The following is a 109,684-nucleotide window of genomic DNA, read 5'->3' as shown; positions in this document are numbered from 1 at the left end:
CAAGGGGAGAGGGAGAAAAGGCTACTTCTTCCGCTTGAAATCCACCGAGACGACGTTCGATCCGTCTTCGACCGGCGTGACGGTCGGGCCGTCATTCTCCGCTTCGTCATGCGGATCGGGGCCTTCCGGGCCTTCCTGCGCCTGGAAGCGCAGCTCGAAATTCACGGACGGATCGTGGAAACCCGTCACTGCCGCATAGGGAATCACCAGCTTGGAAGGCACCTGGTTGAAGCTCAGCCCGATCGAGAAGCCCGTATCGTCGACCAGCAGATCCCAATAGCGGTTCTGCATGACGATCGTCATCTCGTCGGGAAACCGCTCGATCAGCCGCTGCGGGATGTCCACGCCGGCCGCCTGGGTCTTGAAGGTGATGTAGAAATGATGGTCCCCGGGCAGCCCGCCATTTTCGGCGACCGATCCCAACACGCGGCCCACTACGGCGCGCAGCGCCTCCTGGACGATTTCGTCATAGGGAATCAGGCTATCGGGCAGACCATCGCTCATGCGCCTTGGGTAGCGGCCTTTGATCCCCGGTCAAGATTGCCTGTACAAGTTTAAGGCTGCTTTAAGGTTCGCAAGATTGCATGATGGGTAACGCGCGCTATGGGAGTGCGCATGCGCACCGCCACCATCTCGCGCTCCACCAAGGAGACGTCGATCGACGTGACCGTCAACCTTGACGGCACCGGCAACTACACGATCGAGACCGGCATCGGCTTTTTCGATCATATGCTCGAGCAGCTTTCACGCCATTCGCTGATCGATCTGCAGGTGAAGGCGGTCGGCGATCTGCATATCGATCAGCATCATACGGTCGAGGATGTCGGCATCGCGATCGGCGAGGCGGTGGCACAGGCGCTGGCCGACAAGAAGGGCATCCGCCGCTATGGCGATGCGCTGTCGCCGATGGACGAGACGCTGACGCGCGTCGCGCTCGACATCTCGGGCCGGCCTTATCTCGTGTGGAAATGCGACTTCTCGCAGAAGCGCCTCGGCGAGATGGATACCGAGATGTTCGAGCACTGGTTCCACAGCTTTGCCGGCAGCGCGGGCCTGACTCTCCATGTCGAGACGCTGTACGGCAAGAACAACCACCACATCATCGAAAGCGCGTTCAAGGGCCTGGCCCGCGCGCTGCGCACCGCGGTCGAGATCGATCCGCGCAAGGCCGATGCGATTCCCTCGACCAAGGGGACGCTCGGGGGGATCGCCGGTGGCTGAGCGGCTTGCGCTGATCGATTACGGCGCGGGCAATCTCCATTCGGTCGCAAATGCCCTGAAGGCGGCCGGCGCCGGCACTGTCGAGATCACCAGCGCGGCCGACGCAGTCGCCGGCGCCGATCGCATCGTGCTGCCGGGCGTGGGCGCGTTCGGGGCCTGCGCCTCGGCGCTGCGCGCGGTGCCCGGCATGGTCGAGGCATTGGAGCAGCGCGTGCGGCGGGGTGGCGTGCCGTTCCTCGGCGTGTGCGTCGGCATGCAGCTGATGGCCGATGCCGGCGAGGAAGCGGGCACGCATGCCGGGCTCGGCTGGGTGCGCGGTACCGTTCGCCTCATCACGCCGGCCGATCCGGCCGCCAAGGTGCCGCATATGGGCTGGAATGACGTCATGCCGTCCGTCGCGCATCCGCTGATCGCGCCGGGCGAAGCCTATTTCCTGCACAGCTATGCGTTCGACGGCGAGGACGTGATCGCCACGACCGACCATGCCGGCCCGGTGACCGCGGCGATCGGCCGCGACAACATGCTCGGCGTGCAATTCCATCCCGAGAAGAGCCAGCGTTACGGCCTGGACCTGCTCGCCCGTTTCCTGGAGTGGCGGCCATGAGCCTCATCGTCTTCCCTGCGATCGACCTCAAGGGCGGCCAGGTCGTCCGTCTGGCCGAGGGCGATATGGACCGCGCGACCGTCTATGGCGACGATCCCGCCGCCCAGGCGATGCTGTTCGCCGAGCAAGGCGCGGAATATCTCCATGTCGTCGATCTCGACGGCGCCTTTGCCGGCGCCTCGGTCAATGGCGACGCGGTCAGGTCGATCGTGGAGCGCTTCCCCGGCCATGTGCAGCTGGGCGGCGGCATCCGCGACCGCGCGGCGATCGAGCGCTGGTTCGATCTCGGCGTGTCGCGCGTGGTGATCGGCACCGCCGCGCTGGAGAATCCGGAACTGGTACGCGAAGCGGCACGCGATTTCCCCGGTGGCATCGTGGTTGCGGTCGATGCGAAGGACGGCATGGTCGCAACGCGCGGCTGGGCCGATGTCTCGACCGTCGAAGTGATCGACCTCGCCCGGCGGTTCGAGGATGCGGGCGTGGCCGCCCTGCTGTTCACTGATGTCGGCCGCGACGGGATGCTCAAGGGCTGCAATGTCGAGGCGACCGTCGACCTTGCCCGTGCAGTGCGCATTCCGGTGATCGCTTCGGGCGGGGTGAAAGGCATTGCCGAGATCCATGTGCTCGCGCTGCATGCGGTGGACGGGATCGAAGGCGTGATCACCGGGCGGGCGCTGTATGACGGCCGGCTCGATCTGGCCGCGGCGCTGAGCGTGGCGGCGGCGGCGTGAGATGACCGTCCGCGCGCGCGTCATCCCCTGCCTCGACGTGGCCAATGGCCGCGTCGTGAAAGGCGTGAACTTCGTCGACTTGCGCGATGCCGGCGATCCGGTCGAACAGGCCCGCGCCTATGACGCGGCCGGGGCCGACGAATTGTGTTTCCTCGACATCACCGCCAGCCACGAAGCGCGCGGCACGATCCTCGATGTCGTGCGCCGCACCGCGGAAGTCTGCTTCATGCCGCTGACCGTTGGCGGCGGCGTGCGGACGGCCGAGGATGCGCGCGCGCTGCTGCTCGCTGGCGCCGACAAGGTCGCGGTCAATTCGGCCGCCGTGTCGCGGCCCGAAGTCGTCTCCGACATTGCCGATCGTTTCGGCAGCCAGTGCTGCGTCGCCTCGATCGACGCGCGGCGCGTCGAGGGCGGCTGGGAAGTCTTCACCCATGGCGGCCGGCGCGCGACCGGGATCGACGCGGTCGAGCATGCGCTGAAGCTGGTCGCGCTCGGCGCGGGCGAGCTGCTCGTCACCTCGATGGACCGCGACGGCACGCGCGACGGCTATGATCTCGCGCTGATCCGCACCATCGCCGATCAGGTCGCGGTGCCCGTGGTCGCCTCGGGCGGCGTCGGCGGGTTGCAGGATCTGGTCGCGGGCGTGCTCGAAGGCCATGCCAGCGCCGTGCTCGCTGCTTCGATCTTCCATTTCGGCGAGGCCAGCATTGCTGACGCGCACGCTGCGCTGGCGGCGGCCGGCGTGCCGGTGCGGACCCCGCTTACCGCCTGAGCCCGCAACAGGATTGACCTTCGCGCCCGTCCGGGGCAGCCCGCGCGCATGGCCGATGATTTCCTCGACACGCTCGAAACCGTGATCCGCGCCCGCAAGGGCGGCGATCCCGACACCTCCTATGTCGCGAAGCTCTTCACCCGCGGCCGCGCCAAGATCGCGCAGAAACTTGGCGAGGAAGCGACTGAAACGGTAATCGCCGCGATCCAGGACGACCGCGCCGAGATCACCAGCGAGGCAGCCGACCTGATCTTCCACCTGCTCGTCCTGCTCACCGATGCCGATATCCCGCTCGACGATGTCCGCGCCGAACTGCGCCGGCGCGAAGGCGTGTCGGGGATCGACGAGAAGGCCAGCCGTACCGCCTGACTTCGGAGGGAATTTATGCCGATCGACGCCACCCAGCCCTATGACGACCAGAACATCTTCGCGAAGATCCTGCGCGGCGAGATCCCGTCGAAGCGCGTCTATGAGGATGATGTCGCCATCGCCTTCCACGACATAAACCCGCAGGCGCCGACGCATATCCTAGTCATCCCGCGCGGCGCCTATGTCTCGTGGGACGATTTCAGCGCAAAGGCATCCGATGCCGAGATCGCCGGCTTCGTCCGCGCGGTCGGCACCGTTGCGCGCGAGGCCGGAGGGGTCGCGCCGGGATACCGGCTGCTCGCCAATACCGGCCAGCATTCCGGCCAGGAGGTCCCGCACCTCCATGTGCATGTTTTCGCAGGCGCTCCGCTCGGGCCGATGCTGGCGCGATAAAGCATCGCTGGAGCGCCGTGTCACCGGTGCTTTAGGGATTGCACCCCTTTGATTTCAGGCTAGGCTCGCGCCATCGAAAAATCGGCGGCGCCCGAGCGCTGCCACTGGCGAAATCCGGCGGCGCGGGGCGCCGCTTCAGGGGGATCCCTTCTTCATGATATTCGGACGCATCAAGTCGCTCGACGCCATCCTGGCGACAGCCGAGAAAAAGTCGCTCACGCGATCGCTCGGCGCCTTCCAATTGACCATGCTCGGCATCGGCGCCGTCATCGGCACCGGCATTTTCGTGCTGACCGCCGAAGCCGCGCAAAAAGCCGGCCCGGGCATGATGGCCGCCTTCATCATCGCCGGTTTCGTCTGTGCCGTCGCTGCGCTCTGTTATGCCGAGATGGCGGCGATGGTGCCGGTGTCGGGCTCTGCTTACACCTACAGCTATGCCGTGATGGGCGAATTGATCGCCTGGATGGTCGGCTGGGCGCTGATCCTCGAATATGCGGTCGCCGCCGGCGCGGTCTCGGTCGGCTGGTCCGGCTATGTCGTCGGCCTGATCGAACATGCGTTCGGCATCGACATCCCCAACATGCTGGTGCGCGGCCCCTATGATGGCGGCCTGGTCAACCTGCCGGCGATGCTCATCGCGCTGCTCGTCACCTGGCTGCTGGTGATCGGGACCAAGGAAAGCGCGATGGTCAACGCCGTGCTGGTCGCGATCAAGGTGGCGGCGCTGACGCTGTTCATCATCCTCGCCGTGCCCGTCATCAACATGGAGCAGTTCACGCCTTTCGCGCCGCTCGGCTTCGCCGGCATCTCCGCCGCCGCCGCCTCGATCTTCTTCGCCTATGTCGGCTTCGACGCGGTCTCTACCGCGGCCGAGGAAACCAAGAACCCGCAGCGCAACATGCCGATCGGCCTGATCGGCTCGCTCGGCATCTGCACGATCTTCTACCTGCTCGTCGCCGCCGGCGTGATCGGCAGCGTCGGTGCCCAGCCGGTCTCCGGCCCGACCGGTCAGCCGCTGTCGCCCGGCAGCGCAGAACTCGCCAGCCAGTGCGCGGCGATCAAGGACGCCGCCGTCGTCTGCTCGAAGGAAGCGCTGGCCTGGACGATGCGCGAAATCGGCTGGCCCCAGATCGGCAATCTGATCGGTCTTGCCGCCGGCCTTGCTTTGCCGTCCGTCATCCTGATGATGATGTTCGGCCAGACCCGCATCTTCTTCGTGATGAGCCGTGACGGCCTGCTGCCCGCCGTCTTCTCGAAGATCCACCCGCGTTTCCACACGCCGCATGTCATCACCATCCTGACCGGCATCTTCGTGGCGCTGTTCGCTGCCTTCTTCCCGGTCGGCATCCTCGCGGACATCTCCAACTCGGGCACGCTGTTCGCCTTTGCCGCCGTATCGATCGCGGTGATGGTGCTCCGTCGGACCGATCCGACCCGCCGCCGCCCGTTCCGCACCCCGGCGATCATGCTCACCGCACCGATCGCTATCCTGGGCTGCATCTATCTGTTCTTCAGCCTGGGCATGTCGACCAAGCTGATGTTCGTTGGATGGGCAGCGATCGGGCTCGTGGTGTATTTCTCCTACAGCTATCGCCGCAGCCATGTCGGCCGCGGTGTCGTCGATGTCCCGGAAAGCGACGCCGACGTGCCGCCCCAGCCGGTGCCCCCGTTCCCGGGCGCGCCAACTCCCGGCGGCAAACAGGCCTGATCCGGGGAAACGGACAAAGAAAAAGGGGGCCGCGACATCCGTCGCGGCCCCCTTTCTTATGGGCTCGGGTGCGGCGGGCCGCTCAGCCCAGCTTTTCCGCCACCAGGGCCTTCATGTCGCACATCGGGCGTGCGCCATAATGCGAGATGATCTCCGCTGCGCAGATCGCGCCGAGCCGGAGCGACTCCTCCAGGCTCCGGCCCTGCGCCTGACCCGACAGGAAGCCGGCCGCGAACAGATCGCCCGCGCCCGTCGTATCGACTACCTTCTCGATCGGCTCGGCCTTGCAGGAGGCCCGCTCGCCGCCCGACACCGCGATCGCGCCGCGTTCACTGCGCGTCACCACCAGCAGCGGCACCTGCGCCGCCGCGGCCGCAACCGCTGCCTCGAAATCCTCGACTTCCATCAGCGAGAGGATTTCGTTCTCGTTGGCGAACAGGATGTCGATCAGCCCCTTCTCCATCAGGTCGAGGAAGTCGGCGCGGTGGCGGGAGATGCAGAACACGTCGCTCAGCGTGAAGGCGACCTTGCGCCCTGCCTTGCGCGCGACTTCGATCGCGGCGCGCATCGCCTGGCGGGGTTCCTCGGGATCCCACAGATAGCCCTCGAGATACAGGATCGCCCCACTCGCGATCAGATCATGGTCGAGCGCCGATGCCGGCAGATATTGCGACGCGCCGAGGAAGGTGTTCATCGTGCGCTGGCCGTCGGGCGTGACGAAGATCAGGCAGCGCGCCGTGGTCGGCTCGCCGCTGCGTGCCGCCGTGGTGAAGGCGACGCCGGAGGCACGGATATCATGCGCGAACACTTCGCCCAGCTGATCGTCGGCAACCTGGCCGATAAAGCCGCTCCGGCCGCCCAAAGCCGCGATCGCCGCGACGGTGTTGGCCGCGGACCCGCCGCTCGCCTCGATCCCCGGGCCCATCTTGGCATAGAGCGTATCGGCATCCTCGGGCGAGAACATCAGCTGCATCGAGCCCTTGGTCATGCCCTGCTCGGTGATGAACGCGTCTTCGGCCTGGGAAAGCACGTCGACAATCGCATTGCCGATCGCGACGACGTCATAAGCTGGGCTGGTCAAGTTGGTCTCCTCGCTGAAATATGAAATGGCCGTAAAGGCGGCCGCGAAGGAGCGCAACCGTCTGGACTTGAGGGCCCGCGCCACTACACCGGCCCCATGTTCCGCGCCTTCTTCCTGTCGGTCCGCCAGCTTGGCGACCCGAAGATCGTCCTGGTCTTCCTGAAATCGCTTGCGGTGACTTTGGTCCTGCTCGCCCTGTTCGGCGCCGGACTGTGGTACGGCGCGCAACGCCTGGTCCTGTGGCTGGGCGCCGGCACGGCAACGGGCGGTGCGATCGGTGTCGTGACCATGCTGCTCTGGCTCGGTGCGGCGCTGCTGCTGTTCCGCGTCATCGCCGTCGCGGTGGTCGGCCTGTTCGCCGACGATGTCGTGGCGGCAGTCGAAGCGCGGCACTATCCCGAGGCGCTGGCTGAGGCCCGCGACGTGCCGTTCGGCCGCTCGCTCGCAATGGGGCTCGGCTCGATCGGCCGGCTGGTGCTAATCAACCTCGCGGTATCGCCGCTCTATCTGCTGCTGCTGATCACCGGAGTGGGTACGGCGGTGCTGTTCTTCATCGTCAATGGCTGGCTGCTCGGCCAGGATCTGGGCGAGATGGTCGCCGCGCGCCATATCCCGCGGGACGGGATGAAGAGCTGGCGCGGATCGACCAGCCCGCAGCGCTTCGCGCTCGGGCTCGTCGGCACCGGACTGTTCCTGGTGCCGATCCTCAATCTGGTCGCTCCCGTGCTCGGCGCGGCGATGGCGACGCATCTGTTCCATGGGAGACGCCGCGCATGAAGAAACTGCTGATCGCGATCGTACCGGCGCTGGCGCTGGCAGGCTGCGGTGGCACCATCGTGCCGCCGCCCGTCCGCGCAGCGCCGGTGCCGATCCCCGGCGGCGCGGCGGGGCTCGATCGGGTGCTCGGCCAGACCGGCAGCACCTTGATCCGCCTGTTCGGCCAGCCCGCCGCCGATATCCGCGAAGGCACCGCGCGCAAGCTGCAATTCGGCAACGCGATCTGCGTGCTCGATGCCTATCTCTATCCCAAGGGCCGCAGCGAGCCCGTCGTCACCTATGTCGACGCCCGGCAAACCAATGGCAGCCCGATCGACCGGGCCAGCTGCGTCGGCGCGCTGAGCCTGGGCCGGCCCGGCGCCCGCTAGGCGGGAGGAAGATTCCACTCCGCCCTGACGGTCTCGTCTATCTCGCCCGGCAACCGCGCGGTGCGTTCGGCGACTGCCCGCCCGGCGTCGAGCCGCCCCAGCGCCCAGACCGCCGCGCCGCGCACCACCGGCGATTCATCGGCGAGCAGGGCCGCGACCGGCCCGACCAAAGCCGCCGCGTCGCTGTTCCCCGCGGCGATCAGGCAGTTGCGCACCATCCGGTCCCGCCCGATCCGCTTGATCGGCGATCCGGCGAACACCTCGCGAAAACCGGCATCGTCCAGCGCGAGCAGGTCCGCCAGCGCAGGCGCCGCCAGTTCGGCGCGCGGCGCGAAAGCGCGGTTCGCGCTCGCCGCCGCCGCGAACTTGTTCCATGGGCACACCGCCAGGCAATCGTCGCAGCCATAGATGCGGTTGCCGATCGGCCCGCGGAATTCATGCGGGATCGGCCCGGCATGCTCGATCGTCAGATAGGAGATGCAGCGCCGCGCATCGAGCCGGTACGGCGCCGGGAATGCGTCGGTCGGGCATGCCGTCTGACAGGCATCGCACGAACCGCAGCTGGTGCGTCCGGGCGCGTCGGGCACCAGATCGAGCGTCGTGTAGATCGCCCCCAGGAACAGCCAGCTGCCATGCTCCCGGCTGACCAGATTGGTATGCTTGCCCTGCCATCCCAGCCCCGCGGCCTCGGCCAGCGGCTTTTCCATCACTGGCGCGGTATCCACGAACACCTTGACGTCGGCGTCGCGCGTCTCGGCGATCAGCCACCGCGCCAGCGCTTTCAGCGCCCGTTTGACGACATCGTGATAATCGCCCCCCTGGGCATAGACCGAGATCCGGCCGACTTCCCCTTCGCCGGCCAGCGCAAGCGGATCGGCGGCGGGCGCGTAGCTCATGCCGAGCGCGATCACGCTGCGCACCTCGGGCCACAAGGCGGCCGGGCTCTCGCGGTGATGCGCGCGCGCCTCCATCCAGATCATGTCGCCGTGCAGGCCCTCGCTCAGCCATTGCCGCAGCCGCTCGGCCGTGCGCGGCGCGGCGTCGGCGCGCGCCACTCCACACGCGGCGAAGCCGAGCTCAACCGCCTTCGCGCTCAGTCGCGCCGTCAATGACTTGTCTTCAGCCATCGTCGCCCGCTACCACGGCGCGGGTGAAAAGTGAGCTATTCCCGTTCGTGATCCTGTCGAAACCCGTTAACGAACCGCTGCTATGTGCCGCGCCAACCCCATGTGGCGCGATCGGAAGGTAGAATTTGGCAACGCACGATCTGGCGATCAGCGCCACCGGACTGATCAAGAAATTCGGCGGCCGCCGCGTCGTGGACGGCATGGACATCGCGGTGCCCGCGGGCATGATCTACGGCGTGCTCGGCCCCAATGGCGCGGGCAAGACGACCACGCTGCGCATGCTGCTCGGCATCATCGAGCCCGATGGCGGCAGCCGCACCCTGCTCGGCCATGATCGGCCGCGCGAGGTCAGCGACCGGGTCGGTTATCTGCCGGAGGAACGCGGACTCTATCCCGCGATGCGCGCCAAGGATGCGATCGCCTTCATGGGCGCGCTGCGCGGCCTCGATCTCAAGACCGGCCGCAGGCGCGCCGTCGCGCTGATGGAAAGCGCCGGCCTCGGCCATGCCGTGGACAGCAAGATCCGCAAGCTCTCCAAGGGCATGGCGCAGCTCGTCCAGCTGCTCGGCTCGGTCGTGCACGAACCCGACCTGCTCGTGCTCGACGAGCCCTTTTCCGGCCTCGATCCGGTCAACCAGGAACGGCTCGAGGCGCTGATCGTCGCGCAGCGCGATCGCGGCGCGACGATCCTCTTCTCCACTCATGTCATGGCTCATGCCGAACGGCTGTGCGACCGGCTGGCGATCATCGCCGGCGGCAAGCGCCGCTTCGAAGGCACCGTGGCGGACGCGCGCGGCACCTTGCCGATGCGCGCCCATTATGTGCCACACCATGACGGCCCGGGTATCGCCGCGCTGCTGCCGCCGGATGCCGAACGCGACGCCGATGGCTGGCGCTTCATCGTGCCCGCCAATGGCGCGGAGGATGTGCTCAAGCGGCTGATCGAGGCCGGCTTCGGCATTTCCGGCCTGTCGATGGAACGGCCCGGTCTGCACGACGCGTTCGTGCGGATCGTCGGACCGGACGCGCTGAAGGACCAACCCGGCGTCGCGGAGGTGGAGGCATGAGCACGCCCGCAACCGCGCCGGCCACCAGCAATCTGCGCCGCCTGATCCGCCAGACGCTGACGATCGCGCGGCGCGATTTCGTCGCCACCGTCTTCACACCGATGTTCCTGCTGTTCCTGTTCACCCCGGTGCTAATGCTGTCCTTCGGGCTGATCGGCGGCGTCGGGGCGTCCTCGATCACGCATGGTTCGGCCGAAAAGGCCAGTATCGTCGCGATCGTCGCGCCCGCGCAACAGGAAGCGATGCGCGCGGCCGACGCCAGGCTTCGCCAGCTCTATGCGCCGTCCGATCGCCCGCCGGCGCTCATGATGAAGCTGCCGGGCGACAACCCCGCCGGCCAGGCGCATATCGCGTTCAGCGATCAGGGCAGCGATGCCTCGGCGGCGCTCTATGGCGATCTGACGCACCCCACCATCCTCTATGGCGGCGCCGGCCGCGGCGATGCCGCCTATCTCGCCCAGCTCGCCGAGGAAACGCTGCGACTCGAAAGCAGCGGAATCGCCCCGCTCAGCAAGGCGACGCTCACCTCGATCGCGCGCGCCCAGCCGACTCAGACCGGACAGAAAAGATCGGCCTTCTTCGCCGTGTTCGGCATCTTCTTTCTGACCTTGTTCCTCGCCGGACAGGCCGTCGGCACCATGGCGGAGGAGCGCAGCAACAAGGTGGTCGAGATTCTCGCCGCCGCGGTGCCGCTCGAAGCGGTCTTCCTTGGCAAACTGATCGGCATGTTCGGCTCGGCGCTGCTGTTCATCGCCTTCTGGGGCACGTTGGTCAGCCAGATCGACGTGCTGATGCCCAATGCGATCGGCGCCGCGCTGGGCGAGATCGGCCCGGCGACTGGCCTGCCGGTCTTCGCCATGCTGTTCGTCGCCTATTTCACCATGTCCTACATGCTGCTCGGCGCGGTGTTCATGGGCGTCGGCGCTCAGGCGAGCAGCCCGCGCGAGCTGCAATTGCTGTCGCTGCCGATCACGATCCTCCAGATGGTCATCTTCGGCGTCTCGATCCGGGGCGTATCCCGTCCCGACAGCTGGCTGGCCCGTTTCGCGGAGATTTTCCCGTTCAGCTCGCCTTACGCGATGGCCGGGCGCGCGGCGAATTCGCCCGAGATCTGGCCGCATGTCGTGGCGCTCGGCTGGCAGCTGCTGTGGGTCGCGATCGTCATCGCGCTGGGCGCCCGCGCCTTCCGCCGCGGCGTGCTGCAATCGGGCAGCGGGAAGATCAACTGGAAGGGGCTGATCGGGCGCTGACCGGCGCGACTATCGGCACCCGGTCTTTCGAAACCAACATCCCGCCGATCCCGTTGCAAAACGCTATTGACATTAATGTCAGTTATCGCTCTCTTCAGGCAAAAGGAGAGCGGACGATGGCGACACAAGCAATGGACTCGGCTGAGCCCCAGGCAGCCCATGCAGCGGACCCGTTCGATATGAGCCGGCCGGAGCTGTACCGCGACGATGTGTGGCAGGCCCCGTTCCGCCAGCTGCGCGCCGAATCGCCGGTCCATTATGTCGAACGGTCCGGCTTCGGCCCCTATTGGTCGGTCTCGTCCTACAAGCCGATCGTCGAGGTCGAGTCCCTGCCGGATCTCTATTCGTCGCAGGCCGGCGGCATAACGCTGGCCGATTTCATCGAAAACTCCACCAGCGACGTGCGCATGCCGATGTTCATCGCGATGGACCGGCCCAAGCATACCGGCCAGCGCCGCACCGTCGCCCCCGCCTTCACCCCGAGCGAGATGGTGCGCCTCTCCGACAATATCCGCATGCGCACCGCCGAAGTGCTGGACGGGCTGGAGTGGAACAAGGAATTCGACTGGGTCGATACCGTCTCGATCGAGCTGACCACGCAGATGCTCGCCATCCTGTTCGATTTCCCGTGGGAGGATCGCCGCAAGCTGACCTTCTGGTCCGACTGGGCCGGCGATATCGAGCTGGTGAAGACCGAGGAGCTGCGCCTCGAACGGCTCAAGCACATGTATGAATGCGGCGGCTATTTCCAGAATCTGTGGAACCAGAAGCTCGGCAAGCCGCCCACGCCCGATCTCATCTCGATGATGATGCATTCGGACGCCATGGCCGAGATGGACCAGATGGAGTTCCTCGGGAACCTGATCCTGCTGATCGTCGGCGGCAACGATACCACGCGCAACTCGATGAGCGCCGCCGCCTATGGCCTCGATCTCTTCCCCGATCAGCGCGCGAAGCTGGAGGGCGATCCGTCGCTGATCCAGAACAGCGTGCAGGAGATCATCCGCTGGCAGACCCCGCTCGCGCATATGCGCCGCACCGCGACTCAGGATTCAGAGCTGGAGGGCCAGCAGATCCGGGCCGGCGACAAACTCGCGCTCTGGTATCTCTCGGCCAATCGCGACGAGAGCGTGTTCGAGGATGCCGACAAGATCATCGTCGATCGCCCCAATGCGCGGCGCCACCTCGCCTTCGGCCACGGCATCCACCGCTGCGTCGGCGCCCGCCTGGCGGAATTGCAGATCGCGACCCTGCTCGAGGAAATGGCCAAACGACGCATGCGGGTGAACGTGGTCGGCCAGCCGGAACGCGTCGCCGCCTGCTTCGTCCACGGCTATCGCAAGCTGCCGGTGGAGATCAGCAAATACTGATCCGCGAGCTCCCTCTCCTAGCAGGAAAGGATATTCGCGCGACGATCGCCCCGCGCATCTCGCAGGCGTTTGCAGGCGTACCTATATCCGACGCGTAACGACGCCCGAGGACATCATGACGCCAGACCGACGCACTTTCCTGACGCTGGCCGGCTCCGGCGCGGCTGCTTTCGCGCTGTTCGGCTGCCGCGGCAATGCGTCCGCCGGGCCACCTGAAAAATTCGAGGTCACGCTCACCGATGCGCAGTGGAAGGCGAAACTCTCGCCCGCCGCCTATCAAACGCTGCGCCACGAGGCGACTGAACGGCCCTTCTCCAGCCCGCTCAACGCCGAGCACCGCGCCGGCATCTTCTCCTGCGCGGGCTGCGCGCTGCCGCTCTATTCGTCGAAGACCAAGTTCGAGAGCGGCACCGGCTGGCCGAGCTTCTGGGCGCCGCTCGCCAATGCGGTGCGCACGCGGAACGACGGGTCGCTCGGGTTCAGCCGCACCGAAGTCCATTGCCGCCGCTGCGGCGGGCATCTCGGCCATGTGTTCGACGACGGACCGAAGCCGACCGGCAAGCGCTATTGCATGAATGGCGTGGCGATGACGTTCAAGCCGGGGAACGCTTAATCTCCCTCTCCCCCTGTGGGAGAGGGAAGGGGCCCATCGCTTTAGCGATGGGAAGGGTGAGGGGGACACTCGCTCATGTTCCGAACCTCATCCCCCTGATCCCGACCTCGCTGCGCTCGGCCGCCAGTTTTGACCATCGCCGGGTAAACCATGCCCCCGGCATGGTTTAGAAATGCCCGGGGGGCATTTCGACCCGGTGATGGGCAAAACTCCCACAGGGGGAGAAGGATTTAGAAGCTGATCTCGTCCGACTTGCCCAGCGACGCGATCGTCACGGTCGGCAGCGGCGCCTGGGTGTCGAGTTCGACTGCATCTGCACCGGTATCGCGGTCCGCATAGATGAAGCCCTTGGTCGGATAGGCGCTGGTGCCGAGCCCGCCATTGGGGCCGTACCAAACCTTGACCAGGCTCCAGTCGCCAGCGTCGGAAATGTCGATCGCACGAACATTGGTTTCGATCCCGCCGCGGCGCGACCAATTGGCGTGGGTGAGGAGAACTTCACGGTCGCTGACGATCTCGCTGACCATTGCGACATGGCCGAGCCGCATGCGGCCGGTCGAAGCGAAGGCGAGCACGGCGCCGACCTTGGGTGCATGGCCGCGAGCGTAACGCCCGGCTGCCTGGCCCCACCAGGTGTTCGCATTGCCGTGGATCGAGATGCCGGAAATCGTGCGGGCATAGGGAGCGCACTGCCAGAACTGCGCCATCGCCGGGGTCGCAGCCATCAGGCTGCAAGAAACCACCAGCGCAAAACGCGCTGCAAACGCTCGGAAATTCATGTGGCCCCCTCAGGTCCCGCTAAACTCTGATCCTCTCAAAGCAGGTCGCGGACCCCGGCGAAACCCCACCCTCCCGACGAATGGAACCTTTTAGGACGAACCGTGTTGACGAGGCGATGACTGCCCTTCGCCGCGCCGAAAACGGTGCGATGCGGCACGTGGGCGCTGTCTCATCAGCCACGAAATCACAGAATCACCGGGCGATATGCCTCACGGAGCGTGCGGCGCGCCCTCGCGTTCGGCCGCTGCGGTGCTCCGCGCCAGCCGCGCCTCATGCTCCGCCCGCCCGAACGGGAAGCGCGCATAGCACAGCCCCGCCAGCCCGTAGAACAGCAGTTCCAGCACGATGAACACGATGGTCAGCCGGTCGATCGTCCCCGACGGCACCAGCCCCGGCCGGGCCGCCGCGGGAAAGGCGGCAAAGGCCAGGATCGCGCCCGCCATGAAGATGCCCAGCCCGCCGACCATCTTCTGCACGAAGAAGCCGCCGGCGAAGAACACCCCTTCGGATCGCTGGCCGGTGCGCATCTCGGACTCCTCGACCACATCCGCCAGCATCGCCGCGCCGAGGATGAACGCCCCCACGCTGCACGCCGTGTTGACGGCAAAGATCGCCAGCAGGATCGGCAGCATCAGCGGCGATCCCGGCTCCGGGAACAGGCCGAGCAGGCGCAGGACATAAGGCGCGACGAGCAGGGTCACGCTGACGAACGACAGCGCCATGCCGACGCGCGGCTTGTTGCCGCCCTTTGTCAGCCGCGGCGCCAGGAAGAAGGCCCCCACCGCGCCGAGCAAAAGCGACGCCGACAGCCACTGATAATCCGATCCCTCGAACCGCCAGACGAAGCTGTACATGTAATTGGACAGGGCGAAGGAGATGCCCTGTCCGGTGTAAGCGAACACGCCCGCCGCCATCAGGATCAGGAACGCCCGGTTCGAGATCGTCGTGCGGAACTGGGCGAAGTGCGCGGCAAAGCTCGCCGTCGATCTGGGCACCTTGGGCAGATATTTTATCTCGTGATGCAGCCCGATCGCCGAGGCCAGGATCGAGACCGCCATGACGATCGCGGCGAACAGCGCCATGCGCGAATAGCCGTCGGCATTCTGCAACCCGACCGGATGAGTCGCGTCTGGCACCAGGAACACCCCATAAGCGAGCGCCAGCATCGCCAGCCCCCCGCCCCAGCCGAACAGGTAGCGATAGGAGAAAAGCCGCGTCCGCTCGTCATAGTCCGAGCTCAGTTCCGGCCCCAGCGCCGACGACGGGATCTCGAAAGCCGACAGCGCGATCCGCACCAGCAGCGCGCTGCCGAACACATATACAAGCGTCGCCGTTTCCGACCAGGCGGGCGGATTCCACAGCATCAGCCATCCGATCGCGACCGGCAGCGCCGCGGCATACATCCACGGATGCCGCCGCCCCCAGCGGCTGCGCGTATGATCGGAGAGATAGCCGACCGCCGGATCGACGAACGCCTCGACCACCAGCGCGCACATGATCGCGATGCCGACCGTATTGGCCGGCAGCCCGATGACCTGATTATAATAGAGCAGCAGGAAGGTCGCGAAGCCATTGTCCTTCACGCCGTACGCGATCGAACCCACACCGAAGGAAAACCGGCTGCGCAGGCCGAGCCGGCGCGGCGGCGGCGCGGCGATCAGGACCTGGCTCAAGCCGTGAACTTCTCGAGCATCGAGAACATCGACGGCGCTTCAGCGTCCCAACTGTGGCGCGGCCCGATCGTGATGCCGCCGTCCACCGTGATGTGCGTGCCGGTGACGAAGCTCGCATCGTCGCTCGCCAGATAGGCGACGGCGGCGGCGATATCCTCGGCCCGTCCGGGGCGCTGCAGCGGCTGGGCCTGCGCCGCGATGCCGCGGATCATCCCGTTCGCCATCTCGCGCTTCTCCCCCTCGATGCCGAGCGCCGCCGTGAAGATGTTGGTGGTGATGAAGCCCGGGCACACCGCGTTGACCCGGATATTATAGCGCGAAAGGTCCGCCGCGGCCATCGTCGTCAGGTGCAGCACGCCGGCTTTCGCCACTGAATAGGCGGTTGGCGCGGCGCCCGTCTGCAGCGCCGCGATCGAGGCGGTGTTGACGATCGCCCCGCCGCCGCGCGCGATCATCAGCGGCGCGGCATGGCGAATGCCCATCGCGACCGATCGCAGCAACAGCGCCTGGGTCCGGTCCCAGTCCTCGGCCGAGATCTCGCCGATCGGGTCGCGCGATCCGCCCGCGCCGGCATTGTTGAACAGTACGTCCAGCCCGCCCGCCGCATCCGCCGTCGCCAGCAGCGCAACGATGTCGTTTACCTCCATCACATCCGTGCGCTGGAAATGAATCCGTCCGTTGGACGTCTCCGCCACCTCGCGCCCGCCGACCTCGTCGATATCGCCGATCCACACCTCGGCGCCCTCGCTCGCCAGCCGCAGCGCGGTCGCGCGCCCGATCCCCGAAGCGCCGCCGGTCACCACGGCGCGCTTGCCCGCAAAGCGCATCATCTTCTCCTGCATCTGGTTTTGCGCAGCATAGTATGGGGTTTCACCCGGTCAATCCGGCCCTTTTGGAATTTCGGGTTTGTAGTGGCTTGCGAGGCGCCGCGCCGTTCACTACCAACCGTCACCGGAACGGGTCCGGCATGGGCAGACTGAAGCGTGGGGAGAGACTGAAGCGTGGCCCTCGATCCGGAAACCTTCGACGCGCTGATCGATACCGTCCGCCGCTTCGTGAGCGAACGCCTGCGCCCGCTCGAAGGCGCGGTGGAGGAAGCCGACGCAATTCCCGCCGAGATCATCCAGGAAATGCGCGAACTTGGCCTGTTCGGCCTGTCGATCGCCGAGGATTATGGCGGCCTCGGCCTCACCATGAGCGAGGAAGTGCGCGTGGCGATCGAATTCGGCCGCACCACCCCCGCCTTCCGCTCGGCCTTCGGCACCAATGTCGGCATCGGCAGCCAGGGCCTCGTCATGGCCGGCACCGACGCGCAGAAAGCCGCCTGGCTGCCCCGCATCGCGAGCGGCGAGATCATCACCAGCTTCGCCCTCACCGAACCGGATGTCGGCAGCGATTCCGGCGCGGTGAAGCTGAAGGCGGTGAAGGACGGCGACGTCTATCGCCTGACCGGGACCAAGCGCTACATCACCAATGCCGACAAGGCCGATCTGTTCACCGTCATGGCCCGCACCGGCGAGGAAGCCGGCGCCCGCGGCGTCTCCGCCTTCCTCGTGCCGCGCGACCTGCCCGGCCTGTCGATCGGTGAGCCCGAAAAGAAGATGGGGCAAAAGGGCGCCAAGGTCGCCGACGTGATCTTCGACGACGTACCCGTCCCCGCCGCCAACCGGCTCGGCGCCGAGGGCGAAGGCTTCAAGATCGCGATGCGCGTGCTCGATCGCGGCCGGCTGCACATCTCCGCGGTCTGCGTCGGCGTCGCCGAGCGCCTGATCGCCGACTGCGTCGCTTATGCGACCGAGCGCAAGCAGTTCGGCAAGCCGATCGCCGAGCATCAGCTGATCCAGGCGATGCTCGCCGATTCAAAGACCGAGGCACTCGCCGCCCGCGCGCTCGTGCTGGAAACGGCGAACGCCAAGGACGCCGGCAAGGACGTGGTGATGGAGTCCGCCGCCGCGAAATATTACGCCAGCGAGATGGTCGGCCGCGTCGCCGATCGCGCGGTGCAGATCTTCGGCGGCGCCGGCTATATCGCGGATTACGGCATCGAACGCCTCTACCGCGACGTGCGCCTGTTCCGCATCTACGAAGGCACCAGCCAGATCCAGCAGATCATCATCGCGCGGGAGACGATCAAGCGCGGGGGCTAGGGGATTCCCCTCCCGCTTGCGGGAGGGGTTAGGGGTGGGCGCCCGGCTTCGGCAGGCGCTCCGCAATTGGATAGCGGGGGCCCACCCCCGACCCCTCCCGCAAGCGGGAGGGGAGAAGAAGGAGCAAACTATGGACACCACCAACCTCTTCCGCCTCGACGGCCGCACCGCCCTCGTCACCGGGGGCTCGCGCGGCATCGGCAAGATGATCGCCGCCGGCTTCATCGCCCAGGGCGCGACCGTCTTCATCTCCTCGCGCAAGGCCGAGGCCTGTTTCGAGACCGCGCAGGAGCTCGGCGAGAAGTGCATCCCCCTGCCCCAGGACGTCTCCACCGTCGCCGGCTGCAAGGCGCTCGCCGCCCAGCTCGCCGAACACACCGACAAGCTCGACATCCTCGTCAACAATGCCGGCGCGGCCTGGGGCGAGCCATTCGAGAATTTCCCGGAAAAAGGCTGGGACAAGGTGATGGACCTCAACGTGAAGTCCCCCTTCTTCCTCACCCAGGCGCTCCACCCGGCGCTGAAGGCAGCGGCCAGCCGGGATCGGCCGGCCAAGGTGATCAACATCACCTCGATCGACGGCCAGCGGCTGAATCCGTGGGAGACCTACAGCTATCACGCGTCGAAATCGGCGCTGATCTACCTCACGAAGCGCATGGCCGCGCGGCTGATCCAGGATTCGATCAACGTCACCTCGATCGCCCCGGGCGCCTTCGCCAGCGAGATGAACAAGGCCGCCCGCGACCACGGCGAAGCGATCGCACAGAACATCCCGGCAAAGCGCATCGGCGTCGACGAAGACATGGCCGGCGCCGCCATCTACCTCGCCAGCCGCGCGGGCGATTATGTGGTGGGCGACACGATCACCGTCGACGGCGGCCTGGTGAACGCCGCGGTGGGAACGTCGATCGACGCTTAACCTTAGTTCCTCCCCGAGCTTGCTCGGGGAGGAATAAGTTACCGCGCAATCCCGCCCGCAGCCAGCACCGCCAGCGTCACCAGCTCGCTCGCCGTGCTCGTCATCGGCGCGATCTGCACGGACTTCTCCATGCCGACCAGCATCGGCCCGATCACGGAATCCCCGCCCAGCTCGCGCAGCAGCTTCGCCGAGATATTGGCCGATTGCAGCCCCGGCATGATCAGCACGTTCGCCGGGCCCGACAGCCGCGCGAACGGATAGTTCGCCAGCTGCTTCGGATTCAGCGCCACGTCCGGCGCCATCTCGCCTTCATATTCGAAGCTGACCTTGCGCTCGTCGAGCACCTTCACCGCATCGCGCAGATTCTCCAGCCAGCGCCCTTCCGGATTGCCGAAGGTCGAATAGCTGAGGAACGCCACGCGCGGCTCGTGCCCCATGCGCCGCGCGACCAGCGCGGTATGCTCGGCGATGTCGGCCAGTTCCTCGGCGGACGGGCGTTCGTTGATCGTGGTATCGGCCATGAACACGGTATGGCTCTGCCCGACCATCAGGTGGATGCCGAACGGCGTGCGCCCGGCCTCCGGATCGATCACCTTGCGCACTTCGCGCATGGTGTGCGCATAGGTTCGCGTGATGCCGGTGATCATCGCATCGGCCTCGCCGAGCTGGAGCAGCACCGCGCCGAAGATGTTGCGATCCTGGTTGATCATGCGCTCGCAATCGCGGCGGAGGTAACCGCGGCGCTGCAGCCGAGCGTAGAGGAATTCGACCATCTTCGGCACCAGCGGCGAGTTGCGGCTGTTGTGCAGCTCGTAACTGTCCGGATCGGTCACGCCGAGCGCCTTCAGGCGGTCGTACACATCGTCGCGCCCGACCAGCACCGGCGTGCCGTAGCCTCCGTCCTTGAACGCGATCGCGGCGCGCAGCACCACTTCTTCCTCGCCCTCGGCGAACAGCACGCGCTTCGGATGCGCCCGCGCGCCTTCATAAGCGAGGCTCAGCACCGACGTGGTCGGGTTCATGCGCGCGCGGAGACACTGGCGGTAAGCCTCCATGTCGAGGATCGGCTTGGTCGCCACGCCCGAATCCATCGCTGCCTTGGCGACGGCGGCCGGCACGATCTCCATCAGCCGCGGATCGAACGGCGCCGGGATGATGTAATCCGGCCCGAAGGTGTGGCGCACGCCGTACGCGACCGCGACTTCCTCGGGCACCTGCTGGCGCGCCAGCGCGGCCAGCGCCTCGGCTGCGGCGACCTTCATTTCGTCGTTGATCGTCGTCGCGCGCACGTCGAGCGCGCCGCGGAAGATGAACGGGAAGCCGAGCACATTGTTGACCTGGTTCGGATAATCCGATCGGCCGGTGGCGATGATCACGTCCGGCCGCGCCCGCTTGGCGTCGGGCGGGGTAATTTCGGGATCGGGATTGGCCATGGCGAAGACGATCGGCTTGGGTGCCATCTTCATCAGCAGCTCGGCCGGCAGCGCGCCGGCGGCGGACAGGCCCAGGAACACGTCGGCGCCGTCGAGCGCGTCGGCCAGGCTGCGGCGCTCGGTCTTCACCGCATGCGCCGATTTCCACTGGTTCATGTCCTCGGTGCGGCCCTGGAAGATCACGCCGGTGCGGTCGCACATCAGCAACTGGTCATGCGGCAGGCCCATCGCCTTGATCAGCTCGGCGCAGGCGATCGCCGCCGCACCGGCGCCGTTCACGACAACCGTCGTGTCCTTGATGTCGCGCCCGGTAAGGAACAGCGCGTTGATCAGGCCCGCTGCGGCGATGATCGCGGTGCCGTGCTGGTCGTCGTGGAACACCGGGATGTTCATCCGCGCGCGCAGCGTCTGCTCGATGATGAAGCATTCGGGGGACTTGATGTCCTCCAGGTTGATGCCGCCGAAGCTCGGCTCCATCAGCTCGATCGCATCGATCAGCCGGTCGACATCCTCGGTCTTCAGCTCGATGTCGATCGCATCGACATCGGCGAAGCGCTTGAACAGCACGGCCTTCCCTTCCATCACCGGCTTCGACGCCAGCGCGCCGAGATTGCCCATGCCCAGGATGGCCGTGCCGTTGGAGATCACCGCGACGAGATTGCCCTTGGCGGTATAATCATAGGCCGTAGCGGGATCTTCGTAGATCGCCCGCACCGGCACCGCGACGCCGGGCGAATAGGCCAGCGCCAGATCGCGCTGAGTCGCCATCGGCTTGGAGGCGATGATCTCGATCTTGCCGGGCCGGCCTTCGGAATGGAACAGCAGCGCTTCGCGCTCGGAAAACTGGACGTTCGATTCGTCGGCCATGCATCTCTCGCTTTCGTTCGTCGCCATCATGGGCGCGAATCCTATATGATCATTGCCTGTAACGGCAACGTGACCCTGCGTCACCCCGGAGTCGCTCCGGAGACCATTTCTGCCGCGCATGCTGGCTCGCGGCGGCTCTTGCGGCATGGGGCCAGCCGCGACAAGTGTTACCGGCCCAAAAATCGGATAAAAGGTGAACCTCGGGGCCCGGCAACTCGCCGATGCCGTAACGTCAGGCGGCCCACCCGCTTTTTTTGTGCACTGCGGCACGTCCGGGCCCGCCAATATAACCGCTCATTAACCCCAATCGACTACCCCATGACGGCCGGTGCCCGGCGCTTTTCCCCGAGGTCCAGACCGTGAACGACGTCGCCATCGCCAAGCATTCTCCCCAGGTTGGGGCGGCCGCCGACACCATCGATCTCGCCGATCGCCTGCGCCTGTTCGCCTTCACCGCCGACGATCTCGCCGTGGCGCGCCAGATGTGGGTCATCCTCACGCCCGAAATCGCCGAGGTCGCCGAGACGCAGCGCGTCCAGTGGCACCGCCATTTCGACGGCCGCGACGCGACCACTGCACGCGGCGCCGCCTGGACGCTGGATACGGGCGTCGCCTATCTGCGCAACCGCTTCGACCAGGCCGACCGGATGGATTGGGTGCGGTCGGCCGAGCGCATGGTCGCCCAGGCTTTCGCCGCCGACGTCTCGCTCACCGCGCTCATTTCGATGACCTGCGCGGGCGCCACACAGATGCTCGAAATCCTGTCGCGGCTCTACGATTGCTCGAAGGAGGAGCGGCAGCGCCTCAACGACGTGTTCTTCCGGCTGCGCTCGCTCGAATGCGATATCTACGCCTCGCTCTACGCCGCCTATATGCATTTCGACGCGAAGCAACAGCGCGACCTGCTCGCCGGGGAGTTCCGCGACGGCATCGCCACTATGGTCGAGACCGCGACGCAGGAGGGCGGCGAGCTGCGCCGCCAGGCCGAGCGCAGCTCCACGTCCGCCCGCGGCATGCTCGGCAAGACGTCCGAAGTCGCCGCTGCGGCCGAACAGTCGGCGCTGGCGATGCGCGAAGCCGCCCGCACCTCGGCCGGCCTGATCCGCGCGATCGAGGATGCCCGCGCCGAAGTCGAGGCGGCCGCCGATATCTCCACCCGGGCGCTCGGCCAGGCGGGACTGGCGGTGGGCATGTCGGAAACGCTGAGCGGCCATGCCCAGTCGATCGAATCGATCCTCGGCCTGATCCGCGACATTGCCGGGCAGACCAATCTGCTCGCGCTCAACGCCACGATCGAGGCGGCGCGCGCCGGTGACGCCGGACGCGGCTTCGCGGTGGTCGCGCAGGAAGTGAAGTCGCTCGCCAGCCAGACGGCGCGCGCGACCGACGACATCGCCGCCAAGATCGCCGCGATCCAGTCCGCCACCCGCTCGACCGTCGAGACCAACGCCTCGATCAAGTCGATCGTGTCCGAGGTGCAGGAAAGCGCCAGCCGCATCCGCTTCGCGATGGAAGCCCAGGCACAGACCGTCACCGCCATCACCGCCGCGGTCGACGAGACCGCGCTGGCGGCGGATTCCATGTCGAGCACGATCGCCGCGATCCGCGAGGATACCGAGACCGTCGCCGAGAACATCGCCGGCGTCGGCCGCGGTTTCGACCGGCTCGATGCGCAGCTCGGCACGCTCAAGGGCAGCGCGGGCGACTTCGCCGCCAGGGTCGCCGCCTGACCGTCTTCCATGATGGCGGATCGGTCGGCATGATCCGGGCGCCGTTGCCGACAGGAGCCAGCACATGATCGATCGCCCCGCCAGTTTCCCCGGATCGCCCCAGTTCGGCGGTCAATTGCCGGTGGGCGCCGTAACGGCTTATGCCGGCTGGACGACCAGCCCGGAGGGATCGCCCCCTGCTCCGCTCGAGGCGCAGGGCTGGATGATCTGCGACGGACGCTCGCTGCCGATCCAGCAATATCCGCAGCTCTATGCCGCGCTTGGCCTGCTTTACGGCGGGGACGATGGGACCTTCAACCTGCCGGACTATCGCGGCACGTTCCTGCGCGGCGTCGATGCTGGCCGCGGCATGGATCCCGATGCGGCGATCCGCACGCCGGCCTCGCAAGGACAGTCCGGGGGTGTCGGTTCGACCCAGGCGTGCGCGCTGCAGGTCCATGGCCATGAATATGCGGCGCCCGCCACTGCCGAGGCCCCAGGCGCCGCGCCGGGCGGCCCGCCATTCTCCGGCCCGCCCCTACCGGGCATGATGACGAGCGGCCCGGTCGGCGAACCCGGCACGCCGGCGGTGAACACCAGCCTCACCGAGACGCGGCCGGCCAATATCGCCGTCACTTACATCATCAGATTCGCCTAGGGCAGAATTCGCCAGGCCCGATCGTCTCTCCGTTCGCCCTGAGCTTGTCGAAGGGCCGTTCTTTCTTTCCAGGAAGAGAAGAGCAGGGCTTCGACGAGCTCAGCCCGAACGGCTTAATGGAGCAACACCCAACAAGGCGTTGGCGTCTGCGCCCGCCACTGTGCCGTACGGTCAGCCGTGGTGGACTGGACGCCCCTGGACGAGACGAGGAAGACACTTGAAATCGCCCGCATTCTGTCTTTAATTCTCCGCGGATCCGGGGGGAGGAAGCATGAAACAGCTGGTGGCACGCAGTGCCGCGACCGCGTTGCTCATCTGGGCGGCGCCCGTCCTCGCGCAGGAAGCGGAGGCGCCCCCCGCTCAGGAAGCCCCGGCCGCGCCCCCCGCCGCCGATTCGGACACCGCCCAGACCATCACGCTCCCGTCGGCCGACGAGAAGATCGATGTCGCGTCGATTGCGATGCCGACGCTCGCCTTCGCGCCCGATCCGAAGTTCGAAAAGGACTTCGACAAATATTATTATTTCCACCGCGCCGACACGGATTTCAAAACCGCGCTGTTCGATCTGCGCGATTGCGACAATCTCTCGCGCGGCCTGGCCAGCCCGTTCGGCAATATGGAGACGCCTTATCCCTATGCCGGCACGCTCGCCGGCGCGGCGGGCGGTGCGATCGCCAACATCATGGTCGCCGCGATCTTCGGCTCGGCCCAGGTCCGCGCGACGCGCCGGATCAACATGCGCCGCTGCATGAACTTCAAGGGCTATGAGCGCTACGGCCTGCCCAAGGACATGTGGCAGGAATTCAATTTCGAGGAAGGCTTCTCCTCCCTGGAGGAAAGCAAGCGCCAGGCGTTCCTGAAACAACAGGCCAAGGTCGCCTCGGGCGAGACGCCAAAGACGGAGGCACTCGGCAAATGAAGCACGCTCTCCTCGTCGCTGCGCTGCTCGCCGCCCCGCTGACCGGCCCGTCGCCCGCCTTCGCCGCTGACGGCCCGCCAGTCCGCGAATACAAGCCGGTCGCCGACAAGCCGGTCGCCGAGATCGATCCAGCCAAGAGCTACATCATCGTCCAGACCGAGACGGCGACGCCGCTCACTTTCATTCGCCGCCCGAACAAGGAGGATATCGACGATTACCTCCGCCGCCGGAACGAAGCCCTGGCCAAGGCCCATGGCAAATGGGAGAAGAAGCAGGCGAACTGGGTCCGCGACGCCGCGGCCTGGGACAAGGGCGGATCGAGCCGGACCGGCCCGCGCCCGGTCAAGCCGGTCGAGCCGACCGATGCGAACCTCGCCTTCGCTGCGATCGAGCAGGAGAACATGGTCTCGATCGGCCCGTTCAACCGCTTCGCCAAGGAAAAGGGCCGCTCGATCTTCCTGCACATGGTGCCGCCGGGCCATTACGCCTTTTACGGCCCGATCATCATCGCGGCGGCGGCCGGCGGCACCTGCCTGTGCATGGGCAGCATCCAGTTCGAGGTGAAGCCGGGCCAGATCGTCAATACCGGCACGATGGTCGGCACTTGGATGGCCGAACGCGCGAAAGCCAAGGCGGAGGGTCGCCCCGTCCCGCCGATCTCCACCGAATTTCCCGGCAAGCTGACCACGACGAGCTGGCAGCCGCCCGCGCCCGACGACAAGGTCGATCCGCGCCTGGCGGCCTTCACCATCGTCCCAGCAGACCTCCGCGCGAGCGGCCGGGTGCCCAATTATTTCGGCCTGCAGATCGATCGCCTGACGCCGGTCCCCGGCGTGCTCGATTACGACCGCGACAAGATCATAGACGTGAAGGCGCAGCGGCCGGCTGGCTGAGCGATGTCACCGTCAGCGCCTGGACGCAGCCGCCCTGCACGGTCACGCGCACGCCGCGCAGGCTGACCGACACGGGCGGCCCGGCGGCAAGGCTTGCCTTGAGCTGCTGCGTCTGCGCCGCGTTCAGCGTCACCTTGGTCGCAAGGCCGGTCAGCAGCAACGGGATCGCCCGGTCGACATCGGCCGGATCGCCGCAGCTCTTGCCGGCGCCGGAGGTCAACTCGACCCGGCTGATCCAGCCATCGGGCAGCCGGTACAGCTTGGCCGTCCCGCCGTCCCCGCTGGTCGCGATGATCGTCCCACCGCTGGCGGCATCGGGCACGATCTCGTGACTGCTCGGCTTGGCCCAGGGCGCGCCGAGTCCGGCGATCGTCGCCTGCACGCCGGGCACCGTCTGGTCGAAGCTTGGCTTTACCGGCGCCTTGGCCGGCGCGCGCTGTTCCTCGGCCGGCCCGCAGGCCGCCAGCAGGAGCAGGACGCCAACCGCCCCGATCGGCCGCACGCTGTGGATCACTGATACCTCCCCATTCGCATCCGCCGGCGGATAGCACGCTCCCGCCACCCCGGGCGAGCCGCGATCGACGCGCGGCCGGTCAGCGGCGATGCCCCCCGAAGGTGTAGGTCAGCGCGAGCCCGCCCGAATATTGATCGCGCGACCCGTAAGTGCGCACGATCGGCGACTTGGCCGGATCGGCGATCAGCCGGTCATACTGGACGAAGCCGGCCAGGCCCCATCGCGGCGTGAGCTGATACAGCGCCCCGGCGACGGCGCCGGCAGCCTGCGCCCCGGCCTTGGGCCGGAACGCCGTCAGCCCGGCACCAGGCGCATCGGCCGGCGCGACGCCGAAATAGGCGCGGTTGTATTTGGCGTTGGACAAGGTCAGCCGCGGCCCGACGGAAAACAGCCATTTGTCGCCGTCCCGGGCGACGTAATCGGCGCTGACCACGCCGACCAGGCCCTTGTGTCCGCCAATGCCCTGGCGCGCCTCGGCGCGCAGGCGCAGGCTGTCGACCAGCCAATATTGCACGAACCCGCCCGCCTCGAGCGTGAAGCCGACCTTGGGCAACGCAGCGCCGACATCCTTCGCCGTCCGGCTACCGATAAAGCTGAGGGCTGGCCCGGCCGAAAATCCACCGCTTTGGATCAGCGTCGGCCCAAAGCTCTCGTCCGGCGCGTCGAAGTCGAACGGCGTATCGCCCCGCGCCCGGCTGCCGTCGATATACGGACCAAGCTTCGAGGTCCCCGCGCCGGGGAACGTCGGCGCAACCATCGCGCCCAGCGTGATGCGGGTGCGGAACGGCTCCTTCTCGGCTTTCTCCTCCTGGGCCTGGGCAGTACCAGCCGACAGGCCGGAAAGGATGATGAGGGCAAGGAAAGGCGCGCGCGCCAGGAGAGGATAGTTCATGAGGCGCAAATACTTCCGTGGTTCGGGATGATGGGCATTGCGCCGACGGCGCCGGTGAACGGCGGACGCGACAGCTCGCTACCACACCCATTCCCCTTCGCCCACAACGCAGACTGTGCCGGTGCGTTCCGGCGGGCGAGGATGCACAAGAGACCGGCACCGGCATCTTGCTAATTTTTGCCAAAATCGTTCTTTTTTCAGGTCATGAGCACAATGAACATCTCCCTGCCGAAACGCTCGGGCGCTTCGTCGATGAACAGGTCGCGGATCGCGGTTACGGCACCAGCAGCGAATATATGCGGGAATTGATCCGCAACGATCAGGATCGCCAGCATCTGCGCGGTCTGCTCCTCGCAGCGGCATCCTCGCCGCCCGCCGCTCCCGCCGACGATGCATGGTTCGCGAGCCTGCGCCAACGGGCCTGCAAGGCGGGATGAGTCTATTGCCCCTCCGGCAATATCGCCTCCGCCACATCCGAAATCCGGACTGAGATCGGCTTGTCCAGCGACTGGCCGCCCTCCACCAGGGCACCGGCCAGGCCACGGCAGGCGGTGGGATCGAGATGTCGTGGCTTGCCGTCGAGATCGAAGGAGCACACGCCATTGTCCGGGCCGGAAACCGTCATCATGACCCAGAGCCCCGGGGTTTCCCGCGAGTCCCACTTGACCCGCTGGGAATATTGCCCGCCGATCGCCCGGCCCGCGGCGTCCCGTCCGGGAATGAAGTGCCCCTTCTGCATGAGGATCTCGCAGCTTCTCTTGTCCAGGCTGGGTGAGCCGGAGCTCTTCGTCACCGTGCATTTCACCGGCGCGCCGTCCGCATCGACATCGACCGTATAGTAAACCGTCCCCGAGGCCGGCTCCTGCACAGCCTGGGTTGGAAAGACATCGCCGCTGAACCAGGCGCCCATGTCCCCGTCGGGGCGGGGCGCGGCCGGATCAGGCGCGGCTTTGGTGGCCGGGGCGGCAGCGGGCGTTTCGGCTTGCGGGGCGAGCAGCATCAGCAGGACGGGAAGCATCATGCAGCCATGCTATGATGCCGCGCTGCAGCGGTCCAGATCAACTGCAACCGGCAGGCCCCGCTCCGCCGGCCGGCCCGCGGGTCACCGGCAAATACGCACCCGGTACCCATAGCGCCATTCGGTCCAGCACCGCGGCCCGTACCAGCCATGGCCGCCGCGCCAGCGATGCCGGTACGGCCGATAGCGCGGCCCGTACCAGTCGCCGCGATAGCCGCGATCGTTCCAGCCGCCGCGCTGGCCGTCCCAGCGCTGCGCATCGGCGCTCGTGCTGATGGTGAGTGAAGCAACCGCCAGGCCGGTTGCGGCAAAGATGTGTGAGATCTTCATCGTCTGGTCCCTTCCTGCCCGCTGAATCGGGCGATGGGAGGTTATGCCCGCCATCGGGTCGGGATGCTGAACGCAGCGGTAATCCGGGGTACAGGTACGGCGCCGGGAGCGGCCATGCTCGTTTCCGGCCTCTGCCGGTGCCCCAGCCGCCCGGACGCCCGACTGACATTCCGCCACCGGCAGATTTTTCCACAAATATCTGATAAATAATGATTATGTATCACGTCGCTGAGGCGAAAAATGTCAGAAACCCGCATGACATTTTCAACGGACGTGCAGCGCGAGGGGGCCTCGATTCAATCGCCGGGCAACCCGGGCTATCGCTTCGGTGGTGCGGTGGGATGGGCCCCTTCGCGTCTTTCTCATCGCCTGGATTAAGAAACGCGGCCCCGGCGCGGGAAGCAGCACCGGTTCGGCGCTTCTCCGTCGCGCGCCGATTGCGGGCCGTCCGGCGCGGGCGCATGATCCGCCGGATATGGGGAGACGCGTCAATGACCCTGCGCGCAACCACGCTGCTGCTGTCGGCGCTGCTGCTGAGCCAGTCCTGCACTGAGTCCCCGCAAGGAGACAGCATGAATACGGTCGCCGTCAGCGACGAGGGGACGGCCCCTGCGGGCGGCCTGCGTCTCTGCCGCGTCACCGGCACGCGGCTCACGGCCGAGGATTGCACCGACGCGCAATATTGGCTCGATCAGTCTCGGCGCGGCAATGCCTCGTTCAAGGCGCCGGCGAAGATGCGCCAGGGCGAGACGACCTTCGTCACCCTCGCGCTCGGCGCCGCCCCGCTCCCCACCCCGGCCCCTGTTGCAACGCCCGATCCGGTAACGGGGAACGTCACCGCGTCCGGCGACGGCACGCCGGCAGGCACCGCGACCGTGGCGCTCCGCCCCGTGCCGGGTGAGCGGACGCCGCACGATCTGGTGGAGGGCGGCGGCGGCACCGGCCCGACGGTCGACTACCACCCGTTCGTCGGCCAGCGCATGAAGGCGACGCTCGAAGGCGCCGGCTTCGACGTTAAGCCGCTCTCGCCCGAGATCCAGACGGTGGCGGAGGGCTCGAACGGGCTGTGGCGCTGGTCGGTCACCGCACGCGCCCGCGGCGACCTCTCGCTGATCCTGCGCACCACGGTCGTGATGACCGACAGCCAGGGCAATACGCAGGAACTGCGCCCCACCAACGAGCCGAAACCGATCCACGTCTCCATCGGCACGGCGACCCTGTGGACCTGGCTGACCGGCTTCCCCGACTGGCTGAAAGCGATCGCCGCCATCCTGGTCGGCGCCGCCGCGCTGGTGGCGGCGTGGAAGGGGTTACGGGCGTCGGTGCTGGGGTCCAAAGCGCCGGCCGCCAAGGAGGGAACCACAAATCCGCCGGACTCCTAAGCGCTATATGAGACGTTTCTCCCGCCTATTTGTGCTCCCGCGAAGGCGGGAGCACAGGCTGGGTCCCCGCCTTCGCGGGGACACAAGAGCTTGTTCGTTCGCGAGAGTAATCCAAACGGCCGCTACGCCCCGAACACGAACCGCGATCCGACATAGGACCGCACGACCTTTTGCGGCATCAACCGCAGCGCCTCGGCGATGAACACTTCGCCGGTGCAGTGCATCGGGATGATATAGCGCGGGTCGATCAGTGCGAACTCGGCGACCGTGCGCCGTGCCTCGTCCTCGGTGCGCGGGCGGACGAGGTGGAAGCCGCCGATCACGGCATGGACCTTGTCGATCCCGGACACCGCCTGTGCCCGCCGTACCGAATTGATCACGCCGCGGTGGCTGCACGAGGCGATCACCACCAGCCCGAGCCCCTTCACCGCATAACAGGTCGCCAGCTCATGCTCGCCGTCATCGGGCAGCTGGGCGAGATCGCGCTTCGCCGGCGCGAGCAGCGCGCGGTCGCACCCGATGCCTGGCCGCATCTGGGTCGGGATGGCCGCGCGCTCGAAGCTCTCCAGCGGGATCACCCCCGTCGTGAACGCCTGGCCCGCAATGATCGCCGGCCTTGGGTTAACGCTCACCGCAAAGCCCGCCCGCGCCAGCGCGCCGCGATCGAGCGCACCCATGATCGGCGGCGGATTCCCGATCAGCGCGACCCGCTCGCAGAATGTTTCCTCCTCGCCCACCGTCAGCGGCACTGGCCGGGCCGGCGCCTTCCCCCCGAACAGGCCGGGAAAGCCGCCATAATGATCGAGATGCCCATGGCTCAGCACCGCGGCATCGATCGAACCCGGATCGATGCCGAGCAGCGCCAGATTGTTGGCCAGCACCTCGCGCGAATAGCCGAAATCGACCATCACCCGGCGCACCTGCCCCGCCAGCCGCGATTCCCCCACGATCGACAGGCCGAACTCGGCCAGCAGGGGATGCGGCGACATCCGCGGCGCGGGCGGCCCGCCATTGCCGGCACGCAGCACCTTCATGCCCGGCAGGTCGAGATTTTCGAGAAACGGCCCGAAGCTCGCGTTGTCGGTGACGACCTGCAGGCTCAAGCTATCGACCTCGGGCACGGCCAGCAACGGCGCGGCGGCCACGGACCGCGCGGTCGCCGCAAGCAGCCCCAACGCCCCCGCGCCCAGCACCGCGCGACGCGTCGCAACCAGCTTTTCCGAATCCGCCATCCGCTGTCTCCTGACGAGGGGAGCCCATATCACGACATCGGCATGCGCACCTAGGTGAGGTGGCCGGGGGAGGAAGCGACCGCGAGACGGCAGAGGACAAGGGGGAAAAGGCGGAACTCGCCACGCGGTCTTCACGCTCGACGGATGCCACGACGAGCGATAGCGAGAGGGTTAGTAAAGGTGCGTCCATTCGATGGGCGCGGCCCGGGGGAAGAAATGAATCTGTCGCCGTCAGCGATCTATGAGCTGTTGTTCGTGAGCGCGATCGCGATGCTTGCCGTGATCGACGCCGCCACGGTCATCCCACTGCGGCTGCTGTTAAAGAAATGGCCATCCGTCTGGCGCAAGGCCCTGCTCGTCCACATCGCCGGCATGCTCGTCATGCTCGTTCTTTTGCGGCCGATTTCGAATGTGCTGCTCTGGCTGCGCTATGTCGGCATCACGCCTGCGACCCTGATCGGTTTCAGCCTGCTTGTGGCGATCGGCGACGGCTTGCGTGAGATGCAGACCCAGCGCCTTGCCGATCCCTTCGCCAACAGGCGGGTTAACCCATGGATCATCCTCGTGGCGGGTGGTCTGCTGGCGGCAATCGTTGCAAGAGCTAGCGTCGCTGCCGACGAAGGCAAGGATGCGGTCGAAGAGGCCTATTGGGCCAGCTTGATTATACCTTCCCTGCAGAGACAATCGCCCGAACGAGAAATCATTGCGGCACTGCAACGCGACTTCCCCGAAAAAGGCGACGAGATTCTGCGCGCCTATATCCAACGTCATCGCGACGCGACGCAGCACGATCCTGCACGTAAGGCGCTATCGCCCTTCCCATTCACGGAGATCAGGCACCTCATCGAATCGAAGCGCGCCGATATCGCCAGGGCTCCAGACGCACAGCTCGCTGAGGTGGCAGCGCATCTGGCGTGGTTAGCAGACGACATCGCCGGCTTGCCGAAGAGCTGCGCTTCTGCAGCGATCGGGGGCCCTACGATTGTCCCGGAACCGGGCATCGATCAGCTCACGTCGCCGCGGGATCGCCAGCGGCTTGGGCAGATGCTCGCCGCCTCCCTGGATGCGGCGCGCGCGGGTATCGATCATCCGGTTCGGCGCACTTTCTCGAACGAGCGCCTGCTAGCCCTCTACGCGGAATTTCAGCAGACTCTGCCTCCTGAGCTGGCGGCCGTTTTGAAACAGCCCGCGCACTTGACTGTAGCGACACCGCAGCAACGCTGTGCGGTCTTCACGGCCTACCTCAAATGGATCGCTAGGCAACCACCGGAAAAGGCGGCTTACCTGCTCTCCCAACGCGCTTCTGCGCCGTGACCGTCGAGCAGGTCTGATTGCCTTCGATTCAAGCGCTCGCCCATTTCTGGTGAATTCTTCCGAGAAGCATCTGCCCAATCGCCTTACGAATCGGCGAATACTATTCGTGCGAGACCCAAGAAAAGCGCCATGAAAATCCGATACCCCTCGCATAATTCGGCGAATAAACGCGCAGTCGCGCGGAAGCACGTCCGGCGCCCGAACGGGGCGTACCGCGCCTATTCGTGCACCCCGAAAGGCGCACGCCGCAATAATTCGAGCGCAATTTCCAAGAAACGTCCGATTTCCCCATACAGCGCGCAGTGTCGCATAATTCGGCCGATACTTCGTCCACCGGCGCAACTACGCCCCTTCTCCAACGGCAATTCCACTCGGTTACTATGCGCCCGCCGCGCCCTCCAACACCGTCATTGCACCATCCCCGGAGCCGCCCTCACAGCCCCCATGACGACATCGCAAAATCCCGCTACCCAGCCCGGGATGCACGCCCCGTCCCCCGCCCCGACTCCGATGATGGCGCAATATCTCGCGCTCAAGGCCGAAGCGCAGGATTGCCTGCTGTTCTACCGCATGGGCGATTTCTTCGAGATGTTCTTCGAGGATGCAAAGATCGCCGCTGCCTGCCTCGATATCGCGCTCACTGCGCGCGGCGAGCATGACGGCGTCGCCATTCCCATGTGCGGCGTGCCGATCCATGCGGCGGAAGGCTATCTCGCGCGGCTGATCAAGGCGGGCCACCGGGTCGCCATCGCCGAGCAGACCGAGAGCCCGGCCGATGCCCGCGCCCGCATGGGCTCAAAGGCGCTGGTCTCGCGCGCGATCATCCGCGTCGTCACCGCCGGCACCCTGACCGAGGAGGCCTTGCTCGACGCCCGCACCGCCAACTGGTGCGTCGCGATCGGCGAGGTCGCCGGCGCCGTCGCGCTCGCCGCGGCCGATGTCTCGACCGGCCGGTTCGAGCTGATCGAGACGGACGCGGCCGGCCTTGGCGCCGAGCTCTCGCGCCTTGCCCCGGCCGAGACGATCGCCGCCGAAACCACTGGCTTTGCCGAAGCCGCGACGTCGCTGCGCCCGCGCGCCGAGTTCGACAGCGCCGCCGGCGAAGCGCGGCTCAAGGCGCTGTTCGGCGTCGCCACGCTTGACGGCTTCGGCCAGTTCAGCCGCGCTGGCCTCGCCGCGGCCGGCGGGCTCGTCGCCTATCTCGATCACACCGCCCGGGGCGCGCTGCCGTTCCTGCGCCCGCCGCGCCTGCTCCAGGCCGCACAGCAGATGGCGATCGATGCCGCCACCCGCGACAGCCTCGAGCTGACCTGCACCGCTTCGGGCCAGCGCAAGGGCAGCCTGCTCGACGCGGTGGACCGCACCGTCACCGGCGCCGGCGCACGCACGCTGGCGGCCGATATCGGCGCGCCGCTGGTCGATCGCGCGCGGATCGAGGCGCGGCTCGATCTCGTGCAGCTGCTCCACGACGATAGCGGCCTGCGCGAGGCGTTGCGCTCTACCCTGCGCAGCCTGCCCGATATCGGCCGGGCGATCGGCCGCCTCGCCGCCGGGCGCGGCTCGCCGCGCGACCTCGGCCAGCTTCGCGACGGCCTCGACGGCGCCTGGAAGCTCGGCGAGCGGCTCGACAAGATCGATCAGCCGCCCGCTTTGCTCGCCGGCCTCGCCCCGCAGCTGCGCGGTCATGGCGCCCTGATCGATCTGCTCGCCCGCGCGCTCGTCCCGTCGCCGCCGATCGACGCGGCCGCCGGCGGCTATATCGCCGAGGGTTATGACGCGGCGCTCGACGATCTGCGCGATGCCGGCGCCGGTGGCCGCCGCGCGATCGCCGCGCTCGAGGCCGAGTTCCGCACACGCACGGGCGTGTCGGCGCTGAAGATCCGCCATAACGGCGTGCTCGGCTATCATATCGAGGTCCCGGCCCGCGCCGCCGATGCGCTGATGGCGGCGGACAGCGGCTTCACCCACCGCCAGACGCTCGCCGGCGTCGTCCGCTTCAATGCGCCCGAACTGCACGAAGTCGCGCTCAAGGTAACTCAGGCCGGCGCTCATGCCCTCGCCGCCGAGGCAGCGCATCTCGAAGACCTGACCGCGGCGGCGCTTGACCGGCGCGAGCCCGTCGCCGCCACCGCCGACGCACTGGCCCGGCTCGACGTCGCCGCCGCCCTGGCCGAACGCGCGGCCGAGGGCGGCTGGGCCCGGCCAGCCCTGGTCGAGCATAGCTGTTTCGAGATCGAAGGCGGCCGCCACCCGGTGGTCGAGAACGCGCTGGCCGCGCGCGGCGAGCGCTTCGTGGCCAACGATTGCAAGCTCTCCGAGGATTCGCGTCTCTGGCTGGTCACCGGCCCGAACATGGGCGGCAAATCCACCTTCCTGCGCCAGAACGCGCTGATCGCCGTACTCGCCCAGGCCGGCAGCTATGTGCCGGCGACCAGCGCCACGCTCGGGCTGGTCGACCGCCTGTTCAGCCGGGTCGGCGCGTCGGACAATCTCGCGCGCGGCCGCTCGACCTTCATGGTCGAGATGGTCGAGACCGCCGCGATCCTGGCCCAGGCGACGCCGAAGAGCTTCGTCATCCTCGACGAGGTCGGCCGCGGCACCAGCACCTATGACGGCCTCGCCATCGCCTGGGCCGTGGTCGAGGCGATCCATGAGGACAATCGCTGCCGCTGCCTGTTCGCAACGCATTATCACGAGCTGACTCGCCTCGCCGAACGGTGCGAGGCACTGACCCTCCACCACGTCCGCGCCCGCGAGTGGAAGGGCGAGCTGGTCCTGCTCCACGAAGTCAGCGAAGGCCCGGCCGATCGCAGCTACGGCCTCGCGGTCGCCCGCCTCGCCGGCCTGCCCCCGATCACCATCGCCCGCGCCAAGGCCGTCCTCGCCAAGCTCGAAGCGGGGAGAGCCAAGACCGGCGGCCTCGCGGCCGGGCTCGATGACCTCCCCCTGTTCGCCGCCATGGCTGCCGAGGTCGAGGAAGAGACGGATGCGCTGAAGGCGGAAGTTGAGGCGATCGACGTCGATTCCCTCACGCCGCGGGAGGCGCTGGAGGTGCTGTACCGGCTGAAAGCGATAGCGAAGGACTCGTGAGCGAGGGACACTTCTATCTCCCTCTCCCCTTGTGGGAGAGGGAAGGGGCCCATCGCTTTAGCGATGGGAAGGGTGAGGGGGACGACGGTTGTGGTCCCGAACCTCACTTCCCCTCATCCGGCGCTACGCGCCACCTTCTCCCACACGGGGAGAAGGATTGACTGACCGCATCGCCCATGCCGCCCCCGCGATCGAAAGCGCGACGAACATCATGGTCCACTCCATCCTGTTTCCCGGCGCCGCGATCACCCGCGGCAGGTGCAGCAGCAGCACGAAGCCCCCGGCCATGGCGGCGAGCAGAGTCGCGGCGAGGCGCGCCAGTCGATCGGCCAGGATCGCGACGCCGGCCGCCAGATGGCACAGCCCGGTCGCATATGCCCAGAACAGCTTCCCAGGAATCCATCCCGGCACCATCGCGGCCGTGAAATCGGCATAGACGAAGTGGCTGATCCCGAACACGATCGCGCACAGCCCGAACGCGACACGCGCCGCCGCCACGCTCCATCCCGGCAGGCGCCCGGGTGCTCGTACCGCGAGCAGGACGGTGGCGCCCATGGCGATCGCCCCGATCTCGGCCAGGCCCAACAGCGACGCGACGCTTGGCGCGCCCACCACCACAGGCAGGTGCAGCCCGATCGCCCAGAGCCCGAACCAGATCGCCAGCACCCCCGCGCCCGCGGCGCTGCTCCGCCGTACGATAACGGCCGCTCCACCCAGCAAGAGGATCGCGCCGCTCAGCAGCGCCAGCGCCTCGCGCGCCGGCCAGCCCGCCGGCACCGGCTGCCACTGGAAAGCGAAGTCCCGCGCGATCAGCGTCAGCACGCCAAGTCCCAGCGCCCCGATCCCGATTGCCAGCCCATCCGTGTCGATCAGCGACTGGAGTCGCAACGGCCTGCCCGCCATGTCATTCCTCCCTCCGGCGGAATCATGCGTCCGCTCGGACGAATGCTGTGGCAAATGGCCGCCGGATGCAATTTCGCTGCCGCCCAACCGGCGTTGGACGTCTGCCAACAATCCCTTTCCCCTCGGGAGCAGTGACAATGCGACATCGATTCCGGCACGCACCGCTGCTCACCCTTGCGGCGTTCGTGGCAATGGCCGCGTCCTCCGCCACCACCGCCGCCGCCCCGGCGCTGGTCGCGGCGCCCGCTACCCTCACCATCCCCTTCGCGCCGCCGCTCGACGCCGATCTCCGCTACCGGGTCACGACTGAAAAGGCGCGAAGCGGCAAGACAGTGGCCCAGACCGTCCTGCAGACCCTGCGCTTCGCCAAAAGCGCTGACGGCTATGTGCTGACGGTGACGATCACTGGCTTCGAACTCGGCGGCGAGACTCTCTCCGCGACGGACCCGCGTTTACCGGCGGCCCTGCGTGCGCTGCTCTTCCCCGCGTCGTACGACCTGGACCGCGAAGGGGCGCCGCTGCGCGTGCGGGACTGGGAAGCGCTGAAGGTCAAACTGCGCGAGAACACGCCCGGTGCAGTCGCGACGCTCACACCGGACAAGCCCGGGGTCGATACCGCCGCGATCACTGCGTCGGTAATCGCCCTTTATGCCGGCATGAGTGCGGAGCAGGTCGCCCCGATATGGCTGCAACACTGGAACGCTCTCCTCGGAGTGGGCGGGATGGAGGCAGAGGATGGCGAGACGATGGTCGGCGAAACCGAGATCGAGACCGGCCAGACGCCTGCGCCGATGCCGGCAAAGCTCACCTTCACGATCACGGCGGGTGCTGACCCCGATCCCTACCATCTGATCATCCGCACCGATCTGGATTCGGACAAGGCGGTTGAGACCATCGCCGGTTTCATGCGCAAGGTTGCAGGATGAAGTCGATGCGAAGCTCCATCGCACAACCGGCCTGGTCGAATCGGCGACCGTCACCCGAACGCTCACCGCCAAAAGCGGCGAGACCGGGCGGACAAGCACCCGGATCGAGCGGATCGATTGAGCGACCAAGTGTGGGCGTGACGCCACTCAAAGGACTCACTACCTAGCCCCCATGACCGGCCGCTTCGACACCCTGCCCCATCGCCGCGCGATCATCGATCGCCGTGTGCTGGCCGATGCCCTCACCGCGCTGGAGGGCGAGGACAAGGTCGCGCTGCGCCGCGAGGCGACCGCCATCCTCAAGGATTCGCTCGATGCCGGGCGCGCGGAAATCGCCCGGCGCCTGGTCGACTATCCCTCGCGCGGGCTTGAGGCAGCCGCGGCACAGGCCTTCCTGACCGATCAGATCCTGCGCCTGCTCTATGATTTCACCACGACCCGCCTCTACCGGCTGAGCAACCCGACCGCCGCCGAGCGCCTCACCCTGATCGCGGTCGGCGGCTATGGCCGCGGCGAGATGGCGCCCTATTCCGATATCGACATCGGCTTCCTCACCCCCTGGAGACAGACCGGCTGGGCCGAGCAGGTGATCGAGACCATGCTCTATGCGCTATGGGATCTCGGGCTGAAGGTCGGCCATAGCAGCCGCTCGCTCGACGAGATGGTGCGCCAGGCCAGGAGCGACGTGACGATCCGCACCGCCCTGCTTGAGGCGCGCTATGTCTGGGGCGACATGGCACTGTACGACGAGGCCGCGGCGCGCTTCCACGCCGACATTCAGGCGGGCACGGCGCGCCAGTTCATTGCGGACAAGCTCGCCGAGCGCGACGTGCGCCACAGGAAGATGGGCGACACCCGCTATGTCGTCGAGCCCAACGTCAAGGAGGCCAAGGGCGGGCTGCGCGATCTGCACACGCTCTTCTGGATCGGCAAATACGCCTATAACGTCACGGAGCCGGCCGAGCTGGTCGAAGCCGGCCTGCTCAGCCGTGACGAATATCGCCAGTTCCACCGCGCCGGCAATTTCCTCTGGGCGGTGCGCTGCCATCTGCACAGCGTCGCCGGCCGTGCCGAGGATCGCCTGACCTTCGACTTGCAGCGCGAGATCGCCGAGCGGATGCGCTTCGCCGATCGCCCCGGCAAATCGAGCGTCGAACGCTTCATGCAATATTACTTCCTGCAGGCGAAGACGGTGGGCGACCTCACCGGCGTGTTCCTTGCGCATCTCGATGAGAAATTCGCCGCGCGCGGTCGCCGTTTCGGGCTGCCCACGCTGCGCCGCGCGCCCGGCAAGCTCAACGGCTTCACGGTCGATCGCGGGCGGCTCGCCTTGCCGTCCGACGATTTCCTCCAGCAGCAGCCGGTGCGCCTGATCGAGATGTTCGCGCTGGCCGACAAGCACGGCATGGAAATTCACCCGCTCGCGATGCGCGCCGCCGCGCGCGATGCCAAGCTCGCCGACGACATCCGCCGCGATCCGGTGGCCAACACCCTGTTCCTGGACGTGCTGACGAGCCCGCGCGATCCGGAGACGGTGCTGCGCTGGATGAACGAAGCCGGCGTGTTCGGCCGCTTCGTGCCGGATTTCGGCAAGGTCGTCGCGCAGATGCAGTTCGACATGTACCATCACTACACCGTCGATGAGCACACGATCCGCGCCATCGGCCTGCTGGCGAAGATCGAGCGCGGCGATCTCAGCGAGGATCATCCGCTCTCCGCCGCGATCATGCAGCAGATCGTCTCACGCCGCGTGCTCTATGTCGCGGTGCTGCTCCACGACATCGCCAAGGGCCGCGGCGGCGATCACTCGCTGCTCGGCGCCGAAGTCGCCAACCGGCTCGGCCCGCGCTTCGGGCTGAACCCGGCCGAGACCGAGACCGTCGCGTGGCTGGTCCGCTGGCATTTGCTGATGTCGGCGACGGCGTTCAAGCGCGACCTGTCGGACTTCAAGACGATCCTCGATTTCTGCGAGATCGTGCAAAGCCCGGAGCGCCTTCGCCTGTTGCTCGCGCTGACCGTGGTGGACATCCGCGCCGTCGGCCCGGGCGTGTGGAACGGCTGGAAGCGCCAGCTGCTCTCCGATCTCTATGAATCCGCCGAGGAAGTGCTCCGCCTCGGCCACAAGCAGAAGGGCCGCAGCGAACGCATCGCCGCCAAGCAGGAAGCGCTGCAGGCAGCGCTCGGCTGGGACGATGCCCGCTTCGCCGCTTTGGTGAAGCGCCTGCCCGAACCCTATTGGGTCGCCGAGCCCGAGGATGTGCTGGTCCGCAACGCCCGCGTGATCGAGGAAGCCGGCTCGGCCCAGTTGTTCATCGCTGCGCAGGTCTATCCGGAGCGCGGCGCGACGCTCGTCACCGTCTATGCCGCCGATCATCCCGGCCTGTTCTACCGCATCGCCGGCGCGATCAGCGTGGCCGGCGGCAACATCATCGACGCGCGCATCCACACCACGCGCGACGGCATGGCGCTCGACAATTTCCTGGTCCAGGACCCGGTCGGCCGGCCGTTCGACGATGCCGCGCAGCTCCGCCGGCTGCGCAGCGCGATCGAGGATGCGCTGGCCAACCGCTCCCGCCTCGCCGACCGGCTGATGGCCAAGCCGCTGCCGCGCACCCGCGCGGAAGCGTTCGACATCGCCCCCAATGTGCTGATTGACAACCGCGCCTCGAACCGGTTCACCGTGATCGAGGTCAATGCGCGCGACCGGCCGGCGCTGCTACACCAGCTGGCGCACACACTATTCCAGTCGAAGGTGACGATCCACTCGGCCCATGTCGCGACTTATGGCGAACGCGCGGTCGATACATTTTACCTGACGGACCTGACCGGCGACAAGATTTCGGGGGGAACGCGCCTGAAGACGATCGAGAAACGCCTGCTCGATGCGGCGGCAGGCACACCGATGACGGAAGCCGCCTGACCTGACACGGGAGAAGCGACCATGCCGGTACTGGGAATTGGAGGATTGTTCTTTCGCGCCGAGGATCCGGACGGCCTGTCCGCCTGGTACCGCGAGCATCTCAACATCGGCCCCGGCTGCGTCGCCTCGGGCGACGCCACTCCCGAGGAATGGTCCTGGGCGACCGAGGCCGGCCCGGTAGTGTTCGCGCCGTTCAAGGCGACGACCGACTATTTCGCGGCCGACAAGCAATGGATGCTCAACCTGCGCGTCAGCGATCTCGATTCGCTGCTCGAACAGCTCAACGCGGCCGGCATCGACATCGAGACGCGCCCGGAATGGAACGACCCCGCGACTGGCCAGTTCGCCCGCATCCACGATCCCGAGGGCAATGCGATCGAGCTGTGGGAGCCCCCCACCCCGGCCTGACACGGCAACGGCCCGCTCCCTGTCGGGAACGGGCCGCTATCGTCGTCCGTCAGGCGATCAGAAGCGCTTGCGCAGCGTCACGCCGTACGTGCGCGGCTCGGCGAGGAAGGCGGAGAAGATCTGGTTGCCCACCGCATAGCTGGGCGACCCGAACTTCTGGACCTGGGACTGCGATCCGGCGCCCTGGAACGGCGCGTTGAAGGCAACCTGCTGATAGTCGGTGTTGAGCAGGTTCTGCGCCCAGACCTCCAGGCTCCAGTTCTGGTCGGGCCCGCGCAGGCCGACGCGCGCGTTCATCAGGAAGAAGCCGTCCTGCTCCTTTTCCACGAACAGGTCGGATCCGGTGTTGTAGTCGGAGCTCAACCGGCCATCGACATAGAACAGCGCGGTAAGCCCGCTCGTCCCGATCTCCGGCGTCCAGCTGGTCGACATCGTCACCACGTTGCGCGGCGCGTTCGACATTTGCTGGCCCGGCAGCAGCGCGAGGAACGGATCGAGCGCCTCGCCCGATTCGCTGCCGACCAGGTTGTTGCGATACTTGGTGTCGGCCAGCGTGTAGCCCAGGTTCACCGCGAAGTTGCGGGCTGGGTAAAACCCGGCCTCGATCTCCACGCCCTGGGAAAGCACGCCGTATTTCACGCCGCCGGTGCAGGCGCCGGTCTTGTCGCTGTTATCCCCGTCCGCCCCGTTCAGGTCGGCCTTACACGATCCGATGTTCTGGACGATGTAGTTGGTGCCGTTGAAGGTGTTGAGCTGGAAGTTGCTGAACTGCTGGCGGAAGCCGGCGACGTTCAGCGTGAAGCGGCGCGAGCTGTATTTGAAGCCGACTTCATAGGAATTGACCGTCTCGGGATCGAAGCGGAGCAGTGCCGCATTCGGGTTCGCGGTGGTCGAGGCGAGATAGGCCGGCCCGAGATCCGAGCGGTCGAGATTGTAGCCGCCCGCCTTGTAGCCACGCGAATAGCTCGCATAGACCATCAGCGCGTCGGTCGCCTTGTACGAGACGACGCCCGTGCCGGTGAACTCGCCTTCTTTCAGGCTGTCGTTGATCGTCTTGCCGCTGAGCGCCGCCGTCGAGTTGCCGGTGCAGCCCAGGGTGATGATCCCCGCCGCGGTGGAGGCGAGCGCCGGATTGGCCAGCAACCCGCCGAGCCCGCCCTGCGCGGTCCCCGCCTGCAACGCGCCGCAGATCGTGTTGTTGTTCTGGAAGCTGGCGTTGAAGTCCTTCTTCTCGCGCGTGTAGCGCAGGCCTGCGGTGATGCTCAGCCGGTCGGTGACCTTGAAGATGTTGTGCGTGAACGCCGCGAAATTCTCGCTGCGCTGGTTATAGACGTCCCTCGTGCTGCCCAAGTCGTTGAGCGTGCTCAGCCGGTTGATGTTGCCGATGACGAGCGGTGCCGCTGCGCCCAGCGCGTTGGTCAGAGTAAAGATGCCGGCCGCGCTGAGGCAGCCCGGCGCAGCGGGATTGCGCAGCGCCGCCAATGGGCTGAGGTTGGAGACGACGCGGCAGGCGGCGAACATGCCGTACTGCGTGCCGAACTTCAGGTTGTCGACCACCTGCAGCTTCTCGCGGCTGTAGTAGCCGCCGATCAACCAGTCGAGCTTGTCGTCGAACGCCGAACCCTGCAGCCGCAGTTCCTGGCTGAAGGTGTGGAACTGGCGATAATTGTTCCCGTCGTCCGGGCGATAGCCGATGTCGAGGCTGCCATAATCGATGTCGGACGCGCCGCCGGCCTTGTACTCGCGGTAAGCGGTGATCGACGTCAGCGAAGCGCCGCCGAAATTCCAGTCGATCTGGGCCGAGCCGCCATAATCCTTGGTCTTGTTGCTATAGGCACGACCCGGGCTGTTGGCGATCCGGCGGTTGTACGGATCGTTCGCGCTCGGGAAGACGGCGCCCATGCTCGTCATGATGTCGACGATGCGATTGCTCGCCGACACGGCATAGTCGCCGGGCACGCCGGGGGTCGGGTCGGTCTTCTCGCGCAGATCGACATAGACTGCGCCGCAGCACTTCTCGTCGCGATAGGTGTAGTCGCCGATCAGCCGCACCGACAGGTCGGAGCTTGGCTGGAACAGCAACTGGCCGCGCACGAAAGTGCGGTTGCGGTCATTATAGTCGGTGTCGTTGACGACATCCTTATAGAAGCCGTCGCGCTTGCCGTAGACGCCGTCCACGCGGAAGGCGAGCGTATCGGTGATCGGGCCGGTCACGGCGCCGGCGATGCGGATATTGTTGTAATTGCCGTAGCTCGCCTCGCCATAGCCGCCGAAGTCGAAGGCCGGCGCCTTGGTGATGACGTTGATCAGGCCGGCGCTCGCATTGCGGCCGAACAAGGTGCCCTGCGGCCCGCGCAGCACTTCGATCCGGTCGACTTCGCCGATGTCGTTGAGGCCGGAGCCAGTGCGGCTGCGATAAACGCCGTCGATGAACACCGCGACCGAGCTTTCCAGGCCGGGATTGTCGCCGACCGTACCGATCCCTCGAATGCGGGCCGAGGCATTGGCCTCGCTGCCCGTCGAGGACACGAGCAGCGACGGCGCGAGCTGCGCCAGCGCGCGGATGTCGGTTGCGCCGGAATTCTGCAGCGCCTGCTGGCTGACCGCGGAGACCGCGATCGGCACGTCGGACAGGCGTTCGGCGCGGCGCGTCGCGGTGACGATGATGTCGGCGCCGGTTTCGTCGACCGCGGTTTCCGGCGATGCGGCTGGCGCCTGCTGGGCGGCCGGCACGTCCTGCGCAAAAGCGGGTACGGCGATGGCGATGGCGGCAACTGACAGCATGAGCGCGGATTTACGCATTATGACATTCTCTCCAATATTTTTTCGATTTTTGGGTATCCTTATCGGATAGCCGCACAGGCGCGTGCGTCCATAGGCTCGACGACGATCGAGCGGTTTTTTGAATGTCGGTGATGCAGCGCAGCCACAAAAGGCCCGACCCGGCCGTGTCGGCCGTCGGGGTGACGCTACGGAATATGGGGGTGGGGCGCGTACGCCCGAAAAGTTCCGCGGCGAACCCGTCGCCGCGGAAAAATCTTTTACTTCGGCGCGAGGACCATCAGCATCTGACGGCCTTCCATGCGCGGATAGGCTTCGACCTTGGCAGTCTCGACGACATCGGCCTGGACGCGCTGGAGCAGCGCCATGCCGAGCTGGCCGTGGCTGAGCTCGCGACCGCGGAAGCGCAGGGTGATCTTCACCTTGTCGCCTTCGCCGATGAACTCGATCACCTTCTTCATCTTGGTGTCATAGTCATGGTCGTCGATGTTCGGACGCATCTTGATCTCCTTGATCTCCTGCGTCTTCTGCGACTTGCGCGCGAGGTTCGCCTTTTTCTGCGCCTCGTACTTGAACTTGCCGACGTCGAGGAACTTCGCGACGGGGGGATCGGCGTTGGGCGACACTTCGACGAGGTCGAGCCCGACGCTCTGTGCCTGCTCCATCGCTTCACGGGTGTACATGACACCGAGGTTCTCGCCGTCCTGATCGATCACGCGGACCTTGGGCGAGACAATGAATTCGTTGAAGCGCGGGCCGTTGAGCGGCACGGGCGCCCCTTGCGGGCGCCGGATCATGGGAGGACGGATAGGTACTGCTCCTTGGTTGTTGGACAGGGCGATATAGGGATTTTTCGTGTATTGGGGAAGATGCCCCCGGCTTTCGCCGGGAACATCCTGCAGATCGCCTAAAGATCGGGCGGGGTCGCGCCCTTCTTCAGCATGGCGACCGCTTCGTCGAGACTCAGAATCTGCTGCCGCTCGCTGCCGAGCTGGCGCAGCGCCACCGTCCCTTCTTCCGCCTCGCGCTTGCCGACGACAAGGAGATTCGGGACCTTGGCAAGGCTGTGCTCCCGCACCTTGTAGTTGATCTTCTCGTTGCGAAGATCGGTCTCCACGCGCAGCCCGGCGGCGGCGAGCTTCTCCGTCACCACCATCGCATAGTCGTCCGCGTCCGAGACGATCGTCGCCACCACTGCCTGCACCGGCGAGAGCCAGAGCGGGAAGCGGCCGGCATGATGCTCGATCAGGATGCCGATGAAGCGCTCGAACGTGCCGAGAATGGCGCGGTGGAGCATCACCGGGCGGTGGCGATTGCCGTCCTCACCGACATAGCTTGCGTCGAGTCGTTCGGGCAGCACCGTGTCCGCCTGGATCGTGCCGACCTGCCAGGTCCGGCCAATCGCGTCGGTCAGGTGGAATTCGAGCTTCGGCGCATAAAAGGCCCCCTCGCCCGGCAGTTCTTCCCAGCCATATTCCTCGGTCGCGCGGCCCGTCGCCTCGACCGCGTCGCGCAGGATCTGCTCGGCCCGATCCCACATCGCATCGTCGCCGAAGCGATTGTCCGGGCGCAGCGCCAGCTTGATCGCATATTTCTCGAAGCCGAGATCGCGATAGACGCTGTCGAGCAGGTCGCAGAACGCCTTGATCTCGTCGATCAGCTGGTCTTCGCGCGCGAAGATATGCGCGTCGTCCTGGGTGAACTGGCGCACCCGCATGATGCCGTGCAACGCGCCGTGCGGCTCGTTGCGGTGGCAGCAGCCGAATTCCGCCATGCGGATCGGCAGGTCCCGGTACGACTTGATGCCCTGGCGGAAGATCAGGATATGCGCCGGGCAGTTCATCGGCTTCAGCGCCATCAGGTCGGACTTGCCCGACAGGATCGGCGCCGCGTCGTCGGTCGAGGGAATCTCGTCCGGCACCACGAACATGTTCTCGCGGTACTTGCCCCAATGCCCGGACTGCTCCCACTGGCGCGCATCCATCAACTGCGGCGTCTTCACTTCGTCATAGCCGGCGGCATCGAGCCGGCGGCGCATATAGGCCTCGAGCTGGCGCCACAGGATGAAACCCTTGGGATGCCAGAACACCGATCCCTGCGCCTCGGGCTGAAGGTGGAACAGATCCATCTCCTGGCCGATCTTGCGATGGTCGCGCTTGGCCGCTTCTTCCAGGCGGAAGAGATGCTGGTCGAGCTGTTTCTTGTTCAGCCAGCCGGTTCCGTAGATGCGGCTGAGCATCGCATTGTTCTGGTCGCCGCGCCAATAGGCGCCGGAAACGCGCGTCAGCTTGAACGCCTGCGGATCGAGCTTGCCCGTGGAGGCAAGGTGCGGCCCGCGGCACATGTCGAGCCACGTGCCGGCCCGATAGACCGTCAGCGCTTCGTCACCCGGCAGTTCGGCGGCCCATTCGGCCTTGAACGTCTCGCCCTGCTGCCGCCACAGCGCGACCAGGTCGTCGCGCTGCCAAACTTCGCGCACGAGCGGCTCGTTGCGGGCGATGATGTCGCGCATCGCCTGCTCGATCGCGGGCAGGTCCTCCTCGGTGAACGGGCGGTCCCGACCATTAACTTTGGGGGGCGCGAAATCATAATAGAAGCCGTCGTCCGTCGAAGGGCCGAAGGTGATCTGCGTGCCCGGGAACAGCTTCTGCACGGCCTCGGCCAGGACATGCGCATAATCGTGGCGCGCGAGCTCGAGCGCATCCGCCTCGTCGCGCGACGTGACCAGGGCGAGGTGCGCGTCGCCCTCGAACGGGCGCATGATATCGCGCAAGTCGCCGTCGACGCGCGCCGCGATGGCGGCCTTGGCCAGGCCCGGACCGATCGCCGCGGCGATGTCCGCCGGGGTGGTCCCCGGGGCTACCTCACGGACGGAACCGTCGGGCAGCGTTATGCGGAACATCTCGGACATGACGAAATCGGTACTTTCTGACGTGTTGAAGGAGCGCGGCTTATGCACGCGTGACCTATATAGGCAAGTCGCCGGGCGATTCTAAGTAAAGGCCGACCTGCCAAGCGACCGGTCAGAAGCGGCCGAACGGCACCACCTTGTTCTCCGCATCATGCCCGATATCCGCGGGACCGAGCAGCGGGACGCCCATTTCGCGGCACCAGCGCTCGATCACCTGCGGCACATCCTCGGCAAAGGGCGGATCGTTCGGGATCACGTCGCTCACCCGCCCGATCCGGATTCCCGCGAGCCCCTTCAGCTGGGTGGCGTGCGCCATCTGGAACAGCATCCGGTCGATCCGGTAGAGCGGCTCGGAGATATCCTCGATCATCAGCACATGGCCGGCCAGATCGGGCAGCCAGGGCGTGCCGATCAGCGCATTGAGGATCGACAGGTTGAACGCGACCGCCGGCTCCTTGCCCAGGCTCGGCTCCAGCACGCGGCGGTTACCCTCAGTGAGCCAGGCCAGCGTCCGGGCGAAGGAGGCGCCGCCATCGGCGCGCCCGATATCGCTCACCAGCGGCGCGTGGACCGGCCGGCCGATCTTCGCCGCATAGAGCGCGCCGAGCACGAAACCGGCGTCGGAATAACCGCAATAGCTCTTGGCCGCCGCCGCCACCCCGAGCTGCGGCATCACCGCGGCGAGAATGCGGTTCGCGCCATAACCGCCCCGCGCGAACCACAGGGCGTCGATCTTCGGATCGTTGGCCATCTCCAGGAACGCCGCCGCGCGCGCTGCGTCTGGTCCGGCGAAATGGCCACCATCGCTCAGGAAGCATTGCGGATGGAAATCCAGCTGCACCGCTGGAAACCACAGCGCCGCGGCCGCGGCCGCGCGATCGGCGGTGGCCCGCTCTATCGGCCTCCCGGGCGCGACGATTCCGATCCGCATTGCCACCCTCTCGCTTGCCCCGATCCTCGAATCCCGCGATAGCGCGCAGCCATGCACGACGGCAAATCCTACTTCTTCGTCGGGATCGGCGGCAGCGGCATGATGCCGCTGGCGATGATCCTCGCCGGCACCGGCGCAAAGGTCGCCGGATCGGACCGGACGCTCGATCAGGACCGGCTTCCCGCCAAGTTCGCCGATCTGCGCGCCAAGGGCGTCGCGCTGTTCCCGCAGGACGGCAGCGGCATCGTTTCGGATCGCCAGATCGTCGTCGCCTCGGCCGCGGTGGAATCGACCGTCGCCGATATCGTGGCCGCCGATGCGGTCGGCGCGACCCGCATGAGCCGGGCTGATCTGCTCGCCCGGCTGTTCAACGCCGCGGCGCTGCCGATCGGCGTGGCCGGCACTTCGGGCAAATCGACCGTCACCGGCATGATCGGCTGGATCCTGCACGAAACCGGGCGCGACCCGACCGTGATGAACGGCGCGGTGATGAAGAATTTCGCGAGCGCCGATGCGCCCTTCGCCAGCGCGCTGGTCGGCGCCGGCGAGGCCTTTGTCAGCGAAGTCGACGAGAGCGACGGATCGATCGCGCTCTACTGGCCGCGCATCGCGGTGCTCAACAATGTCAGCCTCGATCACAAGTCGCTCGATGAGCTGCGCACGCTGTTCGGCGACTTCATCGCGCGGGCGGCGACCGCGGTGATCAACCTGGACAATGGCGACGGCGCGGCGCTGGCGATGACCCTGCCGCCCGAGCGCCGCCTGACCTTCCGCATCGGCGACGCACCCGGCGACGCGGCCGATCTCGTCGCGCTCGGCTTGGTCGAGCGGCCGTTCGGGGTCGATTTCAGCCTGTCGGAGCGCGGCGCGGCGCCGATCGCGGTGTCGCTGCAGGTGCCCGGCCGCCACAATGTCTCCAACGCGCTTGCCGCGATCGGAGCGGTGCGCGCGGCGGGCGTGCCACTGGCCGAAGCGGCGCGCGCGATCGGCGGCTTCACCGGGCTCAGGCGTCGGATGGATCTGGTCGGCACGGCGGACGATATCGCGGTGATCGACGATTTCGGGCACAACCCGGACAAGATCGCCGCCACGCTCGATACGCTCCACGCCTTTCCCGGCCGGCTGCTCGTCCTGTTCCAGCCGCATGGCTACGGCCCGCTCAAGGTGATGCGGCGCGAACTGGTCGCGACCTTTGCCGGCAAGCTCGGTCCCGACGACCTGCTCGTCCTACCCGATCCGGTCTATCAGGGCGGCACCGTCGCCCGCGAGGTGACCAGCGGCGATATCGTCGCCGATATCGCCGCCACCGGCCGCGCAGCGCTGCATATCCCGGCACGTGCCGCCGCGGCGGCGCATCTCGTGGCCCAGGCCCGCCCCGGCGACCGCATCGTCGTAATGGGCGCCCGCGACGATACGCTCAGTCAACTCGCCGCGGATATGCTGGCAATGATCGCGAACCGGGCTGCCAACCCGCCGCAGGCGTGATATCCTGGCTGCGCGCACAACCATGAGGCTAGCAATGTTCCGTCGCCTGTTCCTCGATCACCCGACCTCGGTCGGCGAAAGCTATGGCGAGCATTTCGGCGTCGCCTCCGGCTTCGGCCTGAAGATGATGTGGGGCGGCGCACGCTGCACGCTCCACGCAGTGCTGCCCTTCGTCTGGAAGACCGCCGGCAGCGACACCGTCGCCGCGCTCCACGCCGAACTCGTCACCAAGCGTAACGCGGCGCGTGCTGCGCAGACTCAGATGTCGACCGTCGAATATGTGATCTGACGGGCCGTCGTGGCCGCTAGCGCCCAACATACGACATTCACGCCACGCTCTTCGCTTTTCAAAAGCGGGCGCTAATTCAGCCTCTGCCTTTGGCTTGATCTGGGCCGATTGCCGACAGGACTATTTCAGGACGCTAGACGTTAAAGGCGGACGTTCATTCGAGATCTTGCGGAGCCGTTGAGACCCGTACCCAGTCATTTGGCGGCTCTTTGGGTTTCCCAGTTTCGGACGCCCGTTGATATGCTCAAGTGACTGATCGCGGCGTATCCATGGCGTTCGAGGTTCGCCGTGGAGTCCGCAGCCCACCTATTAGTCGGGGGTCCTTTTGCCTTCGCAACTTGGCCCCTCTCCGCGTATTTAAAGCGGTCTGCCCTCTATGGAGACGCTAATGTCCACTGCTTTGATCGAAGCCGAGATTAAGCGGTTTCTACGCGACAACCGCCCCGAGGTGCTCTGCATCAAAGGCAAGTGGGGCGTTGGAAAGACCTTCGCGTGGCGGAAGTGGCTTGCTGAGATTGGAGGGGACGGAACCCTGAAGTCCAAGAGTTATGCCTACGTCTCCTTGTTCGGGCTCAACTCGCTGGACAGTCTGAAATACTCGATCTTCGAAGCGACGGTTACCCCCGAGCACCTGCTTTCCGGGCCGGACGTATCGACGGTTAACGCGCTCGTCCGCAAGGGCTTTGACTTGGGGCGAAAGTCCAAGGGTTTTCTCGAGCCCATTCTGGCGCTGGCTGGTGCTAAGGATGGCGGCGAAGCCCTGTTTCGCAGCGCTTACATGCTCGTGAAGAATCAGTTGGTGTGCCTGGATGACCTGGAGCGCGCCGGTGAAGGCCTGGCGCAGCGGGACGTTCTGGGGCTTGCGTCGGCGCTCAAGGAGCAACGCAACTGCAAGGTGGTCCTGCTCCTCAACGACGAAGAGATGGCCCCTGACCAGAAGCAGGAGTTCGAGCGGCAGCTTGAGAAGGTCGTGGACGTTTCGCTCGTATTTGATCCGAACCCTCAGGAGGCCGCTGCAATCGCCCTATCCGGCAACACCGAATTGGAAGAGATGCTTCGCAAACGGACGATCATGCTCGGCATCGTCAACATCCGCGTCATTAAGAAGATCGAGCGATTGGCTGCTCGCCTCTGCGCGATCCTCGCAGCCACCAACAAGCAAGTGACCGAGCAAGCGGTAGCGTCTGTTGCACTAGGCGGCTGGGCCGAGTTGCAGCCGAACGAGGCACCGTCGTTCGAGACTCTGAAAAGTTACGACCGCCTCGTCATGTCTCTCAAAGCGGGCAAGGGCGACGATGAAGAGGAACGCCCCAAGTGGGCTGATCGTCTTGAGAACTACGACTTCACCCACGCCGATGATCTCGACCTAGTCATCTTCGATGGGGTCGAAAAAGGCTTCTTCGACGAGCAGAAGCTGAAGGATGCTGCGAAGGCGCTTGAAGTTTCCATTGCCCACAACTCTCGTGACAACTCCTACGCGAAGGCGTGGGATCAATACTGGCATGATCTCTCGGTACCAGACGACAAGCTGCTCAAGGACATTCAGAAGGGGGCGCTAGAAAACCTCGCGATCATCAATCCAGTCAACCTGAGTGGCACCGTCGGGTTGCTTCGCGAAACAGGTATGAACGCCGAGGCCGACGACCTGATTGATCGCTACGTGGAGGCGAGAAAGGACGAGGGGAAAGCATTCTTTGACCTTTACGAACATCACTTCATGGCCAGTGACGCACCCGATCCTAGGCTTGTCGCCGCGTTCGAGGCCAAGCGCGCAGCATTCGTAGACGCTCGCGACCCAAGTCAGGTTCTAATTCAAATCAGCGCGCAACAGGGATGGAGCGAAGAAGATGTTCAGCTTCTTGCATCGCTTACCGCTGAGCAACTGATAGCCATGTTCGACGCGATGAAAGGCCCCGAACTCAGGCGCTCGATCCAGTTCGCCCACACACTCGCCATGTCGGGCGTCGAACACGCGGAAACGCTCAGCAAGCGCCTTGCAGAGGCGATGAAGACAATGGCGGCAAGGTCTTACCAGACGGAGCGCCGGTTGAAGTCGTGGCGTGTTCGGCTTTGATCGACAGATAGAAACCCCCGCAATGTGCGGAGCTTGGTCATTGCCATTGATCGGGTTAATCGCCTTTACAGTCGCCCCTTGCGCTTGGATTGAACGCCTAGAAGGCGATCGAGCCTGGGTAGAATGGTTCGGAGGCAGGAAGCGCTTTGTGAACGTGCCGCTCGGCAACTTGAAGCTCGATAAGCCGCGGTCCGCTAAGATTAACGTTTTAGGCGATGCGATCTGGAGCTGAATGGTCCGAGAGCAGGTATCAGCCTACAAGCCTTGACTAATAATCAGAATGTTCTCTTATTGTCCCAGATAGGAGGACAGGGATATGGCAGACGAAAAGCGTGGCGGCGGCGGGCACCGCCCTTCACCCCCACAACAGCCAACGCCGCTTAACGACGGATACGGCAACAAGAGTCAGACTGGCCGCACTACATCCGAGCAAGCTCCCCCTTCTCGTCCGAAGAAGTGACGCAGGATGAGTTGGAGGAGTGCCGCTGGCAGCTACTATATCGCGCAGAGTACTCCTCTAGATATCATCGGCGGCGGGCGGCTTTCCTAAGCAACCTCGACACGCTATTCACCCTCATAACGATCGCCGCCGGCGCCTCGGCGTTCGGCGATGTGGTTGCTGGCTCGCCCGGCTGGCTCGCCAAGATGGGTGCCGCCACTGTCACCGTCATATCACTCATCCAAGTTATCTTGCGTCTCGGTCCTGCCGGAGCTGCGCACACTCAATGGATGAAGCGATGGAGCCGCCTGTATGCCGACATTTTCCTTCAGACCTCGCCGATGGCGGATGATGTTCGACGATGGACGGAGGAACGGGTGGCGATTGAAGAAGAGTGCATCGGAGAGCTTCGCGCGTTAGTGTTCGACTGTGAAGACGCAGCAGCGCGGGCGATGAGCATCCCGGGACGGCAGCATCGAATCATGAGGCTACAGCGGTTTCTCATCCATTTCGGCACCTTTCAACAGGAGTTTCCGCTTGTACCCGATCAGGGCCCGGTTTCCCCTCCCGCCTTGCCGGCCGAATAGCGCCCCCTCGTCGCGCGGAAGGGGGCTTGCGTTCCCATCACAACGATCCCCAAGAGCGGGGGACATTGTGTAATTTAATTAGCCCATCCTCCTGCAGAGTACGGAGTCGCCTGGGAGGTGCTCCAAGGCAGGAGGATGGCTAATTCAGTTACACAATGTTCCTGAACCTTCTCAGGCGCGTTTGAGCGAACCCGAAACGGGACATTTCCGATCTGCTGTGGTGTCGTTATGGCAATGGTCGAGCGAAAGGGTGAGACGAGCTATGGTGGCTTCGTTTTGGTTTGTTGAGGACCCCCATGAGAGCAGCGAAGTGCTTCAATGGTTCCGGGCGTTGTCCCAACCGCCGGAAGAAACCCTTACCGCAACAGGATATACTCTCTATTTCCGTCAAGCCGGACCGTTAGCCTTGAACAATGAGGGCACTATCGATGGACCAAGGTCACCGGTAGTCACGGTAATCCTTCCAATCATTCGTCGCGGCGTTATGTGGACCACTGGATCAGTCCATTTCTTGCCAATGCCTGTAAGTCAGTTTCCCGACATCGCGAAGACCAGAAAACTGTTCACTCGCTGGATCGAGGAACGGCCGCTAGCTTATGATCCGCGCATCAATGCTGAAAAGCCATTTGCATACTACCTCGAAGGCTCTTCCGCGAATAGAGGCCCTTTATATGGCCTGCCGAGCGGCATGATGGCCCTCTCACGCGGACAGTTTTTCGTGGATGAACTCGACAACGACTTCGTACTTGATCGAGTATGTCGAACCTTGAGGTTGCGCGGCGTCGAATGCGAGCCGTAGAGTAATGTCGCTTCACGGCTGACCTCGTACCCAGCCGTTAAAGCGATGCGAGTGTCGGCTTTCCGGGATGCGTCACGGAAAGCTGTCCGTCGCCTTCCACCACTTATCACCGCTCCGCCTCCCAGCTCACGCCCCCCGTTCCAACCGCCCGGATTCCCGGCAATTCGCCCTCCACGCGAACAATAATACTTATGTACAAAAGCCAATCCGCCGGCTTCTGCGTTTGATACGCCCATGTCAGGAACCCTTTCCCGCGCCGCCCAGCCGGCACCGCCCAGCGATACGATCAGCGGCACGCTGACCTTCGCGATGGCGGCGACGGCCGGCGTGGCGGTCGCCAACATCTATTATAATCAGCCGATGCTCGGCGTGATGGAACGGGACCTGCCCGGCAGCCTCACCGGCTTCGTCCCGACCGCAACTCAGCTTGGCTATGCGGCGGGTCTCTTCCTGCTGGTCCCGCTGGGGGATCTGGTCGAGCGCAAGCGGCTGATCCTCGTCCAGTTCCTCGTGCTCGCCATCGCCCTCGTCGTTGCGGCGCTCGCGCCCACTGCCGCCCTGCTCCTGGTGGCATCCTTGCTGCTCGGTGCGGCATCGACCGTCGCGCAGCAGATCGTTCCCCTGGCCGCCCATCTGGCCGCACCCGAGAAGCGAGGCGCGACCGTCGGCAAGGTAATGGCGGGGCTGTTCTGTGGAATCCTGTTGAGCCGCACCCTCGCCGGCTTCGTCGCGTCCCATGCCGGCTGGCGGGAAATGTACTGGCTGGGCGTGCCCATGGCGCTCGGCGCCTGTGCCTGGCTGGCGCTGCAGCTGCCCCGCAGCCAGCCGGAGACCGGGCTGACCTATGCCGGACTGATGCACTCCCTGATCGGGCTGTGGCGGGAATTCGGCGCGTTGCGCCTTGCCGCGGTGACTCAGGCGCTGATCTTTGCCGCCTTCACTGCCTTCTGGACGATCCTGGCGTTCCAGCTGCAGCAACCCCGCTTCGGCCTTGGCGCGGAGATCGCCGGGCTGTTCGGCATCGTCGGCGCGGTGGGCATCCTCGCCGCGCCGATCTCCGGGCGCATGGCGGACAAGCGTGGCCCGAAACAGGCGATCATCCTTGGCGCCGTGCTCACCCTGATATCCTGGATCATATTCGGCCTCTGGGTATCGCTCGCGGGCCTGGTCGTCGGCGTGATCGTGCTGGATTTTGCCGTCCAGGCAGCGCTCATCTCCAACCAGCATGTCGTCTATGCGCTGCGCCCCGAAGCACGCGCGCGGCTCAACACCATCTTCATGGGCGCGATGTTCCTGGGCGGCGCGGCCGGCTCGGCTCTGGCGACCCAGGCCTGGATTGCCGGAGGATGGAGCGCGGTCGCCCTGCTGGACGGGGCGCTCTCCCTGGCCGCCGTTCTCGTGCAGTTGGCCAGCCATGCCGGTAAGCGTTGAACGCCGATCCCATCCCGTCATGCCCTCCAGCTCAGGAACAGGCTCATGAACCCCTTTCCCCGCGACATCTTCACTGAAACGGCGGACGTCGATCCAAACACGCTGGCCAATCTCGGGCCGCTGCTACCGCTGGCGGGGACATGGCGCGCGAAAAAAGGGGCCGACGTCGCGCCCAAGCCCGACGGCCCGGAGCGCCGCGAGTTCATCGAGCACATCAGTTTCGAGCCGATCGATCCGCAATCCAACGGACCGCAGCTGCTCTACGGCCTGCGCTATCACATCCACATCACCACCGTCGAAGAGGACATCACCTTCCACGATCAGGTCGGCTATTGGCTGTGGGAGCCCGCCACCGGCCTGATCCTGCAGACGCTGGCGATCCCGCGCGGGCAGGTGCTGCTCGCCTCGGGCCAGGGCAAGCCGGGCGACACCGGCATCACGGTCACCGCAACGCGGGGCGAGACGAACTACGGCATCTGCTCGACCGATTTCCTGGAATATGGTTTTCGCACTGACGCCTATCGCATCGCCATCGACTTCAACGCCGATGGCAGCTGGAGCTATGACATCGAGACGACGCTCACCGTGCACGGCGCGACGGAGCCCTTTGTGCATCATGACCAGAACACGCTGCACCGCATCGGTGAAGCCAGGCCGAACCCATGGGCACAGATTCTTGCCAGGCGAGCGCCGAAAGCCGGTGCGTCCCCAACCGGCTGAGCTTGCGACCGCGCCAACACGACACAGAGACGAGGAATGACCGATGACCCGCTGCACCCACATGGCCACCATCCATGACGTCGTCCCCAGCGCCGCCGGTTGCGAGGAATGCCTGAAGATCGGCAGCTGGTGGGTGCATCTGCGGCTATGCCGGGAGTGCGGTCATGTCGGCTGTTGCGACCAGTCCCCCAACCAGCACGCCACGAAGCATTTCCACGCGACCGCTCATCCCATCATGGAAGGCTATGACCCGCCCGAGGGCTGGGGCTGGTGTTATGTCGATGAGACCGAGGTCGATCTGCCCGACCAGACGCCCCATCCCGGCCCCATTCCGCGGTTCGTGTAGGGCGCGCCGCTTACAACAGCTTGTCCAGCGTGATCGGCAGCTCCCGGATGCGCTTGCCGGTCGCGTTGAACACGGCGTTGGCGACGGCCGCAGCCACGCCGGTGATGCCGATCTCGCCGATCCCGCGCGCGCCGAGCGGCGATCGCGGATCCGGGATGCCAGTCCACATCACTTCGATCTCCGGTACGTCGAGATGCGCCGGGATGTGATAATCGGCCAGCGACGCGTTCATGATCCGCCCGCTGCGTTCGTCGAACAGCGTCTCCTCCGTCAGCGCCAGGCCAAGGCCCATGATCATCCCGCCCCGGAACTGGCTGGCCGCGGTCTTCGGGTTGAGAATGGTGCCGCAGTCGAACGAGCCTAGCAGCCGGTCGACGCGGATCTCGCCGGTGACGGCACTGACCCGGAGTTCGCAGAAGATCGCCGAGGAGCTGTGCATCGCGAATTTCATCATCTCGAGCGGCGGCGTTCCCGATGCGGTGACGCTCAGTGAGTCCCGCCCGGCGCGCGCGAGGATCGATCGATAGCTTTCATGGCGCGCCGGCTCCTCGATCCCGGCCACGCCTTCATCGATCAGGCGGACCTCGCCCGCGCGCAGGCCGGCGAGCGGGCTGTCATTACCGGCAAGACGCAGCAACTCGCCCAGCAGCTTCTCCGAGGCTGCGACGACCGCCCCCGCCATCGACACGGTCTGCGCGGACCCGCCCGCCATCGGCGCTGCCGGCAACGCTGAATCACCCATCTCGACCGTGATCGCCTCCAGCGGCAGGCCGAGCCGGTCTGCGGTATGCTGCGCCTGGACGGTCGCCGTGCCCATGCCCATCTCCTGCGCCGAGCAGGACACGGTGACCGATCCGTCGCTGCGCAGGGTGAGACGGACGCTTGCCCCCGGCATCCGGACATAGGGGAAGCTGCCGGTCGCGCAGCCCATGCCGATACGCCATTCTCCCTCGGATCGTGCCCCCGGCTCGGCCTGCCACTGGTCCCAGCCGAAGCGTGCCGCCCCGTCGGTATAGGCCTGGTGCAGCGCGTGCTGCGAAAAGGGGGCGCCCGATATCGGGTGCCGGTCGGGCGTGTTGCGCAGGCGCAGCGCGATCGGATCAGTACCCATCGCGTGCGCCAGCTCGTCGACCGCGCTTTCGACCGCGAAGCTGCCGATCGCTTCGCCCGGCGCGCGCATGAAGGTGTTCGGCACGATATCGAGATCGACATGCTGCTGAAGGATCTCGTAGCTCTTCGCACTGTAGAGCGCGCGGGAGCCCAACGTATATTGCTCCGGGCAGGCGCCATAAGGTGGCATGACCGAATAGCCGCTGTGGACAAACGCGGTGAAGTTGCCCTGCGCATCGGCGCTGATCGCCACGCGCTGCTCGGACGGGGTGCGCCCGCCGATGATGCGGTAGACACCCTCGCGGCTCAGCATCAGGCGCAGCGGGCGACCGACCAGCCTGGCCGCCGCGATGGCGACGACATGATGATCCCACAGCCCCTTGCCGCCGAAGCCGCCGCCGACGAACGGCGAGAGCACACGTACCTGGCCCTTCTTCAGCCCGAAGAGCTTGGCGAGCGCATTGGCGCTCGGCGCGACCATCTGGGTCGTGTCGTGCACGATCAGCGACTCGTCTTCCCATGCCACCGTGACGACATGGAGCTCGATCGCATTATGGTTGTGGCCGGGCGTGCGATACACATTGTCGGTCCGGTGCGGCGCCTTGCCCAGCGCGCGTTCGGCATTGCCGATCGAGACATGGTTCTTCTCGATCAGGATCGATGCCGGCGTCCGGGCCGTCGCTTTCGCCGCTTCGAAGCGGGTGTTGCCGGCGTCGACCGCATAGTCGATCGCGATCAGCGACGCCGCATGATCCGCCTGCTCCTGCGTCTCCGCCACCACCAGCGCGACGACTTGGCCGTTATAGCGGATCTCCGCGTCCTGCAGGATCGGCAGGCTGCTGTTACCGACGGCTGTCAGGTCGGTCATGCTGATCAGCGGTACGCTGCCGATGCGCGGCATGTTGCGGTACGTCATCACCAGGATCACCCCGGCTGCCGCCTCGGCGGCGCTGGTGTCGAGGCGCGTGATCCGCCCGCGCGTCACCGGGCTGTGCACCAGCGTGGCGTAGCTCAACCCCTCCATCGCGACTTCGGCGGCGAAGCGGGCCTGTCCCGTCACCTTGACCGGGCCGTCCAGCCGCGAGGCCTGGCGCCCGATCGCCGCGCGGCGATCGATCAGCGGATCGGGGGAACCACCCGGCAGCCACTGCGCCGGGACCCAGCCAAGCACGGTCCTGACCGAGCCGATGACGACATTCTGGACCCGGCTCATCGATCGCTCCCGCTCAGTTCGGTGAGGACGGCGACCAGCGTCCGCTGCGCCAGCGCCACCTTGAATCCATTGCCCGCCAGCGGCTCGGCCGCCGCGAGTTCGTCGGCGATTGCCGCCGCGAATGCCTCGGCATCCGGCGGACTGCCGCGTAGCGCCGCCTCGGCGCCGAACGCACGCCACGGCCTGGGCGCGATGCCGCCGAACGCGATCCTGACCTCGTCGATCAGCCCGTCCCGCACCGTCACGCCCGCCGCCACCGATACCAGGGCGAAGGCGAAGCTCGCCCGGTCGCGCACCTTGCGGTAGCGCTGGCGGGCGACCGGCGATGGCGGGATCTCGATCGCGACGATCACCTCGCCGATGTCGAGCAGCGTCTCAAGATCGGGCCGGTCGCCGGGCAGGCGGTGGAACTCGGCGACGGCGATGGTCCTGACTCCGGCAATGCCAGCGACATGCACACGCGCGTCGAGCGCCGCGAGCGCCACGCACATGTCCGAAGGGTTGGTGGCCACGCAGGAGGACGAGGCGCCGAGAATGGCATGATAGCGGTTGAACCCGCCGATCGCATCGCAGCCGCTGCCCGGCGCGCGCTTGTTGCACCGCGAGCCGGCGACGTCATTGAAATAGGCGCAGCGCGTGCGCTGCATCAGGTTCCCGGCGACCGTCGCCATGTTGCGGACCTGCGCCGAAGCGCCCGACAGGATCGCCCGGGCCAGCATCGGATAGCGCGTGCGGACCAGCGGATGGGCTGCGACGGCGCTGTTGCGCGCGGCAGCGCCGATCACCAGGCTGCCGTCGTCTGCCAGTTCGATCAGGTCGGACAGGCCCGTCACGTCGATCAGCTGCGTCGGCTGCTCGACGCCCTTGCGCATCAGGTCGACCAGGTTGGTGCCGCCGCCCAGCAACCGGTGCCCGGCCGCGCCGGCCAGCCGCGCGGCGTCGCTCGCCGAAGCGGCGCGGACATAGCTGAGCGGGGTCATGCCGCGCGCTCCGACGCGACCTGCAGGATGGCATCAACAATACCGTTATGCGCGCCGCAGCGGCACAGATTGCCGCTCATCCGCTCGCGCACTTCCTCCCGCGACAGCAGGATCCGCTCGCCGACCAGATCGGCGGTGACGTAGCTCGGAATGCCCGCTTCGACTTCGCGCAGCATCGCCGCCGCTGCGCAGATCTGGCCCGGCGTGCAATAACCGCACTGAAACCCGTCATGCGCGATGAACGCCGCCTGCAGCGGATGCAGGTCCTCGGCGCTGCCCAGCCCCTCGATCGTCGTGACGGATCGCCCATCGGCCTGCACGGCCAGCGTTAGACAGGACAGCACGCGCTCGCCATCGATCAGCACGGTGCACGCCCCGCACGCGCCCTGGTTGCAGCCGATCTTGGTGCCGGTCAGCTGCAGGCGGTCGCGCAAAAGATCCAGCAGGGAGACCCGCGCATCCTCTGGCGGCGCAACATCGGTGCCGTTGATTCGTATCGCCATTCGCGTCCCATCCCTGTGCCGGCCCGTCGCCGGCCGCGAACGCGACAACCGCGCTCATCCCAAGAATAGTACGAATATCGTATTATTCAATCGTCGTGATATACGATTTTCGTAATCATCGCGATGAACTGGTCCCGTTCGACGGCCGACAGCGGCTCGAGCATCCGCCGCGAGATGTCGCGGTGTGCCTGCACCTGTGCGGAAGCATAGGTTTCACCTGCCCTGGACAGCCGCAGCGCGACGGCGCGACGATCTCCCTCGACGCGATCCCGATTGAGCAGGCCACGCTTCACGAGGCGATCGGTGGCCGAGGAAATCGTCGTGTTCGGCACGGCCAGGAATCGCGCGATATCGGACGGCCCGCACGCCGGATGCCCGGCGACGTACAGCAAAGTCTGCTTGTCGAGTTCGTTGAGCTGCTTCTCGGCGCCGATCGCCTCGGCCAGCTTGTAGCGGCGCGTGAAGGTCTCGAACGCGGCGCCAAGCGTGGCAAGCTGGTCGGTGGTCGGCTCGGTCATGAACGGCGCATACCGCGCTCCGGCCTTATGTTACAGTCGTGTTGATGGGCCATCGCCGGTTGAAACCTGCGGACGGCGATCCGTAACGCCGAGCGCCGCCGCGAGGACGCCTTCAGCCACACGCCTCCGCCCGACCAAGCAGGAACGCCCGCTCCCGCGCGTTGCGGGTGAGCTTGGCCGCCGCCTCGAATTCAGCACGCGCCTCGGCCGGCCGGCCGGCGCGGAACAGGAAGTCGCCCCGCGCCGCCGGCAAGGGCGCATAAGCGCTGAGCGCAGCGGCGTCCGCGATCCCGTCAAGCAACCGCAGGCCCGTCTCCGGCCCGAACGCCATGCTGTGGGCGACCGCGCGATTGAGCTCGACCACCGGCGAGGGCATCACCACGCGCAACTGGTCGTACAGCGCCGCGATGCTGACCCAATCGGTGTCGGCAGCCCGTTTCGCCCGCGCATGACAGGCGGCCAGCGCCGCCTGCAAGCCATAGGGGCCCAGGCCTCCAGCCGCTTCGCCAAGCGCCTCGGCACGGGCCAGCGCATCGAGGCCATGGCGGATCAGCAACTGGTCCCAACGTCCACGATCCTGCTCGGTCAGGGTCAGCAGCGCGCCGTCGGGCCCGGTGCGGGCCGCCAGGCGCGATGCCTGAATCTCCATCAGGGCGACCAGACCGAGCACTTCTGCCTCCCCCGGCATCAGCACCGCCAGCATCCGGCCAAGCCGTTGCGCCTCGCGGCACAGGTCCGGCCGGATGAGATCGTCGCCCGCCGTGGCGGCATAGCCTTCGTTGAAGATCAGGTAGATCACCTCGAGCACCGAGGCGAGCCGCGCCGCCCGCTCGGCGCCGCGCGGGACTTCGAAGCCAAGCCCGGCCTTGCCGATCGTCTTCTTCGCCCGGACGATGCGCTGCGCGATCGTCGCTTCGCTCGACAGGAATGCCCGGGCGATCTCGTCCGTCGTAAGGCCGCCGACGATCCGCAGCGTCAGCGCGGCGCGGGCATCGGCCGAAAGGATCGGGTGGCACGCCGTGAAGATCAGGCCGAGCAGCTCGTCGCCGGCATCGTCGTCCCCGCCCAGACGCACTTCGGGCTCGGCGACCGCGTCGTCCAGCTCGCGCGCGATCTCCGCATGCTTGCGCTCGCGCATCGTCTCGCGCCGCATCGCGTCGACGGCGCGGTTCTTTGCGACCGCCATCAGCCAGGCGCCGGGATTGCCCGGAACGCCGCTCCGCGGCCATTCCGTCAGGGCAATGACGAGGGCGTCCTGCGCCAGTTCCTCGGCGCGGTCGACATTGCGCGTGAAGCGGGCAAGGCCCGCGATGAGCCTGGCCCGCTCGATGCGGAAGATCGCTTCGATCGCCTGATGCGTCTCGCCTGCAGCCATGCCGCCTTTTCGACCAGCGCCCTGCGGGAGGCAAGCCGACCTTCAGGCTACTGGATTTCCCGATCCATCCCGATATATGATCCGTATACGAATCATATACGGAGCAGATCATGGGCCTGGTGAATATTGACGACGAGCTTCACGCTCAGGTGCGCAAGGCCAGCACCGTGTCGTTCCGGTCGATCAATGCCCAGGCGGCGTTCTGGATCAAGGTCGGCATGCTGTGCGAAACCAATCCCGCGCTGAGCTTCAACGAGATCGTCCGGCGCGAGCTTGATGCGGCGGGCGTCGCCACTCAGCCGCTGCTGGTGAAGGCGGCATGACGAAGCGGCCGGACGAGATCGCATTGATGACGGAATCCGGTCGCCTGCTGGCGTCGGTGTTCCAGTTTCTCGATGGCCTGTCCCTCGCCGGCATGTCCACGCTCGACGTCGATACCGCAGCCGAGAGCTTCATCGTCCAGCAATTGAAGGCAAGGCCCGCCAGCAAGGGCCAATATGGCTATGAATTCGCCATTAATTCATCCGTGAACCAGGTGGTTTGCCACGGAGTCCCCTCCTCGTCCGACATCCTCCGGGACGGGGATATCGTGAACTTCGACATCACGCTGGAGAAGAGCGGCTATATCGCCGATTCGAGCAAGACCTACCTCGTCGGAACGGTCAGGCCCGCCGCCGCGCGGCTGGCCCGGGTCACCCATGAGGCGCTGTGGCAGGGCATCGGCCAGGTCCGGGCCGGCGCGCGGCTCGGCGATATCGGCTGGGCGATCGAACGCCACGCCAAGCGCAACGGCTATTCGGTCGTGCGGGAATATTGCGGGCACGGCATTGGCCGGGAAATGCACGAAGAACCGCAGGTCCTGCATTTCGGCAAACCAGGCACCGGCCTGGTGCTGCGCGAGAACATGGTCTTTACGATAGAGCCGATGCTCAACCAGGGGCGGCGCAGCGTGAAGACCGAAGCCGATGGCTGGACGGTCGTCACCAGCGACGGATCGCTCTCGGCACAATTCGAACACACCGTCGCCGTCACCGCGACGGGCGCCCGGGTGCTCACGCTGCGGCCCGACGAGCTTCCCATGGCGCGGAAGTTCAGGCTGGCGGCATAGCGTAGCGGCGGCGATCGGCGCGCCGCCCTTCGCAAGCGCCCCGTTCAGTCGATCCATCCTCACGACGTTTGTCCTCTGGGGAAAGGACAGACGGCCAGCGCGCGGCTCGCTACCCCCGGTGGAAACCCGGGAGAAATGTGGATGCTAGCCGACAACAAGGTCATCATTACGGTCGCCATCAACGGCGGTATGCAGCAGGATCGCGACGGCGCGGTCGTGCCCAAGCAACCAGCCGAAATTGGCGAGGCCGCGGCGCGCTGCTACGAAGCGGGCGCGGCGATGGTGCATTTCCATGCGCGCGGCCCGGACGGCGCGAACAGCGGCGACAAGGCCATCTATGCCGAGGCGATCCGCGAAATCCGTGCGCGCTCGCCCATCCTTATCCAGACGACGAATGGCATCGGCGTGCGCCGCGATCCGGCCACCGGCCAGTTGCACTGGCCATCGGACGAAGAGCGGCTGGGCATCCTCGCGATCGATCCACCGCAGGACCTGTTCGGCATCGCGGCAGGTTCGGCCGACTTCTACAATCCGGGTGGCAACTATCCCGGCGAAACACCCTATGTGAATTCCCCCGAACTGCTGAAAAGCACGATCAAGGCAGTTTACGCGCGGGGCTCCGCCCTCGAATATGAAGTGGTCGAGGCGAGCGCGCTGCACCGGCTCCTGCGCTACGCCAATGAAGGCATTTTCGATCGCGACCGCGAGAATATGTGGCTGCTGCATGGCGGCGGCTTCGGCGCCACTCCGGCCATCGCGCGCAACGTGATTTTCTCGATCGATGAGGGCCTGCGCCTTTTTCCCAAGGCGATCGTCGGCGTCACCGCGACCGGGCACGACATGTTCCGCTTCGTCACGCTGGGCATGGCAATGAACTGCGATCTGGTCCGCGTCGGCCTGGAGGACAGCATCCACCTGCCCGACGGATCGGTCGCACGCGACAATACCGAAATGGTGCGCGCCGCAGTCGAGATCGCGGCGATTTACGGCGCCACGCCCGCGACGGTGGACGAGGCACGCGCACGGTTCGGCCTGACCTCCTGATCTGCGCTGTCCTTCGCGTGAAGGACATATTCGGGCGCGCAAAGCCGGTAGGCCGCAAAGAAACATGAAAATGATGGGAGAGCGTATGTCGAACCGGCTTTTAACGCTGCTGAGTGGGACGGCCCTGAGCCTGGTATCCGTCGTGGCGCATGCGCAGGAAGCGCCGGGCGACGCTGCGGCTTCGCCCCGCGCGGAAGCGTCACAAGGCGATTCCGTCGGGCTGGAGGATATCGTCGTGACCGCACAGCGGCGCGAGGAGAATCTGCAACGTGCCGCGGTCTCGGTGACCGCCGTGTCCGGTGATACTCTGGCACGGCGCGGCGTGACCACCGCGGCGGACCTGACTCAGGTGGCGCCGGCGCTGCAGGTCTCGCCCGCGGCCGGCCCCTATACCGTCTTCACCATCCGCAGCGTCAGCAACTTCGGCGGCAACGCGTTTTCGGATCCCGCAATCGCCGTCAACCTGTCGGGGGTCTATCTCGCGACGCCAACGGCGGTACAGGGCCTGTTCTACGATCTCGAACGCGTCGAAGTACTGAAAGGGCCGCAGGGGACGCTCTATGGCCGCAACGCGACGGGCGGCGCGATCAACATCCTTCCACGACGCGCACGGATCGGCGACCGCAGCGCCCTGCTCAATCTGGAAGTCGGGAATTTTGAGCGCGTGGCGGCCTCCGGCGCGGTCAATCTTCCACTCGGCGACCGCAGCGCAGTGCGCGCCGCCTTCCAGATTCTCCACCGCGAAGGCTTCTTCTCCGATGGAACGGAAGACGAGCTGGGCCAGGCGGCGCGCCTGTCTTACCGGTTCGAACCGTCCAGCGCGGTCACGCTCGACATCGTCGGCGATTACACGCACCAGGGCGGGCGCGGCGGCGGCGCCACCGTGCGCAAACGCTGCGCAACGGGCGCCTGCTTCATCGGCGATCCCTGGACCAGCCTGTCCGATCAGGATGCCGCCTATGCTCCGCTGGCGCCGCAAAGCGAGCGTCAGTTCATCGATAGCCATTATTACGGGCTGCTCGCCAACGCCGATATCAGGACCGACTTCGGCACCCTGACGCTCATCCCGGCGTACCGAAAATCCAACATCCAGTATAATTCCACCCAGGCGGGCTTCCAGATTCTGGAAAAGCAGCGGCCGGAACAGGTGTCGATGGAAGCGCGGTTCGCTTCGCCCACCGGGAATCGTTTCGGCTGGCTGATCGGCGGCTATTATCTCCACACCAGCGCGTCGGCGCGGTCCAACACCGAGAGCGCGGCAGCGCGGACCTATAGCGACCAGCTGATCAATACCTCGGGGGAGACGGCCGCCGCCTTCGGCCAGCTGACCTTCGCCGTTACGCCGGCACTCCGGTTGACGGGTGGCCTGCGCTACACCTGGGAACGCAAGACCAGCGACAGCGAACGCTTCACGGTGCGCAACGTGCCCGGCCCCGATCCGGTGATACCCGTCATTCCCGTCGGGGCCCCGGCATTCGTGGTCGATCAGTCGCTGACGTTCGATGCGGTGACGTGGCGCGCGGGGGTCGAATTCGACGCGGGTTCGCGCTCGCTGATCTATGCCAATGTCGGGACGGGGTTCAAGGCGGGCGGCTTTTTCCTCGGCCCGCCCGGCGCAAACACCTACGCCCCGGAAAAAGTCACTGCCTATACGGTCGGGACGAAGAACCGGTTTTTCGACAACCGCCTGCAGATCAATGCAGAAGCGTTCCTCCTGAATTATCGCGATCAGCAACTCGGATACGTCAAGCTGATCCCGCCGGCCGTGGTGCTCGTCACGGAGAATATCGGCCAGGTCCGCACAAAGGGTGTCGAAGTGGAGGCGGAGGTGCTGGTGACCAGCACGACCCGTGTCGGCCTGCAGGCGCAGTGGCTCGATGCCAGGGTCAACGAGCTGGTGTACAACACGATCGCGACGCCGGCCGCGACATCGCAGTGCCGGATCACCGGCACGATCGTCGATTGCAGCGGGCTGCGGGCGTTACGCTCGCCGGAATGGGTATTTGCCGCCTCGTTCGAACAGAGCTTCCCGCTGGCCTCGGGCGATCGTATCGTCGCCAACGTCTTCAGCCGCTATGAAGGGCCGCGCGAGCTGGACATCAGCTACATCCCCGAAACGCGGGCCGGCCGTTCGACCCGGACCGACGCCGTGCTGACCTATCGTTTCCAGGGCAACGGCCTGAGCATTAGCGCGTACGTCAACAATATCGAGGACAAGGTCGTCATCAGCAACGCCACGCCGAATCCGTCCTATTCCGCCAATGGCGTCGTCGCCGCGACCCTGCGCGCGCCACGGACCTTTGGCATGCGATTGTCGGGCTCGTTCTGAAACCGCTCCAGCGCGCCCGGCAGCCCGGCGCATCCACGTCGACGCTCGTCATCGTCGTGACGTGCGCCCTGGTCTATTTCCTCGACGGGCTGGTCCATACGATCATGGGCCCGCTCGCGCCGGAATTCGCGCCCGCGCTCCGGATCGACAGCACCGATCTCGGCCCCATCTTCTCGGCCAACCTGATCGGCCAGTGCATCGGCCTCATCGCCTTTCCGCCGGTGGCCGCGCGGTTCGGCGACCGGTGGACGGTGGGCCTGACCCTTGCCGGCTTTGGCGCCGCCCAGGCGGCCACTGGCCTGGCCGGCAGCGCATCGGACCTGTTCTGGATGCGCTTGCTGACGGGCGTCCTGCTCGGCGGCTGCCTGCCGAGTTGCCTCGCAATGGTCACCGCTGCGACGCCGGATCGGCGCCGCGGGCTGGCCATCACGGGGCTGTTGACCGGCTATGGGCTCGGCGCGGCGATGGCCGGCATGGTGGCGGTCACGTTCGTCGGGCTGGGCGGGTGGCGCGTCGCGATGGCCGCTATCGGCATAGTGTGCCTGGCGAGTTCGGTCGTGGCGCTCATATTCCTGCGCAATGTAGGCGATCAAGCCGCCTCGACCGAGGAGACGCAGCCCGATGCATCTCACGAACCGGGCCCGAATCCGCTCAGTCTTCTGTCGCCGCGGTATCGCCTCGGCACCTTGATGCTGTGGCTGGTGTTCATATCGATGCTCACGATCAGCTACTGCCTGAGCTCATGGCTGCCAGTGCTCCTGGTCCGCCTGGGCCATGATTCAGCGTTTGCGGCGATGGCTCTGTCGATTTTCTCGTTCGGCGGCATTGTCGCCGCCCTTTGTGTCGGGCTGCTGGTCGATCGCTATGGCGCGCAGCGGGTGATCGTCGCGTTCATGCTGATGTCGGCCGTGCTGTTTTTGGCGACAGGGCAGATCATGGGTCGGTCGTCAGCCTATGTGCTGCAGGCGATGCTGGCGCTGTGCGGCTTCTTCGCGCTGGGTGCCTATGCCGGGGTGAACGTCATCCTGGCCAGCTTCTATCCGCACCGGCTGCGATCCACCGGCATCGGGTGGGCAAAAAGCGTCGGTCGCATCGGGACCGTGGCTGCGCCGGTGCTGATCGGGTCTCAGCTCAAGGCCGGTATCGCGGAAACGACGATCCTTGCCTCCTTTGCAGTGCCGGCAGTGGTGGCTGCAGTTGCCTTGCTGGCCATGAACGTGTTCAAGGGACCCGGAATTGCTGCTGAAGGGCCATAAGCCCCAGAGTCGCTTGGAGAGCTGAGTGTCTTATCTCCGCAAGATCGAGGAGTGGCGTGCTCCCGTCTCGATGGGGGCGATCTACGAACGCCTGCTGGAAACCGCGGGAACCGAGCAGTTCGGCGCGGCGATTCACGATGCCGTGATGACGGTTACGGGCGGCGCCCGCAGGATCTATCTCTTCGAAGCGACGGGTCGAGAGAATAGCGACCTGCAATATTTCTTCTGCGAACCGCGGCTGGAGGCAATGCTGCCGGCCTATAGCCAGCATTATCACAACATCGATCCGGTATGCGACGCTTACAGCGCGGCCCCGTGCGTCAGCGACATCGCGATCCAGCGCATCCGCCCGGCGGACATCAGTTCCGACGATTTTCGCCGACGCTTCTTCGATCAGGCCGGGATCGTCGAACGCGTTTCGATCATCCAGCGCGGGCCCAATGCGTGGCGAGTCATCAACGTCTCGCGGCACCGCTCGACCGGGCTTTTCAGCGACGGAGAACTCGATGCGCTCCTCGGGCTTGCTCGCCTCGCGCTACCGATGTTGCCGCTCAACCGCCGGCGTTCGATAGCCCGATTGCCCAGCGCTCAACATGTCGAGCGGCGGCTGCACCATCTTTTCCCCAATCTTACCCGGCGAGAAAGCGAAGTGTGCGCCCGCGCCACGGTCGGCATGTCGGTCGAGGCGACCGCGCTCGACCTCGGCATCGCGAAGACGAGCGTGATGACCTATCGCAAGCGCAGCTATCAGCGATTGGGGATCACCAGCGTTCACGAACTGTGCGCGCTCGTCTCGCACTGAGCAGGGCCGCCAAAGGCCTGCACTGAAGCGCGCTCACGCCAGCAGCAGCACCAGTCCCGCGGCCAGCGCGACCGCCGCGGTCGTACCGTGGATGCCATAAGCGGCCGCGCGCGTCCCGCCGCTGCGCAGCACGATCACCATGTCGCCGACGGGAATGAGGCTGGCGGCGACCATGAAGGCGCCGAGCGGATGCGGCGCCTGGTTGGCGAGCAGGATCAGGATGAAGATCCCCGAAGCGATGTCGCGCACCCCCTTCGTATGGAGCCAGGTATAGGCGTCCCGGGCTCGGGCTCCTTCTGCCGCCGCAACGCCGAACCCGGCCGCGGCTGTCGTCGGCGCCAGCAGGAAGCGGGCGCCGATGAAGATGATGCCGATGCCGATCGCGCCGGCCACGATGGAAGCAATGATAGTGGACATGCTGGTGTCTCCCTTGGACACCATTTATCTATCAACGCTAGAAAACATGTCAATGATATATTCTAGCGTTGACAGATTTTCGAGCGTGGGTGAAACAGGGGTATGTCCATCACCGAAAGACGCCGCCGCGAACGCGCCGATCGCCACGCGCTGATCATCGCCACGGCGCGCAATCTCGCCGAAGCCGAGGGGTGGGAAGCAGTTACCACGCGTCGCCTGGCCGACCTGGTGGAGTATAGCCAGCCGGTGCTTTACAGCCATTTCGACGGCAAGGACGCGATCGTGCGCGCCGTCGCGATCGAGGGCTTCGGCGAGCTCGCCGCCCAGCTACGCCAGGCAAGGTCGGCCGGCGATGCGCCCAGGCCGGCCTTGCGGGCGGTCTGCAGCGCCTATCTGGCCTTCGCCGCGGAGCAGCCGGCGCTCTACCAGGCCATGTTCGTGCTGCCGATCGACGTGACCTTCGCCAGCGAAGATACGCCGCCGGCCCTGAGGGCGGCCTTCGCCGAACTGGCCGACGCGCTCCGGCCCTTCGACGCGCACCCCGATCTGCGGGCGGAGGTCACCTGGGCCGCGCTGCACGGCCTGGCGGTTCTCACCCGTGGCGGCCGCGTCCCGCCGGATGGCCAGCAGGCGCGCCTCGACCTGCTGGTACGCCAGATCGTCGTACGCGGCGATGAGCGCGGATAGCGCGCCTGGCGGCATACAAGGCGAACGCGGTCGGGATAGCGCGCCCGCGCCCTGAATAGCCCCCGCCCAGCGGCCCGGCCGATTCAACCCGATCCGCATCCATGCTGAAATCTCCCGACGCCCCATGACGGGGCTCGACGGGAGTGCGCACGATGCACGGGAAATCGGCCTCAGGCTATTGCCGAAGAAAATACCATGCCATTGACATAAGTCTGCAAGAATATGTAAATAAATCTACAAGAAAAGTGCGGCGCTTTCTAGATGCATCTATAGATTGCCGGCAGCATGAAAATGCCATCCTCCAATAATGGCCTCACAGGCTTCAAGAAAAGCTTCAAAACGCGCCTCTCGCAAGCGGGTGACATAAATCGGCGATTACTCGGAAGGATCGCGCAGATCGCCACATTCTCCAACACCGGTTCACGGCCGTTACTGTATCGCCGTGCCGGCACCGGGGCTGCCGATTATGGCCAGCACGCACCTTCGCTACTCCCACCCTCACGGCCTCATGGCAGGTCGGCCATCTCGTACAGCGGCCGGATCTCGATCTCGCTCGGCCCGGGCATCGGATTGGGGCAGCGCTTCACCCAGGCAAGCGCTTCGTCCATGTCCTTCACCTCCCACAGCCAGAAGCCCGCGACCAGCTCACGCGTCTCGGCGAAGGGCCCATCGATGACGGAGCGGCCAGGCCCGTCGAACGCGACGCGCTTTGCCTCGGAGGTCGGCTTGAGGCCGTCGGCGGCGAGCAGGATGCCGGCCGCGCTCAGCTCGTCGTTGAACCTGCCCATCGCCGCCATCATCTCCGTCGCCCAGGGCGAGGGATCGAAACCCTTCTCGCTGTCCTCGGTCGCCTTCACCAACACCATCACCCGCATCGTCTGTCTCCTGGCTGGAGCCGGCCTCTCTGGCCTGCATTGGAACGACGAACGGGTTTCGCGGGAATCGACACCGCCGCGCAAATTTTTTCGCGCGTGCCGCAACTGGACTCCTGCAAGGTGGCGGATGCCTAACCGTCTGACTTTCCGGCTTGACCCTCATCCGCGGCTGCGCTCCACTCGGGACAGGGGGATTTCATGGATCACGATATCGAGTCGAAGCGCGCCGGCGCGTTCGAGTTCACCGGGGACTGGCGCGAATTCGCCCCGATCGCCTTCAGCAACCTGCTGCTCAGCATCGTGACGCTCGGCATCTATATTTTCTGGGCGCGCACCCGCGAGCGGAAATATCTGTGGAGCCGCACCCGCTTCATCGACGACCGGCTCGAATGGATGGGCACCGGCCTGGAACTGTTCATCGGCTATATGCTGGCGATCATATTGTTCTTCATCCCCTTCGCCGCGCTGAACCTGTTGCTGCAGGGCCTGCTGCTCCGCGATCATCCGGGCGCCGCGGCGCTGCTTGGCCTCTGCCTCTATCTCTTCCTTGTGTATCTCGCGGGCGTCGCGATCTTCCGCGCCCTACGCTACCGGCTCAGCCGCACCTACTGGCACGGCATCCGCGGCGGATCGAACGCCCAAGGCTTCGCCTTTGGCTGGTCCTATCTGTGGCGGACGCTGGCCGGGTCGCTCGCGCTGGGCCTGCTGATCCCCTGGTCGATGACCAGCCTGTGGAACGAGCGCTGGAATCAGATGAGCTTTGGCCCGCACGAGTTCGAGTCGAATGCGCATCCGGATTCGATCTTCCTCAAATTCCTGCTCTTCTATCTCGCCCCGGTCATCCTGTTCGTCGCGGGCATCGCCGCCGTCATGATCGGCATGTTCGCCGGCATGACCGGCATGGGCTCGGGCGAGGCTGGACCGCCGCAATCGCTGCCGGTGATGCTGTTCGTCATTGGCGCGCTTCTCTATCTGGGTTTCTTCATCGTGCTCGGCGTAATCGCGATGATCTATTACGCCGCCTATTTCCGCGAGGTGGTGGGCAAGCTGTCGCTCGGCGGGCTCGAATTCGATTTCAACGCGCGCACCTGGGACTGGATCAAGCTGTTCCTCGGCAATTTCGCACTGGTCGTGCTCACACTCGGCATCGGCCAGATCTTTGTCGGCTATCGCAACTGGATCTTCTTCGTCCGGCATGCGAACGCCTATGGCGAGGTCAGCCTGGACGACTTCACCCAGTCGACCACCAAACAGCCCGGCCAGGGCGAAGGATTGCTGGATGCATTCGACATCGGAGCCTTCTGACGAGCCGATCGAGGCTGGCGCGGACCCGGTTCGCGTTTGGCATTATGACGGCGAGAGCGGCCTGCGCTATCAGCCCTTGTTCGAGACCGAAGGCTCCAGCTTCCGGCTGACCGAACGGGATCGGGTGTGGGGGCCGTTCACCTTTGCCGATCTCGTCGCGCGCGACGCGATCGACGGCGATGCGATCTTCGGGCTGAAGCATCGGCCGGGCTGGCGCATCGGCTTTGCCGGCGGCGTGCCGGCGGACATCGCTGCGCACCTGCCCGGCGCGGTGCGCTATGGCCGCCTGATCGACCGGTTCGGCCTGTGGCGATCGGTAGCCGTCTTCGCGGTGCTTGCCGCGCTCACCGTCTTCCTGGTGCTGCGCAGCCCGGCCGCGGTCGCCCGCATGGTGCCGCCGTCGGTCGAGCAGCGGCTGGGCGATCTGATGGTCGGCGATCTGGGCAACCGGGCGTGCACCACGCCGGCGGGCCTCGCCGCGCTGACCAGGATGGTGCGCCGGATCGATCCGGGCGACCGCCCGATCGAGGTGCGCGTCGTGCATATGCCGATCGTCAATGCGGTCACCCTGCCCGGCGGCAAGATCGTGATCTTCGACGAGCTGATCGAGAAAGCGGCGTCGGCCGACGAAGTGGCCGGCGTGCTCGCGCACGAGATCGGCCATGTCGAGCACCGCGACGTGATGGAATCGCTGCTGCGCCAGCTTGGCCTCAGCGTGATCCTTGGCGGGCTGGACGGCAATATCGGTGGCTATACCAACACCTTGTTGTCGGCGACCTATTCGCGGGGCGCCGAGCAGCGCGCCGACGATTTCGCGCGGGAAAGCATGGGCAAGGCCAGGGTGTCGCCGCTGGCGACCGCGCAGTTCTTTCGCCGGCTGTCGGGCCAGACCGATGTCAAAGGCGCGGCGAAGATGCTCAACTATTTCTCGAGCCATCCGATGTCGAGCGACCGCGCAGCTCAGTTCACCGCCGCGGCGAAGGGACGCACCGATTTCACGCCGGTCCTGACAGCGGGGGAATGGGCAAGCCTGCGATCGATCTGTTCGGCTGATCCGGATCGGAAGACGGAGAGCGGGTTTCGTTTCTGACGGCCTGGCGCCGCTGCTGGAATTTTATTATAAAACATTGAAATTCATGGTTTTAATTTGAATGCTTGAAACAAGAGATATGGGACATCCCGGTGTCCCATATCTCCCTGTGCGGAGAGGCCCGCGTCACTCGATTCAATCATTGCCGTGCCGGCGCTATGCCCCGATCATGAGTTTCATCTCCACCACGCACGGCAGCCGGTATAAGGGCATGGCATGACCGATCCCGCACCGACCGCTGCCCGCCCCGCGCTGGCCTATCATCTGACCGAGGGCACGGGGCCGACGATCGTCTTCCTGCCCGGCTATGCCTCGGACATGACGGGCAGCAAGGCGCTCGCGCTCGAAGCCTGGGCGAAGGCGCAGGGCCGGTCGTTCCTGCGCTTCGACTATGGCGGCTGCGGGCAGAGCGAAGGCGCCTTCGAGGATCAGACCCTGGCCGGCTGGCGCGACGATGTGCTGGAGATGATCGACCGCGCTGTCACCGGACCGGTCGTGCTGGTCGGCTCCTCGATGGGCGGGTGGCTGATGCTGCTCGTCGCGCGCGACCGGCCGGATCGGATCGTCGGCCTGGTCGGTATCGCGCCCGCACCCGATTTCACTGATTGGGGTTTCACCACCGACGAGAAGCTCGCGCTGCTCCAGCAGGGCCGGATCGAGCGCCCATCCCCCTATTCGGACCAGCCGACGATCTTCACGTCGCGCTTCTGGCAATCGGGCGAGGCCAACCGGCTGATGTCCGGCACGATCGCGATCGACGTGCCGGTACGGTTGTTGCAGGGCCAGGCCGATCCCGACGTGCCGTGGCATCGCACCGTCCAGCTTGCCGAACTGTTGCGTTCAGCCGACGTGCAGACATGGCTCGTCAAGGACGGCGACCACCGTCTGTCGCGCGATGCCGATATCGCGCTGCTCGTCCGGGCGGTCGAGGATGTGATCCAGCGCTTATGATCCTGTTGTTTTTGCTTGCCGCCCAGGCCGTCCCCGCATCGGGCCCGGTAGCCGGCCCTCCCGCCCCGACCGAGGAGCGGTTCGATCGCTGCGTCGATCTCGCCACCAGCGATCCGCGCGCGGCCGAGGACGAGGCCGGGCGCTGGCAGCGCGACGGCGGCGGCTTCCTGGCGCACCAGTGCCTCGGCATCACCTATGCCAACCAGACGCGGTGGACCGCCGGCGCCGCCGAATTCGAGGCAGCGGCGCGCGGCGCCGAAGTGGCGCGGGATCGGCGCGCCGCGACCTATTGGGCTCAGGCAGGCAATGCCTGGCTCGCCGGCGGTGACGCCTCGAAGGCGCTCGGCGCGCTGAATGCTGCGCTGGCCGCGGGCACACTCGAGGGCGTGCAGCGCGGCGAAGCCAATCTCGATCGGGCCCGTGCCCTCGTCGCCGGCGGCAAGCTGGCCGCGGCGCGCATCGATCTCGATCGCGCGCTCGTCGATGCCGCGGCCGATCCGCTCGCCTGGCTGCTGTCGGCCACGCTCGCCCGGCGCATGGATGAGCTGCCCCGCGCGAAGAAGGACATTGCCGAGGCGATCCGCCTCGCCGGCGACGACGCCTCGGTCCAGCTCGAAGCCGGCAATATCGCCGCGCTGGCCGGCGACGAAGCCGGGGCGAAGACAGCGTGGAACGCCGCGGTCCGACTCAGGCCGGAAAGCGACGCAGCCCGCAACGCGCGCAACGCTCTGCGCCAGTTCGATGCCCCGGCGACGCCTTCCGTCCCGACGAAACCATAGCGAGCGTTCTGGTGAGGGCTGGCAACCCGCTTCCCGCGCGCCTATCTCGCCCGGATCAAGGAGGCCCGCCAATGAAATATCTCCACACCATGATCCGCGTCACCGATCCGGACGCAACGGTCCGCTTCTTCAAGCTGCTCGGGCTCAACGAGGTGCGGCGGATGGAAAGCCAGCAGGGCCGCTTCACGCTGATCTTCCTGGCCGCGCCGGGCGAAGAGGGCAAAGCCGAGGTCGAGTTGACCCATAACTGGGATCCGGAGGAGTATGACGGCGGGCGCAATTTCGGCCACCTCGCCTACCGCGTCGACAATATCTACGAGACCTGCCAGCGGCTGATGGATGCAGGCGTGACGATCAACCGCCCCCCGCGCGATGGTCACATGGCGTTCGTGCGCACCCCCGACAACATCTCGATCGAGCTGCTCCAGGACGGCCATCTCCCGCCGGCAGAGCCCTGGGCGTCGATGCCGAACACGGGCGTCTGGTAGGATGGGCGCGGCGACGCGCGCGTTCCTGACGATGACCGGCGCGCGCCTGCCCGTGGTGCAGGCGCCGATGGCCAATTTCGGCGGGACCGAGCTCGCGATCGCCGCGATGGACGCCGGCGCGGTCGGGTCGCTGCCTTGCGCGGTGCTCGATGCGGACGCCGTGGTCGCCCAGGCAGCGACGGTTCGCTCGGCGTCCGATGGGCCGCTCAACCTGAACTTCTTCTGCCACAGGCTCGGCGCGGCGCCCGACGAGACCGCCTGGCGCGCCGCGCTCGCGCCCTTCTACGCCGCTGAGGGCGTGGAGCCGCCGTCCGGCGCCCCGCCACTGCGCCGGCCGTTCGACGCGTCCATGGCCGACGCGGTCGGCACCGTCCTGCCGGAGATCGTCAGCTTCCATTTCGGCCTGCCCGACGAAGACCTGCTCGATCGGGTGAAGGCGACCGGCGCGCTGGTGTTCGGCTGCGCCACCAATGTCGCCGAGGCACGGTATCTGGCGGAGCGCGGCTGCGATGCGGTGATCGCCCAGGGGTTCGAGGCTGGCGGCCATGCCGGCCATTTCCTCGCCGGGCATCGTCCGGTCGGGCTGCTCGCGTTGGTCCCGCAGATCGTCGATGCGATCCATGTGCCGGTGGTCGCCGCGGGCGGCATCGCCGATCCGCGCGGCGTGGCGGCGGCGATGGCGCTGGGCGCCGCCGCGGTGCAGGTCGGCACGGCCTATCTCCGCACGCCCGAGGCACGGCCGAACGCGGTCCACCAGCGCCGTCTCGAAGACGCGACGGCTGACGACAGCGTGTTCACCAACCTGTTCACCGGCGGTCTCGCCCGCGGCCTGCGCAATCGCCTGATCGATACGCTCGGCGCGGTGAGCGATGCTGCCCCACCCTTCCCTTATGCCAGCGCCGCGCTGGCCCCGCTGCGCGCCCAGGCCGAACATCAGGGCCGCGGCGACTTCTCGCCGCTCTGGGCGGGCCAGGGCGTCGCGCTCGCCCGCGTCGAACCCGCCGCCGTCCTGACCGAGCGGCTTGGCGCTGCCGCCCTTTCCTCCGGGAGCCTTGTATGACTGACCTCGAGATCGTCCGGATTCCTGCGCTGAGCGACAATTATATCTGGCTGGTCCATGATCCGGTGTCCGATCAGACGACGGTCATCGATCCGGCCGAGGCAGCGCCGGTGCTGGCCGAGGCCGACCGGCGCGGCTGGCGGATCGGACAGATCTGGAACACCCATTGGCACCCCGATCACACCGGCGGCAACGCCGCGATCAAGGAAGCGACCGGCGCGCTCGTCTCCGGCCCGGCCGCCGAGGCAGCGAAGATCCCGACGCTTGATGTCGAACTGGCCGAAGGCGATAGCGTGAAGCTTGGCGACCATGTCGCGACGATATTGGAGACGCCCGGCCATACCGCCGGACACATCACCTTCCACCTCGCTGGCGACGCAATCGTCTTCACCGGCGACACATTGTTCGCGATGGGCTGCGGCCGGCTGTTCGAGGGCGACGCGGCACAGATGTTTGCCAACATGCAACGGCTCGCGGCCCTGCCCCCGGAAACGATCGTCTATTGCGCGCATGAATATACGCAGTCGAACGGCCGCTTCGCGCTGGTGGCGGATCCGGACAATGAAGCAACGCGCGAACGGATGAAGGCAGTCGATTCAAACCGCGCGCACGGTGTGGCGACTGTGCCGACGACGATTGCCGAGGAACTGGCCACCAACCCCTTCCTGCGCGCTGGCTCGGCGGCCGAACTGGGCGAGCGGCGCGCGGCCAAGGATGCTTTTCGCGGCTGATCCGCTATAAGGGCAATGGGGGAAGAGAGAGGATCGACCATGTCACGCTGGATCGCGCCTGCCGTCTTTGCCGTGCTGCTGCTTGGCAGCTGTGCCCAATCCCCGGAACGGATCGCCCGCGAGCACGCGAAGGCCGAGAGCGATCTTGCCACCGCCCTGGCCGGCCGCGTCGCGGGAAAGCCGGTATCTTGCCTGTCGAACGATCAGACGCGCAACGCGCAGATCATCGACAGCCGCACCATCCTGTACAGCCAGACCGGCCGGACGGTATGGCGCAACGACATCCGGGGCAGCTGCCCGTCGCTGCGCCCGGGATCGATCCTGATCGTCGAGGTCTATGGCAGCCAGCTGTGCCGCAACGACCGGTTCCGCGTCACCGAGCCCGGCGCCACAATCCCGTCGGCCTATTGCCTGTTCGGCAGTTTCACGCCCTACACACGGGCGCGAAACTGACCGATCAGAGCACGAACCGCGACAGATCGGTGTTGCGGGCGATGGCGGCGAGCTGCTTGTCGACATAGGCGGCATCGACCACCAACGTCTGCCCGGCGCGGTCCTCGGCGTCGAAGCTGACTTCCTCGAGCAGCTTCTCCATCACCGTCTGCAGACGGCGCGCACCGATATTCTCGATCTCGCCATTCACTTCGGCAGCAATCTTCGCGACGGCGCGGATGCCGTCGTCGGTGAACGTCACCGTCACGCCCTCGGTACCGATCAGCGCGACATATTGCTGTGTGAGCGACGCCTTGGTGTCGGACAGGATCGCGACGAAATCATCCTCGGTCAGCGCCTTCAGCTCGACGCGGATCGGCAGGCGGCCCTGCAGCTCGGGCAGCAGGTCGCTCGGCTTGGCGACGTGGAACGCGCCCGATGCGATGAACAGGATATGGTCGGTCTTCATCGGCCCATATTTGGTCGCGACCGTGGTGCCCTCGATCAGCGGCAGCAGATCGCGCTGCACGCCTTCCCGGCTCACCGAACCGCCGCGCACGTCGCTGACTGCGATCTTGTCGATCTCGTCGAGGAACACGATGCCGTTCGCCTCGGCATCCGCGAGCGCGATGCGGCTGACCTCATCCTGGTCGAGCCGCTTGTCGGCTTCTTCCTCGACCAGCTTCTCCCAGGCACCGGGCACGGTGATCTTGCGGCGCTTCATCTGGCCGCCGCCGAACGCCTTGCCCATCATCTCGCCGAGATTGATCATCTGCGCGCCGCCGCCGGGGATCTCGAACGGCATCTGGGCCTGCGCCTCCAGCTCGATCTCGATCTCGGTGGTGTCGAGATGACCGTCGCGGAAGCGCTGGCGGAACGCCTCTCGCGTCGCCTCGCTGGCGCCCTTGCCGGTCAGCGCGTCGAGCAGCCGGGCCATCGCGGCTTCCTCGGCCTTGTCCTTCACCGCGACGCGGCGCCGCTCCTTCTCGAGCCGGATCGCTTCCTCGACCAGGTCGCGGGCGATCTGCTCGACGTCGCGGCCGACATAGCCGACCTCAGTGAACTTGGTCGCCTCGACCTTCACGAAGGGCGCGTCGGCCAGCTTGGCCAGACGGCGGCTGATCTCGGTCTTGCCGCAGCCGGTCGGGCCGATCATCAGGATGTTCTTGGGGGTAACCTCGTCGCGCAGATCGCTGCCGAGCTGCTGGCGGCGCCAGCGATTGCGCATCGCGACCGCGACGGCGCGCTTGGCGTCCATCTGGCCGATGATGTGCTCGTCGAGCGCTGCGACGATGGCTTTGGGGGTAAGTGCGTCGTTCATTTTCTCTTCTATCTCCCCTCCCGCTTGCGGGAGGGGTCGGGGGTGGGCTCGCGCTCACCGCCTGCGTTGTCGTTCATGGATGCCTTCCCGCAATCGGGACGGAGTTAAGAGGCAGTATCCAGGCCTTCGACGGTCAGCCGGTCGTTGGTGTAGACGCAGACCTCGGCCGCGATCGCCATTGCCTTGCGGCAGATCTTCTCGGCGTCCTCCTCGTAATCCACCAGCGCGCGCGCCGCGGCGAGGGCATAATTGCCGCCCGATCCGATCGCGGCGATGCCGGCCTCCGGCTCGAGCACGTCGCCATTGCCGGTGAGGATCAGCGTCACGTCCTTGTCGGCGACGATCATCATCGCCTCGAGGTTGCGCAGATACTTGTCGGTGCGCCAGTCCTTGGCGAGCTCGACCGCTGCGCGCAGCAGCTGGCCGTGATGCTGTTCGAGTTTGCGCTCGAGCCGCTCGAACAGGGTGAAGGCGTCAGCCGTCGCGCCGGCGAAACCGCCGATCACCGATCCGTCGCCGAGGCGCCGGACCTTCTTCGCATTGGGCTTCATGACTGTCTGGCCCTGAGTCACCTGGCCGTCTCCGGCGACGATGACTCGTCCATTCTTGCGCACGGAGAGAATTGTCGTGCCGTGCCACGTTGTGTCGTTACCGCTCATGGGCGGCATATGGGATGGCATGGCCGGGTGCGCAATCCGCTGGTTAGCGGGAGTTGGTCCGGGCGCGGCTGACCGCGCCCGGACGGTATCCTTAGCGGCAGCGCGTGTTCTTGGAGTCGATCGCGGCGCCGGCAGCACCGCCGCCAACGGCACCGAGGATCGTGCCGAGCGTCCGGGAATCGCCCGGCGCGATGAGGTTGCCGAGCACGCCGCCAACCGCAGCGCCGACAATCAGGCCAGTCGTACCATCCGAGCGGCGGCAATAGTACCGGCCGTCCTGGCCGCGATAGACCCGGTCGTTGCGCGACAGGCGACGCTCGCGATAGTTCGGTGAATCGCGATAATAACGGTCTGCATAATAGCCGTTATATTGCGGATCGGGGCGGTTATAATCGTACTGGCGGTAGCTGCGGTAGCGCGGGTCGACCCCACTGTCGCCATAGCTCGAACAGCCCGCGACGAGGCTCGCACCAACGGCTGCGGCGGCCAGCAGGCCAAGTTTCTTGATACGCATCACACTCTCCCTGTCGTTGTGTTTCCGTAACGCGGTCCGTCGCGATATGGTTGCATTGCGGGAATGCACCGTGGTTGCGCGCGCAGGCCAGGCATGTGATCCTCCCCCCGATGGGCGTGGCCGAGATCCTGGGCGTGGCGGCGAGCGTGAGCCTGCTCGCGGGCTGGCGGCTGTATCTGTGCGTGTTCGCGACCGGGATCGCGATGCATACCGGCTGGATCGCCCTGCCCGAACATCTCCATCAGCTCGACGTCCTGGCCAATCCCTGGGTGATCGGCGTGGCCGGGATCGCAGCGCTTGCCGAGTTCCTGGCGGACAAGGTGATGTGGATCGACAGCGCGTGGGACGCGGTGCACACGCTCGTCCGGCCGTTCGGCGGCGCGCTTCTCGCGCTGGCGATCGTCGATCCGGACAATCAGGCCTGGCAGGTGATCGCTTTGCTGCTCGGCGGCAGTGCCGCCCTGCTCACCCACAGCGCAAAGGCCGGCACCCGCGCGGTGGTGAATGCCAGCCCAGAGCCAGTGAGCAATGTGATCGTCTCCACCACCGAGGACGTCGCGACCGGCGGGCTGTTGGTCGTCGCGCTCGCCAATCCGGTCGTCGCGATCGGCATCGCGGTGCTGCTGGCGGCCGGCGCGGTCGCAGCGTTGCTGATGCTACGGCGCCTGCTGCGCCGGATGACCGGGAAAGCCCGGCGCACGGCCCCGCCACCCCCCACCAATTAGCCCCGGATCGCGGCAGGCACGCGCCAGCGATACCGCGCAGTGCCCCTTCCCTGCGATGCGCCGGAACAGGTGGGCCGTGCGCCCGTTTAGCGGGCTTCATCCCGACCATTACCGAAAGGACACGATGCCCGCTGCTGCCGCCACCCCCAATCGCGATTATGCGCTCGGGCTGGCACGCGCCTTTGGCGGGGCGATCCTGTTCGGCCTGCCGCTGCTGATGACGATGGAGATGTGGTCGCTCGGCCTCTATACCCATCCCGCGCGGCTGCTGCTGTTCCTGGTGCTGAACTTCGGCGTGCTGGTCATCCTCTCCCGTTTCGGCGGGTTCGAACGCACGGCGAGCCTGATCGAGGACGTGCTCGACGCGCTGGCCGCCTATGCCGTCGGCATCGTGGCGTCGGCCGCCGTGCTGGCGCTGTTCGGCGTCCTCGCGCCCGGCACGCCGCTCGACGAGATCGCCGGCATGATCGCGATCCAGAGCGTGCCCGCCAGCTTCGGCGCGATGATCGCGCGCAAGCAGCTGAACGGCGGCGAGACCGAACCGGACGAGGAGCATGAAGCGCGTGCCGCCGGCTATGCCGGGCAATTGTTCCTGATGATGGCTGGCGCGCTGTTCATAGCCTTCAACGTCGCGCCGACCGAGGAAATGATCCTGATCGGCTTCAAGATGACGCCGTGGCACAGCCTCGCCCTGATCGCCGCCTCGCTTGCGCTGCTGCACGCGCTGGTGTTCTCGGTGGGCTTTGCCGGGGAAGATCAGGCGCCCGAGGGCTACGGCTTCGACCGGCGATTCCTGATCTACACCGTGCCGGGCTATGCCGTCGCGCTGCTGGTCAGTTTTTACACGCTGTGGACGTTCGGCCGGTGCGACGCCGGCGATCTTGGCGCGATCGCGACGACGATCGTGGTGCTCGGCTTTCCCGCGGCGATCGGCGCGGCCATCGCCCGGCTGGTGATCTAGGGGACGATGGTGGCCAACAAGACGCCCCGGACGGTCGACACGCCCCCGCTCGAATGGGTCGCGGCGGGCATCGGCTTGCTGTTGCTGCTGTTCCTGCTCGCGGTGATCGGCCGCGAGGCGATCAGCGGCGAAGCGGCCGAGTTGCCCGCGATCGAAGTCGCGGTGCTGCGGATCGAGCCGGCCGCTTCGGGATATGTCGTGGCGTTCGAGGCACGGAACCAGCGGGACGGCACCGCCGCCGCAGTGACGATCGAAGGTGTGCTGAAGGCTGGCGGCGCCGAAATCGAGACGAGCAGCGCAACGGTAGATTACGTGCCCGGCAAGGGCGCGACCAGGGGCGGGCTGTTCTTCAGCAAGGATCCGCGCACGGCCTCGCTCGAGGTGCGCGCGCTCGGATACCAGACGCCATGAGCGGGCAACCGCCCATCGGGACATTCTCACTCGGAGGGCGACGCCGTGGCGCGCCTGGAGTACCACTTACCCAACTGCCGCCAGCGATGCGAAGCGGCACAACCCAAGGTGAACACCATGACGATTCGTAACGGGAAAAATGCCTGGCATATCCTGGCCGCTGGCGCCTTGCTGGCCGTGGTGCCGACGAGCGCGCTGCTGGCGCAGGACAGCGGCCGTGATCGGCGCGACGACAAGGAGCAGACGAAGAAGCGGGACACCACCGGCGACGACGCCAGGGAAGTCGTATCGCAGCCAGTGCGCGACGTCGGCATCGAACGGACCAAGATCCCGCCGCTGCTGGTCGAAGTGAGCCAGGATCCGTATGGCACATATGGCACCGCCAATTGCCGGCAGCTCACATCGGGCATCACTGCGCTCAACGGCGTTCTCGGCCCCGATTTCACGGCGTCACCCCAGGCCAAGAAGACCAACATCGCCAAGGCCGGCGGCGCCGCGGTGGTGAACTCGCTGATCCCGTTCCGCGGGCTGGTGCGCGAAGTGAGCGGCGCGGCCCCGGCCGAACGGCGCCTGGAAGCGGCGACCAATGCGGGCATCGCGCGGCGCGGCTTCCTGCGCGGGCTGAAGCGCGCGCGCGGTTGTCGGTGATCTTCGGGCATCTCCGTCCGGACCTGACCGCTTGACAAATCCGCCCGATCGACCGGAAATCGCGGTCTATCGGGCGGAGAAGCGAGGATGGGCGGAAAGCAGGTCCTGGTGGTGGGGATCGATCCGGCAGTGATAGATTTCACCGAGCCGTTCTTCCTGGAAAAGCCTTGGCTGAACGCCGCAGTGATCCGTGACGGGCTGGCCCGCGACAAGGCGGCGCTCGCCACGCACGGCCATGGGACCGATCTGTGCATGATCGACCTTGGCGAGACGGCCGAAGCCGTGATGGCGGCGGCACTGGCCGCGAAGCAATACGACGTGGTCGTGTTCGGCGCGGGCGTGCGCAACGATCCCCAGCATCTGTTGCTGTTCGAACGGCTGGTCAATCTGGTCGCGCGCGACGCACCAGGCACGCGAATCGCCTTCAATACGCGGCCTGACGACACCGCCGAGGCGGCGCTGCGCTGGCTATGATCCTGCCGCTGATCGCGCTGCTTTCGGCCGCCGCCTCCCCGCCTGAGGCCCCCGCTGCCCGGCCGGCGCCGCTGAAGGCGAACGACATCGTCGCCGTCGGCACGCACAACAGCTACAAGCAGGCCATGCCGGCCGCGACGATGGCGACGTTGCGCGCGCTGAGCACGGCAATCGCCGACTCGCTCGACTATGCGCACCGGCCGCTGACCGAGCAACTCGATGCGGGCGCGCGGCAGCTCGAGATCGACGTGAACTACGATCCCGATGGCGGATATTATGCGAAGGGATCGAACGATCCGGCGCTGTTGCGGCCGGGATTCAAGGTGCTGCACATCCCGGCGATCGACAATGCCAGCAGCTGCGTGCTGCTGACCGAGTGCCTGACGATCATCCGGCGCTGGTCCGACGCGCATCCGGGGCATGTGCCGATCCTGCTGCTGTTCAACGCCAAGGACGAGCAGTACGCGGCGCGCGGCGGGATCGACGCGCGGCCGTTCGACGCCGCCGCGTGGGATGCGCTCGACGCCGAGATCCGGTCAGTGATGCCGCCCCAAAAGCTGATCGTGCCGGACGATGTGCAGGGCGCCTATCCCGATTTGCGCACGGCAGTGCTGGCGAACAACTGGCCGACACTCGACGCAGCGCGCGGGCGGTTCCTGTTCGCGCTCGACGAGAGCCCGGCCAAGGTGGCGGCCTATCGCGGGAACCGGCGATCGCTCGAAGGCCGGTTGTTCTTCATCAACACCGACGAGGATTCCCCCGCCGCTGCCTATCTCACGCTCAACGACCCGATCGCCGACGGCGCACGGATCGCGCGTGATGTCGCGGCCGGATATCTGGTGCGCACGCGCGCCGATGCCGACACCAGGGAAGCGCGGGCCAATGATCCGCAGCGGCGTGCGGCGGCGCTGGCCAGCGGCGCGCACTATGTCTCGACCGACTATCTTTGGCCGGACCCACGCTTCGCCGGAGGATATCAGGTGCGCTTGCCGAACGGCGCGACCGCCCAATGCAACCCCGTTCGCCGCGCTGCGGCGTGCCCGGCCGGCGATATCGAGCGCGGCAACTAGACGAGGACAGCGCGCCGGCGTCAGCCCCCGGCGGCGGGGCGGATGCGGAGGGAGACGAGGGTTGCCGTCTTCTCCGTGCCGGCCGCGACGATGCTGTAGAATTTGCCGGCGGCCTTGGCAGCGGCGAATTCGGCCTGGCTCACGGCCTTGGCGTCCCGCCAGCGGCCGTCTTCACGCAGCGCAAAGAAGGTCGCCGATGTCGCCAGGTTGAGCGCCGGCGCGAAGCCGAGCATGGCCTGGACGTCAGCGACGAGCGCGGGCTCCGGGACCTGGGTCGAGATGCCGCAGCTGGCGAGGCGCTCGTCGCGGACGATCGTCTCGCGCACGTCGAGCTTGAGTGTCGCATCGCCGGCGATGGTGAAGCGATCGAAGGCTGGATCGAACGCCTCCGGCATGCCCGGCCCGGCGCTGCGCCAGCCGGCGCGATCGGCCAATGCGAGGACCGCCACGGGCGAATCGTCTCGTCCAGTGCACAGAGTGTCATAAGCCGCCGCCATCGCCCCGCCGGTCCCCGGAACCGCCGCTGCCGCCGCCATCACCATCAGAAACATCGTATCCACCTTGATTCGAGGATACTCCCGGGCGACTCGTTTACGCCGCCAGCGCGCGCCGCGCGAGCGGATAGTCGAAGTCTGGCGGGAAAGGACCAGCTATCCGATCGTCTTGACCACCTTGCCGGCACCGTCAGTTATGGTGCTTTGCCGCACGTCCCAGCGGACCGCATCGAGGCCTGGAACGGTATAGCTGCCGGCCTTTGGCTGAAGCGTCCGGATGAGCGCGTCGAGGGTGGCGGGCGTCAGCTGCACGCGCAGTTCGCCATCGGCTTCCTCCACCAGATCGGCTGTGCCGGGCTCGAAGGCGAGACGCGCCGTGCCGCCGATCATGCGCAGCGGCTTGCCGAACGGGAGGCGGAGCACCAGCAGGCCGACCAGGCCCTCGATCTGCGCGGCGCCGATCTCGACGACGGTCAGCGTGGGGCGGAGGAAGCGCTTCTCCCGCGTCCAGGTCAGCATGTCGGTGTAGAGCAGGCCAGTCGAGGAACCGTCCCGCGCCGTCCCTTCCCGCACGGCAGCCGCGATCTCAGGGCGATCGAGCAGCGACGGGCGGGCCAGATCAGTCACCCAGAGCGGCATGGCCGGCAGCAGCGCCTCGAGCAGCTTGCGCGTGCTCCATTGCTTGGCGGCGCGCTCCTCATCGACGGTCAGCCCCACCAGCTGGAGGAAAGCGAGCCGGCCGTTGGGCGTATCGATCGCCGGCAGTTCCGGATCGAACAGGAAGCCGACCGATTCGAGCAAGGTGGGATCGTCCCTCGCAATCGGGCCATTGGCGTTCATCCATTGCCCGTCGTCGAACACATTGCCGGTCTTGAAGACGTAGCGGGCGATGTTCTGGAGCATGTTGTACACCCAGGCGGGCGGTTCCTCGGCCAGCGGATCGCAGGCGAGGCGGAAGGTCAGTTCGAAGCCGTAGCCGCTGATGTCAGGATCGTCCGATTCCTTCTCGTACAGTTCCGAAAAGCCATAGGTGACATAATGCCAGTGCGGCACCGGATCGGTGCGGTGCCATGCGCTGATGCCGGTCAGCGGATCTGGGCCGCCCAGCGCCCAGGGCACGAGCGTGCCGACATGCCGGGGCTCCTGCCCAGGATAGAGCCGGTCGGTCGCGGCTGTTATGGCGTCCCAGCCGGGCGCGGCATCGTCGGCCGCCTGATCTTCACTGCTCATGGTCGTTTCCAGTCGCCACTGCCCCTCCAGCCAGACCCGCCGACGATCCTAAAGTTCCGTCGCGCCGAGCAGATCGTGCCGGGCCGGCGACAAGACGGCGGCGCTCAGGGGGCGCAGCCGGGCGGGGTCGGCGGCGGGGCGCATCCGGGCCATCACCCGGGCGTAGAGCACGTCGCCGGTGACGCGGTGGGCGTACATCGGCTCGGTCGGATCGGGATCGACGCCGTCGCCGGGGAAATAGCCGATGCGATCCGTCACCACGCGGGCGCCCTGCGCGGTGTAGTGGAGGGCGAGGCGCTCGATCGCGAGCTTGGCGCGGCCATAGGCGCTGTCCGGGCCGATCCACAGCGAGGAGGGCACGAAGATCGCCTCATACCGACGCCAGTTCTCGAAATGCCCCGTAACCCGTTCGACATGGCGGACGGGATCGCCGTGCTGGTAGGCGCAATCGAAGAAATAGGGGCGTTCGCCGGGGGCCGGATCGCGGTGGCGGGGATCGCCGAGATCGACGCCCTGGACCGCAAAACCATCGCCCAGGAGGCGCGCCACGAAGGCCGCACCCAGGCGGCCCCGGGAGCCGATAACGATCGCCGCTTTCTTCATGCGCCACCGTAGCGGGACGGCGCGCGGCGGGATAGCCATGGCCGGGGCCGGTGCGATGCTTTTTGCGGGTCGGTCAGGCCTCGTACAGGGCGAGGAGCAAAGCAAGCGCAGCGAGCACTCCGACCGCGACCAGGCAATGGCGCAGGAACAGCGTCCGCCGGGCGAGCGCGCGGTTGGTTTCGGCCAGTTCGCGGATCAGCGCACCGGCCTCGCCGAGTTGGGCGTTGAGGGTCAGCAGCGAGCGTTCGAGCTCCTCGACGCGGGCGGCGAGGTGGCGGACGGTCGGCGCTTCGGAGCCGGCCGCGGCGACCTCCTCGCTCAGCTCCTCCCGGCTGCGGCGCAGGTTCAGGACCAGCTTCGACGCGGCCTCGTAGATGGCGGGCGCGCGGTCGAGCAGCGTGCCCCAGGGCACGAGCGACAATGCAGTGACGAATCCTCCGGCCATCATGATCCTCCTGCCCCTTCCCTGCGCCGTCCGGGGGCGGCGGGGCAAGGTGGATTTCCGTACACGGGAACACTGGATTTTCGTACGGTTATTGACTATGTATGTTTTATTGTACGGATACAGAAAGCATACAATGATGGAGCGGCCGGAGACTGATGCGGACAAGTTCCGCTGGATCATGAAATCGGGGTGGGAGGGGCTGTGCCCGCGCTGCGGCAAAGGGCATATGTTCACCTCCTGGCTGAAGGTGACGAAGAAATGCGCGGTGTGCGGGCTCGATTACCGGTTCGCGGCGCCGGACGACGGGCCGGCGTTCTTCTCCTTGTGCATCGTCGCCTTTCCGCTGACGTTCCTGCTTGTATGGATGGAAGTCGTGTACAATCCGCCGCTCTGGGTGCATCTGGTCACGTCGGTTCCGCTCATGGCGGTCGGCTGCCTGTTGCCGCTCAGGCCGATCAAGGGCTGGCTGGTCGCTTCGCAATATGTGAATCGGGCGCAGGAAGCGGGCACGAGCGCCTTGTGGGACAAGCTCCATGGCCGCGCGCCGGGCGAGCGCTCCGGCAATTTCGATGACTGAGACCTGGCTGCCCGATCTCGCGCACAGCGCCGGCGCCAAATATCAGGCGATCGCCGAGGCGCTCGAGACGGCGATCGCGCACGGGATTCTGCGCCGGGGCGACCGGTTGCCGCCGCAGCGCATGGTCGCGGCGCAGCTCGGCGTGGACCTGACGACGGTGACGCGGGCTTATGAGACGGCGCGGTCGCGCGGGCTGATCGAGGCGCGCGGCCGCGCCGGCAGCTTCGTCGCCACCCCCCAACCCGGGGCGGCGCCGCCCCCTGCGATCGACACGGGCATGAACATGCCGCCCGAGCTGCCCGACGGCCTGCTGCGCCGCGCGATCACCGAGGGCACCGCCGCGCTGCTGGCGGGGGCGGGCATGAGCTGGCTGCATTATTCGCCGGCCGGCGGCGCGCCGCAGGACCGCGCGGCGGGCGCGCGCCTGCTGACCGAGCGCGGGCTGCCCGCGGCCGAGGAGCAGGTGATCGTCACCGCGGGCGGGCAGAATGCGCTACACGCGATCCTGAGCACCACGCTGCGCGCGGGCGACACGGTGGCGTGCGGTCAGTTCGTCTATCCCGGCTTCAGCGCGCTGGCCGAGCGGCTCGGGTTGATCCTGCTGCCCCTGCCCGTCATCGACGCCGCCGCGATCGACGCGGCGTGCGCGGCTGGGACAGTGCGCGCGCTGTACGTGGTGCCGACCAACGACAACCCGACCGCGGTGACGCTCGACGTGGCAACGCGCGCGGCGATCGCGGCGGCGGCGCGGCGCCACGACCTGCAGGTGATCGAGGACGACGCGTACGGCCTGCTCGCGCCGACGCCGATTCCACCGATCGCGTCCTTTGCGCCGGAGCGCTGCTGGTATGTCGCGAGCCTGGCGAAGATCGTCACCCCGGCGCTGCGCGTCGCCTATGTGCGCGCGCCGAGCGTGGCGGGGGCGCTGCGCCTGGCGGCGGATGCGCACGAGACGGCGATCATGGCGCCGCCGCTCAACGCGGCATTGGCCAGCCGCTGGCTCAGCGACGGGACGTTCGACCGGCTGGTGACGGCAATGCGCAGCGAGATCGTCGCGCGGCAGGCGCTGGCGGACAGCGTGCTGGGTGCTGTGACGCACCGGCGATCGGCCGAGGGCTATCATCTGTGGCTGCCCCTGCCCGACCGGCGCGCGGCCGACGACCTGGTCAACGCGATGCGGCAGCACGGGCTGTCGGTGATCGCATCAGCCAGCTTCGCGGTGGGCAGGCGCGACGAGCACGCGGTGCGCGTGTCGCTGGGCGGCCCGGCCGACCGGGAGCGGCTGGTGCGCGGGCTGCGGATATTGCACGGCTATGTGTCGCAGCCGATCGGCAAGGCCGCGGCTCTGGTTTGAGCGCTCAGTGGGGCGCCGGTGCGCTGCGGCATGCCGCCATGACGCCCTGCCCCCGTGCCGTCACCTGTCGTCCGGCTTGTCCAGTTCCTGCATCCGCCGATTGACGAAATCGAGCGGCGAGGGATCGGGCTTGTCGAGCGCAACGCTGAAATCCGGTGGCGCGGCGCCCTTGCCCGCCGGCTTCGGCGCCGCCCGTTTTCCACCCTTTGCCGGCTTGCGCGCCATATCGTCCTCCGCCTGCCACCCCCCTGCCGCCCGATGCGAAGCTAGGCCGCTTTGATCAGGCTGCCAATCAGCTCATGCAGCGCATCGGCGCGGGCCGCCGCCGCCCCGTCAACCGATGCCGCGGGCTGGGCGGCGCGGAGCGCGCTGTCGTCGCCGGATGCGACCGCCATCGCAGTGAACCCGGCGGTCTTGCGATCGATCTGCGAGCGCAGCGAACGCCTGGACGACAATTTGCCGAGTTCCACGAATTCCGGCGCCTGGCCGCGGAACCAGGTCTGCTGCCACCAGCTGTCGGTGGTGAGATCGACCCAGGACACATAGCCCCCTCTGAGGATCATGCGGGGCCGCGGAATCGCGCCGGTATAGGAATAGCGCACGCCGGCGGCGGCAACCGGATCGAAATAATGCGGCGTGTAGAAATCCGAGACGACCACGCCGTTCACGGCGTAGGCGAAGGACGCCGCCTCGGACGGATCGCACACCTCGACCAGATAATTCACCCGCCCCTGATCCGGCTTGATCGACTGGCCGGCCACGAGCCGGTTGCCGAAGGGATCGACGAGCATCTCGCACATCTCGTGCGAGCAGGTAAGCGACCATGAGTCGCGGCCGGGCTCCGCGGAGACGAGCGCGAAGGGTTGGCCATCCTTGTCGAGATGGATGCCGGCGGCATTGAACCCGATATCGTCGCGGATGATGATCGGCCAGTAATCGAGCGGCATGTCCGCGATGCTGCCGAAGGCATCCACGGTCGCGCCGATATCCCAGATCGGCGCCAGATCGCGCGTCGCCTGCTTCTGCAGCGCGGACGCGACCTTCATCAGGTCGCCAGCGGAAACTTGCGCCGATTCCGAAATCAGCGCCACATGCTTCAACAATCGCGTCATGGTTTCAACTCCTCGCAATGATCGATGCGGGAGTAGCGCCGCGGGGGCGGCGGTGCGCGTGACGCCCATCACGCGAGCGGCGCGGGATGGCGCGGCGCGGTTATTTTGGGGTTCGGTGAACTGGTATCGAGATTATGTGTCGCAGCCGATCGGCAAGGCAGCGGCTCTGGTTTGAGCGGGCGCCCGCGGAGGCTTGTCACCGGGATGCGATGCCCGACAGCGTCGCAGGGGCTCTTTCGCATCGACAAGCCAGCACCGCAATCGACGACTCCTTATCCAGGCTGGCTAAACATCTACGGCAAAAGCTGTATTCTGTTCCGGTGGATGACAGCAGCTACAAAGGCGGCCGCACACCGGCGAGCAAATGGGGGTGCGGCGCGGCGGCGCTGATCGGCGCGCCCGTCTTCCTCATGCTGATTTTCGCTGAGGCAGTCGGCCACTGCGCGCCCGACACGCGTTGCAGCAAGGGTTTCTGGGGTAATGTCGCCTTGCCCACCGCAATTGTCGCGATCGTGGTGGGGGTTTCGGTCTGGTGGATTGTCGGCAGGCTGGCTCGACGGCGCGAGTGAGCGGTGGGCCTGGCCTGGGCGAGTAACGAACCCGGGGACTGATAGGCAACGAGAGTTATTTGGGGGTTAGGTGAGCTGGCGCCGCGATCGCCTGATCAATCCGGTTCGATTGCGGCCCTCGCTTTCGAGTGCCAGAACGCCCTTCATGAAAAACGTCCAGATCATTGATGGCGCTGACAACGCCACCTTCAGCGTGTTCCAGGCAACGGCAGAAGAATTCGCTGCAATCTTCCCGGACGGACGCGACATAGAATTGATCGAGGACCTAATCGAACGGCTTGGCGAAGAGGCGGCAAGTTCCGTACTGATACCAATTTGGGAACGCCCGATCCTGAAGCGCGATGCACTCGGAATCCATGGCACCCTGTTCTACGACAATGAGCATCGGCGGGACCATATTCCGCCGTCGAAGCGCGAAGTCGATTGGGATGACAGCGTGGTCAATCAAGCCCAACGACGCCTGTTTTCCAGACATCGCTAATTTGACGGAGTCGCCTGGAAGTACGGCTCTGCCGTCAGGTGATGCCTTGACACGACAAGAACAAAACAGGATCATCGCCCACACCTTCGGCTTCCTGTTCAAGGGAAAGCGGCTTGAGCGCTCGATCCGTGATCCTCGCCATTCTCTGCCTGACCGGTTGCACGGCAGCGGACGAGCGTAATGACTCAGCGGCCGCTGCGCGCGCGCAAGCAACCACACAACCGAGCACGAACGCAGAGGTGCACTCCCCTGCCCCGCGTATCGGGACCTGGTATGCGGCCGGTCCCTATCGCGTGCGGTCGGTCGTGCCCGGGGTTTTCATTGTCCCGGCCGTGAACCTGCCCGTTGTCGACTATATCGGCGATCAGGACAGGTTCTGCGGCAGGCTGTACGAAACGCCGGGTACCGCCGAGGGAAAATGGGCGCGCTCGCGGGGCTGGCGGCCCGGATTGGAGATGGGGCTGGGCCAGTTGACGATGGTGAACGTCATGCGACGCTATGACTACCAGGCGCAAGGATGCGGGCAGATCGACGGAAAAGTCATCCTGTTCGACCATGGCCGCCCGATCGCTGCCATAACCGTGAAATTACCGCCCGCTGCCAATCTCTCGATCGACAACTGGGAGAAAATGAGGAGCGGCGCCGTACGTCTAAAGGAGGAATGGATAGCGCCGTACGGCGATTTGGTCGTGGCCGGGCGTGATATCGAGATCCGGCCGCTCCCGGCTTCCGACCCGGTCTGTCGGCGGAAGCAAGCCGTGCCCAATGTATTCGGACAGGAGATACAACGGGCGCGTACGATCCTGCGCTCCGCGGGGTGGAAGCCGGTAAGAACTATACTGCCGGTTTATCCGAGGGATTCCGATGGGTCGCTTGTGATTGACGATCTTACGAGATTCGTCTTGCACGAGGAAGGAATAAAGGAAGCCGCTTATTGTGCGCCGACAGGAGTCTGCGGTTTCGAATATCGATCAAATGGTACAAGCCTCACGGTTACTACGGAGGGAGAAAGGGTTTTTGACTATTCGGTTACGTGCCGCGTCTGATCCGGATTGCCGTCCGGGGCGGATCGCTGCCCAGAGCGTAGCTTTTCCCACCCATTTTCCGCTTTCCGGCGCCGTCGATGGGAGGCGCTGGCGATAGCGGAGGCGGTGGTCGCTTCGGAAACACCATACTTAACTTGCATCTGTCTTTGACAGTTTATTTCACCGATGACACTGAATATTGTTTATTATATTCCTCCCGAACCTTTCCGGATGGGAAGCGCTCCAGTAGCGGACATTCAGTGAAGCAAAAAGAATGGCCGTGGTTCAGCAGTTTTGCCAATTTCGATATCTCGCTCGATCCTTGCTACAACCGTTTCATCTGAAAGGCGTCTGATCGCCTCCTGAACCAAGCTCGGCCTTTCTGCCGACAGCATGGCCAGAGCACTTCTGATGTTTCTCACCTGGCGCCATGCGATTACGGGCTCAGTTGATTGAACCAATGACCAGAGGACCGGCTCCCAAAGCCCTTGGTCAAATGGCTTCGCCGCCTGGAACAGCATCAGCAGGGCCTCTGAACGACCGCCCCTGTTTTCGATGTTGCTTGCTTCGGCCGCATATCGCTCGAGGAGCCTTTTCGCCGGCGTCGGACAATCACGCTCCAAATATGCACGGATCGGCCATGCCGAGACGGTGACTCGCTTATACCAGTTGTCTTGCGATTCAGCTGCTTTCACGGCCTCTTCAAGGAAGGCCTTAAAATCGTTGCCCGGCCAGTACCGGGCCGCATGGGCCAAGGACTGGCATCGGAACCAAGGGTCCTTGATCGCGCGGGCGACGGCAACCGCGTGCCTCGGGTCGCTTACCGCGAGACTCATCGAAATTTCGCGTTGACCGGTCGGCGTGAGGGGCATCTCACGCCTCTAACGGTTCGATGCCTAACGTCTGGTTTCCACCCATCTTGCGCCGTTCAGTGTCACCGACCGACGACGGATATTTGGGGTCAAGTAACTGCGCCATCATCTCGATCTGGCATCCCGTACCGGCCTCGACGGCCGAAGCCTCTATGTAGCGCGAGGATAGTCGATATACCCTTCCGCACCGCCGCCGTACCAGCTTTCCTTCGGCGGCACGGGGGCCAGGGGAATGCCGTCCCGCAGCCGTTCCACAAGATCGGGATTGGCGAGATAGCTGGCGCCGAACGCGATCGCGTCGGCGTCGCCGGACGCCAGGGCGATATCGGCCCTTGCCCGGTCAAAGCCGCCATTGGCGATGATCGAACCAGCATAAAGCTGTCGGAAATGGCGCGCGGTTCCGGTCGCGAGCGGGTCAACGGGTGTGTTCGTCAGGTCGTCGCTGCTCTCGTAAAACTGGATGTAGGCGAGCCCCATCGAACCGGCGCGCGCGACCAGATGCTCGTAGGTGGGGATCGTCGCCTCCGTCGGCTGCAGATCGGCAAGACCGACACTGGGGCTGAGCTTGACGCCGATGCGGCCGGGCCGCCACGCCGCCGTCATCGCCGCCAGCACCTCGAGCGGGAAACGGGCGCGGTTCTCGACACTGCCGCCATATTCATCCTCGCGCAGGTTGAAGCGGTCGCTGAGGAACTCCGGCACGAGATAGCCGACGATGCCGTGCAGTTCGACGCCGTCGAACCCGGCCTGCTGCGCCAGGCGCGTGGCCCGGCCGTAATCGTCAACCGTGCGCCGGATGTCGTCCAGAGACATCGCCCTGGGCACCGGGGTCGTCCTGAAGCCTCCATCCGCGAAGACCTGGGCGTTGAGGCCGACCGCGGACGGCGCGAGCGGCTCCGCGCCCCCGAGCAGCGCCGGGTGCGACGCGGCGCCGGTGTGGCCGAGCTGAACGACGATCCGGCCGCCCGCCTCATGCACGGCTTCCGTGACGCGCTTCCAGCCCTCGACCTGCGCGTCGTCGAACAGACCCGGCACGTCCGCCGCGCCAATCGCCTCGCGGCTGGGCCAGGTGCCTTCCGTCAGGATCAGGCCAGCCGAGGCGCGCTGGCGATAATATTCCGCCTGAATCGGGATCGGCACGAGACCGGGATTGGCCGTCCGCGCCCGGCTCATGGACGCCATCACGATCCGGTTGGGCAGATCGAGTTCACCGAGGGTTACCGGATCGAACAGGGTGGGGGATGAAGAGGTCATGGATACTCCGTCCTTCCAGCCGCCGGGCGGCGACCGTTGCGGAGAGATGGGGTGAGCACTAGTATAACGTCCAGTACGTACTAATTTGTAAGTGCAATGATCGAGGTGAAGGCAGGATGGTCGGGAGAAGGTTCGGATGCGGGATGGAGGCGTCGCTCGACCTGATCGCAGGCAAGTGGAAGCTGCTGATCCTCTATCACCTCGGTGGTGGCCGTCAGCGATTCGGCGCGCTCAGGCGGCTGGTCGGCGATGTCAGTGAAAAGATCATGAGCGAGCAGCTGAAGGCGTTGACCGCCGACGGTCTGGTGCGGCGGATCGACTTCATGACCGTGCCCCCGCATGTGGAATATGAGCTGACCGAGTTCGGGCGCGGATTTTGCGAGAGCTTCGCGGCGGTGTGCGAATGGGGAAGCCGGAACATGGACCAGGTGTCAGCGATCGCGGCGGCGCGGGAGCGGCCGGCCCCGAGGGCCGCTCCGGCAGCGGGCCCGTTCACCAACACCGGGGCTGCCACCCATACCCCGGGTTGATGCGCCACCGAAGGGCGATGGGATGCGAGGCGCGACGGCATGGCGTCGCGGCTATTGGGGGGTCAACCTTGCACCGCAATTTGCTCCGTTAAGGCGCGATCGTCGACGCGTGCTGCCGGCAAGCCGACCGGCAGATTTCGGACCAAAACGCGACCCCACGGCAACGCCCCAAAATCAGACCCTAAACGCAACGGTAGCGAAGCCCATTGGCGGCAATGAAGCCCTTGGCGTCAAACCTGCTCCAGATCTCTCCCCACGGAAACAGGCCAGCGTGGATACCCATTTCGTCAGTCAGCGTGCGCAGGACAAACGCCACTTCTGCGTCGATCGCCTTCCGTATTGGCCAACCGCCATCCGTTTCAGCATCCGGCAGGCGAACACTCCAAGATGCCTGTTCGAGCAGGTTTTCATGAAAACACAGCGAGAGGTGCGCTGGCAGGCCACCGAAGGTCAGTCGGTGCAGATTCAGCCATTCAAAACCGTTGCTGTGATCTCGAGACCCATCAACGAGATCGCGAACCTGCGGCTCCACCATGACCTTGTGCTCGCCAGGTTTGAAAAAGACAGTGTCGCCGATATGAATGCTGCCGGTCTCCCGGTCGATCGAGAACGATGCTGACATAGGCGCAGCATCCACAACCTCGCCGACCTGGCAAGGGCAGCTTTGGTTCAGCTTGCGAGCGGTTGGAAAGCGGATCCGCAGGTGTCGGGACGGAAGGTCGCCCGGCGGGAGCCGCCCCAACTCCGTTATTCAGCCGAGGCCGGCGGCCAAGCACCCAAGCATCGCGGCGAACGTCTCCAGCAGGAGCCAAACGGCCCCGAGAACCCCATACGCGACCGCCATTCCTCGCTTCATTGTCGCCGCAGCTACAGCCGCGGCGACGCCTAGAGCTACGGAAGAAAACAGCACCGCACTCCAACCTGCTCCCCACCACACACCAAGGCACAACTGGGTTATGGCAAAGGCGAGAGCACCAGCGACGACAGCAGCTACCGCCCTGCGAAAGGGGGACGGTTTGTTCGCAAAGGCCGCAACCTTACGGTATCGTTCTAGCCGACTAATCACGTATCCTGGATATATTGGCTTAGTGGTGGCCGCAATGTTGGCTGCACGCCCACTTGCGTGTCGGGATGTTGTCCGGAAGCCGACCAACGGCAGCTGAAAAATCGCGGTTGCGGAGCCTGTTATCCCGGTTAGATTGTCAGCATGAGACGCTGGCCTCTGATGCTGTGCCTGGCCTGGTCGGCTGCCGCCTATGCGGTGCCGGCCGAGCAGCGTGCGGACACTCTCGCGGGACAGGAAGCCCGGGTCGATGCCGCACATAAGGCGGCGGATCGATGCCGGGGCGACATCGCGCCCATCGAAGGTCGAACGGGAAATGCGCCGGACGATTATCGATGCGTCCTCCCCAATTTCGCCCTGGTCGACATCGTGGATCGACTTTCCAATGCGCCTTCTGAATCCTTAAGCGTTTCCGACGTCTCGCGCGCCTTCAACCTCAAATTCGAGCAGTTCAACAACGCATTCGGCGACAAGTACGTTGCCGGATCCGCCGAGCAAAATCCTGTCGTTGAATTGTTCGTTTTGCCGGATCACGAGTACAGATTCGAAATTACGCGTATCAAGGACCAGCGGATAAAAGACTGGCGTAGCCGGTTGCTCGAAAAAGGCTGGTCTGACTCCGGCATAATTCGCCATCCGTTCGTTCAGGACGCTTTCTATAAGGATGGGAAACAAATCCGCCTGGAGCATAATACGGAAAACATCATATCTATTGTCGTGCTCGGCGTGAATGTTTCCAAGACGATGTAATATCGCTGCCATGGGGCGGGGTGGATCGACGCCGAATATCCGCTTCTGCGAATCGGAGCATCGCGCCCACGCCTATCGCAACGGCAGGAACAGCTCCGCCGCGGTGCCGTGCGCCGGTTCGTCGAGGAAGAAGCGCTGGCAGTAGATGGGGAAATCGCGCATGTCTTCGCCGCTGGCCGGCAGCCAGTCGCGGTAGAGATAGAGCGCCGCTGGCTCCAGATTGTGGGTGTCGCCGGTCACGCGCAGGATGGCGCAGCGCCCGCCGGGGATCTCGCCGGCCTTGACCGTCTCGTCCCCGGCCTCGATCGCCTGATCGGCGGCGAGGCCGATGCACAGATCCAGGCTGTAGTCGGCGGGATTTGCGGGACGCCGCTCGGAGTGCCAGATGTTGAAGGTCGGGTTCGTCCGGGGTGAAAACCCGGCCGCTTTCCGCCATGCGATAAACCGCTGGATGGTGGCATCGATGGTGTCGGGGGCGCCGCGATGTTCGAAGATGGCGACGCGGATCGGCGTCACCTCGCGAATGGTCACCTGATCGGGCGTGAAAATCGTCTGCATGATCTTGCTCCTGGCGGTGTTGAAGGGCCCGAAAGCCTCAAGCCACGGCTCCCAATCGGGAGATTTCCGGAAACTGGACGGCGATTGCCGGAAGCGCTGGCGAAAGGCGCGGGCGAAAGCGTCGGGCGTTTCGTAACCCGCGTCCATGGCGATGTCGGTGACGCTCTGACCCTTGCCGTCGACCAGCCGCTGCGACGCGCGCCGCAGGCGGGCCAGCTGGACGTAGCGATGCAGGGATACCCCGAACATCGCCTTGAACTGACGGTGGAAATGGAATTTGGAAAACGCCGCGACGCTGCTGACCGCCGCCAGATCCAGATCGCCGTCCAGATGCCGGTCGATATGCTCCAGCACCCTTTGCATCCGGGCATTGTAATGGTCCAGCGCGGCCGTCATCGTCCTCATCCGTTGTGGCGCCCCCTGATTGGCGCGTGAGGCCGTCGAGCGCTCGCCCGATCTTGCGGTTTTTCGCCCAAGGGCGGGCGAACCGCAAACGGGAGCGGTTCCGGGCGAGAGCTTCGGTAGCGGATTGCGGGCGATCCGCCCGATTCAGCAATGATGAACACTCTGCCGGTAGGGACTGCATCATGCTGGCAACCATCCTCACCGCGGCGTGCACCGCCCTGCTCACCATCGGGGCGTTCCTGTTGCTTCAGGCGCGGAAAAAGCCCGTTGGCATTGGGGCTTACCGGCCCGAGCGGGTTGCCCGCGACCTGCTGCGGCATCCCCTGTGGCGGTGGCGCACGTTCGGGACGATCAGGCTTCATCTTGGCGGGTTCGGCGATGACGAGCTGCGGCGGATCCTCGTCCGGGCGGGTGCGGTGCGGTTCGAGACCGAAATCGGCGAGGAGATCTGGGGCCTGTACGAGCGGATCGGTACGCTGCTGGAAGGGGCGCGCTATCCAGTGATCGGCAAGGCCTTCAGCGCGATCGACGAGGTGACGCTTGCCCCCGAGGTGGCGCGCGAGGTCCGGGTGCTGCTGGCGGTGGGGCAGAAGGGCGCTGCGGCGGAGAAGGTGCGTGCGGCGACGGGGCTTGGCCTGACGCAGAGTTCGGCGCTGCTGGAGCGGCTGTAGGGCGTGGACAGTTCTTCGACCCCTACGCTGATACCCATCTGACGTGGAAAATGTTGATCCCGACTTGGTCGACTATGCCATCGCCTTCGGACTGGTCGGGGTTGCCCTTGGCCTGTTCTTCCTGCGCTATATCCCGGGGTATCTGGTCGCGTGCATCGGGGTTGCCGCGATCTTGCCGGTGGTACTGCTCAACTGGATGGAAACGACGACCGGCTGTTCCGGCGGCGGGTGCGTCGGATCGATGTTCCTGCTGATCATCCTCGCGCCGCTGGCGGTGGGAGGCGCCGGACTGATCGGCGCGGGCGTGCTGGGGACCGTGCATTGGGGCGTCTTCCGGATCACCAAAATGCGCTGGCTGGCGGTATCCTGCGCCGCCGCGTTGGCGCTGGTGGCAAGCGCGACGGTGGCGCACCTGCGCAGTCTGGCGGAGCCGCCAGCCAGTTTCAGTCCGGAGGGGCGATACACCGGGCGATAGCGTTGCCGGACCGTGGCTTGGGGAGGTGGCGTGGTCGGGGTGGCTGGATCGGGTTTAGCAAGGCGTTTGATATCCCCGAATATCCGCCCAAATCTTAAAATGATGCATCCTTCAAAGAATAAACGCCGATCATTCTACTCCATCTCCAGCGCATGCTTTTATATTTATAAGAAAATTCAATTCCTCATCCTCCTTGTACTTCCACAGGCAAGCGTATCTTTCGGACGGTGGACAAATCTCGGGCGGAACAAATATCTGAATCGGTGAAGAGTCATGGGATGACGATTTATATACGCGAAGCGTATCCGCCCGAATTCCGCAAGCCGCTTCCATGTGGTGTGCATTATCTACGGCGCCCTGCAATGCATCCTCTCCCGACGCATCACAGCCTCCCGAGAGCGTCGCAAGAAATACGAAGACATATTTTGCCTTTCCGCGTGCCTTCGCTTGTCCAATTCGTGACAGCATGACCCCTCCTCTAACCAATCAGCGGTTCGCTCCAGTGCGTCCAGCTGACGATGAAACAATGGATCGGAATTCTATTTGAATTCTCTGCCATTGTTTCCGGCCGGTCGCTGGATCAGTTCACGACATCCTATCCCGGCAACAGATAAGAAATAATATGGCGGCGTCATAACCCGGGATACCGCGCCTTGGTCTGCTGACGATGATGGGGAGACCGGAATCGCCCGCTCAGCCGGATCGCCGGACGGACAAGCGGCAAGAGAAGATGCGGAGCGGTGGATGCCGGAACAAGGCCGGCATGACGGTCCCCTCCGGCCCCTGCCTACTCAGAACAGGATGTCGACCGGGGCATCGATAATATAGCCGATGCCGCGTTCCGTCCGGATCAGGGTTGGTGCGGCGGGATCCTGATCGAGCTTTCGCCGGAGGCGCAGCACGCGGACGTCGACGCTGCGATCGAAGGTGTCCTCGTGCGTGCTGGTCGCCTGCAGCAGGTGCGCGCGGGAGAGTGGACGCCCGGGCGCTTCGAGAAAGGCGATGAGGAGCGCATATTCCTTGTTGGTGAGGCTGACGACGGCGCCGGTGGGGTCGCTCAGCGTCCGGCTGCGGCGGCGCAGTTCCCAGCCGTTGAAGCGAAACCCGCCGCGCGCGGGCGCCGCGGCATGGCGGCCCAGATCCTGGCGCCGGAGGATGGCGCGCGCCCGCGCGAGCAGCTCGCGAAGGTTGAAGGGCCTGTCGATATAATGGTCAGCGCCAAGTTCAAGGCCGATGACCCGGTCGATGGCGTCGTGCCGCTCTCCGGTGACGAGGATCACCGGGACGTCGGACCGGGTGCGGATCTGCCGCAGCACATCGAGGCCATCGAGCGGGCCGCGCTGGAGATCGAGCACGACGAAGCTGAACGCGCCGCTTTCGAGCTGCTGCGAGACGTCGCGGCCGTCCGAGCCGATCGCGCGGCAGTTCTGCGCGTGCAGATAGCTGACGGTCCTGTGCCGCATGGCGGGATCGTCATCGACCACGAGCACGCGGCCGGGATGGCAGCGCAGGGGATCGGGCGCGCCGATGGGGATGCGGCCGTCGCTGTCTGGTGCAAAATGGTACATCGGGGCGAGCCTTCAATGATCTGGAAAGTGGCGGGCGGGCGCCTCACACCGCGGGCGGGCGATCGGGTGTCGCGACGATGCGCGCACCGTGCCGGCGCGCGAGCGCGGGGAAGAGCCGAAGGGCGAGGACGGCCAGCCGGGCGCGCCGGCCCGGGACGATGAAGTAGCGGCCGCGCCGGATTCCCCGCAACGTGTCCGCCACGACGACTTCCAGCGGTGTTCGCGGGATGGCGAGCGTGTGGCGCCGGTTTTCCGGCGTCCGATAGCAATCGAGCGCCGCCACCATGGGCGTATCGAACTCCGCCGGGCAGACGAGGTGGACCGTGACCCCCTGGGGCGGCAATTCATAGTGCAGGCATTCGGTGAAGCCGACCAGGGCGTGTTTCGCGGCGCCATAGGCGGAGAAACCGAAGGTGCCGGTCAGGCCGGCGAGCGATGCGATGTTGATCAGCCGCCCGCCGGCGGCGCGCAGGTGCGGCAAGGCGGCCCGGGTGACATGCACCGCGCCGAAGAAATTGGTCCGCATCACGGCCTGGAAATCAGCATCGGCCAGTGTCTCGAACCGGCCCTCGCGCATGACACCGGCATTGTTGAACAGCATGTCGATCCCGCCGCGGCGGCGGGCGATGTCCTCGATCGCCTGGGCAATGGCCACAGGATCGCCGACGTCGGCGGCCTGGACGTCGATATCGGCGCCGGGGTGGCGCCGACGCAGTTCCCGGACCGCGCGATCCAGATTTTCCGTTTGCCGCGAGATCAGCGTCAGCCGGGCGCCCTGCGAGGCAAGCGCATCGGCGATGGCAAGGCCGAGGCCGGTGGAGCCCCCGGTGATGACGATGCTCAGGGAATGGAACATGGCCCTATGCTGCCTGGGACTTCAGGAAGCCCGAGAACAGGACGAGCGTCCCGCCCAGTTCCCCCAGGATAAGGGCCATGACATAGCCGTGCACGACCCGGCCATGGACGACGCCCTTTCCCAGGACGTGCGGACGCTTCAACATATTGTCGGTATCGTTCAGCCAGCCATGGACCCCGTAGTTGAGCACGGCCGTCGCGAAGAAGGTGATCGCCGCGATGACGGCGATGACGTTGACGCCCGACGGCCAGGCGCTCAGCCGCGCGAGTTCCGCAAGGACCAGGCAGGCAAATGCGTACATCAGGGCGCTGCGATGGCAGATATCGACGTAAATTGGCGCCCGCGCTTCGGGCGATGTCATCATCTTGTAGTATTTCCAGATACCCGTCACCAAACCGGCGACGAAGAAACCGCCGCAACCGAGTATTGCAATCGAGGCAGCGGGGGGCATAATCTTTCCCTGGGCAATTTTTTCGGCGACAGATGCCGACTACACGATGCGTTGCGCGACGATGTCCTGAGCGGCTATCGGCGTGACCTTCTCGACGCATAGCCGTGGGAAGGACGGGCCGCTTGCCAGAATCAGCTACGCATCCGGGCGAGCGCGCCTTGTTGTGCCTGTGGCCGCAGCGGATGATGTTCGTCGGGCGGCTGGGCCTGCTGCCGCCGCACCGGCATGCCATCGCGGTGTGCCTGGTGGCGCTCGAGGCGCCGCTGCGGATCGGCACGGCCGGGCAGAGCCGGGTGTGCCGCACGGCCATCGTCCCGGCGGGCTTGTCGCACAGCCTGGATCTGGCCGGAGCGCCGGTCGCGGTGCTCTATAGTGATCCGGACGATCCCCATTACCGGCACCTCTCGCCGCACCGGGAATGTGGCCTGAGCGCGCTGGATTCCGCGATCGAAGAGCCGCTGATCGGTGCCGTGCGGGCACTCTATGCGGCGCATCAGGCGGGCGATGCGCTGAGTCTCGACGCTTTCGAGGATGCGGCCGAGCGCGCGTTGGGCATCGCGCCGCGCGCGCGGATCGATGCGCGGATCGAACAGGTGGTGGCGACGATCAGGGCCGCCATCGACCGCAATCACGCGATCGGGGAACTGGCCCGGTCCGTCGATCTTTCCGCGAGCCGCCTGCAGCATCTGTTCGTCGAGGAGATCGGGGTGCCGCTTCGCACGTTCAGGATCTGGATCCGGTTCCGGCACGCCGTGGAGCTTGCCGCGCGCGGCGATTCCATCACGTCGGCGGCGCTCGATGCCGGCTTTGCGAGCTCGAGCCATTTCAGCCACGCCTTCAAGGCGACTTTCGGCGTTACCGCCGCCAGCCTGTTCAAGGGCGTTCCGCCAAGGGTGCGGGTCGAATGGATCCAGCCATGATGGCGGCGCCGGACGTGGCACGACCGATGTAGCGCGATGCGGGCTGTTGTAGTGGTTCCGTCGTGCGGCTGACCGCAAGATGCCGGGGTGTTGCGCGGCGAGCGAGGGAGGACGTCATGGGTCGGTTGTCGGGACGTCTCGTGAAACCGCTGCTGCTCCTGCTGGCCGGATCGCTTGCGCTGGCCGGCGCGGGTGCGCAGCCCGCAGCCGTGGAGCCTGCCGACAGCGAGGGCGCGCTTTCCGACCGGAACCGCGTCGTGGCCGAGATCATGCCCCTGTTCACGGCCATGCAGGACGCCGCCAATGCCCATGACGCGGAGGCGCACCTGGCCTGTTACATGCGGAGCCCGGCGCTGACGTTCGTCGTCAACGGCACCATCATCCGAGGCTGGGACGCATTGCTGGCGCAGCAACAGAAATGGTGGCCGGGCGGCAGGATCGCGCCGACGGACGCGGCGCACCAGCCCTATCGCCTGGTCGCGGGACCGGACTTCGAGGTGCTCGGACCTGGGCTTGCGATGGTGACCTTCGTCGTCGATGCACGGCGCGTTCGTCCGGAAGGGACGACGCTGCGGCCGCTCGCCATTTCCCGGCTATGGCGCAAGCGTGCGGAGGGCTGGCGGATCGTCCATGCGCACGAATCTCTGGGCCCCGAGCGGCCCGACGGCTGATCCGCGAAAGCCTGTCGGCCGGAAAAGCCCCGGAGCAGGCTGCCTCAAATCCGACGCGCTTTGCCTGCTCCAGATATTTGTTGTCGCATCGTTTTTGCGAAAAACCGGTTCCCACTTTTTCGCACGATGCTCTATTTCCGGACCGAAAAGCCGTAGGGGATGTAGAGGAACAGCTCCGTATTGCTCACCTGCTTCCAAGCGATGGCCTGATCGAGGCCGGTGACGTCGAGGCCGTAATCCGCCCCGTAAAAGCTGAGCGCGTGGGTGGAGCCGGCGGCGATGCGGCGGTAGATTTCGTCGCGATATTGTTCCGGATTGATGATGGTGAGGGCGATTTCGCCCTTCTGCGCGATCTGCGAGCGGCCCGTGGCGGGCACGGATTTGACGAAGCCGTTGATCTTCTGCTGGGCGCCGCCGATCGAGCCGTCCAGTTTCGTCTTCACCTTCAGCCGCACGGTGGCGATGCTGCCGTCATCCTCGAAGCCCGGCGGCGGCCTGGTGTTGTCGTCGTCGTCATCGTCATCATCGTCTTCGTCGACCGCATCGGGCTTGCCGGCGAGGGCGGGGAACCGATCCTGCCAGTTGGCGCGGGTGACCTCGACTAGCTCGAACTGGCCGGTGACGAGGCTGAACCCGTCGTGTTTCGCGCGGTCTATCGCGTCGAGCAGCATGGCCTGAACCTCGCGCTTGCGCATGTCCCCCTCGCGCGAATCCGAGACGATCTCGATCGTTCGCACCGCCGAATCCGCCATGCGCTTCAGGCCGATCACCGGCGGCTGGGCTATCGCGACGGGGCCGCGAAAGTTGCTGATGCGCGAGCCGGTGACGATGATTTCGCCGCCCTCGTCCTGCGCGCACGCGGGGCCGGCGACAAAGGCGAGGCAGCCGAGCACCGCACAGGCAAAGGCTTTCATGGCTCTTCTCCCGGACACCGTCATTTGGGGACGATCGTGTAGCGATAGGGCACGTACAGGAACACGTCGGTTCCGCTGACCTGCGACCAGGAGACCTGGCCGTCGACGCCACTGGCCTGGACGGCATAATCGGGGCCGAACATCGCGGCATAATGGCGGGCATTGTCCGCCACCAGCTGCACGATCGCGTCGCGATACTGATCGGGATTGACGATGGTGAGCGACAGCCCGCCCGCCTTGTCGATGGTGCCGCGGCCGGTGCGCGGAACGCTCTTGATGAACGCATCGAGGCGCTGTTCAGCGGCGGTGATCGATCCGGCGAGCTTGACCTTGACCATGAGGGTCGCCTGGCTGGTATCGACGCGGCCGGCCGAGACCAGCGGCAGATCCTGATAGCTGGCCTTGGTGACAGGGGTGAGTTCGAAGCCACCCGTCACCAGATCGAGCCCGGCGGCCGCGGCACGATCGAGCGCGGCGAGGAGGATGGCGTGGATTTCGCGCTTGCGCGTTTCCGGGTCGCGGGAATCCGAGGCGATCGAGAGCTGCAGCACGGCGGCATCGGCCTGGCGGCGGAGCCCGACCACGGGCCGATCCTGCTGCGCATAGCGCGCGTTGAGGCGGTTGCCGGTGACGACGACTTCGCCCAGCCCGGGCGTGCCGGCGTTTTGCGCGAACGCCGGAACGGCGGCGGTGGCAGTGGCAAGCAGCGCGGCCGCCAGAAAAAGCCGTGGGTTCATTTTCGTCCCCTCCCGGGGCGGAGGTTCGGTCGTTTTGGCGGGAATGGCAAGGGCAAAGGTTAGTCTGGTATCGCCCCGGCTGAAGCGGTGCCGCCAGTTGCGCACGGCTCATCTAACCTACAGAAGAGCTTGGTGTTTTTCTCCGATGGCCGTCGATTCAAAACATCTTCCGACTCCCTAAAGATGCGCATCCCGGCCCGTTTTTAGAGATTGCCATCCGATGACGGGTCCGGCCGGCGCAATATCGATCGTCGGCCAGGGAAGGAGGTCCGTCGCGGCGCGGCGGGCCGGGATCGCGCGGGGCTTCCGTTCGGCGCCCCGCCGGACTGCGTATCAACCGAGGAGGATTATATGAAACTCAGCAAATCGCTCAAAGTCGCGCTCTCGTGCATCGCGATGATGGCCATGCCGTCTGCGGCCTTCGCCATGCCCACCTATACCGGGCCCACCTATACCGGACTGACCAATATCCAGGTCGTCGTCGCTTTCCGGTCGGGCGTCGTGCTCGTCACGGTCGGCACGACGACACCGTCGTCGCCCTGGTCGGACTGCAATGCCAACCAGCAGTTCGCGTTCAATACCGCGACGACCGCCGGGCAGGCGATGTACCACAATGTCCTCACCGCCCAGCAGAACGCCAAGGGGGTCTATATCGTCGGGACCGGGACGTGCACCTTCAAGAATGGGGTCGAAGACGTGGATTACCTGCAGATCCTTCCATGATCTGAGCCTCGCCTCCCACTATTGTCCGGTTCGGCCCAACGGGCCGGCCGGACGATAGTGTGGAGCGATCCTGTTCGCGAACGACTCGGACGAGTTGCGCTCATAATCGCTCATGTTCTCGGGCGGACCGTCGGGAGCGGTTTAGATGAGCGACATCGGCGGCATCATGCGTGGCGTTATGCTGAGGCAAGCATCGGCATGAGGCACACGGTTTTGACGATTGCCTCCGTTTGCGACTGCGTGGCAGTCTGTCGCAATGAACAGCAATGTCACCTTCGAATATGAATTCAGCCGGGATGACGACGATTTCGGATGGCTGACAACCCGCCTCGAAACACCGGACTTCAGCGGCCGGAACGGGATGTGGGTTCAATGGCAGGATATCTGCGAATTTGCCGCCTCCCTTACCCGTTGGCCGCTCACGGAAGAACGCCCTGCTTCATGTGAATGGGGCTTCGGCGAGCATGGTGGGTATACCGAGATAACCAAACTCAGCATCTCTCCCGAAGGTCAACGGGAGGCCTGATTGCCAGAGTGCTGGTGGCCAATTGCCACGAGCCCGAAAATCAATGTAGCAGCCAGTTTGCGACCGATTATCCGGCGCTGGACCGGTTCCGCGAGCAAATCCAGCTCATGATGCAGGACCGGACCGGCATCGCGACTCTTGACGGGCTGAAGGCGAACCTCCGCTAGGGTGCGTTGCGGGCGGGCCTAAACTCATCGGACGCAGTGCAGTGAGCCGCCCCGATGGCGTCCGGGCGAAGTTCGCGGTAGCATGACGGGACATGCTATCCGGAGATCGGCGATGATCAGGACGGTTCTGCTGGGCATCCTGCTGGCGCTGAGCGCGGCCACGGGCGCGGCGGCGCAGGAGCGGTGGCGATCGGTTCCGGCCCTGCCCGCGATGCCGGTGGCGGCGCGTTCGGGCTATGTCGGCACGAACGGGGCGCGGATCTATTACGCGACCTATGGCAAGGGGCCGCCGGTCGTCTTGCTGCATGGGGGTCTGGCCAATAGCGACTATTGGGCCGGGCAGATCGGGCCGCTCGCGCGGCAGCACCGGGTGATCGTGATCGACAGCCGCGGGCATGGGCGCAGTTCCCGCGATGCGCGGCCGTACAGCTATGAGCTGATGGCGGGCGATGTGCTGGCGGTGATGGATGCGCTCGGCATCCGCAAAAGCGCGATCGTCGGGTGGAGCGACGGGGCAATCATCGGGCTGGTGCTGGCGATGCAGCATCCGGCGCGGGTGACGCGGGTGTTCGCCTTTGCCGCGAACATGGACCCGAGCGGGGTGGAGCTGGGCGGGACCGAGCGGCCGCCCTTCTCCACCTTCGTCGAGCGGGCGCGGGCGGACTATGCCCGGCTGTCCCCGACCCCCGACGGGTTCGACGGCTTCCTCGGCGCGATCGGCAAGATGTGGGAGCATGAACCAAACTATAAAGCCGCCGATCTGGCGGCGATCCGCATGCCGGTGGCGATCGTCGATGGCGACCGCGACGAAGTGATCAAGGCGGAGCACACGCGCTATCTCGCGCGCAGCATTCCGCGCGCGCGGCTGATATGGCTGCGCGATCTCAGCCATTTCGCGCTGCTGCAGGATCCCGCGGCGTTCAATGCGGCGGTGCTTGGGTTTCTCGACGGATAGCGCGCGCTGCCGCCGGACCGTAGCGCACCGGTATTACGCTGCGGAATGCCTGGACAGAGCCGCTTCGCGCCAACGGCGCTTCTCGATACTGCGGACGTTGGGCTCGTCCTTCAGGCTCGCCAGATAAGGGGCGAGAAGGCCTAGCTCGATGTCATCTTCGGCACCCTCATACGACCGCGGATAGATGGCGTTGCCGTAGTTGCGGAGGCATTTCTCCGGCGTGTCGTCCACGATCAGCACGCGCTGGAGCGGCCAGCCCGCCTTTTTCACCTTGGTGAGCGGCTTGAGATAATGGAGGTGGTCCCAGGGATCGAGCATATAGCCGTCATCGTCAGGCGAGACGCGGCGCAACGTGGCCCTGCTACGGCCCCATATGAAATGCAGTACGGCGGGATCGGGGAAGATGTTCTCCACGACTGCCTTCACATAATCATCCGAGGCTGACGACCAGACGGCGAGCTCGAAATGCTGCGCGCATTCGGCAAGGAACGCGTCGAGGTGCGGACGGCGATACACATGATAGCCATAGACGCCGAAATCTGCAGGCCGATCGAGCGGCTGTTCCGTCGCATAGATCAGCGTCTCGTCCAGATCGAGGATGAGCAGTGTTCGCGGCGACGATGGGCGAGCGGGCGGCATAGTGGCGACGGGGTAGCGCAACTGTGCCACCCTTGTCTTCCATCCGAAGAGGGCGACGCCGCCGCATAGCGGGTTCAGGGAATCATCACGCCGGGCCGCGCAGCAGCGGGAGGAGCTGGTCGCCCTGGCGGCGGATCTCGGACAGATAGGGCGTGTCCGACAGGACGAAGTGCTTGATGCCGAGCGCCTCGTATTTGCGCAGCGAGGCGGCGACGTCTGCGGCCGAGCCGACCAGCCAGGTGGTACCGGCGCCGCCGCCGCCGAACTTGCCAGGGGTGGTGTAGAGATTGTCGTCGAGCACTTCGCCGCGCGCGTGGAGATCGAGCAGGCGCTGCTGGCCGGTCGCGACCCAGGTCCGGTGATCGTTCCAGCCCCTGCCCTCGCCCTTTGCCATCTCCGCCACCTTGGTCTCGGCATCGGCCCAGGCCTGTTCGGTGGTGTCGCGCACCAAAGTGGTGATGCGCAGGCCGAATTCGAGCGGCGGGAGATTGCGGCCGAGATCGCGGCTCAGCCCCTTCAGCCGCTCGATCCGCTCGCGCACGCCGTCCAGCGGCTCGCCCCAGAAGAGCTGGACGTCGGCCTCGGTGGCGGCGACCTGCTCGGCCGCGGCCGAGGCGCCGCCGAAATAGAAGCGCGGGTGACGCCGGTCGCCGCGGGGCGCTAGGCGGGGGATCACGGTGGAGCCGGCGACCTGGAAATGATCGCCGGCATAAGTGACGTCCTCCTCGGTCCAGAGCCGGCGGACGAGCTGCATGAATTCGCGGGTGCGGGCATAGCGCTGCGCCTGATCGCCCTCGCTGTCGCCGTACGCGGCGAGATTGTCCTGGCCCGAGACGATGTTGATGCGCACGCGGCCGCCGCTCAGCGCGTCGAGCGTGGCGGCAGCGGAGGCGAAATTGGCCGGGCGCCAATAGCCGGGGCGGATCGCGATCAGCGGCTCGAAGCTGGTGGTGCGCGCGGTGAGCGCGGTGGCGAGGGTGAAGGTGTCGGGCCGGCCCCAGCCCGTGCCGAGCAGCGCGCCCTTCCAGCCATGATCCTCGAGCGCTTTGGCGTGGCTGGTCAGGGTGTCGAGCGTGTCGGCGTCCGCCGGCGTGGTATCGCCGCGATGGCCGGTGCCGAGCTGATTGGGGATGTACCAGAGGAATTCGGAATTGCTGCTCATGCGGAGGCCTTGCTGGTTATTCCTATCGAGTTGATAGGAATTATGGCAGCGGCGTGCAACGGGGAGGATGAAACGGTTGGAGGAATAGCCCTACGCTATCCGCGCGGCGTGAAAGGCGGACACGCCAGCGTGATCGCCGTCACGCGGCGCCCCCGATCAGCGCCCTATCGTGCCGGCGGAGCAGCGATTGTGCTCCGAGCCTGAAAGGAGCCTTTTCATGAAATTCGTACCGGCGTTCGCCTTGTTTGTCGCCCTCGCGCTTCCCCTGCCGGCATCTGCCCAGACAATCGCGGCGCAAGAAATGACGAAGGACGCTCTGCCGCCCGACGCAGCGCAGGACCGGATCGAAACAGTGAAGGCCGACCTCGCGTCCGCCATCGGCACCTGGAAGGGCGTGCGCAGCTGCGGCGATGGAGATCGCGTGCGCGGCGCGCTGCAGGGCGCTTTCGACCGATGGATCGGCCAGCAGACAATGGCGCGGCCGGGCAAGCTGCTGCTCACCTATGGGTGGGAAAGCGCCTCGTCCTGGGCGAGGAACACGAAAGTCGACGGTCGGCGGAAATGCAAGGGCGGTTTCCATAAGGCCGTTGTGTACGCGCGCTTTTATTGATCGACGACCTCGACGCCGGGTGGCGGCGCGAACATGAAGCGCGCCGCCGCCGAAGCGCCCGGCTGTGCAGGCAGCCGATCGGTTGCGTCCCAATCGAAACTCTTCCAGGCGCGGCACACATCGTGCGGCCCGATATAGAACAGCGCGAGCGTGGCCTCGTCGATCTTGTCCCGGTCGATCGGCATGGCAGGATTGGACTCAGATTGCTGCCGCGGTCGACGTTATCCAGGGACAAAGTTCAGGTTATGGCGGTCTGGCGGCAGCCGACAAGGACCCAGCGCCGGCCCTGACGGCGCGCGGTGCATAGTTCAGCCGAGACGAACGGTGCACGCCCTTCGGCCTTGAGCGCGACCGTCAATTCCGCCGTGGCCGTCGCCCTGGCACGACCGTAGCGCGGGCGGGAAATGGAGAAGCTGGCGGTCGAGGTCTTGCCGCCGATACGCGCCGGCGCGACGCCGTGATCCCGCCACGGACAGTCCTGAATATAGGTGCCGCCCTTTTCGCCGTCCCATTCGGGATAGAAATCCTGGCTGGGCGGGGTTCTTTCGTTCCAACCCAGCTGCGCGCGACCGATCGCGACGATGATCGCGCAATCGTCGGCGCTGGCGTGCTCGACCGGCGGCTTAAGCTCCACGGCGACAGCGAGCGCCAGGGCAAGGGCAAGCATGGCGGAATCTCCCGGGTTTCAGTCCGGTGGATGTCCCATGATCCCGCGCGAGGTGCAATCGCGGGGGCGTGTGGGTTAGAGTGCGGTCGCACCGTTATTCCTCGCCGAACAGGCGAGCGAACGCGGCCTTCGCCGCGACGAGCCCCTCTTCCGTGAAGACCACCGATTTGGCCTTGTTCCGCGGATCGGCCAGCAAGCCCTTTGCGTGCAGCCGATCGGTGGCGTCCCAATCGAACCCCTTCCAGGCGCGCCAACCGTCGTGCAACCCCAGATAAAGCAGCGCGAGCGTGGCTTCGTCGATCTTGTCGTAGTCGATCGGCATGGGGAGATTGGAACTCAGATTGCGGGGAGGGTCAACCGGTTGGTGTGGGGAACTGGCTATTGGGGGTTAAGTAAACTGGCACCGTAATTGGTGGATTGGCAAGAGGGTGGTGTTGGCGTGCCCTGGATTTGGCGGTGGAGGTTTGGTGGCTGTGTTTGACTGGCGAGCGGCGTTGGCGGATCGCTGAGTCGGGGCAGATAGTTTAGTATAGTGTTGTCTAATTGATTTCGTCATGCTGTTGATATTCCTAATATTCTGACCTTGGTCTATGGTTGTCTTCGTGGTCATGGTCGGCCTTGGCGGCATTGAGACCATGCCGCA

119 protein-coding genes are annotated in these 109,684 nt (G+C 66.0%); 72 read left to right on the top strand and 47 right to left on the bottom strand.

The window, feature by feature from the left end; translation table 11 throughout:
* Positions 1-21: 21 nt before the first annotated feature.
* Complete coding sequence (locus tag U1769_RS24040) at positions 22-504, bottom strand: SspB family protein (protein WP_299905918.1); 483 nt, start codon at positions 502-504, stop codon at positions 22-24.
* Between the two features lie 111 nt (positions 505-615).
* On the opposite strand from U1769_RS24040, the gene hisB reads away from it, so the two are divergent.
* The 7 genes from hisB (at position 616) to U1769_RS24005 (ending at position 5,798) form a co-directional block, all read left to right on the top strand.
* A complete protein-coding gene (gene hisB, locus U1769_RS24035) occupies positions 616-1,221 on the top strand; it encodes an imidazoleglycerol-phosphate dehydratase HisB (protein WP_332720690.1) in 606 nt (201 codons plus the stop codon).
* Positions 1,214-1,825, top strand: coding sequence for an imidazole glycerol phosphate synthase subunit HisH (gene hisH, locus U1769_RS24030; RefSeq protein ID WP_332720689.1), 612 nt, complete (start codon positions 1,214-1,216; stop codon positions 1,823-1,825). Before hisB ends, hisH begins: the two co-directional genes overlap by 8 nt.
* Entirely contained in the window at positions 1,822-2,556 is a 735-nt protein-coding gene (hisA, locus tag U1769_RS24025) for a 1-(5-phosphoribosyl)-5-[(5-phosphoribosylamino)methylideneamino]imidazole-4-carboxamide isomerase (RefSeq protein ID WP_332720688.1), read from the top strand. Before hisH ends, hisA begins: the two co-directional genes overlap by 4 nt.
* 1 nt (position 2,557) lies before the next feature.
* Entirely contained in the window at positions 2,558-3,328 is a 771-nt protein-coding gene (gene hisF, locus U1769_RS24020) for an imidazole glycerol phosphate synthase subunit HisF (protein ID WP_332720687.1), read from the top strand.
* Between the two features lie 48 nt (positions 3,329-3,376).
* Entirely contained in the window at positions 3,377-3,697 is a 321-nt protein-coding gene (locus tag U1769_RS24015; RefSeq protein ID WP_332720686.1) for a phosphoribosyl-ATP diphosphatase, read from the top strand.
* A 15-nt stretch (positions 3,698-3,712) separates the two neighbouring features.
* Positions 3,713-4,090: a histidine triad nucleotide-binding protein gene (locus U1769_RS24010; protein ID WP_332720685.1), complete on the top strand. Its 378-nt coding sequence runs from the start codon at positions 3,713-3,715 to the stop codon at positions 4,088-4,090.
* 154 nt (positions 4,091-4,244) lie between these two features.
* Complete coding sequence (locus U1769_RS24005; RefSeq protein ID WP_332720684.1) at positions 4,245-5,798, top strand: amino acid permease; 1,554 nt, start codon at positions 4,245-4,247, stop codon at positions 5,796-5,798.
* 82 nt (positions 5,799-5,880) lie between these two features.
* Here U1769_RS24005 and U1769_RS24000 read toward each other — a convergent pair whose 3' ends face one another.
* A complete protein-coding gene (locus U1769_RS24000) occupies positions 5,881-6,879 on the bottom strand; it encodes an adenosine kinase (protein ID WP_332720683.1) in 999 nt (332 codons plus the stop codon).
* 96 nt (positions 6,880-6,975) lie between these two features.
* Here U1769_RS24000 and U1769_RS23995 point away from each other — a divergent pair, with 96 nt between their 5' ends.
* The gene (locus U1769_RS23995; RefSeq protein ID WP_332720682.1) at positions 6,976-7,656 is read left to right on the top strand and encodes an EI24 domain-containing protein; all 681 of its coding nucleotides are present in this window, start codon (positions 6,976-6,978) and stop codon (positions 7,654-7,656) included.
* The gene (locus U1769_RS23990) at positions 7,653-8,024 is read left to right on the top strand and encodes a hypothetical protein (protein ID WP_332720681.1); all 372 of its coding nucleotides are present in this window, start codon (positions 7,653-7,655) and stop codon (positions 8,022-8,024) included. The genes U1769_RS23995 and U1769_RS23990 overlap by 4 nt, the downstream gene beginning before the upstream one ends.
* Here the strand turns inward: U1769_RS23990 and queG are convergent.
* Positions 8,021-9,151 carry a tRNA epoxyqueuosine(34) reductase QueG gene (gene queG / locus U1769_RS23985; protein WP_332720680.1) on the bottom strand — a complete coding sequence of 377 codons (1,131 nt, stop codon included), beginning with the start codon at positions 9,149-9,151 and terminating at the stop codon, positions 8,021-8,023. The genes U1769_RS23990 and queG overlap by 4 nt on opposite strands.
* Positions 9,152-9,276: 125 nt before the next feature.
* On the opposite strand from queG, the gene U1769_RS23980 reads away from it, so the two are divergent.
* From U1769_RS23980 to msrB, 4 genes are all read left to right on the top strand, one after another.
* A complete protein-coding gene (locus U1769_RS23980) occupies positions 9,277-10,218 on the top strand; it encodes an ABC transporter ATP-binding protein (RefSeq protein WP_332720679.1) in 942 nt (313 codons plus the stop codon).
* A complete protein-coding gene (locus tag U1769_RS23975; RefSeq protein WP_332720678.1) occupies positions 10,215-11,468 on the top strand; it encodes an ABC transporter permease in 1,254 nt (417 codons plus the stop codon). Before U1769_RS23980 ends, U1769_RS23975 begins: the two co-directional genes overlap by 4 nt.
* A gap of 116 nt (positions 11,469-11,584) precedes the next feature.
* Positions 11,585-12,838 (top strand): cytochrome P450, encoded by a 1,254-nt coding sequence (locus tag U1769_RS23970; protein WP_332720677.1) that lies wholly within the window; start codon positions 11,585-11,587, stop codon positions 12,836-12,838.
* 115 nt (positions 12,839-12,953) lie between these two features.
* Entirely contained in the window at positions 12,954-13,451 is a 498-nt protein-coding gene (gene msrB, locus U1769_RS23965; protein ID WP_332720676.1) for a peptide-methionine (R)-S-oxide reductase MsrB, read from the top strand.
* A 230-nt stretch (positions 13,452-13,681) separates the two neighbouring features.
* Here msrB and U1769_RS23960 read toward each other — a convergent pair whose 3' ends face one another.
* From U1769_RS23960 to U1769_RS23950, 3 genes are all read right to left on the bottom strand, one after another.
* The gene (locus U1769_RS23960; RefSeq protein ID WP_332720675.1) at positions 13,682-14,230 is read right to left on the bottom strand and encodes a CHAP domain-containing protein; all 549 of its coding nucleotides are present in this window, start codon (positions 14,228-14,230) and stop codon (positions 13,682-13,684) included.
* 210 nt (positions 14,231-14,440) lie between these two features.
* Complete coding sequence (locus U1769_RS23955; RefSeq protein WP_332720674.1) at positions 14,441-15,904, bottom strand: MFS transporter; 1,464 nt, start codon at positions 15,902-15,904, stop codon at positions 14,441-14,443.
* On the bottom strand, positions 15,901-16,731 hold the full coding sequence (locus U1769_RS23950) for an SDR family NAD(P)-dependent oxidoreductase (protein WP_332720697.1): 831 nt from the start codon (positions 16,729-16,731) through the stop codon (positions 15,901-15,903). The genes U1769_RS23955 and U1769_RS23950 overlap by 4 nt, the downstream gene beginning before the upstream one ends.
* A 174-nt stretch (positions 16,732-16,905) precedes the next feature.
* On the opposite strand from U1769_RS23950, the gene U1769_RS23945 reads away from it, so the two are divergent.
* Both U1769_RS23945 and U1769_RS23940 read left to right on the top strand, forming a co-directional pair.
* On the top strand, positions 16,906-18,051 hold the full coding sequence (locus tag U1769_RS23945; RefSeq protein WP_332720673.1) for an acyl-CoA dehydrogenase family protein: 1,146 nt from the start codon (positions 16,906-16,908) through the stop codon (positions 18,049-18,051).
* Between the two features lie 130 nt (positions 18,052-18,181).
* A complete protein-coding gene (locus tag U1769_RS23940; protein WP_332720672.1) occupies positions 18,182-18,970 on the top strand; it encodes an SDR family oxidoreductase in 789 nt (262 codons plus the stop codon).
* A gap of 38 nt (positions 18,971-19,008) precedes the next feature.
* Here the strand turns inward: U1769_RS23940 and U1769_RS23935 are convergent, their stop codons facing one another.
* Positions 19,009-21,270: an NADP-dependent malic enzyme gene (locus U1769_RS23935; protein ID WP_332720671.1), complete on the bottom strand. Its 2,262-nt coding sequence runs from the start codon at positions 21,268-21,270 to the stop codon at positions 19,009-19,011.
* A 359-nt stretch (positions 21,271-21,629) separates the two neighbouring features.
* On the opposite strand from U1769_RS23935, the gene U1769_RS23930 reads away from it, so the two are divergent.
* The 4 genes from U1769_RS23930 (at position 21,630) to U1769_RS23915 (ending at position 25,449) form a co-directional block, all read left to right on the top strand.
* Positions 21,630-23,000, top strand: a complete 1,371-nt coding sequence (locus U1769_RS23930) for a methyl-accepting chemotaxis protein (protein ID WP_332720670.1) — start codon at positions 21,630-21,632, stop codon at positions 22,998-23,000.
* Positions 23,001-23,064: 64 nt separating this feature from the next.
* On the top strand, positions 23,065-23,637 hold the full coding sequence (locus U1769_RS23925; RefSeq protein WP_332720669.1) for a tail fiber protein: 573 nt from the start codon (positions 23,065-23,067) through the stop codon (positions 23,635-23,637).
* Positions 23,638-23,908: 271 nt separating this feature from the next.
* Positions 23,909-24,556 carry a hypothetical protein gene (locus U1769_RS23920; protein WP_332720668.1) on the top strand — a complete coding sequence of 216 codons (648 nt, stop codon included), beginning with the start codon at positions 23,909-23,911 and terminating at the stop codon, positions 24,554-24,556.
* Positions 24,553-25,449, top strand: coding sequence for a hypothetical protein (locus U1769_RS23915; RefSeq protein WP_332720667.1), 897 nt, complete (start codon positions 24,553-24,555; stop codon positions 25,447-25,449). Before U1769_RS23920 ends, U1769_RS23915 begins: the two co-directional genes overlap by 4 nt.
* Here the strand turns inward: U1769_RS23915 and U1769_RS23910 are convergent.
* On the bottom strand, positions 25,415-25,963 hold the full coding sequence (locus tag U1769_RS23910) for a hypothetical protein (protein WP_332720666.1): 549 nt from the start codon (positions 25,961-25,963) through the stop codon (positions 25,415-25,417). The genes U1769_RS23915 and U1769_RS23910 overlap by 35 nt on opposite strands.
* 79 nt (positions 25,964-26,042) lie before the next feature.
* Positions 26,043-26,855 carry a MipA/OmpV family protein gene (locus tag U1769_RS23905; protein ID WP_332720665.1) on the bottom strand — a complete coding sequence of 271 codons (813 nt, stop codon included), beginning with the start codon at positions 26,853-26,855 and terminating at the stop codon, positions 26,043-26,045.
* 167 nt (positions 26,856-27,022) lie between these two features.
* Between U1769_RS23905 and U1769_RS23900 the strand changes: the two genes are divergently transcribed.
* Complete coding sequence (locus U1769_RS23900) at positions 27,023-27,292, top strand: ribbon-helix-helix domain-containing protein (RefSeq protein ID WP_332720664.1); 270 nt, start codon at positions 27,023-27,025, stop codon at positions 27,290-27,292.
* Positions 27,293-27,294: 2 nt separating this feature from the next.
* On the opposite strand, the gene U1769_RS23895 is transcribed toward U1769_RS23900, so the two are convergent.
* Entirely contained in the window at positions 27,295-27,876 is a 582-nt protein-coding gene (locus U1769_RS23895; RefSeq protein WP_332720663.1) for an energy transducer TonB, read from the bottom strand.
* Between the two features lie 81 nt (positions 27,877-27,957).
* A complete protein-coding gene (locus U1769_RS23890; RefSeq protein WP_332720662.1) occupies positions 27,958-28,203 on the bottom strand; it encodes a hypothetical protein in 246 nt (81 codons plus the stop codon).
* A gap of 491 nt (positions 28,204-28,694) precedes the next feature.
* On the opposite strand from U1769_RS23890, the gene U1769_RS23885 reads away from it, so the two are divergent.
* Complete coding sequence (locus U1769_RS23885; RefSeq protein WP_332720661.1) at positions 28,695-29,585, top strand: hypothetical protein; 891 nt, start codon at positions 28,695-28,697, stop codon at positions 29,583-29,585.
* Between the two features lie 122 nt (positions 29,586-29,707).
* Here U1769_RS23885 and U1769_RS23880 read toward each other — a convergent pair whose 3' ends face one another.
* Entirely contained in the window at positions 29,708-30,817 is a 1,110-nt protein-coding gene (locus tag U1769_RS23880) for an MBL fold metallo-hydrolase (RefSeq protein ID WP_332720660.1), read from the bottom strand.
* Between the two features lie 216 nt (positions 30,818-31,033).
* On the opposite strand from U1769_RS23880, the gene U1769_RS23875 reads away from it, so the two are divergent.
* Both U1769_RS23875 and mutS read left to right on the top strand, forming a co-directional pair.
* Entirely contained in the window at positions 31,034-32,131 is a 1,098-nt protein-coding gene (locus tag U1769_RS23875) for a hypothetical protein (RefSeq protein ID WP_332720659.1), read from the top strand.
* A gap of 510 nt (positions 32,132-32,641) precedes the next feature.
* A complete protein-coding gene (gene mutS, locus U1769_RS23870; RefSeq protein WP_332720696.1) occupies positions 32,642-35,221 on the top strand; it encodes a DNA mismatch repair protein MutS in 2,580 nt (859 codons plus the stop codon).
* 123 nt (positions 35,222-35,344) lie between these two features.
* Here the strand turns inward: mutS and U1769_RS23865 are convergent, their stop codons facing one another.
* Positions 35,345-36,124 (bottom strand): DoxX-related protein, encoded by a 780-nt coding sequence (locus U1769_RS23865; protein ID WP_332720658.1) that lies wholly within the window; start codon positions 36,122-36,124, stop codon positions 35,345-35,347.
* 137 nt (positions 36,125-36,261) lie between these two features.
* On the opposite strand from U1769_RS23865, the gene U1769_RS23860 reads away from it, so the two are divergent.
* From U1769_RS23860 to U1769_RS23845, 4 genes are read left to right on the top strand one after another with little or no spacing between them, the layout of a single operon-like run.
* Positions 36,262-37,050, top strand: coding sequence for a hypothetical protein (locus tag U1769_RS23860; protein ID WP_332720657.1), 789 nt, complete (start codon positions 36,262-36,264; stop codon positions 37,048-37,050).
* Positions 37,040-37,171, top strand: a complete 132-nt coding sequence (locus U1769_RS23855) for a hypothetical protein (RefSeq protein ID WP_332720656.1) — start codon at positions 37,040-37,042, stop codon at positions 37,169-37,171. The genes U1769_RS23860 and U1769_RS23855 overlap by 11 nt, the downstream gene beginning before the upstream one ends.
* A gap of 51 nt (positions 37,172-37,222) precedes the next feature.
* Positions 37,223-39,970, top strand: a complete 2,748-nt coding sequence (locus U1769_RS23850; protein ID WP_332720655.1) for a [protein-PII] uridylyltransferase — start codon at positions 37,223-37,225, stop codon at positions 39,968-39,970.
* 21 nt (positions 39,971-39,991) lie between these two features.
* Positions 39,992-40,378 (top strand): VOC family protein, encoded by a 387-nt coding sequence (locus tag U1769_RS23845; RefSeq protein WP_332720654.1) that lies wholly within the window; start codon positions 39,992-39,994, stop codon positions 40,376-40,378.
* 57 nt (positions 40,379-40,435) lie between these two features.
* Here U1769_RS23845 and U1769_RS23840 read toward each other — a convergent pair whose 3' ends face one another.
* From U1769_RS23840 to U1769_RS23825, 4 genes are all read right to left on the bottom strand, one after another.
* Positions 40,436-43,180, bottom strand: coding sequence for a TonB-dependent receptor (locus U1769_RS23840; RefSeq protein ID WP_332720653.1), 2,745 nt, complete (start codon positions 43,178-43,180; stop codon positions 40,436-40,438).
* Positions 43,181-43,419: 239 nt separating this feature from the next.
* The gene (infC, locus tag U1769_RS23835; RefSeq protein ID WP_299913759.1) at positions 43,420-43,956 is read right to left on the bottom strand and encodes a translation initiation factor IF-3; all 537 of its coding nucleotides are present in this window, start codon (positions 43,954-43,956) and stop codon (positions 43,420-43,422) included.
* Between the two features lie 110 nt (positions 43,957-44,066).
* On the bottom strand, positions 44,067-46,070 hold the full coding sequence (gene thrS / locus U1769_RS23830; protein ID WP_332720695.1) for a threonine--tRNA ligase: 2,004 nt from the start codon (positions 46,068-46,070) through the stop codon (positions 44,067-44,069).
* 112 nt (positions 46,071-46,182) lie between these two features.
* Complete coding sequence (locus U1769_RS23825) at positions 46,183-47,001, bottom strand: LD-carboxypeptidase (protein WP_332720652.1); 819 nt, start codon at positions 46,999-47,001, stop codon at positions 46,183-46,185.
* Positions 47,002-47,052: 51 nt separating this feature from the next.
* On the opposite strand from U1769_RS23825, the gene U1769_RS23820 reads away from it, so the two are divergent.
* The 8 genes from U1769_RS23820 (at position 47,053) to U1769_RS23785 (ending at position 55,171) form a co-directional block, all read left to right on the top strand.
* Positions 47,053-48,486: a glutamate ligase domain-containing protein gene (locus U1769_RS23820; protein ID WP_332720651.1), complete on the top strand. Its 1,434-nt coding sequence runs from the start codon at positions 47,053-47,055 to the stop codon at positions 48,484-48,486.
* Positions 48,487-48,520: 34 nt separating this feature from the next.
* Positions 48,521-48,775, top strand: coding sequence for a DUF6356 family protein (locus U1769_RS23815; protein WP_332720650.1), 255 nt, complete (start codon positions 48,521-48,523; stop codon positions 48,773-48,775).
* A gap of 388 nt (positions 48,776-49,163) precedes the next feature.
* Positions 49,164-50,849, top strand: coding sequence for a hypothetical protein (locus tag U1769_RS23810; protein WP_332720649.1), 1,686 nt, complete (start codon positions 49,164-49,166; stop codon positions 50,847-50,849).
* 456 nt (positions 50,850-51,305) lie between these two features.
* Positions 51,306-51,875 (top strand): hypothetical protein, encoded by a 570-nt coding sequence (locus tag U1769_RS23805; RefSeq protein ID WP_332720648.1) that lies wholly within the window; start codon positions 51,306-51,308, stop codon positions 51,873-51,875.
* 262 nt (positions 51,876-52,137) lie between these two features.
* Positions 52,138-52,674, top strand: coding sequence for a hypothetical protein (locus tag U1769_RS23800; RefSeq protein WP_332720647.1), 537 nt, complete (start codon positions 52,138-52,140; stop codon positions 52,672-52,674).
* 234 nt (positions 52,675-52,908) lie between these two features.
* Positions 52,909-54,105: an MFS transporter gene (locus U1769_RS23795; protein ID WP_443030450.1), complete on the top strand. Its 1,197-nt coding sequence runs from the start codon at positions 52,909-52,911 to the stop codon at positions 54,103-54,105.
* Positions 54,106-54,150: 45 nt separating this feature from the next.
* A complete protein-coding gene (locus tag U1769_RS23790; protein ID WP_332720646.1) occupies positions 54,151-54,825 on the top strand; it encodes an FABP family protein in 675 nt (224 codons plus the stop codon).
* Between the two features lie 43 nt (positions 54,826-54,868).
* Positions 54,869-55,171, top strand: coding sequence for a UBP-type zinc finger domain-containing protein (locus U1769_RS23785; RefSeq protein WP_332720645.1), 303 nt, complete (start codon positions 54,869-54,871; stop codon positions 55,169-55,171).
* A gap of 10 nt (positions 55,172-55,181) precedes the next feature.
* On the opposite strand, the gene U1769_RS23780 is transcribed toward U1769_RS23785, so the two are convergent.
* The 5 genes from U1769_RS23780 to U1769_RS23760 form a co-directional block, all read right to left on the bottom strand.
* Entirely contained in the window at positions 55,182-57,494 is a 2,313-nt protein-coding gene (locus tag U1769_RS23780) for a xanthine dehydrogenase family protein molybdopterin-binding subunit (RefSeq protein ID WP_332720644.1), read from the bottom strand.
* Positions 57,491-58,474 carry an FAD binding domain-containing protein gene (locus U1769_RS23775; protein ID WP_332720643.1) on the bottom strand — a complete coding sequence of 328 codons (984 nt, stop codon included), beginning with the start codon at positions 58,472-58,474 and terminating at the stop codon, positions 57,491-57,493. The genes U1769_RS23780 and U1769_RS23775 overlap by 4 nt, the downstream gene beginning before the upstream one ends.
* A complete protein-coding gene (locus U1769_RS23770; RefSeq protein WP_332720642.1) occupies positions 58,471-58,977 on the bottom strand; it encodes a 2Fe-2S iron-sulfur cluster-binding protein in 507 nt (168 codons plus the stop codon). The genes U1769_RS23775 and U1769_RS23770 overlap by 4 nt, the downstream gene beginning before the upstream one ends.
* Before the next feature lie 86 nt (positions 58,978-59,063).
* Positions 59,064-59,495: a MarR family winged helix-turn-helix transcriptional regulator gene (locus U1769_RS23765; RefSeq protein ID WP_332720641.1), complete on the bottom strand. Its 432-nt coding sequence runs from the start codon at positions 59,493-59,495 to the stop codon at positions 59,064-59,066.
* Positions 59,496-59,607: 112 nt separating this feature from the next.
* The gene (locus U1769_RS23760) at positions 59,608-60,870 is read right to left on the bottom strand and encodes an RNA polymerase sigma factor (RefSeq protein WP_332720640.1); all 1,263 of its coding nucleotides are present in this window, start codon (positions 60,868-60,870) and stop codon (positions 59,608-59,610) included.
* A gap of 110 nt (positions 60,871-60,980) precedes the next feature.
* Between U1769_RS23760 and U1769_RS23755 the strand changes: the two genes are divergently transcribed.
* The 6 genes from U1769_RS23755 to U1769_RS23730 all read left to right on the top strand — a co-directional run bounded on the left by U1769_RS23755 (position 60,981) and on the right by U1769_RS23730 (position 67,409).
* Positions 60,981-61,193, top strand: coding sequence for a ParD-like family protein (locus U1769_RS23755; RefSeq protein ID WP_332720639.1), 213 nt, complete (start codon positions 60,981-60,983; stop codon positions 61,191-61,193).
* A complete protein-coding gene (gene map, locus U1769_RS23750; RefSeq protein ID WP_332720638.1) occupies positions 61,190-61,978 on the top strand; it encodes a type I methionyl aminopeptidase in 789 nt (262 codons plus the stop codon). The genes U1769_RS23755 and map overlap by 4 nt, the downstream gene beginning before the upstream one ends.
* A 141-nt stretch (positions 61,979-62,119) precedes the next feature.
* Positions 62,120-63,022 (top strand): beta-keto acid cleavage family enzyme, encoded by a 903-nt coding sequence (locus tag U1769_RS23745; protein WP_332720637.1) that lies wholly within the window; start codon positions 62,120-62,122, stop codon positions 63,020-63,022.
* An 85-nt stretch (positions 63,023-63,107) separates the two neighbouring features.
* On the top strand, positions 63,108-65,351 hold the full coding sequence (locus U1769_RS23740; protein ID WP_332720636.1) for a TonB-dependent receptor: 2,244 nt from the start codon (positions 63,108-63,110) through the stop codon (positions 65,349-65,351).
* A gap of 56 nt (positions 65,352-65,407) precedes the next feature.
* A complete protein-coding gene (locus U1769_RS23735; RefSeq protein ID WP_332720635.1) occupies positions 65,408-66,607 on the top strand; it encodes an MFS transporter in 1,200 nt (399 codons plus the stop codon).
* Between the two features lie 25 nt (positions 66,608-66,632).
* The gene (locus tag U1769_RS23730) at positions 66,633-67,409 is read left to right on the top strand and encodes a helix-turn-helix transcriptional regulator (protein WP_332720634.1); all 777 of its coding nucleotides are present in this window, start codon (positions 66,633-66,635) and stop codon (positions 67,407-67,409) included.
* Between the two features lie 33 nt (positions 67,410-67,442).
* Here the strand turns inward: U1769_RS23730 and U1769_RS23725 are convergent, their stop codons facing one another.
* Positions 67,443-67,826 carry a DUF4267 domain-containing protein gene (locus U1769_RS23725; protein WP_332720633.1) on the bottom strand — a complete coding sequence of 128 codons (384 nt, stop codon included), beginning with the start codon at positions 67,824-67,826 and terminating at the stop codon, positions 67,443-67,445.
* Between the two features lie 102 nt (positions 67,827-67,928).
* Between U1769_RS23725 and U1769_RS23720 the strand changes: the two genes are divergently transcribed.
* Complete coding sequence (locus U1769_RS23720) at positions 67,929-68,513, top strand: TetR/AcrR family transcriptional regulator (RefSeq protein WP_332720632.1); 585 nt, start codon at positions 67,929-67,931, stop codon at positions 68,511-68,513.
* Between the two features lie 506 nt (positions 68,514-69,019).
* On the opposite strand, the gene U1769_RS23715 is transcribed toward U1769_RS23720, so the two are convergent.
* Positions 69,020-69,388 carry a YciI family protein gene (locus tag U1769_RS23715; protein WP_332720631.1) on the bottom strand — a complete coding sequence of 123 codons (369 nt, stop codon included), beginning with the start codon at positions 69,386-69,388 and terminating at the stop codon, positions 69,020-69,022.
* A gap of 198 nt (positions 69,389-69,586) precedes the next feature.
* Between U1769_RS23715 and U1769_RS23710 the strand changes: the two genes are divergently transcribed.
* The 8 genes from U1769_RS23710 to U1769_RS23675 all read left to right on the top strand — a co-directional run bounded on the left by U1769_RS23710 (position 69,587) and on the right by U1769_RS23675 (position 76,245).
* Positions 69,587-70,693 carry a YjgN family protein gene (locus U1769_RS23710; protein ID WP_332720630.1) on the top strand — a complete coding sequence of 369 codons (1,107 nt, stop codon included), beginning with the start codon at positions 69,587-69,589 and terminating at the stop codon, positions 70,691-70,693.
* A complete protein-coding gene (locus U1769_RS23705; protein WP_332720629.1) occupies positions 70,668-71,783 on the top strand; it encodes a M48 family metallopeptidase in 1,116 nt (371 codons plus the stop codon). Before U1769_RS23710 ends, U1769_RS23705 begins: the two co-directional genes overlap by 26 nt.
* 216 nt (positions 71,784-71,999) lie before the next feature.
* Complete coding sequence (locus U1769_RS23700) at positions 72,000-72,734, top strand: alpha/beta hydrolase (RefSeq protein WP_332720628.1); 735 nt, start codon at positions 72,000-72,002, stop codon at positions 72,732-72,734.
* The gene (locus U1769_RS23695; protein ID WP_332720627.1) at positions 72,731-73,513 is read left to right on the top strand and encodes a tetratricopeptide repeat protein; all 783 of its coding nucleotides are present in this window, start codon (positions 72,731-72,733) and stop codon (positions 73,511-73,513) included. The genes U1769_RS23700 and U1769_RS23695 overlap by 4 nt, the downstream gene beginning before the upstream one ends.
* Positions 73,514-73,584: 71 nt before the next feature.
* On the top strand, positions 73,585-74,001 hold the full coding sequence (locus tag U1769_RS23690; RefSeq protein WP_332720626.1) for a VOC family protein: 417 nt from the start codon (positions 73,585-73,587) through the stop codon (positions 73,999-74,001).
* A 1-nt stretch (position 74,002) separates the two neighbouring features.
* Complete coding sequence (locus U1769_RS23685; RefSeq protein WP_332720625.1) at positions 74,003-75,061, top strand: NAD(P)H-dependent flavin oxidoreductase; 1,059 nt, start codon at positions 74,003-74,005, stop codon at positions 75,059-75,061.
* A complete protein-coding gene (gene gloB, locus U1769_RS23680; RefSeq protein WP_332720624.1) occupies positions 75,058-75,792 on the top strand; it encodes a hydroxyacylglutathione hydrolase in 735 nt (244 codons plus the stop codon). Before U1769_RS23685 ends, gloB begins: the two co-directional genes overlap by 4 nt.
* Before the next feature lie 39 nt (positions 75,793-75,831).
* The gene (locus U1769_RS23675) at positions 75,832-76,245 is read left to right on the top strand and encodes a hypothetical protein (protein WP_332720623.1); all 414 of its coding nucleotides are present in this window, start codon (positions 75,832-75,834) and stop codon (positions 76,243-76,245) included.
* A gap of 4 nt (positions 76,246-76,249) precedes the next feature.
* Here the strand turns inward: U1769_RS23675 and hslU are convergent, their stop codons facing one another.
* From hslU to U1769_RS23660, 3 genes are all read right to left on the bottom strand, one after another.
* The gene (gene hslU / locus U1769_RS23670) at positions 76,250-77,545 is read right to left on the bottom strand and encodes an ATP-dependent protease ATPase subunit HslU (protein WP_332720622.1); all 1,296 of its coding nucleotides are present in this window, start codon (positions 77,543-77,545) and stop codon (positions 76,250-76,252) included.
* A gap of 104 nt (positions 77,546-77,649) precedes the next feature.
* Positions 77,650-78,204 carry an ATP-dependent protease subunit HslV gene (hslV, locus tag U1769_RS23665; RefSeq protein ID WP_332720621.1) on the bottom strand — a complete coding sequence of 185 codons (555 nt, stop codon included), beginning with the start codon at positions 78,202-78,204 and terminating at the stop codon, positions 77,650-77,652.
* 91 nt (positions 78,205-78,295) lie between these two features.
* On the bottom strand, positions 78,296-78,718 hold the full coding sequence (locus tag U1769_RS23660) for a glycine zipper 2TM domain-containing protein (RefSeq protein ID WP_332720620.1): 423 nt from the start codon (positions 78,716-78,718) through the stop codon (positions 78,296-78,298).
* A 110-nt stretch (positions 78,719-78,828) separates the two neighbouring features.
* Here U1769_RS23660 and U1769_RS23655 point away from each other — a divergent pair, with 110 nt between their 5' ends.
* From U1769_RS23655 to U1769_RS23630, 6 genes are all read left to right on the top strand, one after another.
* A complete protein-coding gene (locus tag U1769_RS23655) occupies positions 78,829-79,443 on the top strand; it encodes a DUF4126 domain-containing protein (protein WP_332720693.1) in 615 nt (204 codons plus the stop codon).
* 124 nt (positions 79,444-79,567) lie between these two features.
* The gene (locus U1769_RS23650; RefSeq protein ID WP_332720619.1) at positions 79,568-80,404 is read left to right on the top strand and encodes a TIGR02587 family membrane protein; all 837 of its coding nucleotides are present in this window, start codon (positions 79,568-79,570) and stop codon (positions 80,402-80,404) included.
* A gap of 9 nt (positions 80,405-80,413) precedes the next feature.
* On the top strand, positions 80,414-80,815 hold the full coding sequence (locus U1769_RS23645; protein ID WP_332720618.1) for a hypothetical protein: 402 nt from the start codon (positions 80,414-80,416) through the stop codon (positions 80,813-80,815).
* A gap of 117 nt (positions 80,816-80,932) precedes the next feature.
* Positions 80,933-81,463, top strand: a complete 531-nt coding sequence (locus U1769_RS23640; RefSeq protein WP_332720617.1) for a hypothetical protein — start codon at positions 80,933-80,935, stop codon at positions 81,461-81,463.
* An 87-nt stretch (positions 81,464-81,550) separates the two neighbouring features.
* Positions 81,551-81,937 (top strand): hypothetical protein, encoded by a 387-nt coding sequence (locus U1769_RS23635; protein WP_332720616.1) that lies wholly within the window; start codon positions 81,551-81,553, stop codon positions 81,935-81,937.
* A complete protein-coding gene (locus tag U1769_RS23630) occupies positions 81,934-83,007 on the top strand; it encodes a Ca2+-dependent phosphoinositide-specific phospholipase C (protein WP_332720615.1) in 1,074 nt (357 codons plus the stop codon). The genes U1769_RS23635 and U1769_RS23630 overlap by 4 nt, the downstream gene beginning before the upstream one ends.
* A 20-nt stretch (positions 83,008-83,027) precedes the next feature.
* Here U1769_RS23630 and U1769_RS23625 read toward each other — a convergent pair whose 3' ends face one another.
* The 4 genes from U1769_RS23625 to U1769_RS23610 all read right to left on the bottom strand — a co-directional run bounded on the left by U1769_RS23625 (position 83,028) and on the right by U1769_RS23610 (position 85,779).
* Positions 83,028-83,567, bottom strand: coding sequence for a hypothetical protein (locus tag U1769_RS23625; RefSeq protein WP_332720614.1), 540 nt, complete (start codon positions 83,565-83,567; stop codon positions 83,028-83,030).
* Positions 83,568-83,657: 90 nt separating this feature from the next.
* Positions 83,658-84,731: a suppressor of fused domain protein gene (locus tag U1769_RS23620; RefSeq protein WP_332720613.1), complete on the bottom strand. Its 1,074-nt coding sequence runs from the start codon at positions 84,729-84,731 to the stop codon at positions 83,658-83,660.
* A gap of 48 nt (positions 84,732-84,779) precedes the next feature.
* Positions 84,780-85,334 (bottom strand): hypothetical protein, encoded by a 555-nt coding sequence (locus U1769_RS23615; RefSeq protein ID WP_332720612.1) that lies wholly within the window; start codon positions 85,332-85,334, stop codon positions 84,780-84,782.
* A gap of 73 nt (positions 85,335-85,407) precedes the next feature.
* A complete protein-coding gene (locus U1769_RS23610) occupies positions 85,408-85,779 on the bottom strand; it encodes a hypothetical protein (RefSeq protein ID WP_332720611.1) in 372 nt (123 codons plus the stop codon).
* Positions 85,780-85,915: 136 nt separating this feature from the next.
* Here U1769_RS23610 and U1769_RS23605 point away from each other — a divergent pair, with 136 nt between their 5' ends.
* Positions 85,916-86,356 carry a DUF983 domain-containing protein gene (locus U1769_RS23605; RefSeq protein WP_332720692.1) on the top strand — a complete coding sequence of 147 codons (441 nt, stop codon included), beginning with the start codon at positions 85,916-85,918 and terminating at the stop codon, positions 86,354-86,356.
* Positions 86,349-87,710, top strand: coding sequence for an aminotransferase-like domain-containing protein (locus U1769_RS23600; RefSeq protein WP_332720610.1), 1,362 nt, complete (start codon positions 86,349-86,351; stop codon positions 87,708-87,710). Before U1769_RS23605 ends, U1769_RS23600 begins: the two co-directional genes overlap by 8 nt.
* A gap of 60 nt (positions 87,711-87,770) precedes the next feature.
* Here the strand turns inward: U1769_RS23600 and U1769_RS23595 are convergent, their stop codons facing one another.
* Positions 87,771-87,935, bottom strand: coding sequence for a hypothetical protein (locus U1769_RS23595; RefSeq protein WP_332720609.1), 165 nt, complete (start codon positions 87,933-87,935; stop codon positions 87,771-87,773).
* Positions 87,936-87,976: 41 nt separating this feature from the next.
* On the bottom strand, positions 87,977-88,822 hold the full coding sequence (locus U1769_RS23590) for a hypothetical protein (protein ID WP_332720608.1): 846 nt from the start codon (positions 88,820-88,822) through the stop codon (positions 87,977-87,979).
* A 209-nt stretch (positions 88,823-89,031) separates the two neighbouring features.
* Here U1769_RS23590 and U1769_RS23585 point away from each other — a divergent pair, with 209 nt between their 5' ends.
* The 3 genes from U1769_RS23585 to U1769_RS23575 all read left to right on the top strand — a co-directional run bounded on the left by U1769_RS23585 (position 89,032) and on the right by U1769_RS23575 (position 90,918).
* A complete protein-coding gene (locus U1769_RS23585) occupies positions 89,032-89,391 on the top strand; it encodes a hypothetical protein (RefSeq protein WP_332720607.1) in 360 nt (119 codons plus the stop codon).
* A gap of 70 nt (positions 89,392-89,461) precedes the next feature.
* Complete coding sequence (locus tag U1769_RS23580; RefSeq protein WP_332720606.1) at positions 89,462-89,872, top strand: DUF8220 family protein; 411 nt, start codon at positions 89,462-89,464, stop codon at positions 89,870-89,872.
* A 113-nt stretch (positions 89,873-89,985) separates the two neighbouring features.
* Complete coding sequence (locus U1769_RS23575) at positions 89,986-90,918, top strand: hypothetical protein (RefSeq protein WP_332720604.1); 933 nt, start codon at positions 89,986-89,988, stop codon at positions 90,916-90,918.
* A gap of 236 nt (positions 90,919-91,154) precedes the next feature.
* Here the strand turns inward: U1769_RS23575 and U1769_RS23570 are convergent, their stop codons facing one another.
* Positions 91,155-91,769 (bottom strand): hypothetical protein, encoded by a 615-nt coding sequence (locus tag U1769_RS23570; protein ID WP_332720602.1) that lies wholly within the window; start codon positions 91,767-91,769, stop codon positions 91,155-91,157.
* Between the two features lie 150 nt (positions 91,770-91,919).
* Positions 91,920-93,023, bottom strand: a complete 1,104-nt coding sequence (locus tag U1769_RS23565; protein ID WP_332720600.1) for an alkene reductase — start codon at positions 93,021-93,023, stop codon at positions 91,920-91,922.
* 143 nt (positions 93,024-93,166) lie between these two features.
* Here U1769_RS23565 and U1769_RS23560 point away from each other — a divergent pair, with 143 nt between their 5' ends.
* Positions 93,167-93,553, top strand: a complete 387-nt coding sequence (locus tag U1769_RS23560; protein ID WP_332720598.1) for a winged helix-turn-helix transcriptional regulator — start codon at positions 93,167-93,169, stop codon at positions 93,551-93,553.
* Between the two features lie 181 nt (positions 93,554-93,734).
* On the opposite strand, the gene U1769_RS23555 is transcribed toward U1769_RS23560, so the two are convergent.
* Positions 93,735-94,175, bottom strand: coding sequence for a hypothetical protein (locus U1769_RS23555; RefSeq protein WP_332720596.1), 441 nt, complete (start codon positions 94,173-94,175; stop codon positions 93,735-93,737).
* 585 nt (positions 94,176-94,760) lie between these two features.
* Here U1769_RS23555 and U1769_RS23550 point away from each other — a divergent pair.
* Positions 94,761-95,366, top strand: coding sequence for a hypothetical protein (locus U1769_RS23550; protein ID WP_332720594.1), 606 nt, complete (start codon positions 94,761-94,763; stop codon positions 95,364-95,366).
* A 72-nt stretch (positions 95,367-95,438) separates the two neighbouring features.
* Here the strand turns inward: U1769_RS23550 and U1769_RS23545 are convergent, their stop codons facing one another.
* Positions 95,439-96,320 carry an AraC family transcriptional regulator gene (locus tag U1769_RS23545; protein ID WP_332720592.1) on the bottom strand — a complete coding sequence of 294 codons (882 nt, stop codon included), beginning with the start codon at positions 96,318-96,320 and terminating at the stop codon, positions 95,439-95,441.
* A 191-nt stretch (positions 96,321-96,511) separates the two neighbouring features.
* On the opposite strand from U1769_RS23545, the gene U1769_RS23540 reads away from it, so the two are divergent.
* Both U1769_RS23540 and U1769_RS23535 read left to right on the top strand, forming a co-directional pair.
* The gene (locus tag U1769_RS23540) at positions 96,512-97,000 is read left to right on the top strand and encodes a hypothetical protein (RefSeq protein ID WP_332720590.1); all 489 of its coding nucleotides are present in this window, start codon (positions 96,512-96,514) and stop codon (positions 96,998-97,000) included.
* A gap of 43 nt (positions 97,001-97,043) precedes the next feature.
* The gene (locus tag U1769_RS23535; RefSeq protein ID WP_332720588.1) at positions 97,044-97,475 is read left to right on the top strand and encodes a hypothetical protein; all 432 of its coding nucleotides are present in this window, start codon (positions 97,044-97,046) and stop codon (positions 97,473-97,475) included.
* Positions 97,476-98,266: 791 nt separating this feature from the next.
* On the opposite strand, the gene U1769_RS23530 is transcribed toward U1769_RS23535, so the two are convergent.
* From U1769_RS23530 to U1769_RS23520, 3 genes are read right to left on the bottom strand one after another with little or no spacing between them, the layout of a single operon-like run.
* Positions 98,267-99,043, bottom strand: a complete 777-nt coding sequence (locus tag U1769_RS23530; RefSeq protein WP_332720586.1) for a winged helix-turn-helix domain-containing protein — start codon at positions 99,041-99,043, stop codon at positions 98,267-98,269.
* A gap of 43 nt (positions 99,044-99,086) precedes the next feature.
* Positions 99,087-99,899 (bottom strand): SDR family NAD(P)-dependent oxidoreductase, encoded by an 813-nt coding sequence (locus U1769_RS23525; RefSeq protein ID WP_332720584.1) that lies wholly within the window; start codon positions 99,897-99,899, stop codon positions 99,087-99,089.
* A gap of 4 nt (positions 99,900-99,903) precedes the next feature.
* The gene (locus U1769_RS23520) at positions 99,904-100,350 is read right to left on the bottom strand and encodes a hypothetical protein (RefSeq protein ID WP_332720582.1); all 447 of its coding nucleotides are present in this window, start codon (positions 100,348-100,350) and stop codon (positions 99,904-99,906) included.
* A 122-nt stretch (positions 100,351-100,472) separates the two neighbouring features.
* Between U1769_RS23520 and U1769_RS23515 the strand changes: the two genes are divergently transcribed.
* The gene (locus U1769_RS23515) at positions 100,473-101,270 is read left to right on the top strand and encodes a helix-turn-helix domain-containing protein (RefSeq protein ID WP_332720580.1); all 798 of its coding nucleotides are present in this window, start codon (positions 100,473-100,475) and stop codon (positions 101,268-101,270) included.
* A gap of 116 nt (positions 101,271-101,386) precedes the next feature.
* Positions 101,387-101,941 carry a YybH family protein gene (locus U1769_RS23510; RefSeq protein ID WP_332720578.1) on the top strand — a complete coding sequence of 185 codons (555 nt, stop codon included), beginning with the start codon at positions 101,387-101,389 and terminating at the stop codon, positions 101,939-101,941.
* Positions 101,942-102,072: 131 nt separating this feature from the next.
* On the opposite strand, the gene U1769_RS23505 is transcribed toward U1769_RS23510, so the two are convergent.
* Positions 102,073-102,855, bottom strand: coding sequence for a hypothetical protein (locus U1769_RS23505; protein WP_332720576.1), 783 nt, complete (start codon positions 102,853-102,855; stop codon positions 102,073-102,075).
* A gap of 20 nt (positions 102,856-102,875) precedes the next feature.
* A complete protein-coding gene (locus tag U1769_RS23500; protein WP_332720574.1) occupies positions 102,876-103,592 on the bottom strand; it encodes a TonB-dependent receptor in 717 nt (238 codons plus the stop codon).
* A gap of 351 nt (positions 103,593-103,943) precedes the next feature.
* On the opposite strand from U1769_RS23500, the gene U1769_RS23495 reads away from it, so the two are divergent.
* The 4 genes from U1769_RS23495 to U1769_RS23480 all read left to right on the top strand — a co-directional run bounded on the left by U1769_RS23495 (position 103,944) and on the right by U1769_RS23480 (position 105,963).
* Positions 103,944-104,315 (top strand): hypothetical protein, encoded by a 372-nt coding sequence (locus U1769_RS23495; RefSeq protein ID WP_332720572.1) that lies wholly within the window; start codon positions 103,944-103,946, stop codon positions 104,313-104,315.
* Positions 104,316-104,571: 256 nt separating this feature from the next.
* Positions 104,572-104,841 carry a hypothetical protein gene (locus tag U1769_RS23490; protein ID WP_332720570.1) on the top strand — a complete coding sequence of 90 codons (270 nt, stop codon included), beginning with the start codon at positions 104,572-104,574 and terminating at the stop codon, positions 104,839-104,841.
* An 8-nt stretch (positions 104,842-104,849) separates the two neighbouring features.
* Complete coding sequence (locus U1769_RS23485) at positions 104,850-105,008, top strand: hypothetical protein (RefSeq protein WP_332720568.1); 159 nt, start codon at positions 104,850-104,852, stop codon at positions 105,006-105,008.
* A gap of 112 nt (positions 105,009-105,120) precedes the next feature.
* A complete protein-coding gene (locus tag U1769_RS23480) occupies positions 105,121-105,963 on the top strand; it encodes an alpha/beta fold hydrolase (RefSeq protein ID WP_332720566.1) in 843 nt (280 codons plus the stop codon).
* A 33-nt stretch (positions 105,964-105,996) separates the two neighbouring features.
* On the opposite strand, the gene U1769_RS23475 is transcribed toward U1769_RS23480, so the two are convergent.
* Together U1769_RS23475 and U1769_RS23470 are read right to left on the bottom strand one after the other, a co-directional pair.
* A complete protein-coding gene (locus U1769_RS23475) occupies positions 105,997-106,632 on the bottom strand; it encodes an NIF family HAD-type phosphatase (protein ID WP_332720564.1) in 636 nt (211 codons plus the stop codon).
* 55 nt (positions 106,633-106,687) lie between these two features.
* Entirely contained in the window at positions 106,688-107,764 is a 1,077-nt protein-coding gene (locus U1769_RS23470; RefSeq protein WP_332720563.1) for an LLM class flavin-dependent oxidoreductase, read from the bottom strand.
* A 169-nt stretch (positions 107,765-107,933) separates the two neighbouring features.
* Between U1769_RS23470 and U1769_RS23465 the strand changes: the two genes are divergently transcribed.
* Complete coding sequence (locus tag U1769_RS23465) at positions 107,934-108,374, top strand: hypothetical protein (RefSeq protein WP_332720561.1); 441 nt, start codon at positions 107,934-107,936, stop codon at positions 108,372-108,374.
* Here U1769_RS23465 and U1769_RS23460 read toward each other — a convergent pair.
* The 3 genes from U1769_RS23460 to U1769_RS23450 all read right to left on the bottom strand — a co-directional run bounded on the left by U1769_RS23460 (position 108,368) and on the right by U1769_RS23450 (position 109,363).
* Entirely contained in the window at positions 108,368-108,559 is a 192-nt protein-coding gene (locus U1769_RS23460) for a DUF6429 family protein (protein ID WP_332720560.1), read from the bottom strand. The two genes, U1769_RS23465 and U1769_RS23460, sit on opposite strands and share 7 nt — an antisense overlap.
* Positions 108,560-108,612: 53 nt before the next feature.
* Positions 108,613-109,041 (bottom strand): hypothetical protein, encoded by a 429-nt coding sequence (locus U1769_RS23455; protein WP_332720558.1) that lies wholly within the window; start codon positions 109,039-109,041, stop codon positions 108,613-108,615.
* 94 nt (positions 109,042-109,135) lie between these two features.
* Positions 109,136-109,363, bottom strand: coding sequence for a DUF6429 family protein (locus tag U1769_RS23450; RefSeq protein ID WP_332720557.1), 228 nt, complete (start codon positions 109,361-109,363; stop codon positions 109,136-109,138).
* Between the last annotated feature and the right edge of the window lie 321 nt (positions 109,364-109,684).

The organism is Parasphingomonas zepuensis, assembly GCF_036663735.1.
In the GTDB taxonomy this organism is placed as follows: Bacteria; Pseudomonadota; Alphaproteobacteria; order Sphingomonadales; family Sphingomonadaceae; genus Sphingomonas.
This window is presented reverse-complemented; position numbering and strand designations above follow the sequence as displayed.

Bases quoted from the DNA above. Each gene is read 5' to 3' on its own strand.
- U1769_RS24040 (WP_299905918.1), bottom strand. From the start codon at position 504: ATGAGCGATGGTCTGCCCGATAGCCTGATTCCCTATGACGAAATCGTC.
- hisB (WP_332720690.1), top strand. From the start codon at position 616: ATGCGCACCGCCACCATCTCGCGCTCCACCAAGGAGACGTCGATCGAC.
- hisA (WP_332720688.1), top strand. From the start codon at position 1,822: ATGAGCCTCATCGTCTTCCCTGCGATCGACCTCAAGGGCGGCCAGGTC.
- hisF (WP_332720687.1), top strand. From the start codon at position 2,558: ATGACCGTCCGCGCGCGCGTCATCCCCTGCCTCGACGTGGCCAATGGC.
- U1769_RS24015 (WP_332720686.1), top strand. From the start codon at position 3,377: ATGGCCGATGATTTCCTCGACACGCTCGAAACCGTGATCCGCGCCCGC.
- U1769_RS24010 (WP_332720685.1), top strand. From the start codon at position 3,713: ATGCCGATCGACGCCACCCAGCCCTATGACGACCAGAACATCTTCGCG.
- U1769_RS24005 (WP_332720684.1), top strand. From the start codon at position 4,245: ATGATATTCGGACGCATCAAGTCGCTCGACGCCATCCTGGCGACAGCC.
- U1769_RS23995 (WP_332720682.1), top strand. From the start codon at position 6,976: ATGTTCCGCGCCTTCTTCCTGTCGGTCCGCCAGCTTGGCGACCCGAAG.
- U1769_RS23990 (WP_332720681.1), top strand. From the start codon at position 7,653: ATGAAGAAACTGCTGATCGCGATCGTACCGGCGCTGGCGCTGGCAGGC.
- queG (WP_332720680.1), bottom strand. From the start codon at position 9,151: ATGGCTGAAGACAAGTCATTGACGGCGCGACTGAGCGCGAAGGCGGTT.
- U1769_RS23975 (WP_332720678.1), top strand. From the start codon at position 10,215: ATGAGCACGCCCGCAACCGCGCCGGCCACCAGCAATCTGCGCCGCCTG.
- U1769_RS23970 (WP_332720677.1), top strand. From the start codon at position 11,585: ATGGCGACACAAGCAATGGACTCGGCTGAGCCCCAGGCAGCCCATGCA.
- msrB (WP_332720676.1), top strand. From the start codon at position 12,954: ATGACGCCAGACCGACGCACTTTCCTGACGCTGGCCGGCTCCGGCGCG.
- U1769_RS23960 (WP_332720675.1), bottom strand. From the start codon at position 14,230: ATGAATTTCCGAGCGTTTGCAGCGCGTTTTGCGCTGGTGGTTTCTTGC.
- U1769_RS23950 (WP_332720697.1), bottom strand. From the start codon at position 16,731: ATGCGCTTTGCGGGCAAGCGCGCCGTGGTGACCGGCGGCGCTTCGGGG.
- U1769_RS23940 (WP_332720672.1), top strand. From the start codon at position 18,182: ATGGACACCACCAACCTCTTCCGCCTCGACGGCCGCACCGCCCTCGTC.
- U1769_RS23935 (WP_332720671.1), bottom strand. From the start codon at position 21,270: ATGGCCGACGAATCGAACGTCCAGTTTTCCGAGCGCGAAGCGCTGCTG.
- U1769_RS23925 (WP_332720669.1), top strand. From the start codon at position 23,065: ATGATCGATCGCCCCGCCAGTTTCCCCGGATCGCCCCAGTTCGGCGGT.
- U1769_RS23920 (WP_332720668.1), top strand. From the start codon at position 23,909: ATGAAACAGCTGGTGGCACGCAGTGCCGCGACCGCGTTGCTCATCTGG.
- U1769_RS23915 (WP_332720667.1), top strand. From the start codon at position 24,553: ATGAAGCACGCTCTCCTCGTCGCTGCGCTGCTCGCCGCCCCGCTGACC.
- U1769_RS23905 (WP_332720665.1), bottom strand. From the start codon at position 26,855: ATGAACTATCCTCTCCTGGCGCGCGCGCCTTTCCTTGCCCTCATCATC.
- U1769_RS23895 (WP_332720663.1), bottom strand. From the start codon at position 27,876: ATGATGCTTCCCGTCCTGCTGATGCTGCTCGCCCCGCAAGCCGAAACG.
- U1769_RS23890 (WP_332720662.1), bottom strand. From the start codon at position 28,203: ATGAAGATCTCACACATCTTTGCCGCAACCGGCCTGGCGGTTGCTTCA.
- U1769_RS23885 (WP_332720661.1), top strand. From the start codon at position 28,695: ATGACCCTGCGCGCAACCACGCTGCTGCTGTCGGCGCTGCTGCTGAGC.
- U1769_RS23880 (WP_332720660.1), bottom strand. From the start codon at position 30,817: ATGGCGGATTCGGAAAAGCTGGTTGCGACGCGTCGCGCGGTGCTGGGC.
- U1769_RS23875 (WP_332720659.1), top strand. From the start codon at position 31,034: ATGAATCTGTCGCCGTCAGCGATCTATGAGCTGTTGTTCGTGAGCGCG.
- mutS (WP_332720696.1), top strand. From the start codon at position 32,642: ATGATGGCGCAATATCTCGCGCTCAAGGCCGAAGCGCAGGATTGCCTG.
- U1769_RS23865 (WP_332720658.1), bottom strand. From the start codon at position 36,124: ATGGCGGGCAGGCCGTTGCGACTCCAGTCGCTGATCGACACGGATGGG.
- U1769_RS23860 (WP_332720657.1), top strand. From the start codon at position 36,262: ATGCGACATCGATTCCGGCACGCACCGCTGCTCACCCTTGCGGCGTTC.
- U1769_RS23850 (WP_332720655.1), top strand. From the start codon at position 37,223: ATGACCGGCCGCTTCGACACCCTGCCCCATCGCCGCGCGATCATCGAT.
- U1769_RS23845 (WP_332720654.1), top strand. From the start codon at position 39,992: ATGCCGGTACTGGGAATTGGAGGATTGTTCTTTCGCGCCGAGGATCCG.
- U1769_RS23840 (WP_332720653.1), bottom strand. From the start codon at position 43,180: ATGCGTAAATCCGCGCTCATGCTGTCAGTTGCCGCCATCGCCATCGCC.
- infC (WP_299913759.1), bottom strand. From the start codon at position 43,956: ATGATCCGGCGCCCGCAAGGGGCGCCCGTGCCGCTCAACGGCCCGCGC.
- thrS (WP_332720695.1), bottom strand. From the start codon at position 46,070: ATGTCCGAGATGTTCCGCATAACGCTGCCCGACGGTTCCGTCCGTGAG.
- U1769_RS23825 (WP_332720652.1), bottom strand. From the start codon at position 47,001: ATGCGGATCGGAATCGTCGCGCCCGGGAGGCCGATAGAGCGGGCCACC.
- U1769_RS23820 (WP_332720651.1), top strand. From the start codon at position 47,053: ATGCACGACGGCAAATCCTACTTCTTCGTCGGGATCGGCGGCAGCGGC.
- U1769_RS23815 (WP_332720650.1), top strand. From the start codon at position 48,521: ATGTTCCGTCGCCTGTTCCTCGATCACCCGACCTCGGTCGGCGAAAGC.
- U1769_RS23810 (WP_332720649.1), top strand. From the start codon at position 49,164: ATGTCCACTGCTTTGATCGAAGCCGAGATTAAGCGGTTTCTACGCGAC.
- U1769_RS23800 (WP_332720647.1), top strand. From the start codon at position 52,138: ATGGTGGCTTCGTTTTGGTTTGTTGAGGACCCCCATGAGAGCAGCGAA.
- U1769_RS23795 (WP_443030450.1), top strand. From the start codon at position 52,909: ATGTCAGGAACCCTTTCCCGCGCCGCCCAGCCGGCACCGCCCAGCGAT.
- U1769_RS23790 (WP_332720646.1), top strand. From the start codon at position 54,151: ATGAACCCCTTTCCCCGCGACATCTTCACTGAAACGGCGGACGTCGAT.
- U1769_RS23785 (WP_332720645.1), top strand. From the start codon at position 54,869: ATGACCCGCTGCACCCACATGGCCACCATCCATGACGTCGTCCCCAGC.
- U1769_RS23780 (WP_332720644.1), bottom strand. From the start codon at position 57,494: ATGAGCCGGGTCCAGAATGTCGTCATCGGCTCGGTCAGGACCGTGCTT.
- U1769_RS23775 (WP_332720643.1), bottom strand. From the start codon at position 58,474: ATGACCCCGCTCAGCTATGTCCGCGCCGCTTCGGCGAGCGACGCCGCG.
- U1769_RS23770 (WP_332720642.1), bottom strand. From the start codon at position 58,977: ATGGCGATACGAATCAACGGCACCGATGTTGCGCCGCCAGAGGATGCG.
- U1769_RS23765 (WP_332720641.1), bottom strand. From the start codon at position 59,495: ATGACCGAGCCGACCACCGACCAGCTTGCCACGCTTGGCGCCGCGTTC.
- U1769_RS23760 (WP_332720640.1), bottom strand. From the start codon at position 60,870: ATGGCTGCAGGCGAGACGCATCAGGCGATCGAAGCGATCTTCCGCATC.
- U1769_RS23755 (WP_332720639.1), top strand. From the start codon at position 60,981: ATGGGCCTGGTGAATATTGACGACGAGCTTCACGCTCAGGTGCGCAAG.
- map (WP_332720638.1), top strand. From the start codon at position 61,190: ATGACGAAGCGGCCGGACGAGATCGCATTGATGACGGAATCCGGTCGC.
- U1769_RS23745 (WP_332720637.1), top strand. From the start codon at position 62,120: ATGCTAGCCGACAACAAGGTCATCATTACGGTCGCCATCAACGGCGGT.
- U1769_RS23740 (WP_332720636.1), top strand. From the start codon at position 63,108: ATGTCGAACCGGCTTTTAACGCTGCTGAGTGGGACGGCCCTGAGCCTG.
- U1769_RS23725 (WP_332720633.1), bottom strand. From the start codon at position 67,826: ATGTCCACTATCATTGCTTCCATCGTGGCCGGCGCGATCGGCATCGGC.
- U1769_RS23720 (WP_332720632.1), top strand. From the start codon at position 67,929: ATGTCCATCACCGAAAGACGCCGCCGCGAACGCGCCGATCGCCACGCG.
- U1769_RS23715 (WP_332720631.1), bottom strand. From the start codon at position 69,388: ATGCGGGTGATGGTGTTGGTGAAGGCGACCGAGGACAGCGAGAAGGGT.
- U1769_RS23710 (WP_332720630.1), top strand. From the start codon at position 69,587: ATGGATCACGATATCGAGTCGAAGCGCGCCGGCGCGTTCGAGTTCACC.
- U1769_RS23705 (WP_332720629.1), top strand. From the start codon at position 70,668: ATGCATTCGACATCGGAGCCTTCTGACGAGCCGATCGAGGCTGGCGCG.
- U1769_RS23700 (WP_332720628.1), top strand. From the start codon at position 72,000: ATGACCGATCCCGCACCGACCGCTGCCCGCCCCGCGCTGGCCTATCAT.
- U1769_RS23695 (WP_332720627.1), top strand. From the start codon at position 72,731: ATGATCCTGTTGTTTTTGCTTGCCGCCCAGGCCGTCCCCGCATCGGGC.
- U1769_RS23690 (WP_332720626.1), top strand. From the start codon at position 73,585: ATGAAATATCTCCACACCATGATCCGCGTCACCGATCCGGACGCAACG.
- U1769_RS23685 (WP_332720625.1), top strand. From the start codon at position 74,003: ATGGGCGCGGCGACGCGCGCGTTCCTGACGATGACCGGCGCGCGCCTG.
- gloB (WP_332720624.1), top strand. From the start codon at position 75,058: ATGACTGACCTCGAGATCGTCCGGATTCCTGCGCTGAGCGACAATTAT.
- U1769_RS23675 (WP_332720623.1), top strand. From the start codon at position 75,832: ATGTCACGCTGGATCGCGCCTGCCGTCTTTGCCGTGCTGCTGCTTGGC.
- hslU (WP_332720622.1), bottom strand. From the start codon at position 77,545: ATGAACGACGCACTTACCCCCAAAGCCATCGTCGCAGCGCTCGACGAG.
- hslV (WP_332720621.1), bottom strand. From the start codon at position 78,204: ATGAGCGGTAACGACACAACGTGGCACGGCACGACAATTCTCTCCGTG.
- U1769_RS23660 (WP_332720620.1), bottom strand. From the start codon at position 78,718: ATGCGTATCAAGAAACTTGGCCTGCTGGCCGCCGCAGCCGTTGGTGCG.
- U1769_RS23655 (WP_332720693.1), top strand. From the start codon at position 78,829: ATGGGCGTGGCCGAGATCCTGGGCGTGGCGGCGAGCGTGAGCCTGCTC.
- U1769_RS23650 (WP_332720619.1), top strand. From the start codon at position 79,568: ATGCCCGCTGCTGCCGCCACCCCCAATCGCGATTATGCGCTCGGGCTG.
- U1769_RS23640 (WP_332720617.1), top strand. From the start codon at position 80,933: ATGACGATTCGTAACGGGAAAAATGCCTGGCATATCCTGGCCGCTGGC.
- U1769_RS23635 (WP_332720616.1), top strand. From the start codon at position 81,551: ATGGGCGGAAAGCAGGTCCTGGTGGTGGGGATCGATCCGGCAGTGATA.
- U1769_RS23630 (WP_332720615.1), top strand. From the start codon at position 81,934: ATGATCCTGCCGCTGATCGCGCTGCTTTCGGCCGCCGCCTCCCCGCCT.
- U1769_RS23620 (WP_332720613.1), bottom strand. From the start codon at position 84,731: ATGAGCAGTGAAGATCAGGCGGCCGACGATGCCGCGCCCGGCTGGGAC.
- U1769_RS23615 (WP_332720612.1), bottom strand. From the start codon at position 85,334: ATGAAGAAAGCGGCGATCGTTATCGGCTCCCGGGGCCGCCTGGGTGCG.
- U1769_RS23610 (WP_332720611.1), bottom strand. From the start codon at position 85,779: ATGGCCGGAGGATTCGTCACTGCATTGTCGCTCGTGCCCTGGGGCACG.
- U1769_RS23605 (WP_332720692.1), top strand. From the start codon at position 85,916: ATGGAGCGGCCGGAGACTGATGCGGACAAGTTCCGCTGGATCATGAAA.
- U1769_RS23600 (WP_332720610.1), top strand. From the start codon at position 86,349: ATGACTGAGACCTGGCTGCCCGATCTCGCGCACAGCGCCGGCGCCAAA.
- U1769_RS23595 (WP_332720609.1), bottom strand. From the start codon at position 87,935: ATGGCGCGCAAGCCGGCAAAGGGTGGAAAACGGGCGGCGCCGAAGCCG.
- U1769_RS23590 (WP_332720608.1), bottom strand. From the start codon at position 88,822: ATGACGCGATTGTTGAAGCATGTGGCGCTGATTTCGGAATCGGCGCAA.
- U1769_RS23585 (WP_332720607.1), top strand. From the start codon at position 89,032: ATGCCCGACAGCGTCGCAGGGGCTCTTTCGCATCGACAAGCCAGCACC.
- U1769_RS23570 (WP_332720602.1), bottom strand. From the start codon at position 91,769: ATGCCCCTCACGCCGACCGGTCAACGCGAAATTTCGATGAGTCTCGCG.
- U1769_RS23565 (WP_332720600.1), bottom strand. From the start codon at position 93,023: ATGACCTCTTCATCCCCCACCCTGTTCGATCCGGTAACCCTCGGTGAA.
- U1769_RS23560 (WP_332720598.1), top strand. From the start codon at position 93,167: ATGGAGGCGTCGCTCGACCTGATCGCAGGCAAGTGGAAGCTGCTGATC.
- U1769_RS23555 (WP_332720596.1), bottom strand. From the start codon at position 94,175: ATGTCAGCATCGTTCTCGATCGACCGGGAGACCGGCAGCATTCATATC.
- U1769_RS23550 (WP_332720594.1), top strand. From the start codon at position 94,761: ATGAGACGCTGGCCTCTGATGCTGTGCCTGGCCTGGTCGGCTGCCGCC.
- U1769_RS23545 (WP_332720592.1), bottom strand. From the start codon at position 96,320: ATGACGGCCGCGCTGGACCATTACAATGCCCGGATGCAAAGGGTGCTG.
- U1769_RS23540 (WP_332720590.1), top strand. From the start codon at position 96,512: ATGCTGGCAACCATCCTCACCGCGGCGTGCACCGCCCTGCTCACCATC.
- U1769_RS23530 (WP_332720586.1), bottom strand. From the start codon at position 99,043: ATGTACCATTTTGCACCAGACAGCGACGGCCGCATCCCCATCGGCGCG.
- U1769_RS23525 (WP_332720584.1), bottom strand. From the start codon at position 99,899: ATGTTCCATTCCCTGAGCATCGTCATCACCGGGGGCTCCACCGGCCTC.
- U1769_RS23520 (WP_332720582.1), bottom strand. From the start codon at position 100,350: ATGCCCCCCGCTGCCTCGATTGCAATACTCGGTTGCGGCGGTTTCTTC.
- U1769_RS23510 (WP_332720578.1), top strand. From the start codon at position 101,387: ATGGGTCGGTTGTCGGGACGTCTCGTGAAACCGCTGCTGCTCCTGCTG.
- U1769_RS23505 (WP_332720576.1), bottom strand. From the start codon at position 102,855: ATGAAAGCCTTTGCCTGTGCGGTGCTCGGCTGCCTCGCCTTTGTCGCC.
- U1769_RS23500 (WP_332720574.1), bottom strand. From the start codon at position 103,592: ATGAACCCACGGCTTTTTCTGGCGGCCGCGCTGCTTGCCACTGCCACC.
- U1769_RS23495 (WP_332720572.1), top strand. From the start codon at position 103,944: ATGAAACTCAGCAAATCGCTCAAAGTCGCGCTCTCGTGCATCGCGATG.
- U1769_RS23490 (WP_332720570.1), top strand. From the start codon at position 104,572: ATGAACAGCAATGTCACCTTCGAATATGAATTCAGCCGGGATGACGAC.
- U1769_RS23480 (WP_332720566.1), top strand. From the start codon at position 105,121: ATGATCAGGACGGTTCTGCTGGGCATCCTGCTGGCGCTGAGCGCGGCC.
- U1769_RS23470 (WP_332720563.1), bottom strand. From the start codon at position 107,764: ATGAGCAGCAATTCCGAATTCCTCTGGTACATCCCCAATCAGCTCGGC.
- U1769_RS23460 (WP_332720560.1), bottom strand. From the start codon at position 108,559: ATGCCGATCGACCGGGACAAGATCGACGAGGCCACGCTCGCGCTGTTC.
- U1769_RS23455 (WP_332720558.1), bottom strand. From the start codon at position 109,041: ATGCTTGCCCTTGCCCTGGCGCTCGCTGTCGCCGTGGAGCTTAAGCCG.
- U1769_RS23450 (WP_332720557.1), bottom strand. From the start codon at position 109,363: ATGCCGATCGACTACGACAAGATCGACGAAGCCACGCTCGCGCTGCTT.